The organism is Streptomyces sp. NBC_00353, assembly GCF_036108815.1.
Lineage (GTDB): Bacteria > Actinomycetota > Actinomycetes > Streptomycetales > Streptomycetaceae > Streptomyces.
In genome coordinates, this window is the sequence record NZ_CP107985.1 from 8,093,950 (window position 1) to 8,209,292 (window position 115,343).

A 115,343-nucleotide genomic window follows, 5' to 3' on the forward strand; every position below is an offset into this window, starting at 1 on the left:
GGCCCCTGAGGCCGGCGGGGCTTTCCTTCGACCCAAGGAGTGACTCCCTCCAGCAATGGACGGATCGTCCGGTAGTACCTGCGCCGCCCCATCCCAGGAGGCGGCGGCATGACCACCCCCTTGCTGCTTCTCAGTGCGGCATTCCTTCTCATCCTCGCCAACGGATTCTTCGTGGCAGCCGAGTTCGGGCTTGTCACGGTGGACCGGCCGGACGCCGAGCGCGCCGCCGCCGCGGGCGACCGGCGGGCCCGTACCGTCGTCGACGCCCTGCGCGAGCTCTCCTTCCAGCTCTCCGGCACCCAGCTCGGCATCACCATCACCTCACTGGTCGTCGGCATGCTGGCCGAGCCGGCCCTCGCCCAGCTGCTGGCCGGACCGCTCACCGCGACCGGACTCCCTGACGGGGCCGTACCCGGCGTCAGTGTGGTGATCGGGATGCTGGTCGCCTCCGCCGTCCAGATGGTGATCGGCGAGCTCGTACCGAAGAACTGGGCAGTCTCCCGGCCGCTCCAGGTCGCCCGGTTCGTCGCCGGCCCCCAGCACCGCTTCGCCAGTGCGCTGCGGCCGGTGATCACCCTGCTGAACACCGTCGCCAACCGGCTGGTGCGGCTGCTCGGCGTCGAACCCACCGACGAGCTGGCCTCCGCCCGCACCCCCGGTGAACTGGTCTCCCTGGCCCGGCACTCCGCCGAGGCCGGCACCCTCGAACAGGACACCGCGGATCTCTTCGTACGGACCCTGTCGCTCGCCGGACTCACCGCACAGCACGTCATGACCCCGCGCGTCAGGGTCAGCGCCCTGCAGTCGACCGCGACCGCGGCGGACGTCCTCAACCTCACCCGCGCCACCGGCCTCTCCCGTTTCCCGGTCTACCGGGACCGGATCGACGAGGTCGTCGGCATGATCCACCTCAAGGACGCGCTCGCCGTACCCGCCCAGGAGCGGTTGCGCACCACGGCAGGGCGGATCGCCGTACCGCCCCTCCTCGTCCCCGAGACGCTCCCCGTCGAACAGCTGCTCCAGCGCCTGCGCAAGGAGCAGCCCATCGCCGTCGTGGTCGACGAGTACGGCGGCACCGCCGGTGTCGTCACGCTCGAGGACATCATCGAGGAACTGGTCGGCGAGGTCAGGGACGAGCACGACGCGGAAGGCGCCGACCGGCCCGAACTGGCCGTCGCCGCCCCGGAGGACGGCCGTCCCGCCTGGGACGCCGAAGGCAGCTGCCGGGTCCTCACCCTGCGCCGGATAGGCCTTGACGTGCCGGAAGGACCGTACGAGACGGTGGCCGGACTGGTTGCCGATCTCCTCGGACGGATCCCCGCCCCCGGCGACCGGGCCGAACTGCCGGGCTGGCGGATCTCCGTCCGTCAGGTCGGTCACTACCGCGCCGAACAGGTCCGCTTCGTACGCATCGCCGATGTGCCGGAAACTGTCGACGCACCGTCGGCGGAACGCGGTGTCCTGGAGGCCGCACGATGAGCGTCGTCCAGTTGCTCTTCGCCGGGCTCCTCGTGCTGGCGAACGGTTTCTTCGTGGGTGCCGAGTTCGCACTCGTCTCGGTACGCCGCAGCCAGATCGAACCCCTCGCGGCGGCCGGATCGAGCAGAGCCCGTCAGGTGCTGTACGGCCTGGAGAACCTGCCGCAGATGATGGCCGCCGCGCAGTTCGGCATCACCCTCTGCTCACTGACCCTCGGAGCCGTCGCCGAACCCACCGTCGCCCACCTGCTGGAGCCGGTCTTCCACGCGGCGCACCTGCCCGAGGGCCTCGTCCACCCGCTCGGCTACGTCCTGGCGCTCGTCTTCGTGGTCTTCCTCCACCTCGTCATCGGCGAGATGGTCCCGAAGAACCTGGCCATGGCGGCGCCGGAGAAGACCTCGATGTGGCTCAGCCCCGGCCTGGTCGGCTTCGCCCGGCTCTGCCGCCCGGTCACCTCGGCACTGGGCGCCTGCGCCCGGCTGGTGCTCCGGCTGTTCCGCGTCGAACCCAAGGACGAGGTCGAGGCCGTCTTCACCAGCGAGCAGCTCAACCGGCTCGTCGAGGACTCCGGACAGGCCGGACTGCTCGAACCGGAGGCGCAGGAGCGGCTGGAGGACGCGCTGGAGCTGGGCAGCAGGCCGGTCACCGATGTACTGCTCGACCGGGCCTCCCTGGTGACCGTGGATCCCTCGGTCACCCCGCACCGGATCGAGGAACTGACCGTACGGACCGGCTACTCGCGCTTCCCGGTCTGTGCGGAGGGCGGCGGCCCGTTCATGGGCTACCTGCATGTCAAGGACGTCCTCGATCTGGAGGACGGGGAACGGGCCGTTCCGCAACACGTCTGGCGTCCGATGGCGACGCTCCGGGCGGAACTCCCCCTGGACGACGCGCTGACGGTGATGCGGCGCGCGGCCACCCACCTTGCCCAGGTGGCCGACGCGTCGGGCCGGGTGCTGGGGCTCGTCGCGATGGAGGACGTCCTGGAAATGCTGGTGGGCGAGGTGCGCGACCCGGCGCACCGCGTCTCGGTGCCCCGCCGGACGGTGGAGGCCGCACCGGCGGGCCCCGGCGTCGACGAACTCCACCCACTGGCGGCACGAACCTGACAACCGGGCCCGGCCTCATCGCCGGACGGGAGTAACATCCGAGCCCGTCCGGCGTTCGAGGTCACACCGGTGGCCGGGCGGGTTCGGTGCGGTGCTTACAACCTGCCCCACCGCACCGTCACAGCCCAGGAGGTTCCTGCGGCCCCCGGTCCACCGGCCCCCGGCCGGACAGGACCTCGCCGTACGCCTGCATCAGATCCGGCAGCCGCAGGGTCGCCAGATCGTCGCGCGTGGGTACCGCCGCGTACCCGGACAGCCGCAGATCCCGGTACGCGCAGCTCTTCTCGTACAGCGTGCGCAGAAACCGCCCGTTGCCCAGCTCGTCGATCCAGCCCTGGTCGACGACATGGCCGCTGATCGAGCGCAGCTCCTCCAGGGACTCCTCGTCCCACACGTCGTCGTTGTCGGCGGCCAGCACCTCGCCGATCGAGGTGAGTTCCAGCGGCCGGTAGCTGGGGAAGTCCACCCGGGTGGTGAAGCGGGACGAGAGCCCGGGGTTGGTCGCCAGCAGCCGGTCCATGCCCTCGGGGTAGCCCGCGAGGATGACGACGAGATGGTCCCGGTTGTCCTCGGCCCGCTTGAGGAGCACCTGCAGAGCCTCGTCCCCGTACGCGTCACCCTTGCTGTAGCCGGAGTTGGAGAGGCTGTACGCCTCGTCGACGAACAGCACTCCGCCGAGCGCCGAGTCGATCAGCTCATTGGCCTTGACCGCGGTCTGGCCGAGGAACTCGCCGACCAGATCGGAACGCTGGGCCTCGACGAGGTGGTCGCCGCCGAGCAGCCCCAGTGCGTAGAAGACCCGGCCCAGGATCCGGGCCACCGTGGTCTTCCCGGTCCCGGACGGCCCCGAGAAGATGAAGTGACGCTTGGGAGGCTGGACCAAAAGCCCCTCGCCGGCCCGCAGCCGCGCCATGTTCAGCTGCGCGGACAACGCCTTGACCTGGCGCTTGACGGGTTCGAGGCCGACCATCCGCTCCAGTTCCGCCAGCGCCTCGGCGAGCAGCACCGGATCGCTGGGCCCCGCCGGGAACGGCTGCGGCGACGACTGACCGGGCACCGCAGTCTTCTCCCGTGCCGCCACCCCGTCGGCGGGAGGCAGTCCGCCGACACCCGGCAGGTTCTGCGGTTCGCCGCCGGGCCGCAGCTCCCGGCCGTCCACCAGATCGGTGCCGAGCAGCGAGTCGCCGTCCTGCTGCGCCTCCGCGACCGCACCGTCCATGCCGATCCCGGTCAGCGAAACGGAGGCGAGACCTGACGCCTCGTCGGTGCCTTCGAGCCCGTCATAGTCCGCGATGGCGGCGAGCCGCGCCGAGGTGTCCATGAACGCCGGGTCGATCCGGTGCACCGCCCGGTAGAGCGGCAGTGCGGCCGCGCTGCGGCCGGTGCCCTCGTGCGCGCGGGCCAGCCAGTAGCGCAGCTCCTTGCGCTGAGGCTGTTCGCTGCGGCAGCGCATCAGTGCGGTGGAGAGCAGCGGCTCGGCCTGCCCGTACATTTCCAGCCGCACCCGCGCCATCCCGCCGAACAGCCCTGCCTCGATGCCGAGCAGCGGATCGTCGACCAGCTGCTCGGTGTTGCGTACGAGCTGTTCCCAGTCCTTGACCAGATAGGACCGGCAGGCATGCAGGAACCGCACCTGCGGGTCCGTGTCCACCGGCGGCAGTCCGGCCAACGCCCGGTCCAGCTCGGCGACATGACGCCCGTCCAGCCAGTGCGACGCGTGCGCGAGCAGCAGGTCGCGTGGGCTCTCCAGCACCGGTTGCACCCACCAGCCCAGCCAGTACCAGGAGTTGAGCGTGCGCCGATGGCGGGTGCGCTGCTCGCCGAACCGGTCGCGATGCCGGTACATCCGCAGCAGCGCGGTCGTTGTGTCGATGCGCAGGGCATGGAGGCCGAGCCAGGCGTCCGCCATGCCGGGATCCAGACGTACCGCTGTTCTGAACTCCTCCTCGGCCTGCGGGTATGCGCCCATCGTGTAGGCGTCCACGCCGCGCAGCCAGGCGAGGTCGGCCGGGGCCTGTGCGCCCTGCGTGCCGATGTCCATCAGGTCCCCCACAAGCCGTACCCCAGGATGTCCCGCCGCACGACCGCCCGTCGAGGCGCGCTGAACCACTGTGCCACGGACGGGAATTGACCGCACCGAAAGGCATCGTACCTGCGCAGGGAGTGGGCGACTAAGAGCGCCGCAGGCAGAACGGAGACCGTGACCGAGGGTAAGTGGAAGGTTGTGCACAGCAGCGCGAAAAGGGGTGCGGGGACAGAACGAAGCCCCCGATCACGGGGGAACAACCGGGGGCTTCGTGTCTGTGGGGGCTCCGAAAAGCCGCACATTGAGAACGTAAGACCTGTACCGCCCCCGGGTCAAGCACAGTTGGGGCACTTCCGGGCCGATTTCCGACTGCTCAGTACGTCGCCGCGGGAGGATCACGGTGGGTGACGGAATGGTTCGCTCCTGCTGTCGCGCGGGGTCCCTCCAGCCACTCGTACCCCACAGGCAACTGGCGTACCAGAGCATCCGCGTAGGGACGCGAGGGATCGACGGCGAAATGTTCTTGCTCGGCCGCGGTCCACCCGTCCCAGAACGCCGAAAGCGCGGGCCCGTCCCGGCGCCGGCCCCGCTCCCACGACGCTGCGGGGCCGAGCTCCATCCACCACAGTCGTGCGAGATACGGGCGCAGCGCACGGCGACCCGCCCCCACCCCTTCGATCAGCACCACCGGCGCGGGTTCCAGAGTGCGTGGCGGGCCGAAGTGCCGAGCGGTCCAGTCGTACGGCGCATAGCGCGCGCTCTCGCCGCGCGACAGCGGCCCGATCACCTGCTCGCGCAGCCGGTCCACCCAGGCGAACAGCTCCTCGTGCGTGGCCAGATCGTCCAGCCGCAGTACGGGCGCGTCACCGAGCGCGGCCGAGAGGAGGGACGCGAGGGTGCTCTTGCCCGATCCTGCATGGCCGTCGACGCCGATCAGCCGGACCGGTCCGCAGGACGGCGCCAGGGTGCTCAGCCGGGAGGCGTGGCGCGAGAGGTCGTTCATGTGGCCCAGCCTACGAGCCGGTGGGGAGCAACCGCAGGTCACGCCAGTGGACCAGACCAATATTGGTTCGGCGGCACACTGCGATTCGCTGGCCCAATCCGGCTGCGACCCGCAATAGTTGGCGCACTGTCGTGCACCCGCAGCCCCATTCCGCTTACGACCGGGGGTTTCGCCCATGAACCGACCGACCTCACGCAGAACTGTGCTGACCGCCGCGCTCGCGGTGGCGGCCGCCGCCGGTACGGCGTCGTCCGCCGGCTCCGCAGCCGCCGCGATCCCGGCCGCTGCCCCGCCCGACGCGGCTGCGGCAGCCGCTTCCCTCGTGGACAACCACTCCTGGAGTACGTACACCGACTGGCGCAGCGGCTGCGGAGCCGGGACCCGCGCCGTCGCGGGACGCAGGCCGGGTCTGGTGATCGACAAGCCCCGGGGGCGTACCGACTACACCGACCCGCACACCGGGAACACCGCCACCTGGGAGTACGCGACCTGGACCTCGCCCAGGCACCGGTCCGCGGTCCCGGCGACCGAGGTCATCGCGTCCTGGAACGCGGACACCCCGGCAGGCACCTGGATCCAGATCGAGCTGAGCGGCCGCTACTCGGACGGCACCGACACTCCCTGGTACGTGATGGGCCGCTGGGCGGCGGGTGACGGCGACATCCGCCGCACCTCCGTCGACGACCAGACCGACGGCAGGAGCTCCATCTGGACCGACACCTTCTCGGTGGACGACGCGGCGAGCGGGCTGCGGCTGGTCTCGTACGAACTGCGACTCACGCTGTACCGCACCCCGGGCAGCAGCCTCACCCCGACCGTGTGGCGGCTCGGCGCGATGGCCTCGGACATCCCCGACCGCTTCACCGTGGAGCCCAGCGCCCCCGGCCTCGCGCGGGAGCTGCCGGTGCCGCGCTATTCACAGAGCGTGCACGCGGGCCAGTACCCCGAGTACGACAACGGCGGCGAGGCGTGGTGCAGCCCCACCTCCTCGCAGATGATCATCGAGTACTGGGGTCGCAGGCCCACTGCCGAGGACCTGGCCTGGGTGAAGCCGGGCCTCGCCGACCCGCAGGTCTGCCATGCGGCCCGCTTCACGTACGACTACCAGTACGAGGGCTGCGGCAACTGGCCGTTCAACGCCGCCTATGCCGCCACGTACGACGACATGAGCGCCGTCGTGACGCGGCTGGGTTCGCTGACCGACCTGGAGACGCTGATCCGGGCCGGTATCCCGGCCATAACGTCGCAGTCCTTCCTCAAGGAGGAGCTGACCGGCGCCGGGTACGGGACCTCCGGTCATCTCATGACCGTGATCGGGTTCACGGCGGACGGTGATGTGATCGCCAACGACCCGGCCTCGCCGAGCGACGAGGCCGTCCGCCGGATCTACAAGCGGCACGAGTGGGAGACGATCTGGCTCCGCACCAAGCGCTTCAACGCGAGCGGCAAAGTGGTCTCCGGCACAGGCGGCGTCTGCTACCTCTACTTCCCGGCACACCCGACGCCCGCCCAGCAGCGGGCTCTGGCGGCCGTCGGCATCCGCTGACGCGGTCCGGCGCTCCGGGGCAGTGACCGATGTCATCTACCCCGGGGGCCTGACCGGCTGGCACTCTGGACGGGTCACGGGGGGACGTTCACTGCCGGACGACCGAGCGAGATGCCATGACCGCGACCACCGCAACCACCGTCACTGCCCGCCGCCGCGCGCGGACCGGAGGTCCCGAGGACCGGTCCAAGCTGCTGGAGAACGTCCTGGGCTGGACGCTCGTCGTCCTCATCGCCATGTTCGTCACCCAGGCCGGCCTCATGTGAGAAGCCGGCCGTCCGCGGAACGGGGCGGGAAGCCTCTCGGGCTCCCCGCCCCTCGGGATCGCACGGTTGCGGCTAGTTGATCGCCTTGATCAGCTCGCCGTTGGCGGTGTCACCGCTCAACTCCCAGAAGAACGTGCCCCCCAGGCCCTGCTGGTTCTTGTAGTCCATCTTCGTGGCGATGGTGGCCGGGGTGTCGTAGCTCCACCAGTTGGTCCCGCAGTGCGCGTAGGCCGTGCCGGCCACGGTGCCGGTCGCCGGGCAGCCGGCCTTGAGAACCTTGTAGTCCTCGATGCCCGCCTCGTACGTACCCGTGGCCGGCCCGGTCGCCGCACCACCCGGCGCGTCCTGCGTCACACCCGTCCAGCCGCGGCCGTAGAAACCGATCCCGAGCAGCAGCTTCGAGGCGGGGACGCCGAGGGCCTTGAGCTTGGTGACGGCGGCGTCGCTGGTGTAGCCCTCCTTCGGAATACCGGTGTACGAGGTCAGCGGGGAGTGCGGAGCCGTCGGGCCCTGCGCGTCCCAGGCGCCGAAGAAGTCGTACGTCATCGGGTTGTACCAGTCGACGTACTGCGCGGCGCCTCCGTAGTCGACGGCGTCGAGCTTGCCGCCGTCCGAGCCGTCGGCGGTGATGGCCGAGGTGACCAGGTTGCCCGTGCCGAACTTGGCGCGCAGCGCCGCCAGGACGTTGCCGTAGGCGTCACGGCCGCTGGTGTCGCAGGTCAGACCGCAGGCGTTGGGGTACTCCCAGTCGATGTCGATGCCGTCGAAGACATCGGCCCAGCGGGGGTCCTCCACCAGGTCGTAGCAGGACTGGGCGAATGCGGCCGGGTTCTTCGCCGCCTCACCGAAGCCGCCGGACCAGGTCCAGCCGCCGAACGACCAGATGACCTTCAGATTCGGGTGCAGCTTCTTCAGCTTGCGCAGTTGGTTGAAGCTGCCGCGCAGCGGCTGGTCCCAGGTGTCGGCGACGCCGTCGACCGACTGGTCGGCGGTGTACGCCTTCTCGTAGTCCGCGTAGCTGTCGCCGACCGCGCACTTGCCGCCGGTGACGTTGCCGAAGGCGTAATTGATGTGTGTCAGCTTGTCGGCCGAGCCCGAGGTCTCGATGTTCTTGACGTGGTAATTGCGCTGGTAGACACCCCAGTCGGTGAAGTATCCGACCACCTTGCTGCCGGCCGCCGCGGTGGCGGCCGCGGTGGTCGAGGCGCGCTCGGCGGCGGTGGCCGCGCCGGCCGACGCCGGGCCTGCGGCACCGAGGAGGGTGGCGCCGAGGGCGGCGGTACAGACGGCAGCGGCGAGCGCCCGGAACCGGGCGCGGGGACGGTGAAGTCCGATCATCGTGGCTCCTCGTGGGGGAGGGGGCTTGCGAGTGGGGGGACGTACGGCCGACCTCGCGCAGAATTGGCATGGACGCGATAAGACCGGCTGGGTTGGAACCGTAGATGGACTAGACCAGTTGGGTCAATGGTTCGGACCATTGCGATGGCAACCCGGCCCCGCACGGGCCGCCCGGCCGCCCGCTCCGGCACCCGGTGACGGATACCGTCCGATCGGGCATACTCGACCCGCCACAGCCGCTGGCCAGCAACTCTCGTAATCCGGGAGGGCAGCATCGGCTGGGCAGTAGTGCTTGTCCGGGCCCCGGCCCGGAATTCCCCGGCGGCGCCGCTCACACCCCGCGCGCGCGACCGCCGCAACGCCCGACAGGGAGGAGAGCGCCGTCATGTCCGACCGTGCCCCGCAGTTGGTGGAGCGTCGTCTGCCCACCGAGGAGTCCAGGCAGCTCGTCGCGCTGGTCCGCGACATCGTCCAGCGGGAGATCGCGCCACGGGCGGCGGAGGAGGAGGACGCCGGCCGATTCCCGCGCGAAGTCTTCACCCTGCTCTCCGAGTCCGGGCTCCTCGGTCTGCCGTACGACTCCGCCCACGGCGGCGGAGACCAGCCGTACGAGGTCTACCTCCAGGTTCTCGAAGAACTCGCGGCCGCCCGGCTCACCGTCGGTCTCGGCGTCAGTGTCCACTCGCTCGCCTGTCACGCCCTCGCCGGGTACGGCACCAAGGAGCAGCAGGCGGAACATCTGCCGGCGATGCTGGGAGGCGGCCTGCTGGGCGCCTACTGCCTCTCGGAGCCCGCCTCGGGCTCCGATGCCGCCTCACTCCGTACGAAGGCCGTACGGGACGGCGACGACTGGGTCATCACCGGTACCAAGGCATGGATCACCCATGGCGGGATCGCCGACTTCTACACGGTCCTGGCGCGTAGCGGCGTCGAGGGTGCCCGCGGCATCACCGCCTTCCTGGTCCCCGGCGACGCCGAGGGGCTGAACGCGGCCCTCCCTGAGAAGAAGATGGGCATGAAGGGCTCGCCCACCGCCCAACTGCATTTCGACGGCGTACGGGTGTCCGACGCGCGCCGGATCGGAGAGGAGGGGCAGGGTTTCGCCATCGCCCTGTCGGCGCTCGACTCCGGGCGCCTCGGTATCGCCGCCTGCGCCATCGGTGTTGCGCAGGCGGCCCTGAACGAGGCCGTCGGATACGCCACCGGCCGGCAGCAGTTCGGCCGTCCCATCGCGGACTTCCAGGGACTGCGGTTCATGCTCGCCGACATGGCCACCCAGATCGAGGCGGGCCGTGCGCTCTACCTGGAGGCGGCCAGGCTGCGTGACGCAGGCAGGCCGTTCTCCCGTCAGGCCGCCATGGCCAAGCTGTTCTGCACCGACGCGGCCATGCGGGTCACCGTCGACGCCGTCCAGGTCCTCGGCGGCTACGGCTACACCCTCGACTTCCCCGTCGAGCGGCTGATGCGCGAGGCGAAGGTGCTGCAGATCGTCGAGGGCACCAACCAGATTCAGCGCATGGTCATCGCGCGCCACCTCGCAGGTCCCGAGACGCGCTGAGCCGCAGCGGCCGGTCCGACCACACCGGCGTCGTCATGATCCGGTTCCACTCCTGGTCATGGCGGCCCGGCAGGGTCCGCCCGGTGGACTCCCAATGGCTCAGCATGGCCCGGTAGATGGGCGGATCGGTCGAATGCGGCACCGTGCGCGGCGGAGAGGGCGCGGGCGCAGACTTCGGTGCCGACTGGGAGCCGGGCCGCGGAACCGATTCTTCGGAGGCCGGAGCGGCGAGACGGCGGCGACCGGGGCCGGCCGTTGAATGCAGCAGCGTCATGTCAGGCCAACGCCGTGGGGCGGGGCCGGGTCACTGCCGGGTGGATTCGAGCGCCCGTTCGCCAGGTTCCCCTGTCTCGCGGGCGTGGCTCGATGCTGCCCGCACCACGCCGGTCCGGCCGTCGTGGTGCAGTGCAGGTGTCTGTCAGGTGCCGCCGGAGGTCTCCGGCGGCAAGGACGGCCGCGTCGGCCGGTGGCGGGCCGTGTCAGGCCGCGTTACGGCGCATCTGCGGGATCCGCAGCGGGCGCGAACCGGCACCACCGGCGTGCGAGAAGGGCTGCATCCGCCAGTCGAGCCCCTGAGGGAGCGTCAACAGCAGTGCCGTCTCCTGCTCGTGGAGTTCGAGCGACTCGTCGGCGGGACGCGTCTGCGCGACGCCGCGGCCGGTTCCGGCGCACACCGTGAGCACGAACGGGTTCCACGGGGTCGGGCACAGCGCGTGTTCCGGCAGCACATCCTCGTCGGCCAGCAGCGCGATCGGCTGCGCACAGTCCGGGCAGATCACCCGGTACATCTCAAAAGTGTCGTACGCGTCGGGAGCGGAGTCCTCGACGGGTTCAACAGGCTCCGGTTCGGTGCGTCCGGTGAGCTTCAGGCTCTGCATGGAGAATCTCCCCCTCAGGTGGGCCGACAAGGCGCCACGGCCTCGACCACAGCAAGCACTTCCCGTCGCGCATCGGCCGTAACCACGAGGTCGCCGGCTACCCACCCGTAAACCTGTGGCATTCGTCACATGCCCGGTGCAGGTGCCCTGTTCGGAGCCCCTACGGCTGTGCCTGGAGGGACCCGGGGCCATAGGTTGACCGCATGGAGGAGCTGGACCGTCAGATTGTGGAGTTGCTCGTCAAGGACGGGCGGATGAGCTACACCGACCTGGGCAAGGCCACCGGCCTGTCCACCTCGGCCGTTCATCAGCGTGTCCGAAGGCTGGAGCAGCGCGGGGTGATCCGGGGCTATGCCGCGGTCGTCGACCCCGAGGCCGTCGGGCTGCCCCTCACCGCGTTCATCTCGGTGAAACCCTTCGACCCGAGCGCGCCGGACGACATCGCCGAGCGGCTCGCCGGCGTGCCCGAACTGGAGGCGTGCCACAGCGTCGCCGGCGACGAGAACTACATCCTCAAGGTGCGGGTCTCGACGCCGCTGGAGCTGGAGCACCTGCTCACCCGGATCCGTTCGCTCGCCGGAGTCTCCACCCGCACCACCGTGGTCCTCTCCACCCCGTACGAGGCACGGCCCCCGCAGATCTGAGACACGCCCGCCGCGGGACCCGAGGGGGGTGCGGACCGCGCCGCTCCGTGCAGGCGCGAGACTGGTGTCATGACCGAGAGCACCGCCCCCCAGAGCGAACACCGCACCGTGCTGCTGCGCGGTGGAGACGTCCACAGCCCCGCCGACCCCTTCGCCACCGCCATGGTCGTCGAACGCGGCCATGTCGCCTGGGTGGGCTCCGAAGGGGCCGCCGACGCCTTCGCGAGCGGCGTCGACGAAGTGATCGACCTCGAAGGGGCGCTGGTCACTCCGGCGTTCACCGACGCGCACGTCCACACCACATCGACCGGCCTGGCCCTCACCGGTCTGGATCTCTCCGGCGCCCGCACCCTTGCCGAGGCCCTCGACCTCGTTCGTACGCACACGGCCGCGCACCCCGCCGACCGGGTCGTCCTCGGCCACGGCTGGGACGCCACGCGCTGGCCGGAACAGCGGCCCCCGTCGCGCGGCGAACTCGACGCGGCGGCCGGCGGCCGGCCCGTCTATCTGCCCCGGATCGATGTGCACTCCGCGGTCGTCACCACGGCCCTCCTCGATCTGGTCCCCGGCGTCACCGCGCTGGCCGGCTACCACCCCGACGCCCCGCTGACCGGCGCCGCCCACCACGCGGTGCGTTCCGCCGCGCACGAAGCCGTCTCGCCGCAGCAGCGCGCCGACGCCCAGCGCGCCGCCCTGGACCACGCCGCCTCGCTCGGCATCGGCACCGTCCATGAGTGCGGCGGACCCGACATCTCCGACGAGGAGGACTTCACCGGACTGCTGAAACTCGCCGCCGGGCGGCCGGGTCCACGGGTCTTCGGCTACTGGGCCGAGCAGGTGGGCGACGAGAAGGACGCCCGCCGGATCCGCGAACTCGGCGCGATCGGCGCCGCCGGGGATCTCTTCGTCGACGGCTCCCTCGGCTCGCACACTGCGTGCCTGCACGAGCCGTACGCCGACGGTCCGGCCGGACGGACCGGTGACGCCCACCTGGACGCGGCGCAGATCGCGGCCCATGTCACCGCCTGCACCGAGGCCGGTCTGCAGGCCGGCTTCCACGCCATCGGCGACGCCGCGGTCTCCGCCGTGGTGGCCGGAGTCCGGGCCGCCTCCGAAACGCTCGGCCTGGCCCGCATCCGGGCCGCCCGGCACCGTGTCGAGCACGCCGAGATGCTCACCCCCGAGACCATCGCCGCCTTCGCGGAGCTGGGTCTGACCGCCTCCGTCCAGCCCGCCTTCGACGCGGCCTGGGGCGGCGAGGACGGCATGTACGCGCAGCGGCTCGGCGCCGAACGGGCCCGCACCCTGAACCCGTACGCGGGCCTCCTGCGGGCCGGCGTGCCCCTCGCCTTCGGCTCGGACAGCCCGGTGACCCCGCTGGACCCGTGGGGGACCGTACGGGCCGCCGCGTTCCACCGCTCGCCCGAGCACCGGATCTCCGTGCGGGCGGGATTCACCGCGCACACCAGGGGTGGCTGGCGGGCCGTCGGCCGCGACGACGCGGGCACGCTGGTGCCCGGTGCACCCGCCGACTACGCCGTCTGGCGCACCGAGGAGCTTGTGGTCCAGGCCCCGGACGACCGGGTCGCCCGCTGGTCGACGGACCCGCGGTCCGGGACGCCCGGACTGCCGGACCTCACCCCTGGCGGTGAACTTCCGGTCTGTCTGCGTACCGTGATCTTCGGACAAACTGTCTACGTAAGGCCGAACGGGTGACGTCCGGACATTTCGTACCGCCGATCGAAGGCGCCGTCGCTTCCCCGCGACCTGGGAATCTCCGGTACTGACCAGGCGAGTTCGGTAAACGTTGCAGGTCAGACGGGTATTGACAGAAGGCGCCCACGGGCCGGTAGGTTCGGCCGAGTCCACCACAGGACGTCCGACCGGTTGAACCTCCATGCAGTCGTCGAACGCCGCTGGGTCATGGGGTGGTGTGCCGCACCGGTGCACCACCACTGACAGCCAGGTTCAGCGCCCGCGCCTCGGGGGCGAGGGAAGGTTCGAACCGGACGGCAGGTGCGACCCGGGTGGGGCCCGGACGTTCAGTAGACAACGGCTTTCGGTCGACCCGCAGCCAGCGGGACCCAGGTCGGCCCGAAGGACGCCGGGCCCCGATCCGCAGTTCTGTCCGAGCTTCTGTCCGCACTTCCCTCCTTCTGTCCGGCCCGGCTCCCGATACCTCCCTACCGCGTCGGTCCTCGGTCCCGTATGCGGTCGATATGGTGTGCACCTGCGTACGGACGTGAGGGGCAGTAAGTGAACGACGGCGGTCAGAGGCGATACGGCCCGCTCGGCAGAGCGTTGGTGATCATCCCGACCTACAACGAGGCCGAGAACATCAAGCCGATCGTCACCCGGGTGCGCACCGCAGTGCCGGACGCGGACATCCTGGTCGCCGACGACAACAGCCCCGACGGCACCGGCAAGATCGCCGACGAGCTCGCCGCCGCCGACAGCCAAGTGCAGGTACTGCACCGGCAGGCCAAGGAAGGGCTCGGTGCCGCATACCTGGCGGGCTTCCGCTGGGGTATCGAGCACGGCTACGGCGTCCTTGTCGAGATGGACGCCGACGGCTCCCACCAGCCCGAGGAACTGCCCCGGCTGCTCACCGCGCTCAAGGGCGCCGACCTGGTGCTCGGCTCGCGCTGGGTGCCGGGCGGCCGCGTGGTCAACTGGCCCAAGTCCCGCGAAATGATCTCCCGGGGCGGCAGCACGTACTCCCGGCTGCTGCTCGGGCTGCGGACCCGGGACGTCACCGGCGGCTACCGGGCCTTCCGGGCGGAGACCCTGCAGGGCATCGGCCTCGACGAGGTCGCCTCCCAGGGCTACTGCTTCCAGGTCGACCTGGCCCGCCGCGCCGTCGACGCGGGATACCACGTGGTCGAGGTCCCGATCACCTTCGTGGACCGCGAGGTCGGCGACTCCAAGATGAGCCGCGACATCCTCGTCGAGGCGCTGTGGCGGGTCACGGCGTGGGGCGTCACCGCCCGCACGAACCGGGTTCTGGGCCGCAGGCCCTCCTGATCGCCCTCACACCCCGCTTATCCCGCTCGGACGTGCGTCCAGGCACACTGGGGACCATGACGACCGGCACACCGCCCCCGCCCGCCCAGCGGCGCTCGCGCGCCCGTACCTTCATCCCCCTCGCCGTCGCCGCCTGGGCGGTGCTGGAGATCTGGCTGCTGACCGTGGTGGCGGACGTCGTGGGCGGGTTCACCGTGCTGCTGCTCCTGATCGGGGGCGTCGTGCTCGGGGTCGTCGTGATGAAGTCGGCCGGCCGCCGGGCCTTCCGCAACCTCACCGAGACGCTCCAGCGGATGCCGGGGCAGCCGGGGGCCGCCGACGCGTCGCCTGCCGCCCCGTCGGGCAGCAAGGGCAACGGGTTGCTGATGCTCGGCGGGCTGCTGATCATGATCCCGGGGTTCATCTCGGACGTGGCGGGACTTCTGCTGCTGGTGCCGCCGGTGCGGGCGACGCTCGGCAGGCGCGCGGAGAAGTCCCTGGAGCGCCGGATGCGCGCAGCGACACCGGGGAGCCTCTCCGACGCCTTCCAGCAGGCCCGGATCCACCGCCCGGACGGAAAGATCGTCCAGGGCGAGGTGATCCGCGAGACCGACCGGCACCCGGACGAGAACCCCCGCCCGCCACTGACTCCCTGACCGAGCCGCGCCCCACGGCCTGCGCGGAACTGCTGTCCTCGAGCCCCGGGCGGACTGGTCCGTCCGTGCCTGGTGCTCACATCCGGAAGTGCGTCGGACGTTCATGCCCGAGCCGCCGCCGGGCGAGAAATTCAAGCCGTCCGGCGCTTGAGGACATCTTCGGTTCCCGCGCGATGTCCGGCGCATCCGGGGGACCGCTCAACGTGCGGGTGCCCCTGGAACCTGCGCCGTGGAGCCCCGCAGCCCGTCCGGCGCGTGAGGGCAGGGACTCTCGGCGGGCCCCTGCGCACGACAGACAGAGCCGCGGGCCGTGGCACACACTCGGTGTGCCACGGCCCGCGGCTCTGTCTAGGTGCGGTGTTGCGCGGTCAGGCAGACTTCCTGCTGTCCCGCGGATGCACGGCAATGTTCATGGCTCCGGAGCGCAGAACCGCCAGCCTCTCGGCCAGCACCTCCTCCAGCTCCTCGCGTGTGCGCCGCTCCATGAGCATGTCCCAGTGCGTACGCGCAGGCTTGCCCTTCTTCTCCTCGGGGCCATCCCCGTCCACCAGGAGTGCCATGGCGCCGCACGCCTTGCACTCCCACTCCGGCGGAATTTCCGCCTCTACCGAGAACGGCATCTCAAATCGATGTCCGTTCTGGCATGCGTACTCCACCGCCTGGCGCGGGGCCAGATCGATGCCGCGGTCCGTCTCGTAGCTGGTAACCACGAGTCGCGTGCCGCGGAGAGCTCGCTCACTCATGAATCGTGCCTCCCGGGCTTGTCGCCCACAGGACAGGTGTCGCTGTCGTCGTCATCCGGTCAACGTCCGGTCGGCGGTAAAGATTCCCGTTGCCGGTCATGCGTCGCCCGTCGTGCCGCTGCTTTTTCAGGGTTGGGGTACCCACCAATGCCCGGTTTGTCACATCTGGCAGAAGTTGTCACCCAACAGTTTGGCTTCTTCCACTCGCAGTAACGGTCCTCCGGGCAGGCCAAAGGCGTACACTACCGGCCTTTCACTTCAACGTCTAAATCCGTTCCGGAACGGGATTCCCTGCCGCCGCAACGGCCTGCCGTACGGGCACCCTCGCGAGCAGTACCGAACCGATCACGAAGAAGATCACCAACGAGATGATTGCATCCCGATAGCTGCCGGTCAGCTGATACGCGAGACCGAACACCAGTGGCCCCAGCCAGCTCAGTCCGCGGTCGCTCATCTCGTACGCGGAGAAGTACTCGGCCTCCTTGCCGCGCGGCACCAGATGGGAGAACAGCGAGCGCGACAGCGCCTGGCTGCCGCCGAGCACCAGGCCGATCGCCGAGGCCAGTACGTAGAAGAAGGCCGGGGCGTCCGGGGGAAGGAAGTAGCCGGAGACGAGGATCAGGGTCCAGACGACGAGCGAGGCCAGGATCGTGCGCTTCGCCCCGTACGCCCGTGCCAGCCTCCCCATCCCCAGCGCCCCCGCCACCGCGAGCACCTGCACCAGCAGCACGGCGGTGATCAACGTCGTCTGGTCGAGGCCGAGCTCCTCGGAGCCGAACACCGAAGCCTGCGAGATCACCGTCTGGATGCCGTCGTTGTAGACCAGATAGGCCAGGAGGAAGGAGAGGGTGAGCGGGTGCCGGCGCATGTCGCGCAGAGTGGCGCGCAGCTGCCGCCAGCCGGAGCCGACCGCACCCTCGCCGCCGGGTGCCACCCGCCGGTCGCGCAGCCGTCGCAGCGGCACGAGGGTGAACGCGCCCCACCAGACACCCGCCGAGGCGAGGCAGGTCCGCACCGCGTCGGACTCGGAGAGGCCGAACGAGTCGTGGCCCGTGTAGAGGATCAGATTGAGGACGAGGACGAGCGCCCCCGACGTGTAGCCGAAGGCCCAGCCGCGTGAGGAGACCGCGTCGCGCTCGTCGGGCCCGGCGATCTGCGGCAGATACGCGTTGTAGAGCACCATCGACACCGAGATCGACGCGTTCGCCACGATCAGCAGGAACGCACCCAGCAGATAGCGGTGGCCGTCCAGGAAGAACATCCCGGTCGTCGCGGCCGCGCCCACATATGCGGCGGCCGCGAGCAGCGGTTTCTTGCGGCCCGTACGGTCGGCGGCGGCGCCCACGATCGGCATCACCACCACCGCGACGACGACGGACACCGAGACCGCGTAGGCAAAGAGCGAACCGGCGCGTACCGGGATGCCGAGCGGGTGCACGAAACCGTCGGCGTCCGCGGCGGCCTTGGCTATCGACGTCAGATAGGGGCCGAGGAACACCGTGAGGACGCTGGTCGAGTAGACCGAACACGCGAAGTCGTAGAAGTACCAGCCGCGTTGTTCGCGTCTGCGGCCCTCGGCGTCGGCACCCTCGGTGGCGCGTTCCGGCGTCGGCTCAGCGGTGTCTGCGGACTCGGCGCTCAACCCGCACCCCCTCGTGTCTCCCCGTGGGACGCCGCCGGGCCGGCGTCAGGCCCAGGCCCCCCGCTCGCTCAGCACCGTACGCAGCGTCTCGATGTGATCGGTCATGATGCCATCCACACCGAGATCGAGGAGCGCTGCCATCCGCTCCGGTTCGTTCACCGTCCAGACATGGACCTGGAGTCCGCGCGCATGGGCCTCCCGGACGAAGCGCCGGTCGACCACCCTGACCCCGTTCTGGGTCTCCGGGACCTGCGCGCACACCGCTCCGGCGCGCAGTGCGGCCGGTATGCCGTACGAGCGCAGGCGCAGGCCGAGGACGCCGCGGACACCGTACGAGGTGGCGAGCCGGGGGCCCGCGAGGCGGTGCGCCCTGGCCACCCGGGTCTCCGAGAACGAGCCGACGCACACCCGGTCCCAGGCATCCGTCCGGCGGATCAGATCGATCAGCGGGACCAGGGCCGGCTCGGCCTTGATGTCCACGTTCCAGCGGGCGTCGGGGAATTCCTCCAGCAACTCCTCGAACAGCGGCAGCGGTTCGCGGCCCGCCACCCGGGCCTGCCGCACCTCGCTCCACGGCAGGTCGGCGATCCGGCCCCAGGCGTCCGTCACCCGGTCCAGGGTGGTGTCGTGGAAGGCGACCAGGCGCCCGTCCGACGTCGTGTGCACATCGGTCTCGAAGTACCGGTAGCCGGCATCGGCGGCCCGGCGGAACGCGGCCGTCGTGTTCTCGATCCCGTCCGCCGCTCCACCGCGGTGGGCGAACGGGATCGTCACGGGATGGTCCAGATACGGGTGGCGTAGGGAGGTCACTGCGGAAGTATGGCCTCCTCCGGTGACGGTGCGGTGACGGCGGTGGTGCCGGACTCCGGCGCGGGAGCGACGGTCCGGTCGGCGGGATCGGCCCCGGGGACGGCGAACACGCGCAGGAAGAGCTGGGCGAGCGGGCCGATGCTGAGCGCGTAGAGGACCGTGCCCACTCCCAGGGAGCCGCCGAGCACGAAGCCGGTCGCCACCACCGCCACCTCGATCGCCGTGCGGACCGTCCGGATCGAGCGGCCGGTGCGCCGGTGCAGTCCGGTCATCAGTCCGTCGCGCGGACCGGGGCCGAACCGCGCCGCGATGTACAGCCCCGTCGCGACACCGTTGAGCACGATCCCCGCGACCATCAACGTGATCCGTCCGGTGAGGCCGTGCACCTCGGGGACGAGGGCGAGCGTGCCGTCCATGGCGAGGCCGATGGCGAAGACGTTGGAGACCGTCCCGAGGCCGGGGCGCTGCCTCATCGGGATCCACAGCAGCAGGACCGCCGCGCCGACGATGATCGCGACGACTCCGATGGAGAGCCCGGTGCGCTCGGCGAGCCCCTGGTGCAGCACCCCCCAGGGTTCGAGGCCGAGTCCGGCGCGGACGAGGAGCGCCGAGCTCACTCCGTACAGGGCCAGACCGGCGTACAGCTGGACCAGCCGCCGGGTGAGATGCGCCCCGCGCGGGACGGCGGTGTTGGACAAGATGTGCTCCCTGGTGTGGTGGCAGTGGACCGACGCATGACACTCTGGGGCGAGGTATTGGCTACCAACTATGGCCAATCCGAGGAAGGTGGACTGATTTTCATGGCGCAGTGGACTTCGGCCGTCGGTGCCGCGCAGCTCGCCCGGCAGCTCCAGGCCCAGCAGCAGAAGCCCATGGGCCCCGGCGCACGCAGGCCGCCCGCCTACCGCGCGCTCGCCGACGGCATCCGACTGCTCGTCCTCGAGGGCCGGGTGCCGGTCGCCGCCCGGCTCCCCGCCGAGCGTGAACTGGCGCTCGGCCTGTCCGTCAGCCGCACCACCGTCGCCGCCGCATACGAGGCGCTGCGGGCCGAGGGGTTCCTGGAGTCCCGCCGCGGCGCCGGGAGCTGGACCGCCGTGCCGGCGGGCAATCCACTGCCCGCCCGCGGTCTCGAACCGCTGCCCCCGGAGTCGCTCGGTTCGATGATCGACCTGGGCTGTGCCTCGCTGCCCGCGCCCGAACCCTGGCTGACCCGCGCCGTCCAGGGCGCCCTGGAAGAACTGCCGCCGTATGCGCACACCCACGGCGACTACCCGGCTGGGCTGCCCGCGCTGCGGCAGATGATCGCAGACCGCTACACCGAGCGCGGCATCGCCACCATGCCGGAACAGATCATGGTCACCACCGGTGCGATGGGCGCGATCGACGCCATCTGCCATCTTTTCGCGGGGCGCGGCGAGCGGATCGCGGTGGAGTCCCCGTCGTACGCCAACATCCTGCAGCTGATGCGGGAGGCCGGCGCCCGGTTGGTGCCGGTGGCGATGGAGGAGGGGATCGGCGGCTGGGACATGAACCGCTGGCGGCACGTGCTGCGGGACGCGGCCCCCCGGCTCGCCTACGTCGTGGCGGACTTCCACAACCCCACCGGCGCGCTCGCGGACGAGAACCAGCGCCGGGCCCTGGTGGACGCGGCCCGCTCCGCCGGGACCGTCCTGGTCGTCGACGAGACCATGAACGAGCTCTACCTGGACGACGATGTGGAGATGCCGCGCCGGGTCTGCGCCTTCGATCCGGCGGGCAGCACCGTGGTCACCGTCGGCTCGGCCAGCAAGGCCTTCTGGGCCGGCATGCGGATCGGCTGGGTGCGGGCCGCGCCCGACGTGATCCGCAGTCTGGTGTCCGCCCGGGCCTACGCCGACATGGGCACTCCCGTACTGGAGCAGCTCGCGATCAACTGGCTGATGCGTACCGGGGGCTGGGAGGAAGCGGTGGAGATCCGCCGCGGCCAGGCACGGGAGAACCGGGACGCGCTGGTCGCGGCGGTGCGCCGGGAACTGCCGGAGTGGGAGTTCGAGGTGCCGCGCGGCGGGCTGACGCTCTGGGTGCGCACGGGCGGACTGTCGGGGTCGCGGCTGGCCGTGGCGGGCGAGCGCGTGGGGGTGCGGGTGCCGTCGGGCCCGCGGTTCGGTGTCGACGGCGCCTTCGAGGGGTACGTCCGGCTGCCGTTCACGGTCGGCGGGCCGGTGGCGGACGAGGCGGCGGCGCGGCTCGCGGCGGCGGCGCAGTTGGTCGGGTCGGGGGCGAGCGCGGGGGCGGAGGCGCCGAGGACATTCGTCGCCTGACCCAGGCGGCCGGATCGCCGCCACGGCCACATCGCTGTGGGGCGGGCGGAGCGGACGGGTGGCGGACCGGGTCCGCCACCCGTCCGCTCCGCCCGCCCCTTCGTACGCCTACTCGCTGAGCATCAGCTGCTCGGCTGTCAGGACGTGCCCCGCCGCCAGGGCGGTCTCCGCGGGCAACGGGTCCGGACTTGTGGGTTCCGGCACGGTCGCCTCGACCGCCGACTGTGGCGCGGGCAGCAGATCGAGCACCGCCTGCCGGTGTGCCTCGCTCGTCGCGTCGTCGTACGGGTCCGGTGTGGCCGGCACCTGGAGCCGCAGCACCGGGCCGGTGCCGAGCCGCGTGTATCCCCGGCCGGGCGGGACGTCCGGTGGCGGGGTGGTGTGCGGCTCCAGGCCCAGCACGGACTCGACCTGGTCGCGTGCGCAGGGGCCGAGGACGACCCGGGCCCGGGTGTGGGTCCGTACGGTCTCGCTGAGCGTGTCCAGACTGTCGAACTGGTCGGTCGTCACCACGGTGACATTGGCCGCCCTGCCGTGCCGCAACGGCACCTGAAGCAGTTCCTGCGGGTCGGGCCGGCCGTCGACGGCCGCGAGATGGCCGAGGACACTGGGCCGGTCCAGCAGGATCCAGAGCGGGCGCTTGGTGTCCTCGGGCGGGGGGTGTCCCGCCTGCCGGGCCCGGTTGGCGGCGATCAGCCGCCGCTCCGTCTCATGGGCCGCCCACTCCAGGGTGGCCAGCGCACCGGCCAGTCCGCACTCGACGGCCAGCACCCCGGTGCGTCCGGTCAGGCAGGCGTACTCGCCGGTTCCGCTGCCTTCGATGATGACGATGTCGCCGTGCTGGAGCGCCTGCAGGGCGATGGAGCGCATCAGCGTCGAGGTGCCGCTGCCCGGCTGTCCGACGATCAGCAGATGCGGTTCCGTGGAGCGGGCGCCGGTCCGCCAGACGACCGGGGGTGCGTCCCGGGTCTCCTCGCCGTCGGTGATCGGCACCGTCCGCTGCACCGCGTCGTCGTCGGTGAAGCCCAGCACCGTCTCCCCGGGTGTGGTGACGAAGCGCTGGGCGGCGATCGAGGTGGGCAGGGCGTCGAGGACGCTCATCACGAGCTGGTTGGCCTCCTCGTCCCAGGCGAAGTGGTACTCGCGACCGCGGCCCGACTTGGCGTGCAGCAGCTGTTCGATCCGGATGCGGGCGGCGGCCTCGCCGTCGGTGAAGTACGCGGGGTACGCGACCTTGAGCCGGGTGACGCGTCCGTCGCCGTCGAACTCGTAACCGCTGAACGCCTTCCCCCAGTCGCCGCCGTGAGCGAACAGCGGACTCGGGTCGTCGGCCACGGAGAAGTACGGCACGAGCGCCTCGTACAGGGCCTGCAGCCGCCCGGTCTCGGTCTTGCCGGGGCCGGTCTTCACCGGCGTACGCTCGCGCCCCTTCCATGCGGCGGCGCCCATCACCGCGGCCAGGGCGAGCAGGGGCCCGTAGGGGACGAGCGCCACCACGAATACGCAGGCCGCGACGAGGAACAGCGTGGGGCCACGCCGCTCCTTGGGTGTCGCGGCCCACTTCCGCCGTCCTGCGCCGACCAGCAGCCGCAGCCCACGCGTGACCGTGAACAGCGGGTGGAGGACGTCGGTGGCGTTGTCGGCGGCCGTGCGCGCGAGCTCGCGACCGCGAGTGATCGAAGCGCTGCCGCTGCTCAGAATGCGGGGGAGTGGTCGCCGGGCCACGTCGGTCTCCTGAGGTGGGGTGGGAGCGGTCGCGGAGGGTCAGAACTTGATCCCGCCCAGCAGGCCGGCCAGGCTCGCGCCGCCCGCGGTGATGCTCGGTGCGATGGCGGTGCCTGCCAGATAGAAGCCGAACAGGGCGGTGACGAGGGCGTGCGAGCCCTTCAGACCGTCCTTCCTGAAGAACAGGAAGACGATGATGCCGAGGATGACGACGCCAGACATGGAAAGGTTCATGAGTGGTTCTCCTGTTTGGGGGGACAGTCACCATGAGTCCTTCCAGGCTCACAAAAAGTATCTATAGGATAAAAGGTGCAATCGAGTGAAAGGCTGTTGTTTTCACCGGAACGGCGGACAGGAGGGCCCGGTTCGGGCGGAACATCCGGCACGGCGCACCGCTCTGACCTCACTCGGCGTGATCCAGCCACGGCCGGTCCGGAGGATGTGTGCCGTGGAGCAGTACCCTGTCGATTCACTCGTACGGCCCCCGTGCCGTACGGCCCACCCGGTCAGCAGCAACGAGTTCGTGGAAGGCGGTCCGTCCGATGAGCGAAGTCCCAGATCCCGAGGTCGTGGAGCTGGCGACCAAGGTCTTCGACCTGGCGCGCCGCGGGGAGACCGAGACGCTCGCCGCGTATGTGGACGCCGGTGTGCCCGCGAACCTGACCAACGACCGGGGTGATTCGCTGCTGATGCTCGCCGCCTATCACGGGCACGCCGAGGCGGTCACCGCCCTCGTCGGCCGCGGCGCCGATCCGGACCGGGCCAACGACCGCGGGCAGACGCCGCTCGCCGGAGCCGTCTTCAAGGGGGAGGACGCGGTGATCGAGGCACTGCTCGCCGCGGGTGCCGACCCGGCGGCCGGAACACCGTCCGCGCTGGACACCGCGCGCATGTTCGGTAAGGCCGACCTGCTGGAACTCTTCGGCTCCCGCTGAGCGGGTACGCGGTAAATGTGGTCGCGGTGACGAAATGGCTGGGTCATCATGACGTCGCGGGCCCGATTCGGGCCACCGACGAGAGGTAGAGGAAGATGGTCTACACCAAGCAGAAGACGGCGGTCGGCCGATCATGTTGCTGCGCGGCGTAGTGCCCACCCGGCACTTGGAACTGCACAGTCCCGGTTGCGTCGACAGCTTGATGTGAGGCTTTTCCCATGTTCGATCCGTTCATAGCGCCGAGCGGCACCCTGCTCGGCCTGTTGCAGAGGGGCCGCGGCGACGGCACGCTCCACGCGCTCGCCGCACCACGTGCCGAGGCCCTCGCGGCCCTCAACCACTGCGTCCTGAGCGATCCGCGTCACGACTGGCAGGTCGAGAACCGCTCCCTCTACTACGCACGTCTGTATCTCGACCTCGACGGCGGCATCGAGGAGATCGAGCAGCACCTGAGCGATCCGGACGACCACATCGACACCGACGATTCACGGACCGGTCTGGCCCTCGCGGTCCTCGGCCACCTCGCCTCGTACGGTCGCTCCGACGCCCTGAACCTGCTGCGGCGGTACGCGGCGACCGGCGCCAACTGGGCGTGGGCCCTCGACGAGCTGGCCCTGCGCGACGACGACGCGGGACTCCGCACGCTCGCGGTGCCCGTCCTGGCCCGGTTCCCGGACACCGAGGAAGGCGCCGCCGAGCTCGCGGCCGCCGTACGGGACGCCTTCGAGCCCCGGCCCTGGCGGCTGTGGGCGGACGATCCGCGCGAAGCGGTCGGAGCAAGGATCAGGGCCGCATCGGAACAGGGCTCGTTCGACCGCTGGCAGCGACAGATGCGCCCCGGCGGCCCACGCCCCGGCTGGAGCGTCCAGGCCGTCTTCGACTGGGCACAGCAGGGACTGGACCGCGGCACCCTTCTTCACGTCCCGGCTGCCCGCTGCCTCACCGCCGTCGCCGGCCCCGACGACCGGCCGGTGATCGTCGAGGCTGCCCGCAGCGGCCCGGAAGGCGCCCGCTGCGCGGCTCTGCACTACCTGTCCGAAGCCAGGGACCCGGCCGTGCTCGACCTGATCGAAGCCGCGGCGGTCAGCCCCTCGCGCACGGTCGCCGACGCGGCAGTCGCCGCCTTCGAGCGGATGTGCGGCGACGCGGCGGTGGACCGGGCCCGTATCTGGGCCCGACGGCCCGACGCGCTCGGCGCCTCCGCCGCCGGTGTGCTCGCCTGCCGGGGCGGCGACCAGGACGCATCACTCGTCCTCGCCGCTCTGCGTGACGCCGTACGCGGCGAAGGGCCGGACGCACAACGCCTGTGGACCCTCGTCGACGGCACGGGCCGGCTGGGCATCGCCTGCGCCGCACCCGTCCTGCGACACGTCTACCGGGAGACGTCCTCCTCACATCTGCGCGGCCGGGCGGCGCGCGCACTCGCGGCCACCGACCCCTCGTTCGCCACCGGCTTCGCCGTCGAATGCCTGTGGGACTGCGAGGAGACCACTCGGGAGGTCGCCGCACTGCACGCGGAGACCGGCGACATCAGGGTTGCCGAACGGTTGCGCCGACTGGCCGCCGACCCGGCCGAGGAGGCCGAGGTACAGACCGCGGTACGCAGCAGGATCGGGCCCGACGCCCCGGCTGTCTGACCCGCGGCACGCACAGGAGGGCGCAGCGCTTCGGGGGAGCGCGGCGCACCCTGCCACCGGACGTCGAACGCTCACTGGACGTTCCCCGGGTGGAAAGATCCAAGTCGGCCCCGTCACGTCCGGTGCGACGACAACACGGGTATGCGTGTCGTCATCGTCACCGAATCCTTCCCGCCCGATGTCAACGGCGTGGCCCACTGCACCATGCAGACCGCCCGGCACCTTGCCGCGCGGGGCCATGAACCGCTCGTCATAGCCCCGGCCACGGCCGGTGCGACGGCCACATCCCGTTCCTCCGGCACTCCGTGGAGGCCACCCGCCGCCAGTGACCCTGCGCGGCCGCCGGCTGCTTCGGTCCCGTACCCGGGTGCCTCCGGCACCCCGTGGGAGCCGCCCACCGGCAGTGACCCCGCACGCCCCCCGGCCTCCTCGACCCCGTACCCGGGTGCCTCCGGCACCCCCGACGTCTTCGAATCGGCCGCGCCCTGCCCCGTGGTGCGCGTCCCTTCCCTGCCCCTGCCCGGCTACTCCCAGGTCCGCGTGGCACTTCCGAGCCGTCGGCTGATGGCCGCCCTCATTGCCCACCGGGCCGAACTCGTCCATCTCGCCGGACCGTTCGTGCTCGGCGCACGCGGCATGGCGGCAGCCGCCCGGCTCGGGCTGCCTGCCGTGGCCGTCTACCAGACCGACCTGGCCGGCTACGCCCGTACGTACCTCGGTGCCGGCGAGAACACCGCCTGGCGCCGGATGCGCGCGGTGCACAGCGCCGCCGACCGCACCCTCGCTCCCTCCACCGCCGCCGTCCGCGACCTCACCGAGCACGGCGTGGAGCGGGTGCGGCTGTGGCCGCGCGGCGTCGACACCGTACGGTTCCGGCCGGGACTGCGCGACGAGGCGTTGCGCCACCGCCTCGCGCCCGGCGGCGAGAAGATCATCGGATACGTCGGCCGGCTCGCCGCGGAGAAGCACGTCGAACTCCTTGCCGGTGCCTGCGGGCTGCCCGGGGTGCGGGTCGTGGTCGTCGGGGACGGCCCCAGCGGCGCATCGCTGCGAGCGGCCCTGCCCGGCGCCGTCTTCCTCGGCCGCAGGATCGGGGAGGATCTCGCCCGCCTGTTCGCCTCGCTGGACATGTTCGTGCACACCGGCCCGTACGAGACGTTCTGCCAGACGGTGCAGGAGGCCATGGCCTCCGGTGTGCCCGTCATCGCCCCGGCGGCGGGCGGGCCGCTCGACCTCGTCGACCACGGGAGGACCGGCCTGCTGGTCCCGCCGCACGACGCCGACGCGGTACGGGCAGCCGTCGGCGCACTCGTCGCCGACCCCGCGCGCGCGGCGGCCTACGGGCGGGCCGGGCGGACCATGGTCGAGGGCCGGACGTGGGAAGCCGTCGGCGATCAACTGCTGGACCACTACGACGAGGTGCTGCGCGGCCGGACGGCGGTGGCCGCATGACCGGGCGCGAGCGGGGAAAGACCATTGTCCGCCTGGCGAACTTCGTCACCCCGTCCTCCGGCGGACTGCGCACCGCCCTGGACGAACTCGGCCGCGGCTACCTCGCGGCCGGGCACGAGGCGGTACTCGTCGTGCCCGGCGACAGCGCGAGCGATGTACGCACCGCACAGGGCAGGGTGATCACCCTCCCGGGACCGGCGCTGCCGGGCAGCGGCGGCTATCGCGTACTGGCCGGCCGACGCACCCTCCGGCACCTCCTCGAAACGCTGCGGCCCGACCGCCTGGAGGTGTCCGACCGCACCACCCTGCGCTGGACGGGCGAATGGGCCCGCCGCGCCCGGGTGCCCGCCGTGATGGTCTCCCACGAGACCGCGGACGGGGTGCTGCGCACCTGGGGCGTCCCGGCCGGCGCGGCAGCGCGGACCGCCGACCGCCTCAACACCCTCAGCGCACACGCCTACACCCGGATCGTGTGCACCACGGAGTGGGCGGAGCGCGAGTTCGTCCGGATCGGCGCACGCAATGTGGTCCGCGCCCCGCTCGGCGTGGACCTGCAGCGCTGCCGCCCGGGCCGGCGCAGCCTGGTCCTGCGTGCCCGGCACGTCCGCGGCCGGTCCGTGCTTCTTCTGATGTGCTCCCGCCTCTCGGTGGAGAAGCGGCCCGGTCGGGCCCTGGACGCGCTCGCCGTCCTCGACGGCCTGGGTGTGCGTGCGACGCTGGTGGTCGCGGGCGACGGGCCGCTGCGCGCGGGGCTGGAGAGCCGGGCGCGGGCGGAGCGGCTGGCGGTCGAGTTCCTGGGGCATGTGCGGGACCGCGAACGGGTGGCGGATCTGCAGGCCGCGGCCGACCTCTGCCTGGCCCCCGGCCCGGCCGAGACGTTCGGCCTGTCGGCCCTGGAAGCACTGGCCTGCGGCACCCCGGTGGTGGCGAGCGCGAGCTCCGCGCTGCCGGAGGTGATCGGCGAAGCGGGAGTGGCCGCGGCGGACACGGGTGAAGCATTCGCCGCTGCCGTACGGGAGTTGCTGGCGCGCCCCGAAGCGGGGCGGCGCGCGGCGGCGAGGCAGCGCGCCGAACTCTTCGGCTGGGACCGCTCGGTGGCGGCATTCCTGGCCGCCCACGACGTGCAGGACCGGGGCGGGATACCGGGGGTGCGGGCATGACGGGGTCGGGGGTGCGGTCGGCCGGGGCGACGGCCGTGCCGTTGCCAGGGGCGCCGGCGTCCGCGTCGAGCTCTGCGTCGGCTCCGGTGTCGGTGACGGGGGCCCTGCCGGTCTCACCCGGGCCCGCGCCGGTTTCCGTGCCGGCTCGCGTATCCGTGACAGAGGCCCCGCCTGTACCGCCGGCGTCGCCCGCGCCCGCCTCGTCCTCCGTAGCGGCTTCCCTCCCCGTAACGGCCGCTCCGCCTGTTCCGCCCGAATCACCTGCGCAGACCGCGACCCCCGGTCGCCCGATCCGGTTCGCCGCGCTCGGGGACTCGTTCACCGAGGGTGTCGGTGATCCCGTCCCCGGTGGCCGGCGCGGCTGGGCCGCGTTGCTGGCGGACGGGATCGGGAACAGCCGGCGGGGCGTCGAGTTCCGTAACTTCGCCGTCAGCGGTTCGCTCTCCAGCGACGTCCGTGACCGGCAGGCCCCGGCCGCCGCCGCTTTCCGGCCCGACCTGGCCTCCGTCGTCGTCGGCGTCAACGACACCCTGCGCCGGTCCTTCGACATCCGGCTCCTCGCCCAGCGGCTGGACGAGGTCTGCGCGCTCCTGACCGACGGCGGGGCCGTACTCCTCACGGCCTGTCTACCCGATCCCGGCGCCGTCCTCGGGCTGCCCGCGCCCCTCGGCCGGCCGCTGGCCCGGCGGCAGAGCGCGGTGAATGCCGTGGTGCATGCGTTGTCCGCCCGCTACGACGCCGTCCATCTGCATGCCTCGGACGGGGAGTGGGTCTCCGACCGTTCGCTGTGGAGCGTCGACCGGCTCCATCCGGCCGAGCGCGGTCATCGCACGGTAGCGGCGCACTTCCATGGGCTCCTCGCCGCCCGTGGTCTGGCCCTCGGCACCCCGCCGGGGCGCGAGCCGGAGCAGCCGCCGCCGAGCCGCACCGACTCGTTGCTCTGGCTGGCCACGGCGGGCACCGGATGGCTGGTCCGCCGGAGCACCGATCTGCTGCCCCAACTGCTGTGCCTGGCAGGAGCGGAGATACGGCACTGGGCGCGCGGCACGAGCGCGCAGCTGGACCGGCGGGCCGACCAGGCACTGCAGGGCGCGCTCGCCACGGTCCCGTCCAGAACTCCGCCCGCCGTGCCGTCCGCCCCGCTGCCGGTGCCGCACGTCAGTATGGAGGGGTGACTGGACGCTGGGAGTTCTGGATCGACCGTGGCGGCACGTTCACCGACGTGGTGGGCCGCGATCCCGAAGGGCGGCTGGTCACCCGCAAGCTCCTCTCGCACGATCCGGACCGCTACCGGGACGCCGCAGTGGCCGGGATCCGTCTGCTGCTGGGCCTCGGCCCCACCGACCCGGTCCCCGCCGACCGGGTCGGCAGCGTGAAGATGGGCACGACCGTCGCCACCAACGCCCTGCTGGAGCGGCGCGGCGAGCCGACCGTCCTGGTGATCACCGAAGGGTTCCGCGACGCCCTGCGCATCGCGTACCAGAACCGGCCGCGCCTCTTCGACCGCCGCATCCTCCTGCCGGAGGCCGTGTACGAGCGGGTGATCGAGGTGCCGGAGCGGGTCGACGCGCACGGCCGGACCCTCACACCCCTCGACCCGGTAGCGACGGCCGAGCGGTTGAGAGCCGCGTGGGCCGACGGATTCCGCAGCGCGGCGGTCGTCCTGATGCACGGCTACCGGCACCCCGCCCACGAGACGGCGGTCGCCACCGCGGCCCGCGAGGCCGGCTTCACCCAGGTCAGCTGCTCCCACGAGGTGAGTCCGCTGATCAAGCTCGTACCGCGCGGTGACACCACCGTCGTCGACGCCTATCTCTCGCCGATCCTGCGGCGGTACGTCGACGAGGTCGCCGGTGAACTGGACGCCGCCCGGCTGATGTTCATGCAGTCCAACGGCGGACTGCGGGAGGCCGCGCACTTCCGCGGCAAGGACGCCGTGCTCTCCGGTCCGGCAGGTGGAGTCGTCGGCATGGCCCGTACGTCCGAACAGGCCGGATTCGACCGGGTCATCGGCTTCGACATGGGCGGTACGTCCACCGATGTGTCGCACTACGCGGGCGAGTTCGAGCGCGAGCTCGGCACCCAGGTCGCCGGGGTACGGATGCGCGCCCCCATGATGAACATCCACACCGTCGCGGCCGGCGGCGGCTCCGTCCTGCACTTCGACGGCCGGCGCTACCGGGTGGGACCCGACTCCGCGGGCGCCGTCCCCGGCCCGGCCTGCTACCGCCGCGGCGGACCCCTCACGGTCACCGACGCCAATGTCATGCTCGGCCGGGTCCAGCCCGCCCACTTCCCCGCCGTCTTCGGACCGGACGGGGACCTTCCACTCGACGCCGATGTGGTGCGCGAGCGCTTCGGTGAACTCGCGGACGAGGTGGCCCGGGCCACCGGAACGCGACGATCCGCCGCCGAGGTCGCCGCCGGTTTCCTGGAGATCGCCGTGCTCAACATGGCGAACGCGGTCAAGAAGATCTCCGTGGAGCGTGGCCACGACATCACCCGCTACGCCCTCACCTCATTCGGCGGCGCCGGCGGCCAGCACGCCTGCGCCGTCGCCGACGCGCTCGGCATCGACACGGTCCTCGTACCGCCGCTGGCCGGGGTGCTGTCGGCGTACGGCATCGGTCTCGCGGACGCGACCGCCATACGCGAACAGTCGGTCGAGGCGGAACTGGACGACGAGGGGACCAGGACCCGGCTGGGGGAGCTGCACGACGACCTGGCCGCCCGCACCCGAGCCGAACTGCGCGCCGACGGCCTCCCGGACAGTGCGATCAGCACGCACGCCCGGGTGTTCCTGCGCTACGCGGGTACGGACGCGAGCCTGCCGGTCGACCTGGCCACCGTGCCCGCGATGACGGAGGCGTTCACGGCCGAGCACCGCGCCCGCTACGGCTTCACCATGGACCGGCCGCTGCTCGCCGAGGCGGTATCGGTCGAGGCGACCGGCGCGGCCGGCCGGCACGTACCGCACCCGGTGGACCGGAGGGTCCGTCAGGGCGCGCCGCAACCGCACGCCACGGTACGGATGTTCGCCGACGGCCGATGGCAGGACACCCCGCTCCACCGGCGCGAGGCCCTGCACCCGTCGGACACCGTCACCGGTCCCGCCGTGATCGCCGAGGCCGACGCCACCACCGTCGTCGATCCCGGCTGGCAGGCCGCCATCGGCGACACCGGCCATCTGCTGCTCACCCGGGTCCGCCCGCGCCCCGGCCGGACCGCGATCGGTACGCGCGTGGACCCCGTCATGCTGGAGGTGTTCAACAATCTCTTCATGTCGATCGCCGAGCAGATGGGCGTACGCCTGGAGAACACCGCCCACTCCGTCAACATCAAGGAGCGGCTCGACTTCTCCTGCGCCCTGTTCGACGCGGACGGCAACCTGATCGCCAACGCCCCGCACATTCCGGTGCACCTCGGCTCGATGGGGGAGTCCATCAAGGAGGTGCTCCGACGCAACGGCACCACGATGCGCCCGGGCGACGTGTACGCCATCAACGACCCGTACCACGGGGGTACGCATCTGCCCGATGTAACCGTCGTGACCCCGGTGTTCGACGGACGCGAGACATCCGGCGACGGTCGCGCCGGGCTGCGGTTCCTGGTGGCATCGCGCGGCCACCACGCCGAGATCGGCGGCATCACCCCCGGATCCATGCCCGCCTTCAGCCGCACCATCGACGAGGAAGGGGTGCTGTTCGACAACTGGCTGCTGGTGAGGGACGGCAACTTCCGTGAGGCCGAGACCCGCGAGCTGCTCACCGGCGCCGCGTACCCGTCCCGCGATCCCGACACCAACCTCGCCGACCTGCGCGCGCAGATCGCCGCCAACGAGAAGGGCATCGCCGAACTGCGGCGCATGGTGGACCAGTTCGGCGCCGAGGCCGTCGACGCGTACATGGGCCATGTGCAGGACAATGCCGAGGAGTCCGTACGCCGGATCATCGCGGAGCTGCACGACGGTGCGTACCGCTACGAGACCGACAACGGCGCCGTGATCGAGGTCGCACTGACCGTGGACCGTAGCGCCCGCAGCGCCGTCGTCGACTTCACCGGTACCTCACCGCAGCAGCCCGGGAACTTCAACGCCCCGAAGTCCGTCGTCATGGCCGCAGTCCTGTACGTCTTCCGGACCCTGGTCGCCGACGACATCCCGCTCAACAGCGGTTGCCTCAAACCCCTGGAGGTCAGGGTCCCGGAGGGCTCGATGCTGGCACCCGTCCACCCGGCGGCCACCGTCGCGGGCAACGTGGAGACCTCCCAGGCCGTCACGGGTGCGCTGTACGCGGCGCTCTCCGTCCAGGCGGAGGGCTCGGGCACCATGAACAACCTGACCTTCGGCAACGACCGTGTCCAGTACTACGAGACGGTGGCCAGCGGCTCGGGCGCGGGCGACGGCTTCGACGGCACCGACGCCGTGCAGACCCACATGACCAACTCCCGCCTCACCGACCCCGAAGTCCTCGAATGGCGCTACCCGGTGCTTCTGGAGAGCTTCCGGGTACGCGACGGCAGTGGGGGAGCGGGCCGGTGGCACGGCGGCTGCGGGGTGGAGCGCAGACTCCGGTTCCTCGAACCCGTGACGGTGGCGCTGCTCTCCGGGCATCGCCGCGTCCCGCCGTACGGCATGGCGGGCGGCGAACCGGGCGCGCTGGGCAGCCAGCACATCGAACATGCCGACGGCGCGAGGACCGTCACCCCGCTGAAGGGCTGCGATACGGCTGATCTGGCGCGCGGGGACGTGCTGGTCCTGCGCACTCCGGGCGGCGGAGGGTACGGAGCCGGGGAGCGCGGGAACCCGTCGGTGCCGGAACCGGATCGACCGCCGCAGCGTGACTGACCGACCGTGTTGTGCGGTCCCGGCCGACGGTGGGGCAACCGGTAGCTTCTGCGCCGTTTCGACCGTTGTCGGTGTGAGGACCTAATCTGTGCAGCGTGACTTCGCCTGCCTACACGGACAACGCTGCGCCCCAGCTCAGCGCGGGGCCGCGGCCCGCCCCGGGCCCGGCCGCCGACGAGGGGCTCTCGCGGCGGCTGCGCGCGCTCGCCTGCACGGCGCCGCTGCACGACCTCGACGTGCGCAAGGCGAATCTGGCCGGTGAGTACACGGTGTACGCGATGGCGGAGGTCGCGCTCGCCGCGATCGACCAGGTCACGCTGCACATGGACTTCGACACGGGCGCCGACCACGAGCAGATAGTGGCCAAACTGCTCCCGCGCGTCGCCGCCCAGGCCCCGCGCCGTCCCGTCGCGGAGCACGAGCGTGTCGCCCGCTGGGTGCTGGAGAACCTGATCAATGTCGGAAGCGTGGACCGCGGCTTCCGCGCGGTGTACGGCACTTTCGGCCCCGACGGGGTGTATGTCCGCAGGGATTACGACTTCAAGCTGATCGAAGAGGTCCCCGGCTACGGCGGCAGTGTCTATCTGAGGGCCACCGACGAAGCGGTCAACGTCCTGGTCGGCGCCCTCGACACGGACGTCACCAGCGCCCAGATCGCCGCCGAGGTGAAACTGGAGGTCCTGATCAGCCGGGGCCGCCTCGCCGATGCGCAGCTCGCCGCCGAACAGGCCCGCTACCGCACCGTGCAGTACGCGGAGACGCTCCGCAGGACGCTGGAGGCGACCCGGCGCAACGTCAGGGCCGTCGACTGGCTCAACGCCGTGCCCGACATGATCGCCGAGGCACTGGACCACGTGGCCGACCGCTACCGCCACGAGAATGCGATCCTCACCAACATCCGCAAGGCCAGGGACGAGGCGGAGGACCCCGAGCACAAGCGCCGCGCCGCCGAACTCGTCGACATAGTCAAGGACTGCATCCGCCGCCACACCCAGCTGCAGTCCCGCCTGCTGGAGGCAGGACCGCTGTTCCGTGCCGAGCAGGACCGGCAGGCGTTCGCCACCCCCACGACCAGGACCGGCCTCGACCTGTACGGCCAGCTGGTCGCCCCGCTGCTGCCGCTCCCCGTCGAACAGGCCATCCGCGTCACCGACGAGTTCTTCGCCCACGGCACGGGGCTGCGCACGCCCACCTCCGTACGGGTGGCTGACCTGGTCGACTTGCTGCTCACCCCTCCCCTGGAGCGTGAGCATCTGGGCGCCGAGATGCCCGAGCCGGATCTGATCGCCACCCCGGACGACAGCAGGTTCAGCGAGGAGCAGCTGGCGAGCGCCATGAACCTCCTCGATCTGGAGCACGACGCACCTCGCCGGCTCTCCGGCCTCCTCGCCGAGGCCCGGCGGAGCGATCCGGACCTGCCCTATCTGGTCGCCCTGCTTGCGGTCCACGCCGCGTCCCCGCCGGTCGGTACGGCCTACCGCCAGGGCGAGCGGCGGCTGCTGTTCGCCGTGGACGACGGGACCGAGCTCGACGACCCGGAGTTCGGCGGCGCGGATCTGATCGTGGGCATGGCCCTGCTGGACGCGGCCGGCATGGCCGCGGACCGCTCGGAGGCGTCATGAGCGGGTCGTGGCGCCGGGTCCGCCCCGGCCCCCACCCCGGTCGCCGCAGATCCGGTCCGGGTCGCCGCCGCTCCTGCTCCGGTCACCGGCTGTCTGGACCTGTTCACCGCCGAGCCGGGGTCGGCGCCGCCCTGCGCGCGGTCCGGCCCGCACCGTTCCCGACGGACGCCGGCAGAGCCCGCGCCGTCCACCCCGTACCACCGATCTTCCGCACCGAGGAGCGACCGTCGTGAGCGACCACCGCGCAGAGCACACCGACGCGTGGAGCGAGCCGACCGCCGGGTACGCCACCGTCGGGTACGCGCCCGACGGCGAAGCCGCCCACGAGTCCACGGCGCCCGCCGCCGTCACCCCGGCCGACGCGGCCGACGCAGCCCGGCTCGTCGCCTTCGGGCTGCAGCCCAAGCTGCTGCCCGCCCGCGACGCCGAATACGCCGAGCTGCTCCGCCGTTACCGGGAAGAGACCCCCTTCGCCCGGCTCGCCGACGCCGTGGCCACCGGGCTCGGTCTCGTCGTCCTGGAGGTGTCCACCCGGGCGGGCATGGCCGTGACGGCGGGCGAGGACTCGGTCTTCGCCGTCCGCATGGGCGACTACGCCCGACGCGCCTCGTCCGACTCCGCCGACCGCTTCCTGCACGGACTGGCCCACCTCGCCGTCGCCGCCATGGCCTTCCCGCGCCCCGAGGACCTCGCCGACGACGCGTACATCGGCCGGATCACGGTCAACGGCATCGACGCGTTCGTACGCCAGGCCTGCCACCGCCTGGAGGAGCGGGCCGAGGAACACGGCGACAACACCGACCCGGCGACCGACGCCCCCGGACTCGAAGCGGCCTGGCGGATCTACGCCCGGCGCAGCGCCACCGGTGCGACGAAGGACGCCCGGCGGCTGGCCGGCTCCACCACCGGCATCGTCGGCAAGGCCGTCGCCTTCCTCACCGACTCCGGCTTCCTCCAGCGCACCGGCGACGACGCCGGGGGTGCCTTCCGCACCACGGCCCGCTACCAGCTGCAGGTCCGCGACATGGCGGGTACCGCCGCCATGGCCGAACTGCTGGAGCTCGGCGTCGTACCCGTCACCGACGGATCGGCGACGCTGCTGCCGCCGCCCGACGGCGACGACCTGGAGCTGGCGGCCGACGCCGGTCTGCCCTTCCACGCCTGAGCACCCCCCACCGCCGCCCCACTCCTGCTTTCCGAACGACGAGAGTCCGCCGCCATGTACGAGCTGTCCCGGGTCCGCCTCTACTCCATCGGGCCTGCCGGTGCGCGCTACGCCGACACCGTGCTTGACCTGCGCGGAGTGGGCGAGCCCGTGCCCCACCCCGCGCCGGCCCAGGCGGAGTTCTTCGAGGAGGAGCCGGTCGGCCCGCCGCGCCGCCCCGCGCCCGCCGGTGTGCTGTTCCTGGAGAACGGCGGTGGCAAGTCGGTCCTGCTGAAGCTGATCTTCTCGGTGATGCTGCCCGGCCACCGCAACACCCTGGGCGGTGCCAGCTCCGGCGTACTGCGCAAGTTCCTGCTCGCCGACGACTGCGGCCATGTCGCCCTGGAGTGGCAGCACACCCTCACCGGTGAGTGCGTGGTCGTCGGCAAGGTCAGCGAGTGGCGCGGACGCCAGGTCTCCAACGACCCCCGCAAGTTCGCCGAGGCCTGGTACTCCTTCCGCCCCGGGCCCGGGCTCAGCCTCGACTCGCTGCCGGTCGCCGAGGCCACCGCCGTCGGCCGTCCCGTCGAAGGCGCCTCCGGCGCCCATGGCCGGCGCCGCACCATGAAGGGCTTCCGGGACGCCCTCACGGACGCGGGCAAGTTCTACCAGCACCTCGATGTGCACTGGGAAGAGATCCACGACCGGTGGAACGAGCACCTCGGCGACCTCGGCCTCGACCCCGAACTCTTCCGCTACCAGCGCGAGATGAACGCCGACGAGGGCGAGGCCGCAGGCCTCTTCGCGGTCAAGAAGGACTCCGACTTCACCGACCTGCTGCTCCGCGCCGTCACCGACACCCGCGACACGGACGGCCTCGCCGACCTGGTCAGCGGCTTCGGCAACAAGCTGGGCCGCCGGGCCGAACTCACCGCGGAGCGTGACTTCACCGCAGGCTCGGTCGATCTGCTCGGCCGGATCGTCGAGGCCGCCGACACCCGCTCCCGCACCCGCGACATCCACGCGGGCGCCGAGCGCCGCACCCGCACCCTGGCCCGCAGGCTCTCCGCCCGGGCCGCCGAGGAGCGAGGCCGCGCCGCAGACCTCGCCCAGCAGGTGACGGGCGCCGCCCACACCGTCGGCGCCGCCGAGGAGGCCCGTAGCCGCAGCGGCCTCATCGCCGCCGAACTGGCCTACCGTCATGCGTCCCTGGCGCTGGCCGCAGCCGAGAAGGGCGCCGCCGCCCAGCGCCGAGAACTGGTCGAGGCCCGCACCCTGCACTCCGCCTGGCAGGCAGCCGAAGCCGTCCTCCGTCACCGTGCCGCCGCCGACCGGTCCGCGCGCGTCGCCGTCGCCATCCGCGAGGCCGAGCGCGACGCCGCACCCGCGCTCGCCGCCCGCGCCACGGCCGCCGCCGACCTCGTACGCGCCCTGCACACCGCCGCCGAGGCCGGCGAGCAGGTCGCCAACGAAGAGGAGGAGCGCTCCGATACCCTCCAGGCCGCAGGCGAGACCGCCCACCGGGACGCCACCACTGCCGCCACCGAGGCCCAGCGTGCCCGCAGCGAGGCCGGACATCTGCGCCAGCGCCTCGCCGAGGTCGAGCAGGAGACCGCCGAGGCCGTACGGGCGGGCTGGCTCGACAACACCGCGCCGGACGCCGACCCGGCGCGCGCCGCCCTCGCCGCGAGCGACGCCGAGCAGTCCACCGTCGCCGCCTGGAACAAGGCCAGGGAAGCCGCCGGCGCCGCGGCCGACCGGGCCAGGGAAGCGGCGGCCACCGAGAGCCGCGCCGAGCTCGCCGCGGCGCGTGCCGCCGACGCTGCGCGGGCAGCGGAGCAGTCGTACGAGGCCGAGCTGAGGGCCGCCGAGTCGATCGCAGCCGACCACCGCCTCGCCGACCTGCTGAGCCTGCCCCCGGCACCCGGCACCGGAGTACCGCGACCCCGCCGGGGCACCGCCGGAAACGAACCGGGCGCAGCTGCGGACGCCACCGACTCCCATGCGTCCGGAGCCCAGTCCGCATCACACGGCCGACCCGGTGACGGTACGGGCACCGCGGCCGCCGGATCCGACCGGCAGACAGCCGTCGCCGATCACGCACTCATCACCCACCAAACCGTCAGCAGCGAGCAGCCGCTCACCGCCGAGGAGCTCGACCGCAACGCCGACGAGCTGCGGGACCTCCTCGACCAGGGCATCGCCGCCGCAGAACGGCGCCTCTTCGAACTGCGCACCGCGGCCGCCGACGACTCCCGCATCCTCGGCGCGCTCGGCGACGGCGGACTGCTGCCGCCCGGACCCGACGTCCTTGCCACGGTCGAATATCTCGGCGAGCACGGCATCCCGGCACTGCCCGGCTGGCGCTATCTCGCCCAGGCCGTCGACCCCGCCGACCACGCGGCGGTGCTCGCCGCCCGTCCCGAGCTGGTCGACGGCGTGGTCATCACCGACGCGGATTCGCACGCCCGCGCCCGTGAAGTCCTGGGCAGCGCCGCCCTGCTGCCGCGCTCCGCCGTGGCCGTCGGCACCGCCGCCGCGCTGCTCGCCCCCGTACCGGCCTCCGGTTCCGGCTCCGACGCGGACGGTGTCTTCCTCGTACCGCCGAACCCGGCCATGCACGACGAGCACGCCGCCGACGAGGAACGGCAGGCACTCAGGAGCCGGGCCGCCGCCCGGGACGAGGACATCCGCACGCTCGCGGCCCGCCTCACCGGGGACCGGTCGCTCGCCGCCCGCATCGGCTCCTGGCGTGCCGACTGCCCGCCCGGCATGCTTGCCGAGCTCGCCGAAGCGGCCCGCACCGCCCACACGGCCGCCGAGACGGCCCAGGCCGCGCTCGCCGAGGCCCGCACGGCACGCGCCGAGGCCGACGAAGCCGCCGCCGACACCGCCCGCGTCCGCGACGAGCGACAGGAGGCCGCCCAGCGCGCCCGCCGCGTCGCCGACGTACTCGCAGGCCTGGCCCACCGGCTGCGCGAACGCGCCGGATGGCAGGCCGAACTGCGCGAACTGGTCGAGGAGGCAGCCGAGTCCGAAGCCCGCGCCACCGTCTGCCTGGAGCGGGCCCGCGCGGCCGACGAGGACCGCAGGGCCGCCCAGCGCGCCGCCGACGACGCCCGCCGCACCGCCCGCGCCCTGCGGGCCGAGCGCGCCGAGATCGCCGGCGCCCCCGAGAACATCCCGGAGCCCGAGGGCGACGCACCGCGCCCTGCCCTCCCCGCCCTGCGCGAGGCCTACCGGGCCGCGTCCCAGCTGTACGAGAAGGTCGGCGTCGGCGCCGACCTGCGCGCCGAACAGGCCCGCGCCGAGAGCGACGAGAGCGCCGCCCTCGCCGAGCTGGACCGGCTCACCAACAAGGTCCGCACCCGCGCCGCCCAGCTCCTCGAAGGCACCGACGGCGCCGACGGCCCGTCCCGCCAGGCGGCCGCCGCCCGAGCCGAGTCCCTGGTCCAGCTCCTGGAGACCCGCGCCTCCACGGCGAGCGAGCAGCTCGGCCGACTGCGCGGCGAGGCCGAGCGCCTGGCCCCGGCCGACGGCGAGGACCACCACACCCAGCTTCCCGACGAGCTGGTCCCCGCCGACGCCGAGCAGGCCCAGACCCTGCTGCGTACCGCCACATCCGAACTCGGCACCGCAACCGGTGCCCTGGACACCGCCCGCGCCGCCCACGCCGAGCTGCTGCACGCCCACCGCACCGCCGACGCCTCGGCCGGTGGCTTCGACGAGACCGCGGCCCTCCTGCGCGACCTGCTCAGGGACCACGGCGCGGACGACGACTCCGAGTCCCCCGAGCCGTACCCGGGCAGCCTCGACGAGGCCCGGCAGTCCGCCGCCGAGGCCCGTCGCTCACTGCGCGGCTGCGCCGCCGACCTCTCCGCCGCCGAGAGCGCGGTGCGCGAGGCGAGCGATGTGCTCGTACGGCACGCCAACTCCACCCGCTACGAACAGGTCCGTACCCCGGCGCGCCAGCAGATCCGCGAACTCCCGGCCGCCGCCCTGCCCGAGCACGCCGAGAAGTGGGCCGCCGCCTTCGCACCCCGCCTCCGTGTCCTCACCGATGAGCTGGCCCAGCTGGAGCGCAACCGCGACTCCATCGTCGACCGGCTCCGCGGACTCGTGGAGTCCGCGCTCACCACCCTCCGCTCCGCCCAGCGGCTCTCCCAGCTGCCGGAGGGGCTGGGGGAGTGGTCCGGCCAGGAGTTCCTCCGGATCCGCTTCGAGGAGCCCGACCAGGCGACGCTCACCGAGCGGCTCGGCGAGGTCATCGACGATGCCACTCGCGCCGCGCTCAAGAAGAACTCCGATCTGCGCCGCGACGGCATGTCCCTTCTGCTGCGCGGCGTACAGGCGGCGCTGGAGCCCAAGGGCATCGCCGTGGAGATCCTCAAGCCGGACGCGGTGCTCCGCGCCGAACGCGTCCCGGTCGGTCAGATGGGCGACGTCTTCTCCGGCGGCCAGCTGCTCACCGCCGCCATCGCGCTCTACTGCACGATGGCCGCACTGCGCAGCAACGACCGGGGCCGCGACCGCCACCAGCACCGCCACGCGGGCACACTCTTCCTGGACAATCCCATCGGCCGGGCCAACGCCACGTATCTGCTGGAGCTCCAGCGAGCGGTGTCGGACGCCCTCGGCGTACAACTGCTCTACACCACGGGGCTGTTCGACACGACGGCGCTCGCCGAATTCCCCCTGGTCATCCGGTTGCGCAACGACGCGGACCTGCGGGCGGGCCTGAAGTACATCAGCGTGGAGGAGCATCTGCGCCCCGGTCTGCCGCAGCAGGATCCCAACGGCGAGACGGTGCACGGCGAGATCACCGCCACCCGCATGTTCAAGCGCACACCGACGGCTCCTGATGCGTCAGCCGCGCCTGAGACCCCCCAGACCCCCTGGGCTCCCGACACCCCGACCGACGACTGACCTCAACTTCTCACAGGGGCGCGTGCTCCTGCTCCTGACAGGCTGCTCGCGCCCCGGCGGCGTATCCGTGCGGCTTCCCGCTCCGCCGCCCTCGCCGCCCGTCGTGCGGCGCGCCGCTCCCGGCGCAGCTGCCGCGCCGAACTGCTCGGCACGGACACCACACCGTGGCGCTGATTCCAGACCTGCCGGGTCACCCACACATCCAGCACCGCCCAGGTCGCGACCACCGTGCTGCCCACACTGCTCAACATCATGGGGAACGCCAGCCAGGAACCCGTCATCGTGCTCAGCAGAGCCACCATGGCCTGAATGATCGTCAGTGATATGACGAGCACAGCACGCACGGCCGCCGTACGGATCGGATCCGGCATCCGCCGCCGCACCGCGGGCTCCTCCACCCACAACGGCTGCCGCGGGATCCGTGTCCCGCCCGCCGCCGACGCCGCACCTCGACGCTCCTCCGTGTCCAAGGACTCTCAACTCCCCACCGCTGTCCGCCTTCAGGGTTGCTGCCCGGCATGCGCCGTTTCTACGCAGGCGGGCGGAACCATCCTGTCCTACGCGCTCCCCGCAATCCCTCTCCCTCGTACAGACAGACGAGTGACCGGCAGCGAAGATTCCCTCGACCCCTCGCGGAACGAAGAGTTCCAGCCAACTGCCGGGTGAGGGATTGAGGCGCTCTGCCGGGTCTCTTCTGCCGCTTTCGCGGATTTCATCTCCCGGAATGCCGCGAGAACTCATGATCGACACGTGGTGGTGCGGCCGAAAACAGTCCGGACGTGTCTTCGAGTTGCCTGTGCGGCAGTAGTAGGCTCGCGCCGTTTGTTGACGGAACACCCACCCCCGCCGTGCGGGGCCGAGCTGGGGGAGGCCATGCGCTTTCGCGGAAAGTCCATCCGCAGGAAGATCGTGGCGTTGCTGCTGGTGCCGCTCGTCTCCCTCACCGGACTCTGGGGCTTCGCCACCTTCCTGACCGGCCGTGAGGCCGGTGACCTGATGGGCGCGAGCACCATCGTGGAGAAGGTCGGCCACCCACTCGAGGACACCGTCCGGGTCATTCAGAACGAGCGCCGCCAGACACTGGTCTTCCTCGCGGACCCCCGCGCCTCCGATGCGCTTCCCCTGCTGCGCCGCCAACGGGCCGCCACCGACCGCGTCGTGGCGGACGTCAAGGAGAGCGCCCGGCAGAAGGAGATTCGCGACGCGCTGAGTCCCGATGCCGAAGGGCAGCTCAATTCGGTGCTCAGCGCCGTCGACGGCCTCGGCGCGCTCCGCGACTCCGTCGAGAAGCGCACCATCGACCGCAATCAGGCGCTGGAGTTCTACAACCGTCTCGTCGACCCGTGCTACCGCTTCCTGACCGGCCTCCACACGACGGAGAACGCGTCGATGGACAAGCAGGTACGCGCGCTGATCGGCGTCTCGCGGGCTCGCGAAATGCTGTCCCGGGAAGATGCTCTGGTGGCCTCGGCGCTCATCGCCGGACGGCTCGACGCCCCCGAACTCCGTCAGATCTCCGATCTCGTCGCCAACCGCAAGCTGCTTTACGAGATCAACAGCGAGGTCCTCCCGTCGGCGGAGCGCCGACGCGTGGAGCAGTACTGGGCGAGCCCGGACAGCGAGCCGCTGCGCACCGCGGAGAACAAGCTCATCGCCGCCGGCCCCACCCGCGCCCCCCGTACGGTCGACGCCGAACGCTGGCAGGAGGTGGCCCCGCCGGTCCTGGACCAACTGGCAGACGACTCGACCGAGATGAACAACCGCTTCCAGGACCGCGGCAGGCCCGTCGGCTACAGCGTCCTGGTCAAGGCCGGAGTCGCGGGAATCCTCGGCTTCCTCGCCCTGCTCGTCTCCGTCTTCGTATCCGTCCGCATCGGCCGCGAACTCGTCCGCGACCTCTCCCGGCTCCGCAAGGACGCCCACGAGGTCTCCGGCGTACGACTGCCGAGCGTGATGCGCCGCCTCGCCGCGGGCGAACACGTCGACGTCGAGACCGAGGCCCCGCATCTCAGTTACGAGCGGGACGAGATCGGCCAGGTCGGCCAGGCCCTCAACACCCTGCAACGCGCCGCCGTCGAAGCCGCGGTCAAGCAGGCGGACATGCGACGCGGCGTCTCCGAAGTCTTCGTCAACCTCGCGCGCCGCAACCAGGTGCTCCTGCACCGCCAGTTGACGCTCCTGGACGCCATGGAGCGCCGCACCGAGAACACCGACGAGCTCGCGGACCTCTTCCGCCTCGACCACCTCACCACCCGCATGAGGCGGCACGCCGAAGGCCTCGTGATTCTTTCCGGCGCGGCGCCGTCCCGGCAGTGGCGCAAGCCCATCCAGCTGATGGACGTGGTGCGGGCAGCGGTCGCCGAGGTCGAGGACTACGAGCGGATCGAGGTACGCCGCCTGCCGCGGATCGGCGTCGGAGGCCCCGCAGTCGCCGACCTCACCCACCTGATCGCCGAACTCCTGGAGAACGCCACGGTGTTCTCGCCCCCGCACACCGCGGTCCACGTGCACGGCGACCGCGTCGCCAACGGCTTCACCCTCGAAATCCACGACCGCGGCCTAGGCATGGCTCCCGAAGTGCTGCTGGACGCCAATCTGCGCCTCGCAGAGACCCCCGAGTTCGAACTCTCCGACACCGACCGCCTCGGCCTCTTCGTGGTGAGCCGGCTGGCCCAGCGGCAGAACGTCCGCGTCTCCTTGCAGACTTCTCCGTACGGAGGAACCACCGCCGTCGTCTTCATCCCGGCGGCCCTGCTCACCGACGCCGCGGAGGCGCACGGAACCGGATTCCGCCTCGACCGCCGCGCCGAGAAGGCGATCGGCAGCGGCAGGCCCAGCAATGAGGGACCGCGCAGCGACAAGAACCGCAGGGACGGCGTGGCGGACCCGTGGACATCCGACGGTTCGGGCGAGCCGGGGTCCGCCGGCCTCGCCCCTGTCCCCACCGGCCTCGTGGGTCCGACCGCTCTGGACGGACCGGTCGAGCTCGAGGCCCCGGTCGGAGCGCTCGGCTTCGGGACCGACCCCGTGGTCGACCCTGTACTGGACGTCGTTCTCGATCCGGTACTCGACGGGGTGTCCGACATCGACGACACCGAGAGCGAGCGCGGCGGCATTTTCCGCGCCCGCGACCTGCGCCGTGCAGGGGACCACGCCCGCCGGCGCGACGCCGACAACGGCTTCCGCCGCGACGCCGACCGCGACCAGCATCAGCAGGCCGCCGACCAGGTCCCCGAGTCCACGGCCGACGTCCGGGCGATGCGCCCGGGCGGCCCGGTGCCGCTGCCCCGCCGCAAGCCGCCCACGCTGGTCACCGACCGCGGCCGCCGGGTCGACGAGACCGGCCGCGCGCACCCCACGACCACCGACCCGGAGCCCTCGCGCACCGAGCCCGGCGCCGGGCAGTCCGCCACTGGCCCCTGGCACTCCGCCGCCGACACCCGGCAGCCCACCGAACCCCGGCAGCCCACCGGCTTCCGGCCGCCCACCGAGTCCGTCGCATCCGCGTCGGCACCGGCTGCGGCGACGCCATCGGCCGTACGCTCCTCCCGATCCACCGGGCCGTCCTCGAACCCGGGGACCGTGGACGGCCTGCCCCGCCGGATCCGGCAGGCCAGCCTCGTCCCGCAGCTCCGCGAAGCCTCCGGCGGCCGCGCCTCCGAGCCGACCCGCACGGAACCGGCGGAGGACATCGAGCGGGACGCGGAGGAAGTACGCAACCGTATGGCCTCGATGCAGCGCGGCTGGCAGCGCGGCCGCCGGCAGAACGCCGAGGACGGGACCGGTCTCGGTGAGACAGCACAAGGAACCACTCCGGGAGGGGACGGTCGATGACCGCACCGAACGCCGCAGCACCCGACGTCACACGCCAGGGATCCGGCGAACTCAACTGGCTCCTCGACGAACTCGTCGAGCGCGTCGGCTCCATCCGCAAGGCGCTGGTGCTCTCCAGCGACGGCCTTCCCACCGGCACGTCCAAGGACCTGACCCGTGAGGACAGCGAGCATCTGGCGGCTGTCGCCTCCGGGTTCCACAGCCTCGCCAAGGGAGTCGGACGCCACTTCGACGCGGGTCGCGTCCGCCAGACCGTCGTCGAACTCGACGAGGCGTTCCTCTTCGTCACGGCCGCCGGCGACGGCAGCTGTCTCGCCGTGCTGGCCGACTCCGACTCCGACGTGGGTCAGGTGGCGTACGAGATGACGCTCATGGTCAAGCGCGTGGGGGTCCACCTGGCCAACGCCCCACGGTCGTCCGGTCTGCACGCCGGAGGGTGAGTGGATGGCATGAGCGCTGACTCCTCCCGGGGCGCACCCCCCGGATCCCCGGCCGCTTCCGGCGATCCGCAGTCGTCGCGCTGGTACGACGCCGAGGCGGGGCCGGTGGTCCGTCCGTACGCGATGACCCGGGGCCGTACCAGCAGCGCGTCCCGCCATCGTCTCGACCTGATCGCGATCGTCGTCCCGGAACCCGCGGCCGACGATCCGGGCCGGAATCAGACGCTCTCCCCGGAACACGTGGAGATCATCGAACTCTGCAATGACATGCCCCAGTCGATCGCCGAGCTGGCGTCCGGTCTGGATCTCCCCGTCGGGGTGGTCCGGGTGCTGGTCGGCGATCTCGTCGAGGACGAACTGGTGCACGTAACCCGTCCCGTTCCGCCGGCCGAGCTGCCGGATGTGAACATTCTTCGCGAGGTGATCAATGGCCTTCGGGCGCTCTAGCCGCAGCACGCGGCCCGTGGAGCCGGTTACCTTGAAAATCCTGGTGGCGGGCGGCTTCGGTGTGGGCAAGACGACGCTGGTGGGCGCGGTCAGCGAGATCAGACCGCTGCGTACGGAGGAGCGGCTGACGGAGGCGGGCCGCCCTGTGGACGACACGGCCGGAGTCGAGGCCAAGACCACCACCACCGTGGCCATGGACTTCGGGCGGATCACGCTCCGCGAGGACCTGGTGCTGTACCTGTTCGGCACACCGGGACAGGACCGGTTCTGGTTCCTCTGGGACGAACTGGCCCAGGGCGCCCTGGGCGCGGTCGTTCTCGCGGACACCCGGCGTCTGGAGGACTGCTTCGCGGCCGTCGATTACTTCGAACGGCGCGAGATCCCGTTCACCGTCGCCGTCAACTGCTTCGAGGGAGCCGACCGGTTTCCGACCCGGACGGTGCAGGCTGCGCTGGACCTCGACCCCGAGGTGCCGGTGCTGATGTGCGACGCGCGCGACCGGTCCTCCGTGCGCGATGTGCTGGTCACGGTCGTCGAACACGCGCTGGCCCGAGCGGACCGCCTCCGCGAGCCCGCCACCACCTGAGAATGCGGCGGAACGCGGCCCGCACCCCCGCCGACCGGAGTTCGGGCCGCGCATCCCGGGGCCGTCCGATGCACGACTGCGTACCGGACGGACGGTTACCGCTCGCCGCCGCCCTCCTCCTGCCAGCCCAGGCTCCGCTCCACCGCCTTGCGCCAGTTGTGGTACTCGCGCTCACGGATCTCCGGCTCCATACGCGGCTGCCACTCCACATCGCGCTGCCAGTGCGTCTTGAGCTCGTCGAGCCCCGACCAGACTCCGGTCGCCAGTCCCGCCGCGTACGCCGCGCCCAGACACGTCGTCTCGGAGATCCTCGGCCGGATCACGGGCACGCCCAGCACGTCCGCCTGGTGCTGCATGAGCAGCCGGTTGGCCGTCATGCCGCCGTCCACCTTCAGCGTCGTGATGGGCACTCCCGAGTCCTGATACATCGCGTCGACGACCTCACGCGTCTGCCAGCTGGTCGCCTCCAGAACGGCGCGTGCCAGATGTGCCTTGGTGACATAGCCGGTCAGTCCGGTGATGACACCCCGGGCGTCGGAGCGCCAGTACGGGGCGAAGAGCCCGGAGAAGGCGGGCACGATGTACGCCCCGCCGTTGTCGTCGACGCTCGCCGCCAGTGTTTCGATCTCCTCGGCGCTCCGGATGATCCCCAGTTGGTCGCGGAACCACTGGACCAGCGCCCCGGTGATGGCGATCGACCCCTCCAGGCAGTAGACGGGCGCCTGGTCACCGATCTTGTAGCCGAGAGTGGTGATCAGCCCGCTCTTCGACGGCACGGGCCTGTTGCCGGTGTTGAGCAGCAGGAAACTCCCGGTGCCGTAGGTGTTCTTGGCGGTACCCGGGTCGTAGCAGGCCTGCCCGAAGACCGCGGCCTGCTGATCGCCGAGTGCGGAGGCCACCGGCACCCCGGCGAGCGTGCCGACCGCGGTCCCGTACACCTCGGACGACGACCGGATCTCCGGAAGCACCGCCTCCGGGACATTCATGGCGGCCAGGATCGACGGATCCCACTCCAGGGTTTCCAGATTCATCAGCATGGTGCGCGAAGCGTTGGTCACATCGGTGACATGGACGCCGCCGTCCGTACCGCCGGTGAGATTCCAGATCAGCCAGGAGTCGATGGTGCCGAAGGCGATCTCGCCCCGCTCGGCCCGGCTCCGCAGCCCCGGTACGTTGTCCAGCAGCCAGGCGGCCTTGGGACCGGAGAAGTAACTGGCCAGCGGAAGCCCGGTGATGTCCCGGAAACGGTCCTGCCCGTCCGCGCCGCCGAGCTCGTGGCAGAGCGTGGACGTACGGGTGTCCTGCCAGACGATGGCGTTGTGCACGGGCTGTCCGGTCGCCCGGTCCCAGAGCACGGTCGTCTCGCGCTGGTTGGTGATGCCGAGTGCGCTGAGCTGTTCCGCCCGCAGTCCGGCGGTGGCGAGCGCGCCCTCCACCACGGCCTGCACCTTGGACCAGATCTCGGTGGCGTCGTGTTCCACCCAGCCGGGTTTCGGGAAGATCTGGCGGTGCTCGCGCTGGTCGACGGCGACGATCGCACCGTCCTGATTGAAGATGATGCAGCGGCTGGATGTGGTGCCCTGGTCGATGGCGGCGACAAACCTGTCCGTCATGACGTCCCCTTGTCGCGAGGTCGAGAACTCGAATTGCCGGAGCTTGAATGAGACGCGCCTGAACAGCCGGTGCCCGAACGGCTAGAAGGCGGCGTTGAAGAGGACCCCCGCGAGCAGTCCGCCCACGAGCGGTCCTACCACTGGGATCCAGGAGTAACTCCAGTCGGAGGTGCCCTTGTTCGGAATCGGCAGCAGTGCGTGCACCAGCCGTGGACCGAGGTCGCGGGCCGGATTGATGGCATATCCGGTGGGTCCGCCGAGTGAGAGTCCGATACCGACCACCAGCAGGGACACCAGCAGTACGGAGATTCCGGAGCCGTAGACGCCGGCACCGGCGCCGGCCACCGGGCCGATCCCGATCCCGGCATTCTTCCCGAAGGCCAGGATCGGCAGCACCAGGCCGGCCGTCGCGATGATCTCGGTGACCAGGTTGGCCACCGGACTGCGGATCTCCGGAGCGGTCGAGAAGATCCCCAGCGTCGGCACGGCGGTCTCCTTGTCCGCGTTGGCGCGGAACTGCGCGTAGTACGTGAGCCAGGCCAGCAGCGCACCGATGACCGCGCCGACCAGCTGTCCCAGGATGTAGAGGGGGACCTTGTCCCACTTCCCGGTGTCGACGGCGATGCCGACCGTGACCGCCGGGTTGAGGTGGCCACCGGAGAGAGGAGCCGCGGTGTACGCGCCGGCCAGGACACCGAAGCCCCATCCGAAGGCGATCACCACCCAACCCGCGGCTCTGGCCTTCGAATGATGGAGGGTGACAGCGGCGCACACACCCGCGCCGAACAGGATGAGGATCGCCGTTCCGATGACTTCCCCGACGAATATGTCTCCATTGCTCATGGCGCTCCTAGGGGTTGTCCGGCGGATCGCGCCGGGCGCTTCCATGGCTTCCGTGACGAGCGTGGTGACCAAGTCGATCTGCCGCAGAGCGGGAGTGGCGGCAGTGACTGAGCAAGGAGTTTTCACGGGTGCTGATCAGCCGTCAAGAACGCTGACAACAAGCCCAGTTCACGGCACACGCATCGGACACTTCGATACGGGGCCCAAAGCGCCCGGCCGGTGTCAGCGGACCGCGACGACTGCCGAACCGTGCCCGAAGAGCCCCTGATTCGCGGTGATTCCGGCGCGCGCGCCCGGAATCTGCCGATCCGCCGCGGTGCCGCGGAGCTGCCAGGTCAGCTCGCAGACCTGCGCGATGGCTTGGGCCGGCACGGCCTCCCCGAAGGAGGCGAGTCCTCCGCTCGGGTTGACCGGGATGCGTCCGCCGAGCGCCGTGGCCCCTTCGCGCACGAGCTCGGCACCCTCGCCCGCCGCGCACAGCCCGATGTCCTCGTACCACTCCAGTTCCAGGGCGGTGGAGAGGTCGTAGACCTCGGCGAGGGACAGCTCATCGGGCCCGATGGCCGCCTCTTCGTACGCCGCCCGGGCGATCGACGCGCGAAAGCTCTCCGGTGCGGGTTCCGCCGCGATTGCCGAATCGGTTGCGATGTCCGGAAGATCGAGTACGGCTTTCGGGTAGGTGGGCGTGACGGTGGAGACGGCGCGGATACGGACCGGATCGGCCGCCCCGTGGCGGCGCGCGAACTCCATGCTGGACATGACGACGGCCGCCGCCCCGTCGGACGTCGCGCAGATGTCGAGCAGCCTCAGCGGATCGGCGACCACGGCGGACGCGGCGACCTGCTCGGCGGTCACCGGCGCGCGGTAGCGGGCATTGCGGTTCAGTGCGCCGGCCGCCGCGTTCTTCACCTTGACCAGTGCGAAGTCCTCCGGAGTGTCCCCGTACAGGGCCATGCGGCGGCGGGCGTACAGGGCGAAGTAGGCGGGATTGGTCGCCCCGAGCACCCGGAAGCGCAGCCAGTCGGGATCGTCCGGCCGGTCGCCGCCCGCCGGGGCGAAGAACCCCTTGGGCGCCGCATCCGCACCCACCACGAGCACCACGTCGGCCATGCCCGCCAGGATCTGTGCCCTGGCCGTATTGATGGCCTGGGCGCCCGACGCGCAGGCGGCGTACACACTCGTGACCCGTGCGCCCTGCCAGCCCAGCGCCTGGGCGAATGTCGCACCGGCCACATAGCCCGGATAGCCGCCGCGCACGGTGTCCGCGCCGACCACCGACTGCACGTCCTGCCAGCCGATCCCCGCGTCGCTGAGCGCGGCCCGCGCCGCGACCGTTCCGTACTCGACGAAGCTGCGCCCCCACTTGCCCCACGGATGCATGCCGGCTCCGAGGACGGCCACATCCCCGGTCATGCAGCACCGTCCGGGGCCGCGCCGGCGGCGGGGGGCACGGGCCGCCAGTGCCAGGTGGTCCATACGGTTCCGCCGCCCTGGGGCGCATCCTCGTTCAGGACCCCCGGAACCACCTCGACGGTCATCCCGACCGCCAGCTCCCCGATGCCCACCCCGGGCGCCGCCTGCCCGAGCACCACCATGCGCTCTGCCGCGAGTTCGACGGCGATCAGGACGTACGGCTCCCAGGGCACGTCCGGGTCGGAGACGTACGGCGCGGGAGGGCGGTAGCGGCCGTCGGTGTACGACCAGACGGTGCCGCGCCGGGAGAGGGGCACCTCGACCAGCTTGCCGCCCGTGCAGCCGGGATTGCGGCAGAACGTGTCCTGACGCGGGAAGAAGACCGACGAGCAGGCGCAGCAGCGTGTGCCCAGCAGCCGGAAGTCCTTCTCGGCGGTGCCCTCGGTGAACCAACCGGCCACCACGGGTGTGCGCGTGTGCGACAAAGCCCCTCCCCGGCACAGGATCTGACGGAACGTCAGAAGTGTGCCACGGTCAGCCGTTCTCGGCGAGCCACTTGGCGGCGGTCTCCGCCAGCTCCCTGTCGCGGCCGGCCAGCATCATCCGGATCATCTGCACGTCTCCGCGCAGTGACCACGCGGGATGCCCGAAGGTGGCCGGATTGTTCTTCTCGATCAGGAAGTGTGCGGGCCAGGCCGTGCCGTAGCCGATCAGGGGGAGCGCCGCCGCGTACCGCTTGCGGCCCCGGGCCAGGCCGTAGGCGGTGACCGCGAGACCGGTCAGGGTCCCCGTCAGATGGACCCAGCGGGTGGCGGCCCTGGAGTGCATCGCCACGTAGTAGGGCCAGAACTCTTCGTACGAATCGAACGTCTGCTGTGACATATGGGCACCGTAACGGCTGGGAGGGCAACCGGATACGGCCGATCCGCGTCCGAGAGGAAGTGTGGGCGGCCGGAACCCACGGGGGTGGTCCCGGCCGCCCGTCCGCCCGGCCGCACCCGCATCGGCCGGGTGTGGGCCTCAGTGCCCGGCGACGGACCTCCTGGCCACCGGGAAGTCGAAGTAGGTGTCCGGAAACAGCTCGGGCTTGAAGGTGTAGTGCCACCATTCCTCGGCCAGATTCACGAACCCGGCGTCGGTGAGTGTCGTCTTCAGGAACTGCCGGTTGGCCCGCTGCACGCCCTGGATCCGCGGGTCGTCCGTGTGCGACAGTGTGTCGAAGCAGTCGAACCCGGTGCCCATGTCCACCGAGTTGTCGGGGAAGCGCTCGGTCTGCGGCGCGTAGCAGGGCACCAGCTTCTCGCCCGGGCGGTACGGCCTGGTCGGCACAGCGGGCAGCTTCACCAGCGTCAGGTCCACCGTGCTGCCCCGGCTGTGCCCGGACTTTTCCGCGATGTAACCGTCCGCGAACAGCCGCGTCTTGTCGACCTGGGGGTAGAACTCGCCCTTCATGGCCTCGTCGTCGAGATCCTTCGCCCACCGTACGAAATGATCGACGGCCCGCTGCGGCCGGTAACAGTCGTACACCTTCAACGAGTACCCCTGGCGCAGCAGCCGCGTCTGCGCCGCGTGGAGCGCCTCAGCCGCGGGCCGGGTCAGGATGCAGACGGGCTGGCGGTACCCGTCGACCGGTTCACCCATGAAGTTGTGCCCGGTGGGGTAGCGCATTTCCTGAATGATCGTGGGGTCCACCGAACGCAGTGCGACGAACTCATCGGGGGCTTTCGGCTCGGCCTGGGCCCGTGCCGGCGGGGAGGCGACGGTGGCGGCGAGCAGGATGGCGGCAGTGGCTGCCAGTGCGCGGAATGCGGAAGCAATACCTGTCATGAGCGCATCATCCATCAGTGGTGCGGGTGTCGGCACGACGATCGGATACAGTCCGCGCGTGTCCGCGCCCGGAGAGAAAGCCGAGCGAAGGAACAAGCGCAGCAGAACGTGGAGGAAAGGTGCCGGAACCGATGAAGGACTCCCACTGCAGCAGCTGCGGCACGCCGTACCCCCGGCCCGCGCCGGGATCCACCGGCAGCTGGCCCCGCACGTGCACCGCTTGCGGCGACACCGCCTACCGCAACCCGCTGCCGGTCGCCGTCGCCCTGCTCCCCGTCACCGACCGGGACGGCACCTCCCTCGTCGTCATCACCCGCACCATCGAGCCCCGACGCGGCGGCCTCGCCCTGCCCGGCGGCTTCATCGACCACGCAGAGGACTGGCGGCACGCGGTCGTGCGGGAACTGCGCGAGGAGACCGGCATCGAAGCCGACCAGCAGGACGTACGTCTTGCCGACGCCCTCAGCGCACCGGACGGCCACCTTCTCCTCTTCGGTCTGCTCCCGCCACGCCCGGTCGCCGACCTCCCCCCGTCCGTGCCCACCGACGAGACCGCCGGCCACAGCCTGCTCCGCGCCCCCGCCGAACTGGCCTTCCCGCTGCACACCCTGGCTGCCCGCGCATGGTTCGAAGGCCGCTACCACCGCCGCTGACGGGCGTCACACCCCACGCACCCGCACCGGGCACGTCACCTCACCACCCTCCAGCTCCACCACCACCTGTCCACCCTCCAGCCGCGAGGTATATCGCTCGACCTCCGGCTGCTCCCAGCCGTCGCCCGCGTCACGGACGACCAGACCGCCACCGGTACGCCCGGCAGCCGGAGCCCACACCTCCAGTTCCAGCTCCCCGTCCATGCCCCGCACCGGAATCACCGACCCCGCCCGCACCAGCACCGGCACCCGCGACAGCGGCGCATCGACCAGCACCTGCCCCGGCCCCTCGTACGCCTCTCCGGTCGCCGTGTCGTACCACCGTCCCCGTGGCAGCCGCACCGCCCTGCGGTCCGTCCCCCGCTTCAGCACCGGCGCCACCAGCAACGCATCCCCCAGCAAGAACGCGTCCTCGCAATCCCGCAGTGCCCGGTCCCCGGGCGCCCCCCACCACAGCGGCCGCACATACGGCGCACCCGTCAGCCGGGCCAGCTGGGCCAGCGTCACAAAGTACGGATGCAGCCGCTCCCGCTCCACCAGCGCCGCCCTCGCGTGCTCAAGCACCTCGGGGCCGAACTCCCACGGCTCCCGACGCCCGGCGTCCATCGCCGCGTGCGTGCGGAACAACGGCAGCCAGGCACCCAGCTGGAACCAGCGCAGATACAGCTCGGGGGAGGGCGACCCGTCGAACCCGCCCACATCGGGACCCGAATACGGCACCCCGCACAGGCCGAGCCCCAGCACCAGCGACAGCGAGGCACGCAACCCGGGCCAGCCCGTCGCCACATCGCCGGACCACGTGCCCCCGTACCGCTGCATCCCCGCCCAGCCGGCGCGCGAGAACAGGAAGGGCCGCTCGTCCGGCCGCAGCCGGCAGAGCCCCTCGTACCCGGCCTTCGCCATCGCCAGCCCGTACACATTGTGGGCCTCCCGGTGATCGCCCCCGCGGCCCTCCAGAGAGTGCCGGGCCGAGCGCGGCAGCGTCGGCTCGCCGAACGCCGAGAACGACACCGGTTCGTTCATGTCGTGCCACACACCGGAGAACCCCTGCGCCAGCCGTTCCTCGTACAGATCTCCCCACCACTCCCGCACTTGCGGATCGGTGAAGTCCGGATACACGCACTCACCGGGCCACACCTCCCCGCGCACCGTCCGCCCCCGTGCGTCCCGGACGAACGCCCCGGTCCCACCGACCGCCGTACCGGCGTCGAACACCGCATTCCCCGGCACCGCCTTCACCGCCGGATCGACGATCGACACAAGTCGCACCCCGTCCTCCCGCAACTCCTTCGCCAGCCGCGGCAGGTCCGGGAACCGGCCCCGGTCGACGGTGAACACCTGATGCCCGTCGTAGTGATCGATGTCCAGATGCAGAGCGGACAGTGGCAGACCCCGCTCCCGGTACCCGGCGACGATCCGCCGCACCTCACGCTCGCTGCCGAACCCCCACCGGGCGTGCTGCGGACCCAGCGCCCAGGACGGCGGCAGCGCCGGCGCGCCCGTCAGCGCCGTCCAGCCCTGCAGCACCCGGCCCGGCGTACCCGCCACCACCCAGCAGCGCAGCGGCCCCCCGTCCATCCGCACCTCGCACAGCCCCGGACGGTCATGGCCGGACCCCGCCCCCTCCTCGCCCTCGCGCAGCGTCACCCGCCCCGCCCAGGAGTTGTCGTGGAACGCCAGATGCGTCCCCGCGTCCGAGACCACCAGCTGCACCGGCATCGTCAGATACAGCGGATCGTCACCGGGCACGAAGCGCCCGCCGGGATCGGTGTTCCACAGCTCGTACACGCCGTCGCGCAGCCGAGGCCCCGACGCCCGCCCGCCGAGCCCGAAGAACCGGGCGTCCGCCGGCACCTCGGACCGCTGCACCCACCGGGCCGGACCACCCGCCACCGGCTCCCACCAGCGTGGCGGCAGCTCCCGCCGGAGCACCACGCCGCCCGGCGTACGCAGCTCCACCGCCCCGTGCCGCGACACCACCAGCGTCAGCCGCTCCGAGACAACCTGCCAGCCGCCGTCCTTGTCCGGCTCCAGCACAGCCCGCGGATCCGGATCCGGCGCCGGACCCGGCAGCGCGTACGACGGCAGCGGCTCCGCCCCGTCCCACGCCCAGAACACGGCACCGCCCACCGCGACCCGGATGTACAGCTCCGAACGGGCGAATCTCACGACACCGCCACCCGGCCCGGGCTCCGCCCCCACCAGCAGACCCGGCACTCTCGCCCGCTCCGCACCACGGGGCGGCAGCGCCCGTGCATCCGCCCGCTGCCGACGCCAGGCCGAGCGCACCAAGCGCAGCCCCTGCACCGAACCCACCATCTTCACCGAACGCACCAGGTCGCGACCGTTCATGCAGCTCACCCTGCCACCTGACGGAGCGGCAACGGGCTCCGTTCAACTTCCGTTCACCCGTGGCCGGACCACATAACCGGACAGGCAACCATGGGCGGGGAACCCTGGTGCGGAAGACGATCACATGGCATCGTCCGTGAAGCCGCCTCACGCGCACACCCCAGCACGTGTGCGCGCGAACCACGCCCACCCCGCGTACCCGTACAGCCAGGGAGCCGCCCCATGACCTCAGCAGCGAACGAAGCCCCCCTCTGGCAGCCCGACGCCGAGCGCATCGCCGCCGCGGCGGTCACCCGCTTCCAGAGCTGGGCCGCCGAGCGGTACGGAGCACCGGCCGACGGCGGCTACCCGGCGCTGCACCGCTGGTCCGTCGACGAGCTGGACACCTTCTGGCGGGCCGTCGCCGACTGGTTCGACGTACGGTTCTCCACTCCGTACGAGACCGTCATCGGCGACCGCACCATGCCCGGCGCCCAATGGTTCCCCGGTGCCACCCTCAACTACGCGGAACACGCCCTGCGTGCCGCGGAGGACCCGCTGCGCGCCGGTGCCCCGGCGCTCGTCCACGTCGACGAGACCCACACCCAGGCCCTGGTCAGCTGGTCCGAACTCCGCCGCCAGGTCGGCTCCCTCGCCGCCGAACTCCGCGCACTCGGGGTCCGCCCCGGCGATCGCGTCAGCGGATACCTCCCCAACATCCCGCAGTCGGTCGTCGCGCTCCTCGCCACCGCGGCCGTCGGCGCCGTCTGGACCTCCTGCGCCCCGGACTTCGGCGCCCGCAGCGTCCTCGACCGCTTCCAGCAGGTCGAACCCGTCGTCCTCTTCACCGTCGACGGCTACCGCTACGGCGGCAAGGAACACGACCGCACCGACACGGTCGCCGAACTGCGCCGCGAACTGCCTACCCTGCGGGCCGTCGTCCACATCCCGCTGCTGGGCACCCCCGCCCCCGAAGGCGCCCTCGAATGGTCCGCCCTCACCTCCGCGGACACCGAACCCGTCTTCGAAGAGGTCCCCTTCGACCACCCGCTGTGGGTGCTGTACTCCTCGGGCACCACCGGACTCCCCAAGGCGATCGTCCAGTCCCAGGGCGGCATCCTCCTCGAACACTTCAAACAGCTCGGACTGCACTGCGACCTCGGGCCCGACGACCGCTTCTTCTGGTACACCTCCACCGGCTGGATGATGTGGAACTTCCTCGTCTCCGGCCTGCTCACCGGCAGCACGGTCGTGCTGTACGACGGAAGCCCCGGCTACCCCGACGTCAGCGCCCAGTGGCGCGTCGCCGAACAGACCGGCGCCACCCTTTACGGCACCTCCGCCGCCTACGTCATGGCGTGCCGCAAGGCCGGCATCCACCCGGGCCGCGACTTCGACCTCTCGCGCATCCAGTGCGTGGCCACCACCGGCTCCCCGCTCCCGCCCGACGGATTCCGCTGGCTCCACGACGAAGTCGCCGACAACCTCTGGATCGCCTCCGTCAGCGGCGGCACGGACGTCTGCAGCTGCTTCGCCGGCGCCGTCCCCACTCTCCCCGTCCACATCGGCGAGCTGCAGGCCCCCTGCCTCGGTACGGACCTCCAGTCCTGGGACCCCGCAGGGAAGCCGCTCATCGGCGAGGTCGGCGAACTCGTCGTCACCAACCCGCTGCCCTCCATGCCGATCCACTTCTGGAACGACCCCGACGGCAGTCGCTACCGCGACAGCTACTTCGAGATGTACCCCGGCGTCTGGCGCCACGGCGACTGGATCACCCTCACCGACCACGGCTCCGTCATCATCCACGGCCGCTCCGACTCCACCCTCAACCGCCAGGGGGTACGGATGGGCTCCGCCGACATCTACGAAGCCGTCGAACGGCTCCCCGAGATCCGCGAATCCCTGGTCATCGGCCTCGAAGAGCCCGACGGCGGCTACTGGATGCCGCTCTTCGTCCACCTCGCCGACGGTGCCGCCCTCGACGACGGCCTGCGCGGCCGCATCAAAGAAACCATCCGCGAGAACCTCTCACCGCGCCATGTGCCGGACGAGATCATCGAGGTTCCCGGCATCCCGCACACCCTCACCGGCAAGCGCATCGAGGTTCCGGTCAAGCGCCTCCTCCAGGGAACAGCCCTGGCCAAGGCGGTCAATCCCGGCTCGATCGACAACCTCGAACTGCTCCACTTCTACGAGGACCTGGCTCGTACGCGCCGCTGAAGAGGGCACTGTCAGTGCCCGCGATTACTCTGAGTGAGCAATGTTCGACAGCGCACTGGGGGAGTCGTGGCGCACACCAGGAACACCAAGCACACCGCCCATCGGCGGACCGGCACATCGATGCGACGCACGCTGCGCCGCGAAGCACCGAGCACCATCGGCCTCCTGGCCGACGAGCAGGACTTCGCGGCCATGCGGCGCTACCGCACTTTCACGTTCGACGACCACACCGTCTATCTGCAGCAGGTCGAGGGCCTGCTCAAAACGCTCGCGGCCCAGGGCATGCACACCACCGTGGCCCTCTTCGACCCGGAGGAGTACGCGGAGTTCTGTGCCGAATCCGGCCTCGCCGCCGACGCCCCGGCCAGCCGCAGTCGATTCACCGCCGAGATCGCCGCGACCGGAGCCACAGTCGCGTACACCGGACAACCCATCGACACCCTTGTCCCGCTCCTCGTCAGCCGAGCGGTCCGGCAGGCCACATGGGAGTACGCCACGACGCTCCTGGCCGACCTCGGCGAATGCGCCGACTGCGGACAGGACATCGGCCGCGCCGCCTTCGACCGGGCGTCCCACCTCCTGATGCGCACGTTGGAGACGGCGGGCCCGGGCACTCACCATCTGGTCTGCAGCACGCCCACGGAGAACGAACAGCTCCTCGCCGTCCTCCACACCGAGCGCGGCACGACGGGCCCGGCCCGTCTCGATTCGGGCGAAGGCGCAGAGTTCGTCACCGTCCTCGCCGTCGGCATCGCCCTCGGAAGTCACGGCGGACTCGTACTCCGTACAAGCAGCCCCGGGACCCCCGACCGGGTCCACGGCTGGCGACTGAACCGCGGCAGCCTCGTACCGCTCACCGCCGGTGAGGTCTTCAGCGCCTACTGCACCGACGCGGACACCGGTGATCCCGTCTCCCCGGAGTCCGGCGTCGAGTACTGCGCGGGCTTCGACATCGGCGCGGACGAACCGGAGGAACACCGCTGACACGCCGAAGGGGCTTCCCGCCGTGTCCGGCGGGAAGCCCCTTCACAACCACCTGCGCGAACTACTCGCCCGACAGCACCGCCTGAGCCGCGAGCCGCGCCTCGTCGGCGGAGTCCGTCGCACGCGCGGCGGCAGCGGCACGCTCGCACTGCGCGAGCGTGTGCTTCGCCAGCGTGGCGCGGACGTAAGGAATGGACGCGGCACCCATCGACAGGGAGGTGACACCCAGACCGGTCAGCACACAGGCGAGCAGCGGATCGGCGGCAGCCTCACCACAGACACCGCAGCTCTTGCCCTCGGCCTTGGCAGCGTCAGCCGACAGCGCCACCAGATCGAGCAGCGCGGGCTGCCACGGATCCTGCAGCCGCGACACCGCACCCACCTGACGGTCGGCGGCGAAGGTGTACTGCGCCAGGTCATTGGTGCCCAGCGACAGGAACTCCACCTCCTGCAGGATCGAGCGGGCCCGAAGAGCAGCGGACGGAATCTCCACCATCGCGCCGAACTTCGCCTGCAGCCCGGCCGCCCGGCACGCGTCGGCGAACGCCCTCGCATCCGTACGGTCCGCCACCATCGGCGCCATGACCTCGAGATGGACCGGCAGCCCCTCGGCCGCCTTCGCCAGCGCGGTCAGCTGGGTCCGCAGCACCTCGGGGTGGTCCAGCAGAGTACGAAGCCCACGCACACCCAGCGCCGGGTTCGGCTCGTCCGCGGGCGTCAGGAAGTCGAGCGGCTTGTCCGCACCGGCGTCCAGCACCCGCACCACCACGCGTCCCTCGGGGAACGCCTCCAGCACCGCACGGTAGGCCTCGACCTGCTTCTCCTCGGACGGCGCCTGCTTGCTGTCGTCCAGGAACAGGAACTCGGTGCGGAAAAGACCCACACCCTCGGCACCGGCCTCGACCGCCGCCGGCACATCGCCGGGCCCGCCCACATTGGCCAGGAGCGGCACCTTGTGACCGTCGGACGTCGCACCCGGACCGGTCGAGGCGGACAGCGCGGCCTTGCGGGCCGCGGCGGCGCTCTCCATCTCCGCGCGCTTCGCCTCGCTCGGCTCGACGAAGATCTCGCCGGTGCTGCCGTCCACCGCGATGACCGTACCCTCGGCCAGCTCACCGGCACCGGGGAGAGCCACCACGGCCGGCACACCGAGCGCCCGCGCCAGAATCGCGCTGTGACTGGTCGGTCCGCCCTCCTCGGTGACAAATCCGAGCACCAGAGCGGGGTCGAGCAGCGCTGTATCGGCAGGCGCCAGGTCGCGCGCGATCAGCACATACGGCTCATCGCTGTCCGGCACACCCGGCATCGGCACACCGAGCAGCCGCGCCACAATCCGGTTGCGCACGTCGTCGAGGTCCGCGACCCGTCCCGCCAGATACTCCCCGGCGCCGGCCAGCAGGGCACGGTACGCGGCAAACGCGTCGTACACCGCACGCTCGGCGCTGCTTCCGACGGCGATGCGCCGATCCACGTCGGCCATGAGCTCGGGGTCCTGGGCCATCAGGGCCTGCGCCTCGAGCACCGCCTGCGCCTCGCCGCCTGCCAGATGGCCACGGGCATTGAGGTCGGCCGCAACAGCGTCCACGGCCTGGCGAGCACGCCCCTGCTCGCGCTCGGCCTCCTCCGCGGGAATCCGTTTGGCCGGCGGCTCGAGCACAGCCGTACCCATGTGCCGTACCTCGCCGATCGCCACACCGTGACTCACGCCGACGCCTCGCAGCGTTGTCTCCATTTCACCCGTCTCAGATTGTGCGGCGATCCGTGCCACCGCGGTGGATGTCCAGTCGGCTGTTACTGCGCCGAACGTGTCACTGCCAGTCGAACAGTGTGTCGCCAACCTTGACATCGCCGTCCTCGCGGAGGTCGGAGAGGGAGTCGGCCGTGGCCTCCAGCGCGACGATCGGGCAGATGGGCGACTTGCCGGCCTCCTCCACGGCGGCCGGGTTCCATCGCACGATGTTCTGGCCCCGCGTGACCGTGTCACCCTTGTTGACGAGGAGTTCGAAGCCCTCGCCATTGAGCTGAACGGTGTCGATGCCCAGGTGCACCAGCACGCCGTGCCCCTGTCCGTCCACAACGACGAAGGCGTGCGGGTGCAGGGAGACAACTACCCCGTCCACCGGCGAAACTGCCTCCGACGGCTCACGCACGGGGTCGATGGCTGTTCCGGGACCGACCATCGCACCGGAGAAGACCGGGTCGGGTACCGCAGCGAGTCCGATGGCACGTCCTTCAAGAGGGGACGTCACAGTGGTCATAGGGAGCCTCCCAGGGTGGAGCTTCAATGGGGCCGCCGCGACCTGCAGGGGACGGCGTACTGTTCAGCAGCGTAAGTCATAAGAAGTCCCGGTTCCGCCCGAGTCCAATGGGTTCGCAGACCTAGGGGGGCACCGGAAACGATTTGCCTCGACTCCGAGCGGCCTGTACTGTCGTACTCCTGCCTGGCCCCAGCACGACATTGCGTCGGGGGCCGGCGGCGACTATTAAGCCCAAACCCTAACTCGGATTCAGCTTCTGCATGCCTGCAGGGCTGGTCAAGGGAGACGGAAAAGGCCTGATAGAGTCGGACTCGCCGGAAAGGGAAACGCGAAAGCGAAAACCTGGAAAGCGCAGTAGAAATTCTCCTGCTTCGCAGGGGGCCCGCTTCGACCGGGAATCGGACACGAAAGAGTCTGATAGAGTCGGAAACGCAAGACCGAAGGGAAAGCCCGGAGGAAAGCCCGAGAGGGTGAGTACAAAGGAAGCGTCCGTTCCTTGAGAACTCAACAGCGTGCCAAAAGTCAACGCCAGATATGTTGATACCCCGGCCTGTTTCGGCAGGTTGGTGGTTCCTTTGAAAGTCCTGCCGGGCCCTTGTGGTTCCGGTAGGCAATTACACAGCGAGGACGCTGTGGACGGTCGGTCTTATTCCGGCTGATCGTCCCGCTCTCGTGATGTGTCTCCCGATTACGGGAAAACATTCACGGAGAGTTTGATCCTGGCTCAGGACGAACGCTGGCGGCGTGCTTAACACATGCAAGTCGAACGATGAAGCCCTTCGGGGTGGATTAGTGGCGAACGGGTGAGTAACACGTGGGCAATCTGCCCTTCACTCTGGGACAAGCCCTGGAAACGGGGTCTAATACCGGATAACACTCTGTCCCGCATGGGACGGGGTTGAAAGCTCCGGCGGTGAAGGATGAGCCCGCGGCCTATCAGCTTGTTGGTGGGGTGATGGCCTACCAAGGCGACGACGGGTAGCCGGCCTGAGAGGGCGACCGGCCACACTGGGACTGAGACACGGCCCAGACTCCTACGGGAGGCAGCAGTGGGGAATATTGCACAATGGGCGAAAGCCTGATGCAGCGACGCCGCGTGAGGGATGACGGCCTTCGGGTTGTAAACCTCTTTCAGCAGGGAAGAAGCGAGAGTGACGGTACCTGCAGAAGAAGCGCCGGCTAACTACGTGCCAGCAGCCGCGGTAATACGTAGGGCGCAAGCGTTGTCCGGAATTATTGGGCGTAAAGAGCTCGTAGGCGGCTTGTTGCGTCGGTTGTGAAAGCCCGGGGCTTAACCCCGGGTCTGCAGTCGATACGGGCAGGCTAGAGTGTGGTAGGGGAGATCGGAATTCCTGGTGTAGCGGTGAAATGCGCAGATATCAGGAGGAACACCGGTGGCGAAGGCGGATCTCTGGGCCATTACTGACGCTGAGGAGCGAAAGCGTGGGGAGCGAACAGGATTAGATACCCTGGTAGTCCACGCCGTAAACGTTGGGAACTAGGTGTTGGCGACATTCCACGTCGTCGGTGCCGCAGCTAACGCATTAAGTTCCCCGCCTGGGGAGTACGGCCGCAAGGCTAAAACTCAAAGGAATTGACGGGGGCCCGCACAAGCAGCGGAGCATGTGGCTTAATTCGACGCAACGCGAAGAACCTTACCAAGGCTTGACATATACCGGAAAGCATCAGAGATGGTGCCCCCCTTGTGGTCGGTATACAGGTGGTGCATGGCTGTCGTCAGCTCGTGTCGTGAGATGTTGGGTTAAGTCCCGCAACGAGCGCAACCCTTGTTCTGTGTTGCCAGCATGCCCTTCGGGGTGATGGGGACTCACAGGAGACTGCCGGGGTCAACTCGGAGGAAGGTGGGGACGACGTCAAGTCATCATGCCCCTTATGTCTTGGGCTGCACACGTGCTACAATGGCCGGTACAATGAGCTGCGATGCCGCGAGGCGGAGCGAATCTCAAAAAGCCGGTCTCAGTTCGGATTGGGGTCTGCAACTCGACCCCATGAAGTCGGAGTTGCTAGTAATCGCAGATCAGCATTGCTGCGGTGAATACGTTCCCGGGCCTTGTACACACCGCCCGTCACGTCACGAAAGTCGGTAACACCCGAAGCCGGTGGCCCAACCCCTTGTGGGAGGGAGCTGTCGAAGGTGGGACTGGCGATTGGGACGAAGTCGTAACAAGGTAGCCGTACCGGAAGGTGCGGCTGGATCACCTCCTTTCTAAGGAGCATCTAGATTCCGCAAGGAATCCAGAGCCACTACGTCGGCAAATGTTCGACGGTGGTCAGCTCATGGGTGGAACGTTGACTATTCGGCACGGTTCTTCGGGATCACTAGTACTGCTTCGGCGTGGAACGTGAATCGTGAGGGGTCGTGTCGGGCACGTTGTTGGGTATCTGAGGGTACGGCCGTGATGGTCGCCTTCAGTTGCCGGCCCCAGTGAACTCGCCCTTAGGGGTGGGGTGATGGGTGGCTGGTCGTTGTTTGAGAACTGCACAGTGGACGCGAGCATCTGTGGCCAAGTTTTTAAGGGCGCACGGTGGATGCCTTGGCACCAGGAACCGATGAAGGACGTGGGAGGCCACGATAGGCCCCGGGGAGCTGTCAACCGAGCTTTGATCCGGGGGTGTCCGAATGGGGAAACCCGGCAGTCGTCATGGGCTGTCACCCGCTGCTGAACACATAGGCAGTGTGGAGGGAACGAGGGGAAGTGAAACATCTCAGTACCCTCAGGAAGAGAAAACAACCGTGATTCCGGGAGTAGTGGCGAGCGAAACTGGATGAGGCCAAACCGTATGCGTGTGATACCCGGCAGGGGTTGCGCATGCGGGGTTGTGGGATCTCTTTTTCACAGTCTGCCGGCTGTGAGGCGAGTCAGAAACCGTTGATGTAGGCGAAGGACATGCGAAAGGTCCGGCGTAGAGGGTAAGACCCCCGTAGCTGAAACATTAACGGCTCGTTTAAGAGACACCCAAGTAGCACGGGGCCCGAGAAATCCCGTGTGAATCTGGCGGGACCACCCGCTAAGCCTAAATATTCCCTGGTGACCGATAGCGGATAGTACCGTGAGGGAATGGTGAAAAGTACCGCGGGAGCGGAGTGAAATAGTACCTGAAACCGTGTGCCTACAAGCCGTGGGAGCGTCGCTGTTGTTCTTCGGAGCAACAGTCGTGACTGCGTGCCTTTTGAAGAATGAGCCTGCGAGTTTGCGGTGTGTTGCGAGGTTAACCCGTGTGGGGAAGCCGTAGCGAAAGCGAGTCCGAATAGGGCGTTTTAGTAGCACGCTCAAGACCCGAAGCGGAGTGATCTAGCCATGGGCAGGTTGAAGCGGAGGTAAGACTTCGTGGAGGACCGAACCCACCAGGGTTGAAAACCTGGGGGATGACCTGTGGTTAGGGGTGAAAGGCCAATCAAACTCCGTGATAGCTGGTTCTCCCCGAAATGCATTTAGGTGCAGCGTCGTGTGTTTCTTGCCGGAGGTAGAGCACTGGATAGGCGATGGGCCCTACCGGGTTACTGACCTTAGCCAAACTCCGAATGCCGGTAAGTGAGAGCACGGCAGTGAGACTGTGGGGGATAAGCTCCATGGTCGAGAGGGAAACAGCCCAGAGCATCGACTAAGGCCCCTAAGCGTACGCTAAGTGGGAAAGGATGTGGAGTCGCAGAGACAACCAGGAGGTTGGCTTAGAAGCAGCCACCCTTGAAAGAGTGCGTAATAGCTCACTGGTCAAGTGATTCCGCGCCGACAATGTAGCGGGGCTCAAGCGTACCGCCGAAGTCGTGTCATTCCAGCATATAGGGCCAACGCCTGCTGGGATGGGTAGGGGAGCGTCGTGTGCCGGGTGAAGCAGCCGCGGAAGCGAGTTGTGGACGGTTCACGAGTGAGAATGCAGGCATGAGTAGCGATACACACGTGAGAAACGTGTGCGCCGATTGACTAAGGGTTCCTGGGTCAAGCTGATCTGCCCAGGGTAAGTCGGGACCTAAGGCGAGGCCGACAGGCGTAGTCGATGGACAACCGGTTGATATTCCGGTACCCGCTTTGAAACGCCCAGTACTGAATCAGGCGATGCTAAGTCCGTGAAGCCGGCCCGATCTCTTCGGAGTTGAGGGTAGTGGTGGAGCCGACGAACCAGACTTGTAGTAGGTAAGCGATGGGGTGACGCAGGAAGGTAGTCCAGCCCGGGCGGTGGTAGTCCCGGGGTAAGGGTGTAGGGCGTGTGATAGGCAAATCCGTCACACATTAAGCCTGAGACCTGATGCCGAGCCGATTGTGGTGAAGTGGATGATCCTATGCTGTCGAGAAAAGCCTCTAGCGAGTTTCATGGCGGCCCGTACCCTAAACCGACTCAGGTGGTCAGGTAGAGAATACCGAGGCGTTCGGGTGAACTATGGTTAAGGAACTCGGCAAAATGCCCCCGTAACTTCGGGAGAAGGGGGCCATCACTGGTGATTGGATTTACTCCATGAGCTGGGGGTGGCCGCAGAGACCAGCGAGAAGCGACTGTTTACTAAAAACACAGGTCCGTGCGAAGCCGTAAGGCGATGTATACGGACTGACGCCTGCCCGGTGCTGGAACGTTAAGGGGACCGGTTAGCTGACTTTCGGGTCGGCGAAGCTGAGAACTTAAGCGCCAGTAAACGGCGGTGGTAACTATAACCATCCTAAGGTAGCGAAATTCCTTGTCGGGTAAGTTCCGACCTGCACGAATGGCGTAACGACTTCTCGACTGTCTCAACCATAGGCCCGGTGAAATTGCACTACGAGTAAAGATGCTCGTTTCGCGCAGCAGGACGGAAAGACCCCGGGACCTTTACTACAGTTTGATATTGGTGTTCGGTTCGGCTTGTGTAGGATAGGTGGGAGACTTTGAAGCAGCCACGCCAGTGGTTGTGGAGTCGCCGTTGAAATACCACTCTGGTCGTGCTGGATGTCTAACCTGGGTCCGTGATCCGGATCAGGGACAGTGTCTGATGGGTAGTTTAACTGGGGCGGTTGCCTCCTAAAGAGTAACGGAGGCGCCCAAAGGTTCCCTCAGCCTGGTTGGCAATCAGGTGTTGAGTGTAAGTGCACAAGGGAGCTTGACTGTGAGACCGACGGGTCGAGCAGGGACGAAAGTCGGGACTAGTGATCCGGCAGTGGCTTGTGGAAGCGCTGTCGCTCAACGGATAAAAGGTACCCCGGGGATAACAGGCTGATCTTCCCCAAGAGTCCATATCGACGGGATGGTTTGGCACCTCGATGTCGGCTCGTCGCATCCTGGGGCTGGAGTCGGTCCCAAGGGTTGGGCTGTTCGCCCATTAAAGCGGTACGCGAGCTGGGTTTAGAACGTCGTGAGACAGTTCGGTCCCTATCCGCTGCGCGCGTAGGAATATTGAGAAGGGCTGTCCCTAGTACGAGAGGACCGGGACGGACGAACCTCTGGTGTGCCAGTTGTCCTGCCAAGGGCATGGCTGGTTGGCTACGTTCGGAAAGGATAACCGCTGAAAGCATCTAAGCGGGAAGCCTGCTTCGAGATGAGTATTCCCACCCCCTTTGAGGGGTTAAGGCTCCCAGTAGACGACTGGGTTGATAGGCCAGATGTGGAAGCCCGGCAACGGGTGGAGCTGACTGGTACTAATAGGCCGAGGGCTTGTCCTCAGTTGCTCGCGTCCACTGTGTTAGTTCTGAAATAACGAACGGCCGTGTTGTTGCCCGGTGTTGGTTAATTTCATAGTGTTTCGGTGGTCATTGCGTTAGGGAAACGCCCGGTTACATTCCGAACCCGGAAGCTAAGCCTTTCAGCGCCGATGGTACTGCAGGGGGGACCCTGTGGGAGAGTAGGACGCCGCCGAACAATTATTCCGGGAAAGCCCCGTGCCCTTGTGGCACGGGGCTTTTCTGCGTTTACGGGCCGGCCGCTACCCCCGTGCATCTGCCGGCAGTGGCTGCGGGTAGGGTCAGGGGGCATCATTGGCACGTTCTTTCACAGGAGGCCCCCGGGTGGAGGTCCAGGAGACTCGGGTTCAGACGGACCGGGTCCTCACCATCCCCAACATCCTCAGCATGGCTCGCCTTGTCGGGGTACCGCTCTTCCTGTGGCTGATTCTTCGCCCCGAGTTCGGCGGACCCAAGAGCGATGGCTGGGCGCTGCTGGTACTGATGTTCAGCGGGATCAGTGACTACCTCGACGGTAAGCTCGCCCGCCGGTGGAACCAGATCAGTAGCCTCGGGCGCCTCCTGGATCCGGCTGCCGACCGGCTGTACATCCTTTCGACCCTTGTCGGACTGACTTGGCGTGAGATCCTTCCGCTCTGGCTCACCGCGGCGCTCCTGGCACGCGAGCTGATGCTTCTCGTCATGGTTGGAATCCTCAGGCGGCACGGCTATCCGCCGCCCCAGGTGAACTTCCTGGGGAAGGCGGCTACGTTCAACCTGATGTACGCCTTCCCCTTGTTGCTGCTCAGTGACGCAAGTGGTTGGCTTGGATCGCTGGCCGCCATTTTCGGATGGGCGTTCGCAGGATGGGGTACAACGCTCTATTGGTGGGCAGGAATCCTCTACGTGGTTCAGGTCCGCCGGCTCGTCAAGGCGGATGCAGAAGCCGATTGAGCTCGTTGATGCGGTGCCGCGCAGTGTGGCCGGTCCGCGGTGAAGTCTCAGGTGTTGCCCTGACGGGTGAAGTCGGCTAGACCGTCGTCTCTTCAAGGAGGACGTTTCCGACATGAAGGCCGTTGTGATGGCTGGTGGTGAAGGCACCCGCCTTCGCCCCATGACCTCGAGCATGCCCAAGCCTCTCCTGCCTGTCGCCAATCGGCCGATCATGGAGCATGTGCTGCGGCTGCTCAAGCGGCATGGGCTCAATGAGACCGTCGTGACCGTCCAGTTTCTCGCCTCTCTCGTCAAGAACTACTTCGGAGACGGCGAAGAGCTCGGGATGGAGCTCACTTATGCCAACGAGGAGAAACCTCTCGGTACCGCGGGGAGCGTGAAGAACGCCGAAGAGGCGTTGAAGGACGACACCTTCCTCGTCATTTCCGGTGATGCGCTCACCGACTTCGACCTCACCGATCTCATCGCCTTCCACAAGGAAAAGGGCGGGCTCGTCACGGTGTGTCTGACCCGGGTTCCGAATCCCCTGGAATTCGGAATCACGATTGTCGACGAGGGTGGCCAGGTCGAGCGTTTCCTGGAGAAGCCCACCTGGGGTCAGGTCTTCTCGGACACGGTCAACACGGGCATCTACGTGATGGAGCCCGAGGTATTCGACTATGTCGAGGCCGATGTCTCGGTGGACTGGTCCGGTGATGTCTTCCCTCAGCTCATGAAGGAAGGCAAGCCGATCTACGGCTATGTCGCCGAGGGCTACTGGGAGGACGTGGGCACGCACGAGAGCTATGTGAAGGCCCAGGCCGATGTCCTTGAGCGCAAGGTCGACGTCGAGATCGACGGCTTCGAGATCTCGCCCGGTGTATGGGTCGCGGAAGGCGCCGAGGTGCATCCCGACGCAGTGCTGCGGGGGCCCGTGTACATCGGGGACTACGCAAAGATCGAGGCCGGAGCCGAGCTTCGTGAGCACACGGTCGTCGGTTCGAACGTCGTCGTCAAGACGGGTGCGTTCCTGCACCGGGCAGTGATTCACGACAACGTCTACATCGGTCAGCACTGCAATCTGCGCGGATGTGTGGTCGGCAAGAACACCGACATCATGCGGGCGGCCCGCATCGAGGACGGTGCGGTCATCGGGGACGAGTGCCTGGTCGGTGAGGAATCGATCATTCAGGGCAATGTCCGGGTCTACCCCTTCAAGACCATCGAGGCCGGCGCCTTTGTCAATACATCGGTGATCTGGGAGTCGCGCGGGCAGGCTCATCTCTTCGGCGCCCGCGGTGTCTCGGGAATCCTGAACGTGGAGATCACACCGGAACTCGCTGTGCGGCTGGCCGGTGCGTACGCCACCACCCTCAAGAAGGGTTCGACCGTCACCACCGCCCGCGACCACTCCCGTGGCGCCCGCGCGCTGAAGCGAGCGGTCATCTCGGCGTTGCAGGCCAGTGCCATCGACGTACGGGACCTGGAGAACGTGCCGCTGCCGGTCGCGCGTCAGCAGACCGCCCGGGGCAGCGCCGGTGGGATCATGATCCGTACCTCGCCCGGAGTGCCCGACTCGGTGGACATCATGTTCTTCGACGAGCGGGGAGCAGACCTGTCCCAGGCGCGCCAGCGCAAGCTGGACCGGGTCTACGCACGTCAGGAGTACCGGCGGGCCTTCCCGGGCGAGATCGGCGATCTGCACTTCCCGTCCAGCGTCTTCGACTCCTACACCGGATCGCTGCTGCGCAATGTGGACACCACCGGGATCGCCGCCGCAGGGCTCAAGGTTGTCGTGGACGCATCCAACGGCAGTGCCGGGCTCGTCCTGCCCAGTCTGCTCGGGCGGCTCGGCGTGGACGCGCTGACGATCAACCCCGGTCTCGACGAATCACGGCCCACCGAGTCCGCCGACACCCGGAGGTCCGGGCTGGTGCGGCTCGGGGAGATCGTCTCCTCGGCGCGGGCGGCGTTCGGCGTGCGTTTCGACCCGGTCGGCGAGCGGCTCTCCCTGGTCGACGAGCGCGGCCGGATCGTGGAGGACGACCGGGCACTGCTGGTGCTGCTCGACCTGGTGGCCGCCGAGCGGCGCAGCGGACGCGTGGCCCTGCCGGTGACGACGACGCGAGTCGCCGAACAGGTGGCGGCGTACCACGGCACACAGGTGGAGTGGACGACGACGTCGCCCGACGATCTGACGCGCGTGGGGCGGCAGGAAGGCACCATCTTCGGTGGAGACGGGCGCGGCGGCTTCATCGTTCCCGAATTCAGCAGCGTCTTCGACGGCTCGGCCGCCTTCGTACGGCTCATCGGGCTCGTCGCGAGGACGCAGCTCACGCTCAGCCAGATCGACGCCCGCATCCCCCGTGCGCATGTCCTGCGCCGCGATCTGGCCACGCCGTGGGCCGTCAAGGGGCTGGTCATGCGTCGTGTGGTGGAGGCCGCCGGCGACCGGGACGTCGACACCACCGACGGTGTGCGGGTCGTGGAGGCGGACGGTCGTTGGGTGATGGTGCTTCCGGACCCGGCCGAGGCCGTCACCCATTTGTGGGCGGAGGGCCCCGACGACGCATCGGCGCAGGCGCTGCTCGACGAATGGTCGACGGTCGTGGACAGCGCAGGTCACTGACGTTTTCCTGAGTGCGCCGGGAGGTGTTGTGCCGCGCCTCCCGGCGCATCGGTGGGGCCATTCGGCGGTAGCTGCTGCGGCGTGCGACGATGTGCGGCATGTCGCAGCAGCCCCCCGATCGGAGTACGGCCTCACCCTCCGCGCGCCCCGACGCGTCCATGTCGCTGCTGACCAATGTGATGGACCACAGCCTGGACGACGGTTACGCCGAGGCCACCGCGCGCCGCAAGGCCGACGGGAGCGCGGGCATGCCCCGCACGCTGAAGGCGAAGCTGGCCCTTGCGGCGGGTCTTGTGCTGGCTGCTCTGGTGGTCACGCTCGGCGCCGCGGAGGCACGCGTCTCGGCGCCCGTCCTTGCCAAGGAGCGCGAGGAGCTCATCGACCGTATCGATGCGGAGACATCGGCGGCCGACAGTCTCGAGTCCCAGGTGGACAAGTTGCGTGGCGACGTGAGCGAGCGTCAACGTAAAGCGTTGGAAAAGCATGGAGGGGACCAGGGCGAGCTGGTGGCGCTGCTCTCCGGGGCGACCGCGGTGCAGGGGCCCGGTGTGAAGCTCGTCGTCGACGACGCGAAGGACACCGATCAGGGCGGTGGCGGACCGCGCGAGACCAGCGGATTCGCCGATACGGGGCGGGTGCGCGACCGGGACCTGCAGCGGGTCGTCAACGGCCTGTGGCAGTCCGGGGCGGAAGCGATCGCCATCAACGGCCAGCGGCTGACAGCCCTGTCGGCCATCCGTGCCGCGGGCGACGCCATACTGGTCGACAACAGACCGCTCGTGCCGCCGTACACGGTGCTTGCGGTGGGGGACGGGAAGCGGCTCAGTACCGCGTTCCAGGACAGTGCCGACGGCCAGTATCTGCAGGCGCTGAAGGACACGTTCTCCATCAGGACCAGCATCTCCGTCCAGGAGCAGGTGCGCCTCCCGGCCGCTCCGAGCCTGATCGTACGAACAGCAGAGCCGAAGGCCGCAGACACCGGCAGTGGTGCGGCAGACACAGGGAAGGGCACATCGTGATCGCCGTACTGGGCCTCGTCGTGGGAGTCGTGGTCGGACTGTTGGTCCGGCCCGAGGTGCCGGCGGTGGTCGAGCCCTATCTTCCGATCGCTGTCGTGGCTGCGCTGGACGCGGTCTTCGGCGGTCTGCGGGCCATGCTCGACGGCATCTTCGTCGACAAGGTCTTCGTGGTGTCGTTCCTCTCGAACGTCGTCGTGGCCGCCCTGATCGTGTTCCTGGGCGACAAGCTGGGTGTGGGGGCCCAGCTCTCCACCGGTGTGGTGGTCGTGCTCGGCATCCGGATCTTCTCCAACGCCGCGGCGATCCGTCGCCACGTCTTCCGGGCCTGAAGCCGATGAGCGACGAAGAATTTCCCCGTGACACCGAGCGCACCGGCGAGCCGCCGGCGGGCGCCCCCGAGGAGCTCACCGGGCGCCGGCGGCTGATCGCCGCGGTGTGGCCGCCCCGGGTGACCCGGGCTCAACTCATCGTGGCGCTGCTGCTGTTCGTCCTCGGCCTGGGGCTGGCGATCCAGGTGCGGTCGAACAGCGACAACAGCGCACTGCGCGGCGCGCGCCAGGAGGACCTGGTTCGCATTCTCGATGAACTAGACGACCGTACGCAGCGTCTTGAAGACGAGAAGCAGCGTCTGGACGATCAGCGAACGGAGCTCGAGAACAGCTCGGACCAGGCCGAGGAAGCGCGTAAGCAGACAGTGGAAAAGGAGCGGCAACTCGGTATCCTCGCGGGCACCGTGGCGGCACACGGGCCCGGGATCACGCTGACGATCAACGACCCGGGCGGCGCGGTGGAGCCGGACATGCTGCTCGACGCACTCCAGGAGCTGCGTGCGGCCGGTGCCGAGGCGATCGAGGTCAACGGGGTGAGGGTGGTCGCCAATACGTACTTCTCCGGTGACGGCGGTGACATCAAGGTCGACGACCGGCGCATCTCCGCGCCGTACGTCTTCAAGGTCATCGGCAAGCCGCAGGACCTGGAGCCGGCGCTGAACATCCCCGGCGGCGTCGTGCAGACGCTGGAAAAGGAGCAGGCCACCGTGCATGTGGCACAGGCTGACGACATCGTCGTGGATGCCTTGCGACCGGCGAAGCGGCCTGACTACGCTCGGTCGTCCTCCCAGTGAGGCCGCCGGGTACGGGGGTCGAAGGACACAGGCACGAGGTTGCGGGGGGTCGCCGCATCGTAATGGTGACGCGTGGTGGAAACTGTCGAGTGGCTACGGACGTTGTGAAGATGTCCGGGTCGGCAGGTGTGTTCATTCAGGGTTCGTCCTGCCCCACGGGCGGGTCTATTTCGGTCAAGGGGAATCGCCCGTGAAGTTGTTTGGGAAGTTGTTCGGCAAGAGCGCACGCGATGAAGCTGCCCGCCATCGCGCACCGCGCCATGGCCAGGCCGAGGAGCAGGGCACGGAGCGCCCGCTCTTCCGCGACGAGGTGACGGGTGCGGGCGGTGACATTTCGGGTGGTTCCGGCGCGTCGTCTGTTGACCCTGCCGGTGCGGGCCGCATAGGTTTCGGGGATCCATCGACCTCAAGTACGGGTGGAGGGTCTGCGTCCATGCCGGTCTGTACGAGGTGCGGTCATCGCAACGCCGAGGCCAGTCGTTTCTGCTCCAACTGTGGTGCGCCGCTGAGGGGTGGTGCTCCGTCCGAGCGCCCCTCGGAGACGACCTCGACCATTTCCATCTCCGGTCTCGAGGCGTACGAGGCGGAGGCTACGGGCCAGACGTCCGTGCCGTCCCTCTCTCCCGAGGCACAGGCCGCCGTCGACGCCCTGCCGCTCGGCTCGGCGCTCCTGGTGGTGCGCCGCGGTCCGAACTCCGGCAGCCGCTTCCTGCTGGACAGCGAGCTGACCACGGCCGGCCGCCACCCGCAGAGCGACATCTTCCTCGACGACGTGACGGTCTCGCGCCGGCATGTGGAGTTCCGCCGGAGCCCCGACGGCAGCTTCACGGTCGAGGACGTCGGCAGTCTCAATGGCACGTACGTCAATCGTGAGCGCATCGACTCCGTCGCGCTGTCCAACGGCGACGAGGTGCAGATCGGGAAGTACCGGCTGGTCTTCTACGCAAGCCAGCGGGGCATCTGACCCGTCAGGGAAGGTCCATGCTGAGAACACCGACGGGCGGTGCCGGTCACGGCACCGCCACCGCCGACGACCGTGCGATGAGTATCGGCGCGGTGCTCCTGCAACTGCGGGACGAATTTCCCGAAGTCACCATCTCCAAGATTCGCTTTCTGGAGGCCGAGGGGCTCGTCGAGCCGCAGCGGACGCCTTCCGGATACCGGAAGTTCCGGCCCGACGACGTCGAGCGGCTGGCACAGGTGCTGCGGATGCAGCGGGACCACTACCTCCCACTGAAGGTCATCCGGGAGCACCTGGACGCCCTCGCCCGCGGTGAGCAGGCCTCCCTGCCGTCCGCGGGCGGGCAGCGGGACCTGACCGACGGTTCCTGGGACGCCGAGTCCGGGCGGGCGACCGCGGCGCGGATCGGGCGCGCGGAGCTGCTGGCCGCCGCCGAGGTCACCGAGAGCGAGCTGGAGGAGTGGGAGTCCTACGGCCTTGTCGCTCCGACGGCGGAAGGCGGCTACGACGCCGAGACGGTGACCGTGGCCAAACTTGTGGCGGATCTGGGTCGATTCGGTCTCGAACCGCGTCATCTGCGGGCCATGCGAGGGGCTGCGGAGCGTGAGGCCGGGCTGATCGAGCAGGTGGTCGCTCCCCTGCGCCGGCACCGGAATCCGCAGACCAGAGCGCATGCGGAGGCCACGGCGAAGGAGCTCGCGGAACTGTCCGTACGGCTCCATTCGGCCTTCGTGCAGACCGCTCTGGGGATCCGGCTCCACTGATCACGGGGGAGCCCGACTACCCAAACCTGCCGAGCACGTCCTAGGGTTGCTGTGTGAACGAGCTCGACGTTGTGGGTGTCCGGGTGGAAATGCCCTCCAACCAACCGATCGTGCTCCTGCGTGAAGTGGGAGGCGACCGGTACCTCCCCATTTGGATCGGTCCTGGTGAGGCGACCGCGATCGCCTTCGCCCAGCAGGGCATGGCTCCGGCCAGGCCGCTGACCCATGATCTCTTCAAGGATGTGCTCGAGGCCCTCGGCCAGGAGCTCACCGAGGTCCGCATCACGGACCTCCGGGAAGGGGTCTTCTACGCGGAGCTGGTCTTCGCCGGCGGGGTCGAGGTGAGCGCGCGTCCGTCCGACGCCATAGCGCTCGCGCTGCGCACCGGCACGCCGATCTACGGCAGTGACGGGGTGCTCGACGACGCGGGTATCGCCATCCCGGACGAGCAGGAGGACGAGGTCGAGAAGTTCCGGGAGTTCCTCGACCAGATCTCACCGGAGGACTTCGGTACCAACAGCCAGTGACCGTCCTGCGGAGGTGTCGTCAGCACATCCGGCAAGCCATTCCCGGGAATGGGACACGGGAAACCACCCTCAGGGTGATTATCACCCGGCGTGCCGAGTGTGGCGATCGTTGACGCACCCCGAGTGACTGCCTACCTTCGAGATGGCAGGTCAAGGACGGAGGTCGGCGTGAGAAACAGCGGCGACGGTACGGCAGCGGGTGGGCCGTATCTGCAGCACGGAAGTACAGCCGGCCACCCCATCAGGCAACCGGTTCAACCGGCGGCGATGGCAGGGGACGGCGCGGCTTCGGCCGAGGACATCGGATATCGCGGGCCGACGGCGTGCGCGGCGGCAGGGATCACCTATCGGCAGCTCGACTACTGGGCTCGCACGGGGCTCGTCGAGCCGAGCGTGCGCCCCGCCTACGGATCGGGCACACAGCGCCTCTACAGCTTCAGGGACGTCGTCCTGCTGAAGATCGTGAAGCGCTTCCTGGACACCGGTGTGGCGCTGCAGAACATCCGCACCACGGTCCAGCATCTGCGCGCCCGGGGGTTCCAGGATCTGGAGCGGATGACACTCATGAGCGACGGCGCGACGGTCTACGAGTGCTCCTCGCCCGACGAGGTCGTGGATCTGCTCCAGGGGGGCCAGGGGGTCTTCGGTATCGCCGTCGGCGTGGTGTGGCGGGACGTCGACGCCGCACTGTCGCAGCTGCACGGCGAGCGGGTGGACACGGGTGAGACCTTGGTCGGCAACAACCCCACCGACGAGCTTGCCCGGCGGCGCAACCGCGCTGTCTGACCGCGTGCCGATCCGGGGTGCGGCGATTGTCAGTGCCGTAGGGCAGCATCGACTGATGTGAGAGCCGCGCCCACCATCCTCCATCTCGACATGGATGCCTTCTACGCCTCTGCGGAGCAGGCGGCGAAGCCCAGCCTGCGCGGCAAGCCGGTCGTGGTGGGCGGCCTGGGGCCGCGCGGGGTCGTCGCCACCGCGTCGTACGAGGCCCGGCGGTTCGGGGTGCACTCGGCGATGCCGACGGCCCAGGCCCGGCGCCTGGCACCCAACGCCGCCTACCTGGTGCCACGCTTCCTGCTGTACCGGACGGTGAGCGACCAGGTGATGGAGCTGCTCGGGCGGCTCTCACCCCTGGTGGAGCCGCTCAGCCTGGACGAGGCCTTTGTCGATCTGGAGGCCGGCGGCGTGGCCGACGACTCGGCCTCGGCGCGGGCCGTCGGTGAACAGTTGCGTGACGCCATCAGAGCCGTCACCGGCCTCACCGGCTCGGTGGGCCTCGCGGGCTCGAAGATGCTGGCCAAGATTGCCTCGGAGGAGGCCAAGCCGAACGGGCTGCTGCTCATCGAGCCGGGCACCGAGCGAGAGCTGCTCGCGCCCATGTCCGTGCGGATCCTGCCCGGCGTCGGACCGGCCACCGGGGATCACCTGCGACGCGCCGGGATGACCACGGTCGACGACCTGGCCGAGGCGGGTGAGGCGGAGCTCGTACGGCTGCTCGGCAAGGCCCACGGCGTCTCACTGCACCGCATGGCCCTCGGGTACGACAACCGGCCCGTCGTCGCGGAGCGCGACGCGAAGTCGGTCTCGGTCGAGGACACCTTCGACATGGACCTGCACGACCGGGTCCGGGTCAGGACGGAGGTCGACCGGCTGGCCGACCGGTGTGTCCAGCGGCTGCGGGCCGCGGAGCGGTCGGGACGGACCGTGGTGCTGAAGGTCCGCAGGTACGACTTCTCGACGCTCACGCGGTCCGAGACACTGCGGGGGCCCACGGACGACCCCGCGGTGGTCAGAGAGGCGGCTGCGCGGCTCCTGGAGGCCGTGGACACCACCGGAGGCGTACGGCTCCTCGGAGTGGGCGTCACGGGGCTCGCCGACTACACCCAGGAAGATCTCTTCGCGCAGGCGGCCGGTGAGCGGGCCGCGCCCGACGACCCGGCCGCCGAGGACCTGGGCCCCGGCGAGCACGGGGACGAGTCGGCGGCCGGTGCACCGGAGCAGGAGACCCCCGAGCAGCTCGCGGCCCGGCGGTGGCCCGCCGGGCACGACGTACGCCATGACACCTATGGCCACGGGTGGGTGCAGGGCAGCGGGGTGGGCCGGGTGACGGTGCGGTTCGAGGAACCCGAGTCGCCGCCCGGCCGGGTGCGCACGTTCCGTATCGACGATCCGAATCTGCGGCCCGCGGACCCGCTGCCACTGGTGCGCGACCCCGTGGACTACTCGTCCTGGCCGGCCAGCCTGCCGAAGTCGCGGTCCGGTCCCGGCTCCTCGGGCGGCGAGTCCAGACCGTAGTGCCGGTAGAGCTGAAGCTCCTGTTCCGGCGAGAGATGGCGGCCCACGCCGAAGTCGGGTGCGTCCTTGATCAGCGCGCGGTCGAAGGGGATTCGGAGCGAATCGTCGACGAATTCGCTGGGCTCCAACGGGACGAAGGCGTCCCTGCTGAACAGTCCGGTACGTACGGCGGCCCACTCGGGGACACCGGTCGCGTCGTCGAGATACACCTCGTCGACGGTGCCTATCTTGGTGCCCTTGCGGTCGAACGCCTTGCGGCCGATCAGGCTCCGCGGATCGATGTCGGTCTGCACGGTCCCTCCCATTGGTCGCGGCTACTCCACAGGCACTACGAAAGTGCAGATCCGGGGCTTCGGCCACTCGAGACTTCCGAGACGAAGCCCGCTGGTAGGCTGGCTATGGCTGCTGACCCCGTGCGGGAGAGTCCTCCGGAGCAAATCCGGCAGGCGCCGAAGGAGCAAATCCTCCCCGGAATCTCTCAGGCCCCCGTACCGCACGGACGAGGTCACTCTGGAAAGCAGGGCGGGTTTCGTGGCGGCTGACGCCGGGACGGAGCCCTTCCTCACCGACGGTGAAAGTCGGTACGCCGCAGGGCGGACCGGTGAAGCTCTCAGGTTGAGATGACAGAGGGGGAGGCCGTCCGGGTACCCGCGCCGCGGTGCCCCTCGCAGGTCGTGACAGACCAGGAGGCCTCCACCATGACCCCCCGTCGCACTCCGCTCTCCCAGCTGGAGCAGGGCATCCCCTTCGAACAGCGCCACATCGGACCCGATGCCGAGGCGCAGGCGAAGATGCTCGCCCAGGTCGGTTACGGCTCGCTCGACGATCTGACCGCGGCCGCAGTGCCTGATGTGATCAAGAGCGCGGAGGCGCTGCAGCTGCCGACCGCCCGCACCGAGGCCGAGGTCCTGGCCGAGCTGCGCTCCCTCGCCGACCGCAACCAGGTCCTCGCCCCGATGATCGGGCTCGGCTACTACGGCACCTTCACCCCGCCGGTGATCCTTCGCAACGTCATGGAGAACCCCGCCTGGTACACGGCCTACACGCCGTACCAGCCGGAGATCTCGCAGGGCCGGCTCGAGGCCCTCCTCAACTTCCAGACGATGGTCGCCGAGCTGACGGGGCTGCCCACCTCCGGCGCCTCGCTGCTCGACGAGGGCACTGCGGCCGCCGAGGCCATGGCGCTCGCACGGCGCGTCGGCAAGGTCAAGAACGGCGTCTTCCTGGTCGACGCGGACACCCTGCCGCAGACCATCGCCGTGATAGAGACCCGCGCCGAGCCGACCGGTGTCGAGGTGGTCGTCGCCGACCTCAGCGAGGGCATCCCCGCCGACATCGCCGAGCGCGGTGTCTTCGGCGTGCTGCTGCAGTACCCGGGGGCCTCCGGCGCCGTCCGGGACATCAAGCCCGTCATCGAGCAGGCCCATGAGCTCGGCTCCGTCGTCACCGTCGCCGCCGACCTGCTGGCCCTGACCCTCCTCACCTCGCCCGGCGACCTCGGCGCGGACATCGCCGTCGGCACCACGCAGCGCTTCGGTGTGCCGATGGGCTTCGGCGGACCGCACGCGGGCTTCATGGCCGTGCGCGAGAAGTTCGCCCGCAGCCTGCCCGGCCGCCTCGTCGGCGTCTCCGTCGACGCGGACGGCAACAAGGCGTACCGCCTCGCCCTGCAGACCCGTGAGCAGCACATCCGCCGGGAGAAGGCCACCAGCAACATCTGTACCGCTCAGGTGCTGCTCGCCGTCATGGCGGGGATGTACGCCGTCTACCACGGCCCCGACGGACTGCGGACGATCGCGCGGCGCACGCACCGCTACGCCGCGATCCTGGCCGAGGGCCTGCGGGCTGCCTCCATCGACGTCGAGACCGACTCCTACTTCGACACGCTCACCGTGCGCGTCCCGGGCAGGGCCGCCGAGGTCGTCGCCGACGCCCGTGAGCGCGGCGTCAACCTGCGGTTCGTCGACGCCGACCTGGTCTCCCTCGCCTGCGACGAGACCACCACCCGCAAGCAGATCGCCGCCGTGTGGGCCGCCTTCGGCACCGACGGCGACATCGAGGCGCTGGACGGCGTGGCCGTCGACGCGCTGCCCGAGTCCCTGCTGCGCACCGCCGACTTCCTCACCCACCCGGTCTTCCACCAGCACCGCTCCGAGACCGCGATGCTCCGCTACCTGCGCAAGCTCGCCGACCGCGACTACGCGCTGGACCGCGGCATGATTCCGCTCGGCTCCTGCACCATGAAGCTGAACGCGACCGCCGAGATGGAGTCGATCACCTGGCCCGAGTTCGGTGCGCTCCACCCGTTCGCGCCGGCCGAGCAGGCGGAGGGCTTCCTCACGCTCATCCGTGAGCTGGAGGAGCGGCTCGCCGAGGTCACCGGATACGACGCTGTCTCCCTTCAGCCGAACGCCGGCTCGCAGGGCGAGTTCGCGGGTCTGCTGGCCGTGCGCGCATACCACCGGGCCAACGGCGACGACCAGCGGACCGTCTGCCTCATCCCGTCCTCCGCGCACGGCACCAACGCCGCGAGCGCCGTGATGGCGGGCATGAAGGTCGTCGTGGTGAAGACTGCCGACGACGGTGAGGTCGACATCGAGGACCTCCGCGCCAAGATCCAGCAGTACCGCGACGAGCTGGCCGTGCTCATGATCACGTACCCGTCGACGCACGGTGTGTTCGAGGAGCACGTCGCCGACATCTGCGCCGAGGTGCACGACGCGGGCGGTCAGGTGTACGTGGACGGCGCCAACCTCAACGCGCTCGTCGGCCTCGCCAAGCCGGGCCGGTTCGGCGGCGACGTCTCGCACCTGAACCTGCACAAGACCTTCTGCATCCCGCACGGCGGTGGCGGCCCGGGTGTCGGCCCGGTCGGCGTCCGCGCGCACCTCGCGCCGTACCTGCCGAACCACCCGCTGCAGCCCGCCGCGGGTCCCGAGACCGGTGTCGGACCGATCTCGGCCGCTCCGTGGGGCTCGGCCGGCATTCTGCCGATCTCGTGGGCGTACGTACGTCTGATGGGCGGCGAGGGCCTGAAGCGTGCGACGCAGGTCGCCGTGCTCGCCGCCAACTACATCGCCAAGCGTCTGGAACCGCACTACCCGATCCTGTACACCGGCCCGGCCGGACTGGTCGCGCACGAGTGCATCGTGGATCTGCGGCCGATCTCCAAGGAGACGGGTGTCAGCGTCGACGACATCGCCAAGCGGCTGGTCGACTACGGCTTCCACGCGCCGACCATGTCGTTCCCGGTGGCCGGGACGCTGATGATCGAGCCGACCGAGAGCGAGGACCTCGCCGAGCTCGACCGGTTCTGCGACACGATGATCGCCATTCGCCACGAGGTCGAGAAGGTCGGCTCCGGCGAGTGGAGCGCGGACGACAACCCGCTCACCAACGCCCCGCACACGGCCGCCATGCTCGGCGGGGAGTGGAAGCACGGCTACAGCCGCGAGGAGGCCGTCTTCCCGGCCGGAGTCTCGGCCGCCGACAAGTACTGGCCGCCGGTGCGCCGGATCGACGGTGCGTTCGGTGACCGTAACCTCGTCTGCTCCTGCCCGCCGCTGGACGAGTACGACAACTGACCCACCCGTCGGGTGTGACGCGGACATGCGTCGGGGCCGGTTCGGAGATCCTCTCCGGGCCGGCCCCCGTTCGTACGGGCCGCGGTCAGGCGGCCTTCATCACCTGGCCGGTTTCCAGCGGCCGGTGCGGGGCGATGATCTGCCCGTCCGGGAGCAGCTCACCGGTGTCCTCGAAGAGCAGGACGCCGTTGCACAGCAGGCTCCAACCCTGTTCCGGGTGGTGAGCCATCAGACGGGCGGCCTCCCGGTCGGCTGAGTCGGCGGTCGGGCAGGGTGGCTGGTGCTGGCACATGGGTGGGTTCTTTCGCTGCGTTGTGGTGAGTGTCCTGCGGCTTGATGAGGTGTTCATGGCCGCCCCCCGTATCAATCGGTCCGGTCCCAGTGTTGCCCCACGGGCGTCAATCCGCAGGGATTTCGCGGCAGCACTTCTCCTACTCCCATGACGCATCACCCGGCCGGACGGTTCAACACAACTGCACTGTCCCTTCGGGTGGTTCGGGCTGGCCTGACCGGACTAGTCCGGATGGCCTCCGGGTGCGTCCGAGCAGTAGTGTGCCCCGCCACCGGAAACGGTGACGGGGCAATGTACTGCGGGCCGGAGGCGGGCTGTGGTCAGGCCGGTGAACCGAGCAGGGGACCGGGGCCAGGGGTGATACGCAGCGTCATCACGGGGAGCAGATCGGCGACCCGGTGCGGGCGGTGTGCCGCGATACCCGGTGGGGCGGGAGCCAGCGGTACCAGAAGGTCGGTAGGGGCGAGGGCCCCGCCGGACGCGTCGGCCTCGATGTCCTCGTGCAGCCACAGTGTCAGCATGTAGAGCTCGGGGATGGAGAGCAGGCGCGGCTGATAGCGCGGTGTCAGCGTCTCAGCCTGGCGCAGGGCGAGTTCGGTCGAGGCGATGTACGGACCCTCGAAGAAGTGCGAGAAGGTCCAGCCGTCCGGGGTGAGCATGGTGTCCGCCGCGGCGACGGCGCGCTCCGAACTGCGGATAAGGAAGCGCCACGCGGCCAGGCTGGTGCGTGGTGCGAGCCCGCTCGGGCCGATCCGGTCCAGCACATGGACGGGGAGCGGGAGTTCGGGGCTCAGCGGTCCCTGGACGGACCGGAGAGCCGGGGTGCGGGCCTCGCGGACTGCGGTGGGTGAACCGAGTGCCGCGAGGACGCTGCGCAGGGCGGGCGCGGGAGCCGGAGGTACGTGCAGCGGCATAGTGGGTCGCCTCTCACTTCGGAGACACGGTGATGCGTGGGCGGGGGCAGACGGCGCTGTCGGCGTGCGGGGCCAGAGGAGGCCGGTGACTGGGCCGGTGCGTCAACTCTCTGCCTCGTCCGCGGAGTTTATACGACAGGTGTTCACACGGTGTTTCCGCTAGCCGCCTCAGGCATTGCCGGCAAGGCGGTATCCGGACTTTATTATGCGGAGAACCTGCTGATTCGGTGTGTGTGGCGCAGCTGCTGCCTGGTGTTTTTTCCCGGCCGCGGTCGGCCGAAACACGTCGACGATTTCACCACCGCCGCACGGTGGGAACTGCGCAGTGCTTCATGCCGTCGGAATGTGCCTCCGGCGGCCGCACTCAGATTAGTGGGTCCGCGCTGTCCGTGGGGGCGTTATCGATCACCTGCCCTGGGCATTATCGACCGTGACGCGAGCGGCCTGGGCCGCGGGCTGCCCACTCGAGGAGGGACGCTTCGATGGGGGAGAAGGTCGTGGCGGGCGCCTTTGACCTGTCCGATCGGCAGAGGTACCGGAGGAAGCTCCACCTGTGCCTGGAGGGGCTGGAGAGGCTCCTGGCGGAGCGGAGGTTCGACCGCCCGCGCAACCTCATGGGTATGGAGATCGAGCTGAATCTGGCAGGTGCTGACGGCCTGCCGAGGATGATGAATGCGCAGGTGCTGGAGCGGATCGCGAGCCGTGATTTCCAGACCGAACTAGGGATGTTCAATTTGGAAGTGAACATAGTCCCGCACCGCCTGGACGGACGCGTATTCGATCAACTGGCCGAGGAGCTCAGGACCGGCCTCGGATATGCCCACCGGAAGGCGGGAGAGGTCGCCGCCGGCATCATGATGATCGGAATACTGCCGACCCTTGATCATCGGGACCTGGTCTCGGCGAACCTCTCGGACGGAGACCGCTACGCGCTGCTGAACGATCAAATGGTGGCGGCACGCGGCGAGGATTTCGCGCTCGATATCGAAGGCGTCGAACGATTGGTCTGTACCTCCACCTCGATTACGCCCGAAGCGGCCTGTACCTCGGTCCAGCTGCATCTGCAGGTGACCCCGGCACGGTTCGCGGACGTGTGGAACGCGGCACAGGCCGTCGCCGCCGTTCAGATCGCCCTGGGCGCCAACTCGCCCTTCCTGTTCGGCAGGGAGCTGTGGCGGGAGTCCCGCCCGCCGCTCTTCCAGCAGGCCACCGACACCAGGCCGCCCGAACTGCAGAACCAGGGAGTGCGCCCGCGGACCTGGTTCGGCGAGCGGTGGATCAGTTCCGCGTACGAGCTCTTCGAGGAGAATCTGCGCTACTTCCCGCCGCTGCTGCCGATCTGTGACGAGGAGGACCCGCTGCAGGTCCTCGACGAGGGCGGGGTGCCGGCGCTCCAGGAACTCGTGCTGCACAACGGTACGGTCTACCGCTGGAACCGGCCGGTGTACGGGCTGGCCGACGGCGTACCCCATCTCCGCGTCGAGAACCGCGTCCTGCCCGCCGGGCCCACCGTGACCGATGTGATAGCCAACGCCGCGCTGTACTACGGCCTGGTGCGGGCGCTCGCCGAGGAGTCCCGCCCGGTGTGGACCAGGCTGCCGTTCGCCGCCGCGGCCGAGAACTTCGAAACCGCCTGCCGCCGGGGCATCGACGCCGAGCTGATCTGGCCCCGGCCGGGCCGGTCGGGCGGGCTGACCCGGGTGCCGGCCGTCAAGCTCGTACGGGACGAACTGCTGCCGCTCGCCGCGGCGGGGCTCGATGCCTGGAACATCGAGCCCGCGGACCGCGACCACTACCTCGGGGTCATCGAAGAGCGCTGCAAGCGGCGGGTGAACGGGGCTTCCTGGCAGGCGGACACGTACCACCGGGGGCTGGACGCCGGGCTCGCACGGGACGCGGCGCTCAGGGCGACGACGCGCCGGTATGCCGAGCTGATGCACAGTGGCGAGCCGGTGCACACCTGGCCGGTCGGCTTCCCGGACAGCCCTTAGACCGGCGTGGCCCGCCTCCATGCCCGGTGAGCCCCGGACGCGGCGGTCGGTGCCGTTCCCGGCCGTGCGCCGGCTGTTCCCGGGCGGCGCGGCCGTTCTGTCCGGCTGTCAACACGGCCTGTCATGAACCGCAGCGCGGCCCGGGTCTCGTCGGTGCTCAGCTTCGTCTCGGGCCGGCGTTGTGGGCGAACGCCGCCTGATCGGAGAGCGGCACCGCCTGGTTGCGCTGCGGATTGCCGCCCTCGGCGCCCGCGTCGTCCTGCGTCGGCGCTTCGAGCACCTGGGTGTCACCGTCGGACATCCGCTGCGCGAGCAGATCGGCGGTGACCGCGACCCTGGTGTCACCGTCTCCGCCCTGCTTGTCCGACGAAGCGGCGATGCTGGTGAGGGCGAGCAGGCCGGTGGTGCTGCACGTGGATCGGCCGCGCCGAGGCGCACCTTGTCCGACTCCGTCGCCGAGGCCGTCAACTCGGCCCAGGAGTACTTCTTCCTCGGCGGGCCGAGGGCCTTCGCCGCCTGCGGGATCATCATCGGGCAAGCTGTGGCGTCCCATGTCGGTGGTGCCCCTCCTTGAGGATGAACAAGGAAAAGAGGGACCGCTCCATGACCAGTGGTGGTCGCCCCCCGGCCGGTCGAGCATGATCTTCGTACCTGCATTCGAGACCCTGGTCGGACGGGGAGCGGGATGAGATGCGAATGCACAACTGAAGGCGGGTGTACAGGTGGAGGAGGGGCGCGTGGCTGATTCTTTCCCTCAAGAGGACGTGTCGCGGCGGATCCTGCGGTCCGAAACGGTGCTGGTGCTGGCTCTGTCGCTGGGTGCCAGCGGAGTGTCTGCCCTGATTAGTTTTGTCGGATCGCTGACGAAACCGGGGGCCTTGAAGGAGCAGGCCGCGACGCTCAACAGCTCGTACGCTCCAGGACGCCCCTGGCTGGATCTCGCCTGGCAACTCTTCGGCATCGCCACGGCGCTGGTCCCCGTCGCGCTGGTGGCGCATCTGCTGCTCAGGGAGGGGGCGAGCCTGCGCGTCATCGGCTTCGACCGGACCAGGCCCAGGTCGGACCTGGGGCGCGGCGTGTTGATCGCGGCGGCCATCGGTAGCGCCGGCCTCGCCTTCTATCTGCTGGCACGGGCCGCCGGGTTCAACCTCACGGTGGTTCCGGAGTCGCTTCCCGGCGTGTGGTGGAAGTATCCGGTCCTGATCCTCTCCGCGCTGCAGAACTCCGTGGTGGAGGAAGTGATCGTCGTCGGGTATCTGCTGCGCAGACTCGGGCAGTTGGGGTGGACTCCGATGGCCGCCCTGGTGGCGAGTTCGGTGCTGCGCGGCTCATACCACCTCTACCAGGGGATCGGCGGCTTCGTCGGCAACATGGTGATGGGCATCGTCTTCGTGCTGCTGTACCGACGATGGGGACGGGTGGGCCCGCTGGTCGTGGCGCATGCGCTGCTCGACATCGGGGCGTTCGTCGGGTACGCGCTGCTGGCCGGGAAGGTGGGGTGGCTGCCTACGCCGTGAGCAAGTGGCGCGGGAGGAGGGGGCGTACGGATCATTGCGTACGCCCCTCTCCCGTCGGTCAGAAGGTGGTCAGCAGTTCTCCGTCGACGACTGTCACCGCGTTGCCCGTCAGCAGTGTGCGGTCGCCGCGCAGCGACGTGCGGACCAGACCGGAACGGGCGGAGGCCTGCAGGCCGGTCAGCTCGTCACGGCCGAACCGGGCCGACCAGAAGGGGGCCAGGGCGGTGTGGGCGCTGCCGGTGACCGGGTCCTCGTCGATACCGACCCGGGGGAAGAAGCCGCGGGAGACGTAGTCGTAGCCACGGGACGGGTCCTCGGCGGCGGCCGTGGCGATGATGCCGCGCCGTGAGCAGGAGGCCAGCCCGGCGAAGTCCGGGGTCAGTCCGCGCACGGACTCCTCGTCGGCCAGTTCGACGAGCAGGTCGCCGATGTGGGCGCCGGTGTCATGGACGGTCAGTGGTTCCGCGCCCAGGGCGACGGCCAGTCCGGCCGGGGCGGAGGCCGGGGTGAGCGGGGCCGTGGGGAAGTCGAGTGTGAGTGAGCCGTCCGGGTGGGCGGTGGCGGTGAGGATGCCGCAGCGGGCGGCGAAGCGCACCGTTCCGCCGGCCGTTCCGGTCGTGTGCAGGACGTGGGCTGTGGCGAGGGTGGCGTGCCCGCACATGTCCACCTCGGTGGCAGGGGTGAACCAGCGCAGCGCCCAGTCCGCCTCTCCGCCCGGAGGCAGGGGGTGCGCGAAGGCGGTCTCGGAGAGATTCATCTCCAGGGCGACCTGCTGGAGCCGGTCGGCTTCGGGGAAGGCGTCGGAGTCCAGGAGCAGGACGGCCGCGGGGTTGCCGGTGAAGGGGCGGTCGGTGAACGCGTCGACGATTCGGATCCTCATGGGATGACCGTAGGGGTCCTGGACGGCGGCGGACCAAGGCCAATTCCAGGCCGGCGGCTCGGGATGCCGAGAGCCACCCCGGGGCGTTACGGCCGGCGTCCCCACGCGGAGACGAGCGGAGCGGTGGCCAGATCGAGGCGTCCGGTGGCGACGTTCTTCAGATGCCGGTCGATCTCCTCGTCGGTGGCGAGACCGGACGTCACGAGTCGGTCGCGGATCTGGCGCACGGTGGCGGCTTCAAGGACGGTGCACGCCGGGGAGGTGATCGGGAAGTACGCGTCGGCCTGCACGTCGGCCAGACCCGCCTCGCGCAGCAGCCGGGGCAAGGTCCGGCCGTAGGCGAGGTCTGCACCACGGGCCGCCATGAGTTCACGGAAGCCTGACCGGAGACGATTGGCGAGGCGCTGTTCGGGGCCGGACTCGTCGGGGCACAACAGCGGCTGCAACCCGGGGTCGGCGTCCTCCAGGAGGAGTACACCACCGGGGCGCAGCGCCTGAATCATGCGGCGCAGCGCCTCGGCACGGTCGGTGACGTGCACCAGGACCAGCCGGGCATGGACGAGGTCGAAGCCTCCGGGAGGCGGGGGATCGGCGGCGACATCGTGGTGCAGCACCTCGACGACCTCGTCCGCGGCGCCCTGCGCCCACGACACATCGATGTCCGTCGCGACCACCGCGCCGGTCGGACCGACTCGCGCGGCCAGCCCGGCGGGAACGGAGGGGCCACCGGCTCCGACCTCCCAGCACCGCATGCCTGCGGTGATCCCGAGCCGGTCGACATGCCGGAAGGTCACCGGATCGAAGAGTTCGGCGAGGGCGCCGAAGCGGATGCCTGCCTCGGACTGCCGGTTGTCGAGCAGGTAGCCGTGGTCCGGGCCGTGCCCGTGCTCCGGGTCAGGTCCAGTCATGTCGCATCGCCTTCGTCCTGTGCCGTCTCGGGGCAAGTATGCAAGGCCCTTTCGAAGCGATTGCCGTACGACCGGTTCCGATATATCGTTGACGCATCGCGACAGATCAAAGATGGAAGGAGCGTAGCGATGCGTTCACATGGACACGAGCACGAACATGGACACGGACATGGGCACTGCGGGCCCGGTCATCAAGGTCGGGGCGACTTCGAGGGGCGCCGCGCCTTCGGGCAGTTCGGTCCGCCCTTCGGTGGCGGTCCGTTCGGCGGCGGCCCCTTCGGTGGGGGACGCGGTCGTGGAAGCGGCCGGGGAAGGGCGCGTCGCGGCGACGTCCGCGCTTCGATCCTGGCGCTGCTGAAGGACCGGCCGATGCACGGTTACGAGATGATCCAGGAGATCGGCGAGCGCAGCGGCGGGGCCTGGCGTCCCAGCCCCGGCTCGGTCTACCCGACCCTTCAGCTGCTGGAGGACGAGGGTCTGATCGTCAGTGCGAGCGAGGGCGGCAAGAAGCTGTTCACGCTCACCGACAGCGGCCGCACCGAGGCGGAGTCCGGGCCCGAGGCGCCCTGGGAGGAGGCCGGGCGCGGGGTCGACTGGGAGAGCGTGAACGAGATCCGGCAGGCCGGCTTCGGTCTGATGGAGGCGTTCGGCCAGGTCTGGAAGACCGGCTCGGCCGACCAGCGCCAGAAGGCGCTGTCGGTGATCAATGACGCCCGTAAGAAGCTCTATCTGATCCTTGCCGACGAGCACTGACCCGACGGGTGCGGTGCGAGGGGCCCCGCGGCTCGGCCGCGCGGGCCCCTCGTCCGTCCGGAGGCGGTCAGGCGGCGACGAGCCCGCTCAGCTTGCGGAGCGACTCGGCGAGCGCGGCGGTCGCCGAGTCCTTGAGCTTGCCCGCCATGAGGGAGACCGCGGCGCCGGTGAACTCTCCGTCGATGCGGACCGTGGTGGCATCGCCGTCGGGTGTCAGCGAGTAGCGCATGGCCAGATTGACGCCCATGGGGCCCTTGCCCTTGGTGGTCAGCAGCCGGGCGGTCTCCAGCTCCTCCACCGTCCAGGTCACTTCGGCGGGGAAGCCCATGAGCTTCATGTTCTCCTCGTAGGTGGCCGCGAGTTCGAGCGTGGCCGGGCCGCCCTTGGGGAAGCTGGTGTGGGTGGCATTCCACTGGCCGTACGCGGTGAAGTCCGTCAGCTGGGCCCAGACTTTCTCGGCCGGCGCTTCGATCCGCGCCTCGGCACTGACTTCGGCCATGCGACCACCCCTTCTTGTCGGGTTACGGTGTCGCGGAACGTAGCCGCAGTAGCGAGAACATTCAATACTGATGAACCGTCAGACATGCCGGACCCGGCCTGCCTGCCAGATCGGCGCCGCGTCGAAGCGGTCGACCGCGCGCGGGTGCGGGCCGTCGTCATGGCGCTGGAACGCCGCCCGGAACAGGTCGGCGGGCAGGGCGTCGCAGGATGCATGGACCCGGTAGACGTACTTCCGGGCGTCGATCGCCGGCGGGGCGACCATCCATGACACTCCGGCACTCCCATCCGGCCGTCGCAAAAGTGGTGTCGCGTGAGGGACGTGCACGGGGTGGCCCGCGGTTGCTCCGGGAGTGCAAGGCAAGGCGGCGCGCGCCGTCTCCCGGGATCGTATCCATCAATGGCGCGATCTCATCCGTAAGGAGGAGGAACCGCTCTGATGTGCCCAACTTCGGTGGGATACGAAAATGGGCCCCTCCGGGGATGCTCGCGCACCACTGGACTGATGGGGTGAGAGGTGTGCAAAACCGGACGCTGCGGATCCCTCAGCAGCCCGCATCGAACCGTGCTGAGCTCGACGCCATCCTCACTGCGGAGCTGGCTTCGGTGGTGACAGGCGCGCGCAGGCGCGCACTGCGTGACGGCGACCGGGAGATCGACACGGCCCATCTGCTGCACTCCCTCATCGAGTCGGACCCGCAGGTCCGTGCGGCCTTCGACGGTGGGCCGCAGCTCGCCAAGGTGCTCGGCTACCTCGTGCAGCGCTCCATCGGTTACGGGCTCCGCTGGCAGGGCGCCGTGGAGGACTCCGGTGCGCTGCCCATGGTTCCGGAGACGGGGGTGGACGGCTGGTCGCCGTCGGCCGTCTCGGCGATGGAGGGTGCGCGCGGGCGGGCGGAACTGCGCGGTGACCCGCGGGCCGGGGGTCTTGATCTGCTCGCCGCGCTGGCGGCGGACCAGGAGTGCCGAGCCGTCGAGGTGCTGGAACGCGCCGGTGTCGACGCGGCGCTGCTCGCGGACCGGATCGCGAAGGCCTCCCGGCAGAGCTGACGGCGGGGGCGTGATCCGTATGACGTGCATGACAGTGGTGACCATGGTGACGGTCCTGACGGCAGCTGTCATGATGTCCCGATGCACGCGTCTCAGGGGAGGAGCGCCGGCCTGGGACTAGCCCTGGCCTCGGCGTTCGCATTCGGTGGTTCAGGGGTGGCGGCCAAGCCGCTGATCGAGGCGGGGCTCGACCCGCTGCATGTGGTGTGGCTACGGGTGGCCGGCGCCGCTCTCGTCATGCTGCCCGTGGCCTGGCGCCACCGGGATCTCGTACGCAGTCGGCCGGTGCTGCTGCTGGGCTTCGGACTGCTCGCCGTCGCGGGCGTCCAGGCCTGCTACTTCGCCGCGATCTCCCGTATCCCGGTCGGCGTGGCGCTGCTGGTCGAGTACCTGGCGCCCGCGCTCGTCCTCGGCTGGGTCCGGTTCGTCCAGCGTCGTCCGGTCACCCGGGCCGCCGCGGTCGGCGTCGTCCTCGCGGTCGGGGGCCTCGCCTGTGTGGTCGAGGTGTGGTCCGGGCTGAGCTTCGACGCCGTCGGGCTGCTGCTCGCCCTCGGCGCCGCGTGCTGCCAGGTCGGCTACTTCGTCCTCTCCGACCAGGGGAGTCAGGACAGTGCGGCGGGCGCGGAGCCTCCGCATCCGGTGGGCGTCATCGCCTACGGACTGCTGATCGGCGCGGTCGTCCTCACCGTGATCGCACGGCCCTGGGGCATGGACTGGTCCCTGCTCGGCGGCAGCGCGGCCATGAACGGGACGGATGTGCCCGCGTGGCTGCTGCTCGTCTGGATCGTGCTGCTCGCCACCGTGATCGCCTACGTCACCGGTGTGATCTCGGTGCGGCTGCTCTCCCCGGCAGTGGCCGGTGTCGTCGCCTGTCTGGAGGCGGTCATCGCGACCGTGCTCGCCTGGGTCCTGCTCGGCGAACATCTTTCCGCGCCCCAGCTCATCGGTGGTTCCTTGGTGTTGACAGGGGCGTTCATCGCCCAGTCGTCGACGCCGAAGGCGCCTTCCGGGCCCGTGGCATCGGGGCCGGGTGAGGCGCGGGGCCAAGGGGAGTACGAGGACCGCGGTGTGGCGCGGAGTGGGGGCCGTGCGGCGGCGGCCGAGGGGGAGTTGTCCGCCGAGCGTGCCGCCACGTAATGTGCCGATCATGCACTCGACCGTACTTCCGCCGCCTGTCGCCTAGCGCGGGCGGACACTCCTGACGAAGACCGGGCTCGGGCAGTCCCCGAGCAGATCGTCGCTGCCCGCGTGCGGAGCCGAGCGATCATCGTCCTGTCTTTTTTGTGGAGAAGTCACGTGTCGAATCCTGCTGCCGACCTGCCCGTCGGGCGGAGCCTGTTCTATCTGATCGTTGCCGGAGTGGCCTGGGGTACCGCGGGGGCTGCCGCTTCGCTGATCTTCCGGGTCAGCGACCTCGGCCCTCTCGCCCTCTCGTTCTGGCGTTGCGCAGGCGGCCTGGTGCTGCTCCTTGCCGCGCTCGTCCTGCGGCCCCGGCGCTCCCTCGCCCCCGCCGAGCCGCGGCGGCGCCGGCTGCTGCGCATCCTCGGGACCGGTGTCGGCCTCACCGTGTTCCAGAGCGCGTACTTCGCGGCCGTGGAGGCGACCGGCCTCGCGGTCGGGACCGTGGTCACGCTGGGCGCTGGGCCGGTGCTCATCGCGGTCGGTGCGCGACTGACCATGGGGGAGCGGCTGGGCGGCGGCGGACTTGCCGCAGTGGTGGGCGCGCTCGCCGGGCTCGCCGTGCTGGTGCTCGGCGGTGACGGCGGTACGGTGCGGCCCGCCGGGGTCGCGCTGGCGCTGCTCTCCGCTGCTGGTTACGCCGCCATCACCCTGCTGACCCGGTGGCTCGGCCGCGACGGCGGTGGCTCCGACGCGCTCGCCACCAGTGCCTGGGCGTTCGGGATCGGGGCACTCGGGCTGCTGCCGATGGCGGCAGCCGAAGGGCTCGTGCCGCACACCGCGGACGCCGCCCAGGTGGTGTGGCTGCTGGTGTACGTGGCAGCTGTCCCGACCGCGCTCGCCTACGCGCTCTATTTCGCGGGCGCGGCGGTGGTGCGGGCCGCGACCGTGTCCGTGATCATGCTACTCGAACCGGTGAGCGCCGCGGTGATCGCCGTTGCCGTGCTCCGTGAGCAGCTCACCGCGGCCACGGTCGTCGGCACACTGCTGCTGCTCACAGCGGTGGCGGGGCTCGCCGTTGCCGAGACGCGCAGTGCGTCGAACGCCCGCCGCCGGGCGGCCGTTCCGGTCTGACGCCGGCCGCCTGACCGCGGACCCGCCGTCCGGCCGTCCGCGCGTTCGGTCGTCCGGGAGTGCGGGCCCACCCCCTCGTAGCGGGCCCGCACTCCCGGAAGGCGGTCAGAGAACAGTCAGATAGTCGGGCACCGCGATGGCTGGATCGAGATCGTCCGACGGCTGCGGCGCACGGTAGCCGCGGGCCAGCGGCACGACGCCCGCCCAGTGCGGCAGTGCCAGATCGTCCGGATCGTCGTTCGGGCCGCCGGTCCGCACCTTCGCGGAGACCTCGTCGAGATCGAGCCGGATCACGGCCGTCGCGGCGAGCTCCTTCTCGTTGGCCGGACGGGAGTCGGCGGTCCTGCCCGGAACGACATGGTCGACGATCGCGTCGAGCGCGGTGCGCCGCTCCTGCGGGTCGGTGACCGTACGGGCGACGCCATGGACCACCACGGAGCGGTAGTTGATCGAGTGATGGAAGGCGGAGCGGGCCAGCACAAGACCGTCGACATGCGTCACCGTGAGACAGACGGGCAGCCCGGGGTCCGCCTGGCCGGCCGCCCGGAGCGGTCGGGAGCCGGTCGAACCGTGTACGTACAGCCGCTCACCGATCCGGCCGAACAGCGTCGGCAGGACGACCGGTGCTCCGTCGCGTACGAAGCCGAGATGGCAGAGATATGCCTCGTCGAGTATCGAATGGACCAGCTCCCGGTCGTACGAGGCGCGCTCCCGGGAACGGGTCGGGACGGTCCGCTCGGTCGGTTCGTACGGGGCTGCTGCCTCCGGGCCCGTGGTCTGCGGCGATGCGGTGTCCGGCATTGCGACTCCATTGCACTAGTGCATAACTCTGTTTGTGCTAGAAGGCTATCGGATCGTCGGGCGACGTGCATCGGAAATTGCTGCGAGTCTGGAGGGTGCGGTCGGGGCGGGTGAGCTCGCGACAGGGCAAGTGCTACCGCCCATGAAGGAGTTGGCGGCCCGTCTGGAGGTCAATCCCGATACGGTGGCGGCCGCCTCCGCCCCCTGCGCGAGCGCGGGGTGATCGAGACGGCCGGGCGGAGGGGGAGCCGGGTGCGCCTGCGCCCCGCCAGTACGGTGCGCGGCTCGCTCGGGGTCGAGGCGCCGCCCGGCGTGCGGGATCTGGGGGAGGGCAACCCGGACCCGGCGTTGCTGCCGCCGCTGGACGGGGCGTTCGCAGCGGCGGCGCGCGTACGCGAATCGGCCAGGAATGTACGGGGAGGCACCCGTGGATCCGGACTTCGAGGCTCTGGTGCGTGCCGCTCTCGACGCCGACGGTGTGCCGGCCGGGCCCGTGGCCGTCGCGTCCGGATCCCTGGACGCGATCGAGCGGGTGCTGGTCGCCCACCTCAAGCCCGGTGACGCGGTCGCCGTCGAGGATCCCGCGCGACGCACCGCACCTGACGCCGCGCACTGATGATCCACCAGGGATTACGGGGCAGCCCTCAGGGGCGTGGTGCGGGCTTGGGCGTACGGGCCCTGCTCTGGGTGAGGGCGGCTCCTGCCAGGACGATCAGTGCGCCGACCGGGGTGTTCCAGCTCAGCTGCTCGCCGAGCACGGCGACCCCGGCCGCGGTGGCGATGACCGGAATGAAGTACGTGACCATCTGCGCGGTCGTCGGGCCGACCTCCTCGACCAGCCCGTACTGCAGCAGCACCGCAAGTCCCGTACCGAGCGCCCCCAGGGCGAGGACGGCGAGCGTCGGCAGCAGTGGGAAGCCGTCGGGCGCCGATGTGAACAGCGGGGTGACCAGCGCGATCTGCACCGTGCCGAGGAAGAGCTGGCTGCCGGTCAGGGCAAGGGTGGACGAGCCGCTGCCCGCCAGTGTCCGGCGGACGTAGATCCAGCCGATCGGATAGCTGAGGGAGGCGAGGAGCGCCATCGCCGTGCCGCTGAAGTCCAGTCCGGAGAAGCCCTGCCAGGCGCCCAGCACGGTCAGCACGCCGAGGAAGCCGAGACCGAGGCCGGCGACGCGGCGACGGGTCGGCCGGTCCTCGGAGAGCGCTACGAGCGACAGCGCCATGCCCCACAGCGGCGAGGTGGCGTTGCAGATGCCGGCCAGCGTCGACGGGATGGTCAGTTCGGAGTAGGCGAAGAGCGAGAACGGCAGTGCGTTGAGGAAGAACGCCGCCACGGCGAGATGACCCCAGGTGCGGGCGGTGCGGGGCAGCCGCTCGCGGCGCACCACCATGGCGACGGCGAGCACCGCCGTACCCGAGAGCAGGCGGCCGAGGGTGACCTGGAACGGGGCGTACCCCTCGGTGCCGACCTTGATCAGGAGAAAGCTGAAGCCCCAGATGAGTGAGAGCGCCCCGAAGCGGATCCGCCAGTCCAGTGCGGGGCGGCGGGCGGAGGTGGCCGCAGGAGCGGAGACCGGGGTGGCGGCCGCAGGGGTGGTTGTCAAGGCCGGGGCGGGTGGCACGGTGGCAGTGCTCGGCACGGGATCGGCATTGGTGGTCACGGCAGCGGCGGTCATGACAGCAACAATGACGAATTCAACCGCGTAGGACAAGTGAGACTTTGTGCGAGCATTCGCGTAGCATTGCTTACATGTTGAACTTGGAGCGCTTGCGGACCCTGGACGCCCTCGCCCGGTTCGGTTCGGTCAGTGGCGCGGCCGATGACCTGCATGTCACCACGTCAGCGGTCTCCCAGCAGCTGGCGAAGCTGGAACGCGAGGTGGGGCAGCAGCTCCTCGCCAAGAACGGCCGCGGGGTCCGGCTCACCGACGCGGGAAGGCTGCTCGCCGACCATGCCGCGAAGATCCTGTCCCAGGTGGAACTGGCCCAGTCCGACATCGAGGCCCAGCGCGGCGAGGTGGTGGGTGAGGTCCGACTGGCGGCCTTTCCGACCGCGGCACGCGGACTGTTCCCCGCGACGCTTGCCTCACTGCGCGCGGACCACCCCGAACTGAGGGTACGCACAGCGGAATTGGAACCCGAGGCCGGAATCCGTGCCGTGCTGCGGGGAGATTTCGACCTGGCGGTGGTGCTCGACTGGAGCAACAAGAGGCTGCCGGTTCCTGGCGGTCTCACCATGGCCGAACTGCTCGACGACGCGCCGGACATAGCGATGCCCGCCGACCACCCGCTCGCGGGCCGGGCGGAGATCGATCTGGAGGACTTCGCCGACGACGACTGGATCTCCTGGCCGGAGGGCGAGTTCTGCCACGACTGGCTGATGTTCACTCTGCGTTCGAAGGGAATCGAACCGCGCATCGCCCATCTCGCGGGCGAGCACCACACCCAGCTCGCGCTGATCGCCGCCGGGGTGGGCGTCTGTGTGGCGCCCCGGCTGGGCCGGGGTGTGGTGCCGGACGGGGTACGGCTCGTGCCCGTGCGGCAGAAGATGCGGCGCCATGTGCACGCCGTGTGGCGGACGGACGCGGACCGCCGCCCGTCGATCAGGGCAGCAGTCATGGCGCTGCGGGCGGCGGGCCGGGATCTGGACGCACCGCTGAACGGCGACGGCGGGGACTGATCCGGGTGGGACGCACCGCGCCCACGTCAGGGAGACGGGGGCGCAGTGGCCGGCACCTCAGCTCAGGTCAGCCAGCTTCCGGAAGTCCCACGACGTGACCGTCTGCGGAGTGAGCCGCAGCCACGCGTGTCGTCCGTCGTGCGGCATGACGTCCATTCCGAAGTACTTCGCCGCGAACAACCTCTCCGGCCCGACCAATTCGGGGCAGTCCTCGCCCGTGCGCGGGGCCTCGCCGACGAAGACCGCCTCGCCGGACAGCTCGACGCCGCGCAGCTCACCGTATTCGGCGCCGTCGTCGACGACCACGGCCATCCTCGGGTCGTGGCGCAGCTGGGACGAGCGCAGGCTCCGGGTGATCGAGTACAGCCACAGCGACGCACCGTCCCAGACGAACCAGAGTGCGCCGATGTGCGGGCGGCCGTCCGCGGAGACGGTGGCGACCCGGCAGGTGCGCTGCTCCGCGAGATAGGTGTCGCGTTCTGCCTCCGTCATCATGATCCGACGGCCCCGTCGCTGGATGACGGTCATGGGACGCCTCCTTCAGCTGGCTGACCATGTGTCAGAAATCATGGAGCCTCTTCCCTCCTGGCGCAATGGCCGTTAGCCTCGCGCGCCCGGTCCGTCAGGAGAGGTCCGTCACCTCGAATTACCGAGAGGGGCAGCCGTGCCGCCCAGGGAACAGCTTGCCGAGCAGCTCGATCCTGCCACCACCGTCCTGCTGACGGTCGAGTGCCAGCAGGGTGTCGTGGGCCCGGACAGCGCACTGCCCGAACTCGCCGAGGAAGTCCTGACCTCCGGCGTCCTGCACAACATCGCCCGATTGGTCGCCGCCGCCCACGAGGCCGGAGTCCAGGTGCTGCACGCGGTCGCCGAACGACGCCCCGACGGGCGCGGCGCCAACCGCAACGCCCGCCTCTTCCGGGCCGCCGGCCGACTGCCCGTACAACAGCACTCCGGAACCACGGCGGTCAGGATCGCCGCACCCATCGAGGTGGCGGACGAGGACATCGTCGTACGCCGACTCCACGGCCTGTCACCCATCGCCGGCACGGACGTGGACGCCCTGCTGCGCAATCTCGGGTGCCGCACGCTCGTCGTCGTCGGGGTCTCCGCCAACGTCGCCATCCCCAATGCTGTCTTCGACGCGGTGAATCTCGGCTACACGGCGGTCGTGCCGTCCGATGCCATCGCGGGGGTGCCATCCGACTACACCCCCGCGATGATCCGCAACACGCTCGCGCTCGTTGCCACCGTCACCACCACGCGGGAGGTGCTGGGCTGCTGGCAGAGCCCCCGAAGGGCTACGACGCGAGCATGATCGAGTCGCCCTCGACCGTGATCGTCGCGGCGGGCAGTGGCTCGGTGGCGGGGCCGCCCGACACATCGCCCGTCGCCGCGTCGAACTTGCTGCCGTGGCAGGGGCAGTTGATGGTGCCGTCCGAGACGCTCGTCACCGCGCATCCCCTATGGGTGCACTTCGACGAGAACGCCTTGAACTCCCCGGACTTCGGCTGCGTCACCACAACACCCTCGTCGGCGAAGATCTTCCCGCCGCCCTCCGGGATGTCCGCGGTCTTCGCGAGAAGGTTCCCGCCCTTGCCGGTCGGGCCATCGCCGGTCGCACCCTTGGCCGGCTCGACGGTATTCGAGCCGCCCGAGTCCTTCGAGCTTCCGCACGCGGTGAGTACGGCTGCCACCCCGGCTGCACCGACGCCTGCGACAACGGTGCGACGCCCGAGACGGACCTCGTGCTCCTGCGATGCGTTCATGCTGGCTTTCCCTTCCGCGGTGTTCATGACTTCGACCAGGGGTACGCGCCGCCGGGCCCGCATGTTCAATGGCTCAGGGACTTCTTGAGGAAGTCCCGCTCCAGCAGCAACAGGTTGCTCGCCGTCTCCTCCTGCGTGACCAGGTGGCTCGTTCCGGAGAGCGGCAGCACGGTGTGCGGCCGCCCCGCGGCCAGCAGGGCTGCGGAGAACCGCAGCATGTGGGCGACGGCGACATTGTCATCGGCACATCCATGCACCAGCATGAGCGGCCGCGTCAGCCGATGCGCCTCGGAGAGCAGCGAATTGCGCTCGTACGTCTCCGGCTCCACATCCGGATGGCCGAGAAACCGTTCCTCCCAATGGGTGTCGTACAGCCGCCGGTCGGTCGGCGCCGCACCCGCGACGGCCGCGTGGAAGACCTCCGGGTGACGCAGCACTGCCGCGGCTGCGAGATAGCCGCCGAACGACCATCCACGCATCGCCACCCGCCCCAGGTCCAACTGCGGGTGCCGTGCCGCCGCCGCGTGCAGCGCGTCGATCTGATCCTCCAGGACAGCCGTCAGCCGGTCGCCCCGCACCGACTTCTCCCAGGCCTCGCCCCGCCCCGGAGTGCCCCGACCGTCCGTCACCAGCACCGCGAACCCCTGCTCGGCGAACCACTGGGCGGCTGCGGTCCACCAGCTGCGCACCGGCAGGACCAGCTGCAGACCGTGGCCCGCGTAGGGGCTGAGCAAGACGGGCAGCGGGCCGTCACCCGGTTGGTGCCACGACGGCAGATACAGGCTGGTGCGGAGCTCCCGCACCCCGAGCTTCAGCGCGAGTGGCCGCGGGGTGACCACGGGAGCTTCGGCGAGGACCGCGATCCGTCCCACGCGTGCGCCGTCGCGCAGCACGGCCACCGTCTGTCCCTCCGGGGTCCGGCTGTCCAGCACGACCGTGGGGCCGCCCACCGCGACCGTGTGCACGCCGGGCACCTCGGTCAGGCGCAGGGGGGCGTTCCCGGGCGCCCCGGCCGCGTACGACCAGACATGGATCTCGGTCGGCTCCTCGCTCGCGGTGAAGAACACCCGCTCGCCGATGGCGCCGACGACCTCACGGACCTCCAGTCCCGGCGGTGTCGTACGGCCGCCGATTTCCAGCCCCTGGGTGTCGCCGCCCGGCTGCGCGGGAACGACGAGCGCCCCGGACGGAAGGCGCAGCGGCGTTCCAGTCCGGAGTGCGACCCATGCGCGGTCATGGGCGCGGTGCAGGGGAAGGGTCCCTCCCGTGGCCGGATCCACCGCCAGGACGTACACCGAACGCTGGTCGCGCGTCTGCACCGAGACCACGGGCCCGTGCATGTCCCAGTCGGCCGTCGCGACGTACTCGAACGCCGGGTCCGTCCACGTCCCCCCGGGGTGGTCCGGTCCGGCCGCCGCGGGCAGCCGGACCGCGACCCGTTCGCCCGACACCCGCACGAGGTGCAGCGACACCTCCGCGTTCGCCGTGCCGGCGGCCGGGTATGCGATCACGCGCGGCGGCCGCGCCGGATCGGCCGGATCGCTGAGGTACCTGCGCTGCACCATGGACGTGTCGACGCGCGCCACCAGCAGCGCATCGCCGGACGGCGACCACCAATAGCCGCGCTGTCGTCCGAGCGACTCGGCCGACACGTGGTCGGAGAGCCCGTACGTGACATGCTCCGGCTCCTCCGGGGTGGCCGCCGGGCGGTCGTCCGTCCCGTCGCTCCGTACGAGCCGCAGCGCGCCCCCGCAGACGTACGCGATCAAGGCGCCGTCGGGCGAAGGCCGCGGATCGACCACCGGGCCGGCGGTGGCGATCCGGCGCGGGGCGGTGCCGTCCGTCCGCACCACCCACAACCCACCCTGGAGTGCGAAAGCAGCGATCCGGACACCAGCGTCCGTCGCGTACGACACCACCCCCGACGACATCTCGCGGGCCCGCTCCCGGCGCGACAGCTCCTCCTGAGGCACCTCGCCGCCGTCCCCGTCCTCGCGCCGCACAGCCGCCGGGTCGGCGAGCATCCGCTCCGCGCCGTCCTCGTACAGCCACAACCGGCTCACCGGGTCGGTGCCGCCCGTAGTCCTTATGAACAGCACCCGTTCGCCGTCGGGTGAGACAGTGAACTGCCGGGGCACTCCGAGCGAGAAGCGCCTGGTACGGGCGGACTGGAGCGGCAGGCCGTCGGAGTTGGTCCCGGCGGCTTCGTTCGTCGTCATTTCGGTTTTCCTCCTGGTGGTGATCGGCTGCTCTCGACAGCTGCTTCGACCGGCTGCGAAATCCGTTCAGGCCTGTCCGGTGCACCCCAGTAACCCGGGGCGATGCTCACCGAAGTCACAGCGACCCGCTGTGCCACGCCTCTGTCTGAGGGCGGCTCGTTCCCGGGCATCGTCGAGGCCGACGATCCGGTACGTACGTCAAGTGCGCCCCGAGCCCGGGCCTCTGATGGGCCATTCGGTGGCTCATAGGATCCTGACCTGCGGCAGGGCAGGTGTCGGTGCCTGTCAGGGGCCTGGTCGGCCTCGGGCTTTTGGGCGGCCACGCGGGGGCGTTCCGGCGTCGGATCGCTGTCAGGTGCGGCGTGTGTCCGGGTGCCGGCCGAGGTCGATGCCGTTGTGGACCGCTACGCCGACCATCTGCCCTTTTCGCTGAATCAGCCCGACGCTTTTGCGGCAGAGGTGATTTCGAGTTCATGAAATCCAGCGAAAGCAGCGTGATACGGGGCACGAATGTCCCGAAATCGCCGTGAACATCTCTCTGCCTGAGGCCGCTGTCCGCGACGACTCCAGCAGGGGGCCTCAAGTAAGGGGAAATCCTTGGTGATTCGCCCTTGGGGAAATCAATCTGCGGCAGGAATCGAGCGACAGCGTACTCCGGCGCACAACAAGGGGAATTCGAAACCGATATGACAGTAGCATAAACCACCGATACCCTCAATGCGCTCTGTTGGTACCGGCATCCATCGTCTTGAATCGAATTGGGAGAGATGGACCACCCGGATCATTCGACCCGTCAGGACCCCTCGATCCGCCAGTGCTTTCCCTCGGATGACCGACCCTTCGGTAAGGGCCGGCCGGACATCCTCCGTGAGACGCGGACCGTTCCGCCATGCCGCGTCTCACGGCTTCGTGAGGCCTCAATCGCCTGTCACAGCGGTCCCGCTGCGCGCTCGACCGCTGTGACGGCTCACCGGTTCCATCCCGGCTTCACATCCCGTCGGAGACGCCCGGGACATTCCGTGAAGCCACGGAACCCGTACCACTCACGGTCCGCCGCACCACTCCTGCCACGGCAGTACAACGAGCGCAAGGAGACCCGTCATGCCAACTCTCACCTCGCTGACACCCACTCAGAGCCACAACGGGATCACCCTCACTCTGACCGGCACAAGCCTGTCGGGCACGACCAAGGTCAACTTCGGAACGAAGAAGATCAACCCCGCCTCCGTCAGCGCCACCACCGTCACTGTCGCCATCCCGGCGCAGTGCGGTGGCCAGGTCAACGTCAGCGTCACTGCGGGCACCACGACCAGCAACTCGCTCTCGTTCTTCTACATCGACCCCCCGGCGCCCACTGCTCTCAGTGCCAACACCGGGCCTGCGACCGCCACATCTCTGAGCGTCCTCGGCAGTGGCTTGCTGACCGCGACCGCGGTGACGTTCGGCGCCGTGGGCGACGGCACCGGGCTGACCGTCGTCTCGGACAGCGAGTTAACCGTCACCTGCCCCGCGCACGACGCCTTCGGCGGTGCCAGCTTCGACACGGTGGACTGCACCGTCACCACCGCCGGCGGTACCAGCATCCCGCTCGGCGCCCCCACCCAGTACACCTACTACGACGTCCCGACCGTCACCGGCCTGGCTCCCACATCAGGACTGGTCGGTGACGACACCACCGTCACCGGCGCGAATCTGGTGGACGTCAGCATCGTGACCTTCACCCCCACGGCCGGCGGTGCCGCGGTTCAGGCCGACTTCTCGAGCTTCGCCGACACCACCCTCGTCGCCACCGTCCCCTCGGGACTCGCGGCGGGCACGTACAACGTTCGGGCAACCACTCCCGGCGGCCAGACCGCGATCGTCGCCGGCGACGTCTACACCGTCGACTAGTTCCCAGGCCCCACCCGGGGCCAACGGGTCGTCAGCACCCGCCGGTTCGCATCGGGGACGACCTGATGAGCGCCGAGGGTGAACCCGCTGCGCCCTGGCCGACTCACGTCAGTCAGGGCGCCGCATCCTGAGGAGACCAGGAAGGAACAGGTCATGGCCCCGCTAGTGACCAGTCTCGATCCCAACAAGGGACCGATCGCGGGAGGCACGGCGGTAACAATCAACGGCAGTGGTTTCACCGGGGTCACCGCCGTCAGGTTCGGAACCGCCCCGGCCTCGTTCACGGTGATCAGCACCACCCAGATCATCGCCACCTCGCCGGCGGGCTTCGGGACGGTGAACGTCACGGTCGTCGCGGCAGCGGGCACGAGCAACGGCTTCGCCTACTCCTATGTCGCGATTCCGGCGCTCAGCTCTCTGACGCCCGGCCGGGGACCGACCTCGGGGGGAAACACGGTCACCCTCACCGGTACCAACCTGTCAGCGGCCACTTCGGTGCAGTTCGGTACGAGCCCTGCCGTCATCACCGGCAACTCCGCCACCCAGATCATCGTCACCGCGCCGACGGCACCGGCCGCTCCCGCAGACGTCAGCGTCACCACGGCGGGCGGCGTCAGCAATCCATTGCCGTACTTCTACATCCCGGCCCCGACCATCAGCCTGCTCGGCCCCGACAAGGGCCCGCTCTCCGGTGGAAACACCGTCACCATCACAGGTACCAACCTGACTCTGACCAGCACGGTCCGCTTCGGGGCCGTTGCGGCCACCGGTGTCACTGTCGACTCCGACAGCCAGGTCTTCGCGAACGCGCCCAGCGGATCGGGCTCGGTGACCGTCACCGTCACCACGTCGGGCGGCACCAGCACGCCCCGGCTGGGCACCGTCTACTACACATACCTCGCGGTTCCGGCCGTCAGCAGCCTCAACCCCTCATCGGGCCCCGCCCTCGGCGGGACCACCGTCACCCTCACCGGCAGCGGGCTGACCTACGCCGACGAAGTGCGCTTCGGGAGTGTTCCGGTGCCGTTCACCGCCGTCTCCGACACGCAGATCATCGCTGTCGCCCCGGGAGGGGCGCCGGGCACAGTGACGGTGGTCGTGCGCACCCCGGCAGGCACGGCCTCGGGAATCCCGTACCAGTACGTCACCTGAAGCACAGCCCGCGGGAGGGGATCAATCCGTACGTCCTGCGTGATCATCGAGGCACGGTTCGTGCCAGGTTCTGGTGGAAGGGGGGCTTCGGTCCGCACCTGTTCCCCGTGAAGACCGGATGCCGGGCCCGATAGCCTGGGAAAATGCTCACAGAAGTCACCGCGACCCGCTACGTCACACCCCTACGGGAGGGCGGGTCCCTGCCCGGAATCGTCGAAGCCGACGATTTGGGCACCTACGTCATGAAGTTCACCGGCGCAGGGCAGGGCCGCAAGACCCTCGTCGCGGAGGTCATCTGCGGGGAGCTCGGCCGACGACTGGGACTGCGGGTCCCGGAACTCGTCACGATCCAGCTCGACCCGGTCATCGGGCTCGCGGAGCCGGACCAGGAGGTGCAGGAGCTGCTCAAGGCGAGCGGCGGGCTGAATCTCGGAATGGACTATCTGCCCGGTTCGATCGGGTTCGATCCGCTCGCCTACCAGGTGGACCCGGCAGAGGCCGGGAAGATCGTCTGGTTCGATGCGTTGATCAACAATGTCGACCGATCGTGGCGGAACCCGAACATGCTGGTCTGGCACAGCGATGTCTGGCTCATCGACCACGGCGCCACGATGATCTGGCACCACAACTGGCCGGGTGCACAGGCATCGGCCGCCAAGCCGTACAACGCCTCCGACCATGTTCTCGCGCCCTTCGGCCCGGACATCGCGGCCGCGGCCGCGGAGCTCGCCCCACTCGTCACCGAACAGCTGCTGACCGAGGTGACCGCCGAGGTGCCCGACGAGTGGCTGGTCGACGAGCCCGGCTTCGACACGACCGACGCGCTGCGCCGCGCCTATGTGGAGCCGCTGCTGGCACGCGCCGCCACCATTCATGATCGGATCGCGATGGACGCGCCCACGAAGACCAAGCCGTCCCAGGCGCCGGGGTGGCTCACCGAGCACCTGGCACCGTGGCCGCACCCCACCAAGAAGGATCGGGCCGAGAAGGCCGGGGCCGAGCAGACCGGGTCGGACCTGACCGGTACCGCGCAGAGCAGCAAGGACGGCGGCCGGTGAGCGAGCGCGAGGTCTTCGAGTACGCGCTGCTGCGCGTCGTGCCCCGGGTCGAGCGCGGTGAGTGCTTCAACGCGGGTGTGCTGGTGTACTGCCGCGCCAAGTCATTCGTCGCCGCCCGTACGTATCTCGACGAGAACAAGCTGAAGGCCCTGGACCCGCATGCCGACGTGGTCGGCGTGCGGGCGGCGCTGCGGGCCGTCGAGGGCGTCTGCGACGGTGGCGACGCGGCAGGACAGGCTGCCTGTGACGATGCGGGCCGGCGCTTTCGCTGGCTGATCGCCCCGCGCTCCACGGTCGTTCAGCCGAGTGCCGTGCACAGCGGTCTCACCACGGATCCGGAGGCCGAGGTCGAGCGGCTGCTCGACCTGCTGGTGCGGTGATCCGGCAACTGTCGGCGCCGCCTTGCCCACCTGGGGCCGCGGCGCCGACGGGTGTGACATGCGCTGCTGTCCTTGTGGGCCGTTGACACCGAGTGCCAGGGCTTCTAGCGTCTCGTCTGCTGAAGGTACTAAGCGGTTGCTCAGTTATCGGGAACTTCCTGACGTCCGCTGAGCCGCGATCCAAGGGCGAGGAGAACCAAGCATGTCCACCACCGAGCAGCGCGTCGCCATCGTGACGGGAGCGGCGCGGGGCATTGGCGCCGCCACCGCGGTACGCCTGGCGGCCGAGGGCCGCGCCGTCGCCGTACTCGACCTCGACGAGGCGGCCTGCAAGGACACCGTCGAGAAGATCACCGCCGCCGGGGGCACCGCCCTCGCCGTCGGCTGCGACGTGTCGGACAGCGCCCAGGTGGAGGCCGCCGTGGCGCGTGTCGCCGCCGAGCTCGGCGCCCCGACGATCCTCGTCAACAACGCGGGCGTGCTCCGCGACAACCTGCTCTTCAAGATGAGCGAGTCCGACTGGGACACCGTGATGAACGTGCACCTCAAGGGGGCGTTCCTGATGGCCAAGGCCGTCCAGAAGCACATGGTGGACGCCAAGTTCGGCCGTATCGTCTCGCTGTCCTCCTCCTCCGCGCTCGGCAACCGCGGCCAGGCCAACTACTCCGCGGTCAAGGCCGGTCTGCAGGGCTTCACCAAGACCCTCGCCAAGGAGCTCGGCAAGTTCGGCATCACCGCCAACGCTGTCGCGCCCGGCTTCATCGTCACCGAGATGACAGCGCAGACCGCGGCCCGGGTGGGCATGGGCTTCGAGGAGTTCCAGGCCGCCGCAGCCACTCAGATCCCCGTGCAGCGCGTCGGCCGCCCCGAGGACATCGCCAACGCCATCGCCTTCTTCACGGGCGAGGAGGCCGGCTTCGTCTCCGGTCAGGTCATGTACGTCGCCGGCGGACCGCTCAACTGACCCGAAGGGCAACGGAGATCATGACTGTGCAGGACAGTGGGAAGGTCGCGCTGATCACGGGCGCGAGCCGGGGGATCGGGTACGGGATAGCCGAGGCGCTCGTCGCCCGCGGTGACCGGGTGTGCATCACCGGGCGCGGTGAGGACGCGCTCAAGGAGGCCGTCGAGAAGCTGGGCTCCGACCGGGTCATCGGCGTCGCCGGCAAGGCGCACGACGAGGCGCACCAGGCGGCGGCTGTCGAGCGCACCATGGAGGCGTTCGGCCGCGTCGACTTCCTGGTCAACAACGCCGGTACGAACCCGGTCTTCGGCCCGATGGCGGAACTCGACCTGGCTGTCGCCCGCAAGGTCTACGAGACCAATGTGATCTCGGCGCTCGGCTTCGCCCAGCAGACCTGGAAGGCCTGGCAGAAGGAGAACGGCGGGGCGATCGTCAATATCGCCTCGGTAGCCGGTGTCTCCCCCTCGCCGTTCATCGGCGCGTACGGCATGAGCAAGGCCGCCATGGTCAACCTGACCCTTCAGCTGGCGCACGAGTTCGCACCGGTCGTGCGGGTCAACGCCATCGCCCCCGCGGTCGTGAAGACCAGGTTCGCCTCGGCGCTGTACGAGGGCCGTGAGGCGGAGGCCGCCGCGGCCTATCCGCTCGGCCGGCTCGGTGTCCCCGAGGACATCGGTGGCGCCGCAGCGTTCCTCACGTCGAACCAGTCCGACTGGATCACGGGACAGACGCTGGTGGTCGACGGAGGTATCTTCCTGAACGCGGGAGTGGGCTGAGCACAGCCTGAGCCGGTTTGGCCCTGATTGCCTCAAGTGCCCCGTCGGGCCTATGGATTGACCCGACGGGGCGCTGCGGTATGGTCTGCCGACCCATGGCTGATCGAGGAGCGTGCACGTGTTCTACCGGGCCAGGCTGCAGGCCGCTGCAGCCCTTGCTTCCCTTTCTCTGCTGGCCGGCTGCGGTCTGTTGTCCGACAGCGGATCGGAAGCGGATCAGAAGATAGTCGTCGGTACCACGAGTGAGCCCTCCACTCTCGATCCGGCGGCGGCGTGGGACAACTCCTGGGAGCTGATGCGCAATGTCTTCCAGACCCTGGTGAGTTTCCCCACCGGCAGTACGAGCCCCGAGCCCGACGCCGCGGAGTCCTGCACATTCACCGACCGGACCAGTACGGCCTACCGCTGCACCGTCAAGAAGGGGCTGAAGTTCTCCAACGGGGACAAGCTCGACGCCGAGGCCGTGAAGTACTCCATCGACCGGATCCTGACCATCAAGGTCAAGGGCGGCCCGGTCGGCCTGCTCGGCTCGCTCGACCGGGTCGAGACCGTGGGTGACGACAAGGTCGTCTTCCACCTCAACAAGCCGGACGCCACCTTCCCGTTCGTCCTGGCCACCCCCGCGATGTCTCTGGTGGCGCCCAGCGACTATCCGAAGGACCGGGTCCGCACGGACGGCAAGGTCACCGGATCCGGCCCCTACCTCCTGGACACGTACGTGCCGGGGGACAGGGCCGAGCTGGTGAAGAACCAGAACTACAAGGGCTTCGCCAACCGCAAGAACAATGCCGTGACCATCCGGTATTTCAAGGGGTCCGCCCCCATGGTCGACGCGCTGCAGAAGGACGAGATCGACGCCACGTACCGCGGCCTCACCGCCGAGGAGGTCGTCAAGCTCGAGGACAACAAGGACAAGAACAGCAAGCTGCAGCTCATCGAGACCGTCGGCGCCGACATCCGCTTCCTGGTCTTCAACCCCGAGGACCCGGCCGCCGGGAACCCTGCCGTCCGGCGGGCCATCGCCCAGCTCGTGGACCGGGACGCCTTGGTGGCCAAGGTGTACCAGGGCACTGCCGAGCCGCTGTACTCCATGGTGCCCAAGGGCATCGCGGGCCACACCACCAGCTTCTTCGACAGCTTCGGTGACCCGGACCAGGAGAAGGCCAAGCAGATCCTCGTCAAGGCGGGCATCACCGAGCCCGTCGCGATGACGTTCTGGTTCACCACCGACCGGTACGGCTCCTCGACGGCCCCCGAGTTCGATGAGCTGAAGCGGCAGCTGGAGGCCTCCGGGCTGTTCAGGGTCACGCTGAAGAGCGCGCCGTGGAAGACCTTCCAGGCGGGTTTCACCAAGGGCGACTACCCGGTCTTCGGCCGCGGCTGGTTCCCGGACTTCCCGGACCCGGACAACTTCATCGCCCCCTTCGTGGGCAAGGACACCGTCACCGGTATGCCGTACGTGAAGAACGAGATCACCCAGCATCTGCTGCCGCAGAGCCGCCAGGAGAGCGACCGGGGTGCGGTCAGCAAGGAGTTCGAGCGGGCCCAGAAGATCCTGGTCGACGACGTCCGGCTGCTGCCGCTGTGGCAGGGCAAGCTGTACGTGGCGGCGGGCGAGGACATCGGCGGCGGCGAGCGCGCCCTGGACCCGCAGACGGTCATGCAGATGTGGGAGTTGTACCGCAAGGCCAGCTGGTAGGGCTTGCCCGGTCGACTGTCAGTGGCCCCCGGTAGGTTCTTGGTCAAGAACCGATTTGCGTACCGGAGGTTGTTGAAGTGACCGACACCGACCTGCTGCCCGAGTCCTGGCGCGGCGTCCTCGGCGAAGAGCTGCAGAAGCCGTACTTCAAGGAGCTCACCGAGTTCGTCGAGGAGGAGCGGGCGAAGGGGCCGGTCTATCCGCCGCGCGAGCAGGTCTTCGCCGCGCTGGAAGCCACTCCGTACGACAAGGTGAAGGTTCTGGTACTCGGCCAGGACCCTTACCACGGCGAGGGGCAGGGGCACGGGCTGTGCTTCTCCGTGCGGCCCGGCGTCAGGACGCCGCCCTCCTTGCGGAACATCTACAAGGAGATGAAGGAGGAGCTCGGTCTGCCTGTTCCGGACAACGGGTATCTGATGCCGTGGGCCGAGCAGGGCGTCCTGCTGCTCAACGCCGTGCTGACGGTCCGCGCCGGCGAGGCCAACTCGCACAAGGGCAAGGGCTGGGAGAAGGTCACGGACGCGGTGATCCGCGCGGTGGCCTCGCGGCCCGATCCGGCGGTCTTCGTCCTCTGGGGCAACTACGCGCAGAAGAAGCTCCCGCTGATCGACGAAGAGCGCCATGTGGTGGTCAAGGGCGCGCACCCGTCGCCGCTGTCCGCGAAGAAGTTCTTCGGCTCCCGTCCGTTCACGCAGATCAACGACGCCGTTGCGGCACAGGGGCACCAGCCCATCGACTGGCGCATCCCCGACCTGGCCTGACCGCAGGCACCTGCCCGACAGGCTCGGGTGCTTTGCCCGAGCCTGAGCGGGTTTGCCCGCATCAGCGGCTAGCGTCGAGCCGACCGGATTCGAACGGACTCCATCGGGCGTGACGCAGCGACCGGACGCTATGCAGCGACCGGATGCGACGCGGCAGCCGGTGCGGTCGGATCCGACCGGGATCGGCTGGGCAGGCGCGAGGGAGACCGCGGTGACGGAGCAGCAGCAGGAGGCGTCGAGGGACGCCGTCATGACCAGGATCGGCCAGGCGATCATGCTGCTGCACGGTGGTGACCGGGAAGAGGCCCGGAATCGATTCGGCGCAATCTGGTCGGAGATCAGCGAGGACGGCGACGCCCTTCACCGCTGCACGCTCGCGCACTACATGGCAGACACCCAGGACGATCCCGGTGATGAACTGGCCTGGGACCTGAGGGCGCTGACCGCCGCAGAGGGGTTGACTGACGAGCGGGCGGCGGAGCACCGGGACGCGCTCGCGGTCCGGGCCTTCTATCCCGCGCTCCATCTCAGCCTCGCGGCGGACTATGTGAAGCTCCAGCGCCCGGAAGCTGCCTGGATCCATCTGAACCGGGCCCGGAAGGCCTCCGACGTGCTCGCGGACGACGGGATGGACGACGGGTACGGGGGAGGGGTCCGAGCAGCGATCGGGCGGCTGGAGCGGCGGCTGTGGGATCAGTGGCCGTAGGTGTCTTCGCAGATCCGGGACTGGGGGCTGCCCGCCGGCCAGCCGCCGTACCCCCGCCCGAGTGCGCAGACGTCCGTCCCGGTGGAGGGGGAGGACGGCAGGGCAGGGACCGGTGCAGGCATTGCGCGCGGCGCGTGACCCGGCCAGTGCCCGGTCACGCCTGGATGCTGCCTTTGCTGCGGAGCGCGCGGCGCGCTGCGGCGGGTCTCCGAGGGGGCCCCGGCGACCGGGCCGGATAGCGCCTCGGAGGGCTTCGGGTCCGGCAGGGCCTCCAGCGTGTCCCGGACCGGTGGCCGGATGATCTGGGGGGCCAGGTCCTGGACGGGCCTGCTGGTCGCGGGCCGGGGCGCAAGGCCCGGCTGGGGCTCCACGGACACGCAGCCGGACACGGCAGTGACTGCCACCCCGACCAGGAGCTTCACGGCGATTCTGGTTCGTTGCACCTGGGCAACTCTGCTGTGCGGGCGGCACATCGCGGGAGCGGGGGAGTCATGATTGGCCCGCACGAGTGACCCCCGGTCAGCGCAACGCCCGGCTGCTGTGGCTCCCCGCGGCGGGGCGCCGCGGGCCAGGGGGCGGGTCGGGCTCCGGGTCGGGTCCCGGGCCGGATCAGTCGCCGGTCGAGCCGTCGACCCGCTCCCGGACCAGATCGGCGTGGCCGTTGTGCCGCGCGTACTCCTCGATCATGTGGGTGTAGATCCACCGCAGATTGAACTGCTCACCCTTGCGGCTCAGGCCGACCGACAGGTCGTCGAGGCCGACGTTCGAGGCGATCTCCCGCGCCCGCGCGATCTCCGCCTGCCAGATGGCCGCGTCCTTCTCCCAGGTGTCCGCCTCGGTGAGATGGAACTCGCCGTCCCGGTCCTCGTCGGTTCCGTAGATCGGCTTCACGTCCTCACCGGCCAGGACCTCGCGGAACCAGCCGCGCTCCACCTCCGCCATGTGCCGTACGAGCCCGAGCAGGCTGAGCTCCGACGGCGGCACGGAGGCCTCGCGCAGCTGGGCGTCGGTGAGGCCCGCACACTTCAGCGCAAGGGTGTCTCGGTGATAGTCGAGCCAGCCCTCAAGCATCGGGCGTTCGGCGGCGTTGATGGCGGGTTCGGAGCGTTCGCGCGTCGTCATGCCGGGCATTCTTCATCAGTGATCATGTCCGGGCCAGGCGTTATTGCCCGCGGGTCCCCAGCATTCCGCGCAACAGCTCGCTGAATCCGGTGCGCAGCTCCGCCGCGGTCGGTACGGAGCGGTGGTACGACCCTGCGGCGCAGGAGAACATCAGCCCTTCGCACCAGGCCACCAGGGACAGGGCATGCCGCTCCGGTTCGGCCGAACCGGCCGCCGTCATCAGCGCCACCAGGGGTTCGCGGAACTGGCGGCCCGTCGCGTCGAAGAACTCCCGGAGCTCCGGCCGCCGGGTGGCTTCCAGGGCGAGTTCGTACCGGCAGATCAGCAGCTCCGGGTGGCGGGTCAGATACCGGTGCAGGGCCAGTGCGAGACCGGCGACCAGCGCGTCCGGGCCCTCGGTGGGTTCCGCCTGCAATCGGCCGTCCGGTTCGCCGCCCGGCATCGGGAGTTCGCCCGGGGCGAGCACCTGCGCCTCGCGCTCCGCCAGTCGCCGCACCGTCGCTTCCAGCAGGGCCTGCCGGGTGCGTGCGTAGTTGGACGTCGAGCCCTGGGGGAGCCCGGCGCGCTCGTCGACGGCGCGATGGGTGAGCCCCCGCATTCCCCGCTCGGCGAGCAGCGCCAGGGCGGCATCGGTGATCAGGTCGGCCCGGGAGGTGCCGGGGGCGCGTGTGGTGCTTGTGGCCATGGGACCAACCTACCGCCGCGACTACACCTGTAGTACGGTGAGTTCGTCACTACACCTGTAGTTCCGAGGAGGAGTCATGGCCAAGCCCCATGCGGTCGTCATCGGCAGCGGAATCGGCGGTCTGACCGCCGCCGTGGCCCTGCACCGGCGCGGCTGGCAGGTCACCGTCATGGAGCGGGCCGCCTCCCTGGAGCCCGTCGGCGCCGGCATCGGCCTCGCGCCCAACTCCCAGCGCGCCCTGGACGTGATCGGCCTCGGTGACCGGATCAGGGCCCTGGCCGCCTGGCAGGGCGACGGCGGGATGCGCAGACCGGACGGCCGCTGGCTCGCCCGGACCGACAGCGCCGCCGCGACCGAGCGGTTCGGCGGCCCGATCGTCCTGGTGCACCGCGCCACCCTGATCGATGTCCTCGCCGCCGAACTGCCCGCATCCGCTGTCCGTACCGGGGCGGCGGCGGAACTCGTGGACCCGGGCACCGCGGGCGGTGCCCGGGCCGTCGTCGCAACGCCGACCGGGAACATCGAGGCCGACCTCGTCGTCGGCGCCGACGGCATCAACTCGGCCGTACGCTCCCTGCTCTTCCCCGCCCACCCCGGACCGTCGTACGCCGGCTTCACCACCTGGCGCGTCGTCGCCCCCGCGCCCGGGAAGCCCTTCGCCCCGCACGAGACCTGGGGCCGCGGCGCCCTCTGGGGCACCCAGCCGCTCAAGGACGGCCGGATCTACGCGTACGCCGCCGCGGTCGCACCGGCCGGAGCGCGGGCCGACGACGAGAAGGCCGAGCTGCTGCGCCGGTTCGGCGGCTGGCACGACCCGATCCCCGGAATCATCGCCGCCGTCGAACCCGACCGGATTCTCCGCAACGACGTGCACCATCTGATCGACCCTCTGCCGGCGTTCCACCGGGGCCGCACCGTCCTGGTCGGCGACTGCGCGCACGCCATGGCGCCCACGCTCGGCCAGGGCGGCAACCAGGCCATCGAGGACGGCATCGTGCTCGCCCACCACGCGGCGCCCGACGGCGACCTGGCGGCGGCCCTCGCCGCATACAGCACGGACCGGGTCCCGCGTACCGGCGGCATCGTCCACAAGGCCGCCCAGGTGACCAGGCTGATGCGCCTGACCAGCCCTCCTGCCGTCGCGCTGCGCGACACCCTGATGTCCGCCGTCTCCCGGTTCGGGCCCGGCCTCGTCCTGCGCACCTTCGACGGCATCGCCGACTGGCGGCCGCCGCAGCACACGTATGCTGCCGGGACGAGGAACACGCCCATGTCGCAGCGGTAGCCACGGGCGGGTCATGGGCGAGAGGGAGACCCCTGTGAAGGTCGGCTGCATCGGGCTCGGCGACATCGCGCAGAAGGCGTATCTGCCGGTACTCACCACCCTGCCCGGGGTCGAACTGCATCTGCAGACCCGCACCCCCGCCACCCTGGCCGCCGTCGCCGAGACCCACCGGATCCCGCCGGAGCAGTGCCACACCGATCTCGACTCGCTGATCGCCGAGGGCCTGGACGCCGCGTTCGTCCATGCTCCGACCTCCGCACACCCGGAGATCGCCGGCCGACTGCTCGATGCCGGTGTTCCCACGTACATCGACAAGCCGCTCGCCTACGAACTCGCCGATTCCGAGCGGCTGGTGCACCTCGCCGAGGAGCGCGGTGTCAGCCTGGCCGTCGGCTTCAACCGGCGGCTGGCGCCCGGCTATGCGCAGTGCATCGAGCACCCCCGCGAACTGATCCTGATGCAGAAGAACCGGGTGGGTCTGCCCGAGGAGCCGCGGGCCATGGTGCTCGACGACTTCATCCATGTCGTCGACACCCTGCGCTTCCTGGTGCCGGGCCCGGTCGAGCACACCGTCGTACGGGCCAGGATCCGCGACGGGCTGATGCACCATGTCGTGCTGCAGCTGTCCGGCGACGGGTTCACCGCCATCGGTGCGATGAACCGGCTCAGCGGCTCGACGGAGGAGCGGCTCGAGGTCTCCGGACAGGACTCCAAGCGCGAGGTGGTGAACCTCGCAGAGGTGATCGACCACAAGGGGCAGCCGAGCGTACGGCGACGCGGAGACTGGGTGCCGGTGGCCCGTCAGCGCGGTGTCGAGCAGAGCGTGCTGACCTTCCTGGACGCCGTGCGGGCCGGAAAACTGCTGAGCGCCCGGGACGCTCTTGAGACCCACGAGTTGTGCGAGCGCATCCTGCGTGACCTGGACTGTGCCTAGGGGGCCGGCGGATCAGGTCGGAAACCCCTGGCGCACCGCGCCACAGCGGACCGTTCACAGCGGAATCCGCAGGTCAGAACGGGTTCCGATCCGCTCCGGATGCGTCCCGCTCGGGCCCGGGGCAGGCTGAGGGCAATGGACCGCCGGCCCGTGGAGGTGACCTCGTGAAGCCTCACGACGAGCCACAGGGATGGGGTGCGCTCCAGCCACCGCCCGGCTACTACTCGGCGGACGGGCGGCCCCCCGATGCGACACAGCGCAGCCTGATCCTCGACTGGGCGGTCAATCAGCGGATCGCAACCGGCTGGCGGGTGGAGTCCCGGGCCGAGACACAGGTCGTGATGGTCAGGGGGCAGCCGCTCAACCACGTGCTGCACGCCCTCCTGATGGTGTTCAGCTGCTTCCTGTGGGGCGCCGTGTGGATGGTGCTCGCCGTGAAGAACAAGGTCGAGCGGGTCGCGCTCACCGTCGACGCGCAGGGGCAGATCGTCTCCGTGAACGGCCCGTCATAGCGTGAGTGCCCGGTCAGTGACCGGGTACGCCGGCCTTCGGACGCGCGGCACCGACCGGCTCCGCCGGGTTGTGCCGCCGCAGTGACCGGACGCCCTCGTAGGCGCAGAATGCCGCCAGCACGGCCAGCGCGCCGTGCACCGGCCAGTCGCCCAGCCTCACATAGAGGGTGCTGCCACTGGCCAGCGGTACGTCGAAGACGGCGGCCCCGCTCGTATCCGTGCCCAGCGGCGTCCCGACCCGCCCGCCCTGCGGGCCGTACACCGTGCTGACGCCGGTGAGCGTGGCATGCACCATCGGGCGGCCGTTCTCGGCGGCCCGCAGGGCGCCGAGCGAGGCGTGCTGCTCCGGCGCCCAGGTGTGCTGGAACGTAGAGGTGGACGACTGGGCGATCAGCAGCTGTGCCCCGTCTCGGGTCAGCTGCCTGCTCATGTCGGGGAACGCCGACTCGAAGCAGACCAGCGGCCCGATCCGCAGAGTGTGCTCCGGGGCGCGGACCTTGTTGGGGGACCCGGTGGATCGGTCCGTGCGAGGCGGCTCGGGAACGGACATCACCACCTGCCGGGTGCCGCGCAGCCGGTCCTCGCCCGCCGCCTTGCCCACCGACGTCACCCAGCCGAGCACCGAACGGGCCGGGATGTACTCACCGAACGGCACCAGACGCATTTTGTCGTAGCGGTCCCCGGTCGGGCCGTCCGGTCCCACCAGCACCGCGCTCTTGAAGATCCCCGTGCGGCCCGACGTGTCGGTGTGCCGGGCGTCCTCGTTCACCAGCACATCCGCGCCGACCTCGCGCGAGAGTTTCGCGATCCGCGCGGCCAGGTCCGGCCGCCGGGACAGATCCTGGCCGACACTGCTCTCGCCCCACACCACCAGATCGACGTCGCGGCCCGCCAGCGTGCGGGTCAGCTGCTCGCTGCGCGCGAAGCGGAGCGCCACGCTGTTCGGCCCCGAAACGACCCCCGGTTGCACGACGGCGATCCGGGCCACGCCCGACTGCTCCGGCTGCGGTGCCCACGTCCATATCGCGCCCACGGCCAGCGCGCACACCACGATGCCGACCGCTGCGGCCGTCCGTGCGCCGGACGTCAGGAACAGCAGGGTGACCGCGGTGTTCACCGCCACCACCAGAAGACTCACCAGCCACACGGCGCCGACCGATGCCACCCGGAGCGCCGCGGGCACCTGCCACTGGCTCGCGCCGAGGAGCCCCCAAGGACCGCCGAGCGCCTCCCAGGAGCGGGCCAGCTCGATGATCAGCCAGCCGGAAGGCACCACGACCACGGCTGCCGCGGCCGTCGCGACGGACGGGGCGCCGCCGAGCATCCGGGACACCAGCAGGCCCCAGGGCGCCCACAGCAGACCGAGCAGCGCCGCGAGAACGACGATGAACACATGCAGACTCGGCACCAGCCATTGGTGCACGGCGAGCAGGTAGCCCGTCCCGCCGAGCCAGCCGTCGAGCGCCGCCCGGCGCGCGGTACCGGCCGAGCGGATCAGCAGCAGCCAGGGCACCAGCGCGACGTAGGCGAACCACCACAGCGACGCGGCGGGGAAGGCGAGCGCGGGCAGTGCCCCGACGAGCAGGGCTCCACCGCCGCGCCACCAGGGTGACCGGAGGAACCGCTCCCGCTGCTCACGCCGACCGACCGGAATCCGCATACCGCGCCTCCTCGACCTGACCGGTGAGCAGTGCTGCCCTTCTCCTTACCCAGTGTGGGGCGAGCGGAACAGGTGCGGCCAGGCCTGCGTGCGGGCCGGGTGCGGACCTGCGCGGCTCAGCTCGGTGCGAGGGAGCCGGAGAGGCTGCGCCACTTCTCGTGGACGGTCACCGTACGGATCCGCCAGCCGACGTCCGTACGCAACATCCCGAAGGCGTACCGGCCGCCGGAGGCGAAGTTCGGCGCGGTGGTGTCGGAGGCTGCGGTGCCACCGCCGTCCTGTGCACCCTCCAGCCGCATGGGGTTCAGGTAGTCGGCCCGCACATCGGCGCGGTCACCGGGGTAACCGCCCAGGTCCTGGAGGTCGAGCCGGCGGTTGACGATCAGGTGCTGGCGTACGGGGAAGATCCGCAGCGTCTCCGCGAGCCAGTGCGCGACCTCGGCGGCCGGCCCCTCGACACCGCCCGCGCTGCGGTAGTCGGCGCGGCCGTCCGGGGTGAACAGGTCCCGGTAGTCCTGCCAGGAGCCGTCGTCCACCGCCACCGCATAGCCGGTGATCACTGCGTCGATGGACAGCTGGTCCATCACGGTCGCGAGAGCCACGCGCTGCGTCATTCGGCCAGTGTGTGCCCGCCGACCGCAGACGCCAAGGGCTGTGCACGCGCGGCGCCATGTCCGACCATGATCCGGTCGCCCGGAACCCCGGACCGGGAGCCCGGACAACGGGAACGCCCCGGCCGGAACCCGCACCACCCGTGTCCGTCTCAGCAGGGGACCACGGCCACCGGCCCCAGCGCATGAGTGAGCGTCGTCTGCGCCACCGGGGACAGCCCGAATCCAAGCTCTTCGCCGCCCCTGCGCCGCCCGATCACCGTGAGGGCGGCGGTCGCCGACGCCGTGACCAGGGTGTGGGACGCGGACCCGTGGACCGGCTCCTGCACAACTTCGACCTGCGGATACCTCTCAGGCCGCCCGGCGGTGAGCTCCGCGAGGGTCCGCTCGGCCGCGCCCGCCGCCGCATCCCGGTCGAAGACGGGACCGCCGGAGAGCATCGACGAGAACATCGTCCAGCCGTGCACGATCCGCAGGCGCGCTCCGGGCCGGGCCATGGCGGCCTCGAACGCGAAGTCCAGCACCGCCTCACTGCTTTCGTCGGCGGCCACCCCCGCGACAATGTCCGTGAACGTCTCCGCCGCCCCCGCCTCCGCCCCCTCCTCGTCCGCCCGGCCACTGCGAACGACGACGACGGGACATTTGGCCATCGAGGCAGTCGTCAGACTGTTCGAGCCGATCAGCAGTGACCGGAACCCGCCCAGCCCGCGCGAGCCCAGTACCAGCAACGACGCGTGCTCGCTCAGCGCGGTCAGCGCCGCCGCCGGGAAGTCCATCGGGGCGAGGGTCGACGTGTGCAGGGTCGGAGCGACCTGCGCCACCCGGCCCACGGACTCCGCGAGCAGTTCCTCGGCCTCGCGCCGCTGCGCCTCCTGGCTGATACGCCGATTGAGCGGCCTGACATGCACGATCGTCAGCGCAAGCCCTCTCCGGACGGCGTCGCACGCGGCCCACTCGAGCGCCTCGTAGCTGCGCCACGAACCGTCGACGGCGGCGATCACAGGAAGCTCGGCGGTGGTCATGGCGTCCTCCAGGGTCCAGCGGTACACGTCCCAGGTTGATACGTGTACGGGGCATTTGGCATGGACTCTTGGCCGTGTCCGCCCCGAATCACCCCGGTCGTGTTCCGTACGCTACGGCCGGTCGGCGTCCGGCGCAGGAGCAGCCGAAGAGCGAACAGCGAAGCGGTGCGAAGCACTGAAGCGCGTCGCGGAAGGGCGCGAGCGGACAGGTTTTCCGGTCT

At 70.0% G+C, this 115,343-nt stretch carries 95 protein-coding genes, 3 rRNA genes, 3 pseudogenes and 1 riboswitch; of the genes and pseudogenes, 62 read left to right on the forward strand and 39 right to left on the reverse strand.

What is annotated here, in order from left to right:
• The first annotated feature begins 108 nt into the window (after positions 1–108).
• Together OHA88_RS36520 and OHA88_RS36525 are read left to right on the forward strand one after the other, a co-directional pair.
• The gene (locus OHA88_RS36520) at positions 109–1,479 is read left to right on the forward strand and encodes a hemolysin family protein (protein ID WP_267006246.1); all 1,371 of its coding nucleotides are present in this window, start codon (positions 109–111) and stop codon (positions 1,477–1,479) included.
• Complete coding sequence (locus OHA88_RS36525) at positions 1,476–2,588, forward strand: hemolysin family protein (RefSeq protein ID WP_328628640.1); 1,113 nt, start codon at positions 1,476–1,478, stop codon at positions 2,586–2,588. The genes OHA88_RS36520 and OHA88_RS36525 overlap by 4 nt, the downstream gene beginning before the upstream one ends.
• Before the next feature lie 118 nt (positions 2,589–2,706).
• On the opposite strand, the gene OHA88_RS36530 is transcribed toward OHA88_RS36525, so the two are convergent.
• Both OHA88_RS36530 and OHA88_RS36535 read right to left on the reverse strand, forming a co-directional pair.
• Complete coding sequence (locus tag OHA88_RS36530) at positions 2,707–4,629, reverse strand: AAA family ATPase (RefSeq protein ID WP_328628641.1); 1,923 nt, start codon at positions 4,627–4,629, stop codon at positions 2,707–2,709.
• Positions 4,630–4,987: 358 nt separating this feature from the next.
• Positions 4,988–5,617 (reverse strand): uridine kinase family protein, encoded by a 630-nt coding sequence (locus tag OHA88_RS36535; protein ID WP_328628642.1) that lies wholly within the window; start codon positions 5,615–5,617, stop codon positions 4,988–4,990.
• Between the two features lie 175 nt (positions 5,618–5,792).
• On the opposite strand from OHA88_RS36535, the gene OHA88_RS36540 reads away from it, so the two are divergent.
• The gene (locus tag OHA88_RS36540; protein ID WP_328628643.1) at positions 5,793–7,163 is read left to right on the forward strand and encodes a peptidase C39 family protein; all 1,371 of its coding nucleotides are present in this window, start codon (positions 5,793–5,795) and stop codon (positions 7,161–7,163) included.
• A gap of 116 nt (positions 7,164–7,279) precedes the next feature.
• A complete protein-coding gene (locus OHA88_RS36545) occupies positions 7,280–7,429 on the forward strand; it encodes an SCO1431 family membrane protein (protein WP_267006251.1) in 150 nt (49 codons plus the stop codon).
• Positions 7,430–7,501: 72 nt separating this feature from the next.
• Here OHA88_RS36545 and OHA88_RS36550 read toward each other — a convergent pair whose 3' ends face one another.
• On the reverse strand, positions 7,502–8,767 hold the full coding sequence (locus OHA88_RS36550) for a glycoside hydrolase family 18 protein (protein ID WP_328628644.1): 1,266 nt from the start codon (positions 8,765–8,767) through the stop codon (positions 7,502–7,504).
• A gap of 385 nt (positions 8,768–9,152) precedes the next feature.
• Between OHA88_RS36550 and OHA88_RS36555 the strand changes: the two genes are divergently transcribed.
• Positions 9,153–10,325: an acyl-CoA dehydrogenase family protein gene (locus tag OHA88_RS36555; RefSeq protein WP_328628645.1), complete on the forward strand. Its 1,173-nt coding sequence runs from the start codon at positions 9,153–9,155 to the stop codon at positions 10,323–10,325.
• Positions 10,326–10,804: 479 nt separating this feature from the next.
• Here OHA88_RS36555 and OHA88_RS36560 read toward each other — a convergent pair whose 3' ends face one another.
• The gene (locus tag OHA88_RS36560) at positions 10,805–11,203 is read right to left on the reverse strand and encodes a hypothetical protein (RefSeq protein WP_267006254.1); all 399 of its coding nucleotides are present in this window, start codon (positions 11,201–11,203) and stop codon (positions 10,805–10,807) included.
• 203 nt (positions 11,204–11,406) lie between these two features.
• Here OHA88_RS36560 and OHA88_RS36565 point away from each other — a divergent pair, with 203 nt between their 5' ends.
• The 4 genes from OHA88_RS36565 (at position 11,407) to fxsA (ending at position 15,506) form a co-directional block, all read left to right on the forward strand.
• The gene (locus tag OHA88_RS36565) at positions 11,407–11,847 is read left to right on the forward strand and encodes an Lrp/AsnC family transcriptional regulator (protein ID WP_328628646.1); all 441 of its coding nucleotides are present in this window, start codon (positions 11,407–11,409) and stop codon (positions 11,845–11,847) included.
• 69 nt (positions 11,848–11,916) lie between these two features.
• Complete coding sequence (locus OHA88_RS36570) at positions 11,917–13,563, forward strand: amidohydrolase (RefSeq protein WP_328628647.1); 1,647 nt, start codon at positions 11,917–11,919, stop codon at positions 13,561–13,563.
• Between the two features lie 540 nt (positions 13,564–14,103).
• A complete protein-coding gene (locus tag OHA88_RS36575) occupies positions 14,104–14,871 on the forward strand; it encodes a polyprenol monophosphomannose synthase (protein ID WP_328628648.1) in 768 nt (255 codons plus the stop codon).
• A 56-nt stretch (positions 14,872–14,927) separates the two neighbouring features.
• Positions 14,928–15,506 carry an FxsA family membrane protein gene (gene fxsA, locus OHA88_RS36580; protein ID WP_328628649.1) on the forward strand — a complete coding sequence of 193 codons (579 nt, stop codon included), beginning with the start codon at positions 14,928–14,930 and terminating at the stop codon, positions 15,504–15,506.
• 368 nt (positions 15,507–15,874) lie between these two features.
• On the opposite strand, the gene OHA88_RS36585 is transcribed toward fxsA, so the two are convergent.
• The 4 genes from OHA88_RS36585 to yczE form a co-directional block, all read right to left on the reverse strand.
• Complete coding sequence (locus OHA88_RS36585) at positions 15,875–16,249, reverse strand: RNA polymerase-binding protein RbpA (protein ID WP_007262928.1); 375 nt, start codon at positions 16,247–16,249, stop codon at positions 15,875–15,877.
• Between the two features lie 265 nt (positions 16,250–16,514).
• A complete protein-coding gene (locus OHA88_RS36590) occupies positions 16,515–17,891 on the reverse strand; it encodes an MFS transporter (protein WP_328628650.1) in 1,377 nt (458 codons plus the stop codon).
• Between the two features lie 45 nt (positions 17,892–17,936).
• Positions 17,937–18,701: a glycerophosphodiester phosphodiesterase family protein gene (locus OHA88_RS36595; RefSeq protein WP_328628651.1), complete on the reverse strand. Its 765-nt coding sequence runs from the start codon at positions 18,699–18,701 to the stop codon at positions 17,937–17,939.
• On the reverse strand, positions 18,698–19,399 hold the full coding sequence (gene yczE, locus OHA88_RS36600; RefSeq protein WP_328628652.1) for a membrane protein YczE: 702 nt from the start codon (positions 19,397–19,399) through the stop codon (positions 18,698–18,700). Before yczE ends, OHA88_RS36595 begins: the two co-directional genes overlap by 4 nt.
• Positions 19,400–19,501: 102 nt before the next feature.
• Here yczE and OHA88_RS36605 point away from each other — a divergent pair, with 102 nt between their 5' ends.
• Positions 19,502–21,001, forward strand: a complete 1,500-nt coding sequence (locus tag OHA88_RS36605; RefSeq protein WP_267006261.1) for an SCO1417 family MocR-like transcription factor — start codon at positions 19,502–19,504, stop codon at positions 20,999–21,001.
• Between the two features lie 108 nt (positions 21,002–21,109).
• Here OHA88_RS36605 and OHA88_RS36610 read toward each other — a convergent pair whose 3' ends face one another.
• Together OHA88_RS36610 and OHA88_RS36615 are read right to left on the reverse strand one after the other, a co-directional pair.
• Positions 21,110–22,726: an ATP-binding protein gene (locus tag OHA88_RS36610; RefSeq protein WP_328628653.1), complete on the reverse strand. Its 1,617-nt coding sequence runs from the start codon at positions 22,724–22,726 to the stop codon at positions 21,110–21,112.
• Between the two features lie 39 nt (positions 22,727–22,765).
• Positions 22,766–22,960, reverse strand: coding sequence for a hypothetical protein (locus OHA88_RS36615; protein WP_328628654.1), 195 nt, complete (start codon positions 22,958–22,960; stop codon positions 22,766–22,768).
• 308 nt (positions 22,961–23,268) lie between these two features.
• Here OHA88_RS36615 and OHA88_RS36620 point away from each other — a divergent pair, with 308 nt between their 5' ends.
• From OHA88_RS36620 to OHA88_RS36660, 9 genes are all read left to right on the forward strand, one after another.
• Entirely contained in the window at positions 23,269–23,661 is a 393-nt protein-coding gene (locus OHA88_RS36620; RefSeq protein WP_267006263.1) for an ankyrin repeat domain-containing protein, read from the forward strand.
• A gap of 218 nt (positions 23,662–23,879) precedes the next feature.
• Complete coding sequence (locus tag OHA88_RS36625) at positions 23,880–25,298, forward strand: HEAT repeat domain-containing protein (protein ID WP_328628655.1); 1,419 nt, start codon at positions 23,880–23,882, stop codon at positions 25,296–25,298.
• Between the two features lie 141 nt (positions 25,299–25,439).
• Entirely contained in the window at positions 25,440–26,750 is a 1,311-nt protein-coding gene (locus OHA88_RS36630) for a glycosyltransferase family 4 protein (protein WP_328628656.1), read from the forward strand.
• On the forward strand, positions 26,747–27,910 hold the full coding sequence (locus tag OHA88_RS36635) for a glycosyltransferase (RefSeq protein ID WP_328628657.1): 1,164 nt from the start codon (positions 26,747–26,749) through the stop codon (positions 27,908–27,910). Before OHA88_RS36630 ends, OHA88_RS36635 begins: the two co-directional genes overlap by 4 nt.
• A gap of 155 nt (positions 27,911–28,065) precedes the next feature.
• Positions 28,066–29,085, forward strand: coding sequence for an SGNH/GDSL hydrolase family protein (locus OHA88_RS36640; RefSeq protein WP_443044319.1), 1,020 nt, complete (start codon positions 28,066–28,068; stop codon positions 29,083–29,085).
• Entirely contained in the window at positions 29,082–32,756 is a 3,675-nt protein-coding gene (locus OHA88_RS36645; protein ID WP_328628658.1) for a hydantoinase B/oxoprolinase family protein, read from the forward strand. The genes OHA88_RS36640 and OHA88_RS36645 overlap by 4 nt, the downstream gene beginning before the upstream one ends.
• A 95-nt stretch (positions 32,757–32,851) precedes the next feature.
• Positions 32,852–34,378, forward strand: coding sequence for a hypothetical protein (locus OHA88_RS36650; protein WP_328628659.1), 1,527 nt, complete (start codon positions 32,852–32,854; stop codon positions 34,376–34,378).
• Between the two features lie 229 nt (positions 34,379–34,607).
• Positions 34,608–35,543, forward strand: a complete 936-nt coding sequence (locus OHA88_RS36655; RefSeq protein WP_267006269.1) for a hypothetical protein — start codon at positions 34,608–34,610, stop codon at positions 35,541–35,543.
• 54 nt (positions 35,544–35,597) lie between these two features.
• Positions 35,598–40,448, forward strand: a complete 4,851-nt coding sequence (locus OHA88_RS36660) for a hypothetical protein (protein ID WP_328628660.1) — start codon at positions 35,598–35,600, stop codon at positions 40,446–40,448.
• A 2-nt stretch (positions 40,449–40,450) separates the two neighbouring features.
• On the opposite strand, the gene OHA88_RS36665 is transcribed toward OHA88_RS36660, so the two are convergent.
• Positions 40,451–40,918 carry a hypothetical protein gene (locus OHA88_RS36665; RefSeq protein ID WP_328628661.1) on the reverse strand — a complete coding sequence of 156 codons (468 nt, stop codon included), beginning with the start codon at positions 40,916–40,918 and terminating at the stop codon, positions 40,451–40,453.
• A gap of 403 nt (positions 40,919–41,321) precedes the next feature.
• Between OHA88_RS36665 and OHA88_RS36670 the strand changes: the two genes are divergently transcribed.
• Genes OHA88_RS36670 through OHA88_RS36685 form a run of 4 tightly spaced genes read left to right on the forward strand, consistent with a single transcriptional unit; the run spans position 41,322 to position 45,755 of the window.
• The gene (locus tag OHA88_RS36670) at positions 41,322–44,282 is read left to right on the forward strand and encodes a sensor histidine kinase (RefSeq protein ID WP_328628662.1); all 2,961 of its coding nucleotides are present in this window, start codon (positions 41,322–41,324) and stop codon (positions 44,280–44,282) included.
• A complete protein-coding gene (locus OHA88_RS36675; protein WP_328628663.1) occupies positions 44,279–44,722 on the forward strand; it encodes a roadblock/LC7 domain-containing protein in 444 nt (147 codons plus the stop codon). The genes OHA88_RS36670 and OHA88_RS36675 overlap by 4 nt, the downstream gene beginning before the upstream one ends.
• A 9-nt stretch (positions 44,723–44,731) precedes the next feature.
• Positions 44,732–45,169: a DUF742 domain-containing protein gene (locus OHA88_RS36680; protein WP_328628664.1), complete on the forward strand. Its 438-nt coding sequence runs from the start codon at positions 44,732–44,734 to the stop codon at positions 45,167–45,169.
• Positions 45,150–45,755: a GTP-binding protein gene (locus OHA88_RS36685; RefSeq protein WP_093775451.1), complete on the forward strand. Its 606-nt coding sequence runs from the start codon at positions 45,150–45,152 to the stop codon at positions 45,753–45,755. The genes OHA88_RS36680 and OHA88_RS36685 overlap by 20 nt, the downstream gene beginning before the upstream one ends.
• 95 nt (positions 45,756–45,850) lie before the next feature.
• On the opposite strand, the gene glpK is transcribed toward OHA88_RS36685, so the two are convergent.
• The 6 genes from glpK to OHA88_RS36715 all read right to left on the reverse strand — a co-directional run bounded on the left by glpK (position 45,851) and on the right by OHA88_RS36715 (position 51,451).
• The gene (gene glpK / locus OHA88_RS36690) at positions 45,851–47,368 is read right to left on the reverse strand and encodes a glycerol kinase GlpK (RefSeq protein ID WP_328628665.1); all 1,518 of its coding nucleotides are present in this window, start codon (positions 47,366–47,368) and stop codon (positions 45,851–45,853) included.
• 81 nt (positions 47,369–47,449) lie between these two features.
• The gene (locus OHA88_RS36695) at positions 47,450–48,211 is read right to left on the reverse strand and encodes an MIP/aquaporin family protein (protein WP_267006276.1); all 762 of its coding nucleotides are present in this window, start codon (positions 48,209–48,211) and stop codon (positions 47,450–47,452) included.
• A 222-nt stretch (positions 48,212–48,433) separates the two neighbouring features.
• Positions 48,434–49,624, reverse strand: coding sequence for a lipid-transfer protein (locus OHA88_RS36700; RefSeq protein ID WP_328628666.1), 1,191 nt, complete (start codon positions 49,622–49,624; stop codon positions 48,434–48,436).
• Entirely contained in the window at positions 49,621–50,109 is a 489-nt protein-coding gene (locus OHA88_RS36705; protein ID WP_328628667.1) for a Zn-ribbon domain-containing OB-fold protein, read from the reverse strand. Before OHA88_RS36705 ends, OHA88_RS36700 begins: the two co-directional genes overlap by 4 nt.
• A 49-nt stretch (positions 50,110–50,158) precedes the next feature.
• Positions 50,159–50,506, reverse strand: a complete 348-nt coding sequence (locus OHA88_RS36710) for a DUF962 domain-containing protein (RefSeq protein WP_030968923.1) — start codon at positions 50,504–50,506, stop codon at positions 50,159–50,161.
• A gap of 138 nt (positions 50,507–50,644) precedes the next feature.
• Positions 50,645–51,451, reverse strand: coding sequence for a M15 family metallopeptidase (locus OHA88_RS36715; RefSeq protein WP_328628668.1), 807 nt, complete (start codon positions 51,449–51,451; stop codon positions 50,645–50,647).
• Between the two features lie 131 nt (positions 51,452–51,582).
• Between OHA88_RS36715 and OHA88_RS36720 the strand changes: the two genes are divergently transcribed.
• Positions 51,583–52,104 carry an NUDIX domain-containing protein gene (locus OHA88_RS36720; RefSeq protein WP_328628669.1) on the forward strand — a complete coding sequence of 174 codons (522 nt, stop codon included), beginning with the start codon at positions 51,583–51,585 and terminating at the stop codon, positions 52,102–52,104.
• A gap of 6 nt (positions 52,105–52,110) precedes the next feature.
• Here OHA88_RS36720 and OHA88_RS36725 read toward each other — a convergent pair whose 3' ends face one another.
• Positions 52,111–54,456 carry a glycoside hydrolase family 31 protein gene (locus OHA88_RS36725; protein WP_328628670.1) on the reverse strand — a complete coding sequence of 782 codons (2,346 nt, stop codon included), beginning with the start codon at positions 54,454–54,456 and terminating at the stop codon, positions 52,111–52,113.
• A 222-nt stretch (positions 54,457–54,678) separates the two neighbouring features.
• Between OHA88_RS36725 and OHA88_RS36730 the strand changes: the two genes are divergently transcribed.
• Together OHA88_RS36730 and OHA88_RS36735 are read left to right on the forward strand one after the other, a co-directional pair.
• Positions 54,679–56,655 carry an acetoacetate--CoA ligase gene (locus tag OHA88_RS36730; RefSeq protein ID WP_328628671.1) on the forward strand — a complete coding sequence of 659 codons (1,977 nt, stop codon included), beginning with the start codon at positions 54,679–54,681 and terminating at the stop codon, positions 56,653–56,655.
• 66 nt (positions 56,656–56,721) lie between these two features.
• Positions 56,722–57,639: a hypothetical protein gene (locus OHA88_RS36735; RefSeq protein ID WP_425896284.1), complete on the forward strand. Its 918-nt coding sequence runs from the start codon at positions 56,722–56,724 to the stop codon at positions 57,637–57,639.
• A gap of 61 nt (positions 57,640–57,700) precedes the next feature.
• Here the strand turns inward: OHA88_RS36735 and ptsP are convergent, their stop codons facing one another.
• Both ptsP and OHA88_RS36745 read right to left on the reverse strand, forming a co-directional pair.
• Complete coding sequence (gene ptsP / locus OHA88_RS36740) at positions 57,701–59,371, reverse strand: phosphoenolpyruvate--protein phosphotransferase (RefSeq protein WP_328628672.1); 1,671 nt, start codon at positions 59,369–59,371, stop codon at positions 57,701–57,703.
• Between the two features lie 76 nt (positions 59,372–59,447).
• Positions 59,448–59,897: a PTS sugar transporter subunit IIA gene (locus tag OHA88_RS36745; protein WP_328628673.1), complete on the reverse strand. Its 450-nt coding sequence runs from the start codon at positions 59,895–59,897 to the stop codon at positions 59,448–59,450.
• Between the two features lie 701 nt (positions 59,898–60,598).
• On the opposite strand from OHA88_RS36745, the gene OHA88_RS36750 reads away from it, so the two are divergent.
• The 13 genes from OHA88_RS36750 to OHA88_RS36810 all read left to right on the forward strand — a co-directional run bounded on the left by OHA88_RS36750 (position 60,599) and on the right by OHA88_RS36810 (position 75,796).
• A 16S ribosomal RNA gene (locus OHA88_RS36750) occupies positions 60,599–62,124 on the forward strand.
• Positions 62,125–62,420: 296 nt separating this feature from the next.
• A 23S ribosomal RNA gene (locus OHA88_RS36755) occupies positions 62,421–65,545 on the forward strand.
• 79 nt (positions 65,546–65,624) lie between these two features.
• Positions 65,625–65,741 (forward strand): 5S ribosomal RNA (gene rrf, locus OHA88_RS36760).
• The 16S, 23S and 5S rRNA genes sit together here, the layout of an rRNA operon.
• Before the next feature lie 146 nt (positions 65,742–65,887).
• Positions 65,888–66,496 carry a CDP-alcohol phosphatidyltransferase family protein gene (locus OHA88_RS36765; RefSeq protein ID WP_267006285.1) on the forward strand — a complete coding sequence of 203 codons (609 nt, stop codon included), beginning with the start codon at positions 65,888–65,890 and terminating at the stop codon, positions 66,494–66,496.
• Between the two features lie 112 nt (positions 66,497–66,608).
• Complete coding sequence (locus OHA88_RS36770; RefSeq protein WP_030979522.1) at positions 66,609–69,104, forward strand: mannose-1-phosphate guanyltransferase; 2,496 nt, start codon at positions 66,609–66,611, stop codon at positions 69,102–69,104.
• A gap of 98 nt (positions 69,105–69,202) precedes the next feature.
• A complete protein-coding gene (locus OHA88_RS36775; RefSeq protein WP_267006287.1) occupies positions 69,203–70,123 on the forward strand; it encodes a DUF881 domain-containing protein in 921 nt (306 codons plus the stop codon).
• Positions 70,120–70,452: a small basic family protein gene (locus OHA88_RS36780; protein ID WP_003970459.1), complete on the forward strand. Its 333-nt coding sequence runs from the start codon at positions 70,120–70,122 to the stop codon at positions 70,450–70,452. The genes OHA88_RS36775 and OHA88_RS36780 overlap by 4 nt, the downstream gene beginning before the upstream one ends.
• 5 nt (positions 70,453–70,457) lie before the next feature.
• Positions 70,458–71,246, forward strand: coding sequence for a DUF881 domain-containing protein (locus OHA88_RS36785; protein WP_326602423.1), 789 nt, complete (start codon positions 70,458–70,460; stop codon positions 71,244–71,246).
• 190 nt (positions 71,247–71,436) lie between these two features.
• The gene (locus tag OHA88_RS36790) at positions 71,437–72,210 is read left to right on the forward strand and encodes an FHA domain-containing protein (protein ID WP_328628674.1); all 774 of its coding nucleotides are present in this window, start codon (positions 71,437–71,439) and stop codon (positions 72,208–72,210) included.
• 17 nt (positions 72,211–72,227) lie between these two features.
• Positions 72,228–72,971 (forward strand): transcriptional regulator FtsR, encoded by a 744-nt coding sequence (gene ftsR / locus OHA88_RS36795; protein ID WP_328628675.1) that lies wholly within the window; start codon positions 72,228–72,230, stop codon positions 72,969–72,971.
• Positions 72,972–73,024: 53 nt separating this feature from the next.
• Positions 73,025–73,498: a bifunctional nuclease family protein gene (locus OHA88_RS36800; protein ID WP_030921587.1), complete on the forward strand. Its 474-nt coding sequence runs from the start codon at positions 73,025–73,027 to the stop codon at positions 73,496–73,498.
• 168 nt (positions 73,499–73,666) lie between these two features.
• A complete protein-coding gene (locus OHA88_RS36805; protein ID WP_328628676.1) occupies positions 73,667–74,284 on the forward strand; it encodes a MerR family transcriptional regulator in 618 nt (205 codons plus the stop codon).
• A gap of 57 nt (positions 74,285–74,341) precedes the next feature.
• A complete protein-coding gene (locus OHA88_RS36810) occupies positions 74,342–75,796 on the forward strand; it encodes a DNA polymerase IV (protein WP_326814101.1) in 1,455 nt (484 codons plus the stop codon).
• On the opposite strand, the gene OHA88_RS36815 is transcribed toward OHA88_RS36810, so the two are convergent.
• Complete coding sequence (locus tag OHA88_RS36815) at positions 75,721–76,101, reverse strand: PRC-barrel domain-containing protein (RefSeq protein WP_328628677.1); 381 nt, start codon at positions 76,099–76,101, stop codon at positions 75,721–75,723. The two genes, OHA88_RS36810 and OHA88_RS36815, sit on opposite strands and share 76 nt — an antisense overlap.
• A gap of 101 nt (positions 76,102–76,202) precedes the next feature.
• Positions 76,203–76,300: riboswitch (glycine riboswitch) on the forward strand.
• Positions 76,301–76,494: 194 nt separating this feature from the next.
• Here OHA88_RS36815 and gcvP point away from each other — a divergent pair.
• The gene (gcvP, locus tag OHA88_RS36820) at positions 76,495–79,380 is read left to right on the forward strand and encodes an aminomethyl-transferring glycine dehydrogenase (RefSeq protein ID WP_328628678.1); all 2,886 of its coding nucleotides are present in this window, start codon (positions 76,495–76,497) and stop codon (positions 79,378–79,380) included.
• Between the two features lie 85 nt (positions 79,381–79,465).
• On the opposite strand, the gene OHA88_RS36825 is transcribed toward gcvP, so the two are convergent.
• A complete protein-coding gene (locus OHA88_RS36825) occupies positions 79,466–79,672 on the reverse strand; it encodes a DUF5999 family protein (RefSeq protein WP_326602416.1) in 207 nt (68 codons plus the stop codon).
• 320 nt (positions 79,673–79,992) lie between these two features.
• Complete coding sequence (locus OHA88_RS36830; protein WP_267006296.1) at positions 79,993–80,586, reverse strand: hypothetical protein; 594 nt, start codon at positions 80,584–80,586, stop codon at positions 79,993–79,995.
• A gap of 482 nt (positions 80,587–81,068) precedes the next feature.
• Between OHA88_RS36830 and OHA88_RS36835 the strand changes: the two genes are divergently transcribed.
• On the forward strand, positions 81,069–82,577 hold the full coding sequence (locus OHA88_RS36835; RefSeq protein WP_328628679.1) for a glutamate-cysteine ligase family protein: 1,509 nt from the start codon (positions 81,069–81,071) through the stop codon (positions 82,575–82,577).
• Positions 82,578–82,752: 175 nt separating this feature from the next.
• On the opposite strand, the pseudogene OHA88_RS36840 reads toward OHA88_RS36835, so the two are convergent.
• Positions 82,753–83,102: pseudogene (locus OHA88_RS36840) on the reverse strand (hypothetical protein); the annotation flags it as partial.
• 212 nt (positions 83,103–83,314) lie between these two features.
• Between OHA88_RS36840 and OHA88_RS36845 the strand changes: the two are divergent.
• Complete coding sequence (locus tag OHA88_RS36845) at positions 83,315–84,094, forward strand: CPBP family intramembrane glutamic endopeptidase (RefSeq protein ID WP_328628680.1); 780 nt, start codon at positions 83,315–83,317, stop codon at positions 84,092–84,094.
• A 58-nt stretch (positions 84,095–84,152) separates the two neighbouring features.
• Here OHA88_RS36845 and OHA88_RS36850 read toward each other — a convergent pair whose 3' ends face one another.
• Both OHA88_RS36850 and OHA88_RS36855 read right to left on the reverse strand, forming a co-directional pair.
• Positions 84,153–84,974, reverse strand: a complete 822-nt coding sequence (locus tag OHA88_RS36850; protein ID WP_328628681.1) for a PhzF family phenazine biosynthesis protein — start codon at positions 84,972–84,974, stop codon at positions 84,153–84,155.
• Between the two features lie 86 nt (positions 84,975–85,060).
• On the reverse strand, positions 85,061–85,882 hold the full coding sequence (locus tag OHA88_RS36855; protein WP_328628682.1) for a class I SAM-dependent methyltransferase: 822 nt from the start codon (positions 85,880–85,882) through the stop codon (positions 85,061–85,063).
• A 129-nt stretch (positions 85,883–86,011) separates the two neighbouring features.
• Between OHA88_RS36855 and OHA88_RS36860 the strand changes: the two genes are divergently transcribed.
• Positions 86,012–86,635, forward strand: coding sequence for a PadR family transcriptional regulator (locus tag OHA88_RS36860; RefSeq protein WP_328628683.1), 624 nt, complete (start codon positions 86,012–86,014; stop codon positions 86,633–86,635).
• Between the two features lie 67 nt (positions 86,636–86,702).
• On the opposite strand, the gene OHA88_RS36865 is transcribed toward OHA88_RS36860, so the two are convergent.
• Together OHA88_RS36865 and OHA88_RS36870 are read right to left on the reverse strand one after the other, a co-directional pair.
• Entirely contained in the window at positions 86,703–87,134 is a 432-nt protein-coding gene (locus tag OHA88_RS36865) for a type II toxin-antitoxin system Rv0910 family toxin (RefSeq protein WP_030979538.1), read from the reverse strand.
• Positions 87,135–87,212: 78 nt separating this feature from the next.
• Positions 87,213–87,398: a hypothetical protein gene (locus OHA88_RS36870; RefSeq protein ID WP_443044320.1), complete on the reverse strand. Its 186-nt coding sequence runs from the start codon at positions 87,396–87,398 to the stop codon at positions 87,213–87,215.
• Between the two features lie 254 nt (positions 87,399–87,652).
• Here OHA88_RS36870 and OHA88_RS36875 point away from each other — a divergent pair, with 254 nt between their 5' ends.
• The 3 genes from OHA88_RS36875 (at position 87,653) to OHA88_RS36885 (ending at position 90,436) form a co-directional block, all read left to right on the forward strand.
• Positions 87,653–88,183: a Clp protease N-terminal domain-containing protein gene (locus tag OHA88_RS36875; protein ID WP_328628685.1), complete on the forward strand. Its 531-nt coding sequence runs from the start codon at positions 87,653–87,655 to the stop codon at positions 88,181–88,183.
• A gap of 81 nt (positions 88,184–88,264) precedes the next feature.
• Complete coding sequence (locus OHA88_RS36880) at positions 88,265–89,320, forward strand: EamA family transporter (RefSeq protein WP_328628686.1); 1,056 nt, start codon at positions 88,265–88,267, stop codon at positions 89,318–89,320.
• A gap of 159 nt (positions 89,321–89,479) precedes the next feature.
• Positions 89,480–90,436 carry a DMT family transporter gene (locus tag OHA88_RS36885; protein WP_328628687.1) on the forward strand — a complete coding sequence of 319 codons (957 nt, stop codon included), beginning with the start codon at positions 89,480–89,482 and terminating at the stop codon, positions 90,434–90,436.
• A gap of 105 nt (positions 90,437–90,541) precedes the next feature.
• On the opposite strand, the gene OHA88_RS36890 is transcribed toward OHA88_RS36885, so the two are convergent.
• Complete coding sequence (locus OHA88_RS36890) at positions 90,542–91,237, reverse strand: pyridoxamine 5'-phosphate oxidase family protein (protein ID WP_328628688.1); 696 nt, start codon at positions 91,235–91,237, stop codon at positions 90,542–90,544.
• Positions 91,238–91,271: 34 nt separating this feature from the next.
• Here OHA88_RS36890 and OHA88_RS36895 point away from each other — a divergent pair.
• Positions 91,272–91,820 (forward strand): annotated as a pseudogene (locus OHA88_RS36895) (GntR family transcriptional regulator); the annotation flags it as partial.
• Between the two features lie 61 nt (positions 91,821–91,881).
• Here the strand turns inward: OHA88_RS36895 and OHA88_RS36900 are convergent.
• A complete protein-coding gene (locus OHA88_RS36900) occupies positions 91,882–92,913 on the reverse strand; it encodes a DMT family transporter (RefSeq protein WP_328628689.1) in 1,032 nt (343 codons plus the stop codon).
• A gap of 74 nt (positions 92,914–92,987) precedes the next feature.
• Between OHA88_RS36900 and OHA88_RS36905 the strand changes: the two genes are divergently transcribed.
• A complete protein-coding gene (locus tag OHA88_RS36905) occupies positions 92,988–93,917 on the forward strand; it encodes a LysR family transcriptional regulator (RefSeq protein WP_328628690.1) in 930 nt (309 codons plus the stop codon).
• 57 nt (positions 93,918–93,974) lie between these two features.
• Here the strand turns inward: OHA88_RS36905 and OHA88_RS36910 are convergent, their stop codons facing one another.
• Positions 93,975–94,445, reverse strand: a complete 471-nt coding sequence (locus tag OHA88_RS36910; RefSeq protein WP_267006308.1) for a pyridoxamine 5'-phosphate oxidase family protein — start codon at positions 94,443–94,445, stop codon at positions 93,975–93,977.
• Positions 94,446–94,581: 136 nt separating this feature from the next.
• Between OHA88_RS36910 and OHA88_RS36915 the strand changes: the two genes are divergently transcribed.
• The gene (locus tag OHA88_RS36915) at positions 94,582–95,235 is read left to right on the forward strand and encodes a cysteine hydrolase (protein WP_328628691.1); all 654 of its coding nucleotides are present in this window, start codon (positions 94,582–94,584) and stop codon (positions 95,233–95,235) included.
• Here the strand turns inward: OHA88_RS36915 and OHA88_RS36920 are convergent.
• Together OHA88_RS36920 and OHA88_RS36925 are read right to left on the reverse strand one after the other, a co-directional pair.
• On the reverse strand, positions 95,219–95,686 hold the full coding sequence (locus OHA88_RS36920) for a Rieske (2Fe-2S) protein (protein ID WP_328628692.1): 468 nt from the start codon (positions 95,684–95,686) through the stop codon (positions 95,219–95,221). The two genes, OHA88_RS36915 and OHA88_RS36920, sit on opposite strands and share 17 nt — an antisense overlap.
• A 65-nt stretch (positions 95,687–95,751) precedes the next feature.
• Positions 95,752–97,905, reverse strand: coding sequence for a S9 family peptidase (locus tag OHA88_RS36925; protein ID WP_328628693.1), 2,154 nt, complete (start codon positions 97,903–97,905; stop codon positions 95,752–95,754).
• Between the two features lie 102 nt (positions 97,906–98,007).
• On the opposite strand from OHA88_RS36925, the pseudogene OHA88_RS44725 reads away from it, so the two are divergent.
• The 10 genes and pseudogenes from OHA88_RS44725 to OHA88_RS36970 form a co-directional block, all read left to right on the forward strand.
• Positions 98,008–98,091 (forward strand): annotated as a pseudogene (locus OHA88_RS44725) (HipA family kinase); the annotation flags it as partial.
• A gap of 915 nt (positions 98,092–99,006) precedes the next feature.
• A complete protein-coding gene (locus OHA88_RS36930) occupies positions 99,007–99,795 on the forward strand; it encodes an IPT/TIG domain-containing protein (RefSeq protein ID WP_267006312.1) in 789 nt (262 codons plus the stop codon).
• A 153-nt stretch (positions 99,796–99,948) separates the two neighbouring features.
• The gene (locus OHA88_RS36935) at positions 99,949–100,947 is read left to right on the forward strand and encodes an IPT/TIG domain-containing protein (RefSeq protein WP_328628694.1); all 999 of its coding nucleotides are present in this window, start codon (positions 99,949–99,951) and stop codon (positions 100,945–100,947) included.
• A 143-nt stretch (positions 100,948–101,090) separates the two neighbouring features.
• On the forward strand, positions 101,091–102,005 hold the full coding sequence (locus OHA88_RS36940; protein WP_328628695.1) for a HipA family kinase: 915 nt from the start codon (positions 101,091–101,093) through the stop codon (positions 102,003–102,005).
• Positions 102,002–102,385 (forward strand): DUF3037 domain-containing protein, encoded by a 384-nt coding sequence (locus OHA88_RS36945; protein ID WP_326602398.1) that lies wholly within the window; start codon positions 102,002–102,004, stop codon positions 102,383–102,385. The genes OHA88_RS36940 and OHA88_RS36945 overlap by 4 nt, the downstream gene beginning before the upstream one ends.
• 202 nt (positions 102,386–102,587) lie before the next feature.
• A complete protein-coding gene (gene fabG / locus OHA88_RS36950; RefSeq protein ID WP_267006316.1) occupies positions 102,588–103,349 on the forward strand; it encodes a 3-oxoacyl-ACP reductase FabG in 762 nt (253 codons plus the stop codon).
• Positions 103,350–103,369: 20 nt separating this feature from the next.
• A complete protein-coding gene (locus tag OHA88_RS36955) occupies positions 103,370–104,125 on the forward strand; it encodes an SDR family oxidoreductase (protein WP_328628696.1) in 756 nt (251 codons plus the stop codon).
• Positions 104,126–104,243: 118 nt separating this feature from the next.
• A complete protein-coding gene (locus OHA88_RS36960; RefSeq protein ID WP_328629878.1) occupies positions 104,244–105,824 on the forward strand; it encodes an ABC transporter substrate-binding protein in 1,581 nt (526 codons plus the stop codon).
• Positions 105,825–105,901: 77 nt separating this feature from the next.
• Complete coding sequence (locus OHA88_RS36965; protein WP_328628697.1) at positions 105,902–106,585, forward strand: uracil-DNA glycosylase; 684 nt, start codon at positions 105,902–105,904, stop codon at positions 106,583–106,585.
• A gap of 250 nt (positions 106,586–106,835) precedes the next feature.
• Entirely contained in the window at positions 106,836–107,291 is a 456-nt protein-coding gene (locus tag OHA88_RS36970) for a hypothetical protein (RefSeq protein WP_267008171.1), read from the forward strand.
• Here OHA88_RS36970 and OHA88_RS36975 read toward each other — a convergent pair.
• The 3 genes from OHA88_RS36975 to OHA88_RS36985 all read right to left on the reverse strand — a co-directional run bounded on the left by OHA88_RS36975 (position 107,279) and on the right by OHA88_RS36985 (position 109,098).
• Positions 107,279–107,734 carry a hypothetical protein gene (locus OHA88_RS36975; protein ID WP_328628698.1) on the reverse strand — a complete coding sequence of 152 codons (456 nt, stop codon included), beginning with the start codon at positions 107,732–107,734 and terminating at the stop codon, positions 107,279–107,281. The two genes, OHA88_RS36970 and OHA88_RS36975, sit on opposite strands and share 13 nt — an antisense overlap.
• 166 nt (positions 107,735–107,900) lie before the next feature.
• Positions 107,901–108,413 carry a DinB family protein gene (locus tag OHA88_RS36980; protein ID WP_328628699.1) on the reverse strand — a complete coding sequence of 171 codons (513 nt, stop codon included), beginning with the start codon at positions 108,411–108,413 and terminating at the stop codon, positions 107,901–107,903.
• Between the two features lie 40 nt (positions 108,414–108,453).
• Positions 108,454–109,098: a TetR/AcrR family transcriptional regulator gene (locus OHA88_RS36985; protein ID WP_328628700.1), complete on the reverse strand. Its 645-nt coding sequence runs from the start codon at positions 109,096–109,098 to the stop codon at positions 108,454–108,456.
• A 76-nt stretch (positions 109,099–109,174) separates the two neighbouring features.
• Between OHA88_RS36985 and OHA88_RS36990 the strand changes: the two genes are divergently transcribed.
• The 3 genes from OHA88_RS36990 to OHA88_RS37000 all read left to right on the forward strand — a co-directional run bounded on the left by OHA88_RS36990 (position 109,175) and on the right by OHA88_RS37000 (position 111,829).
• Positions 109,175–110,383 carry an FAD-dependent monooxygenase gene (locus OHA88_RS36990; protein ID WP_328628701.1) on the forward strand — a complete coding sequence of 403 codons (1,209 nt, stop codon included), beginning with the start codon at positions 109,175–109,177 and terminating at the stop codon, positions 110,381–110,383.
• 34 nt (positions 110,384–110,417) lie between these two features.
• On the forward strand, positions 110,418–111,317 hold the full coding sequence (locus OHA88_RS36995) for a Gfo/Idh/MocA family protein (RefSeq protein WP_328629879.1): 900 nt from the start codon (positions 110,418–110,420) through the stop codon (positions 111,315–111,317).
• A 164-nt stretch (positions 111,318–111,481) separates the two neighbouring features.
• The gene (locus OHA88_RS37000) at positions 111,482–111,829 is read left to right on the forward strand and encodes a hypothetical protein (protein ID WP_267006323.1); all 348 of its coding nucleotides are present in this window, start codon (positions 111,482–111,484) and stop codon (positions 111,827–111,829) included.
• A 13-nt stretch (positions 111,830–111,842) separates the two neighbouring features.
• Here the strand turns inward: OHA88_RS37000 and lnt are convergent, their stop codons facing one another.
• The 3 genes from lnt to OHA88_RS37015 all read right to left on the reverse strand — a co-directional run bounded on the left by lnt (position 111,843) and on the right by OHA88_RS37015 (position 115,122).
• Positions 111,843–113,489, reverse strand: coding sequence for an apolipoprotein N-acyltransferase (lnt, locus tag OHA88_RS37005; protein WP_328628702.1), 1,647 nt, complete (start codon positions 113,487–113,489; stop codon positions 111,843–111,845).
• Positions 113,490–113,605: 116 nt separating this feature from the next.
• Complete coding sequence (locus OHA88_RS37010; protein ID WP_328628703.1) at positions 113,606–114,103, reverse strand: nuclear transport factor 2 family protein; 498 nt, start codon at positions 114,101–114,103, stop codon at positions 113,606–113,608.
• 149 nt (positions 114,104–114,252) lie between these two features.
• The gene (locus OHA88_RS37015) at positions 114,253–115,122 is read right to left on the reverse strand and encodes a universal stress protein (protein WP_328629880.1); all 870 of its coding nucleotides are present in this window, start codon (positions 115,120–115,122) and stop codon (positions 114,253–114,255) included.
• Positions 115,123–115,343: the final 221 nt, after the last annotated feature.

What these genes read in the sequence shown, in the direction of transcription:
- OHA88_RS36615 (WP_328628654.1), bottom strand. Translation starts at nt 22,960, where the DNA reads ATGAACCTTTCCATGTCTGGCGTCGTCATCCTCGGCATCATCGTCTTC.
- OHA88_RS36635 (WP_328628657.1), top strand. Translation starts at nt 26,747, where the DNA reads ATGACCGGGCGCGAGCGGGGAAAGACCATTGTCCGCCTGGCGAACTTC.
- OHA88_RS36670 (WP_328628662.1), top strand. Translation starts at nt 41,322, where the DNA reads ATGCGCTTTCGCGGAAAGTCCATCCGCAGGAAGATCGTGGCGTTGCTG.
- OHA88_RS37015 (WP_328629880.1), bottom strand. Translation starts at nt 115,122, where the DNA reads ATGACCACCGCCGAGCTTCCTGTGATCGCCGCCGTCGACGGTTCGTGG.
- OHA88_RS36770 (WP_030979522.1), top strand. Translation starts at nt 66,609, where the DNA reads ATGAAGGCCGTTGTGATGGCTGGTGGTGAAGGCACCCGCCTTCGCCCC.
- OHA88_RS36545 (WP_267006251.1), top strand. Translation starts at nt 7,280, where the DNA reads ATGACCGCGACCACCGCAACCACCGTCACTGCCCGCCGCCGCGCGCGG.
- OHA88_RS36585 (WP_007262928.1), bottom strand. Translation starts at nt 16,249, where the DNA reads ATGAGTGAGCGAGCTCTCCGCGGCACGCGACTCGTGGTTACCAGCTAC.
- OHA88_RS36775 (WP_267006287.1), top strand. Translation starts at nt 69,203, where the DNA reads ATGTCGCAGCAGCCCCCCGATCGGAGTACGGCCTCACCCTCCGCGCGC.
- OHA88_RS36835 (WP_328628679.1), top strand. Translation starts at nt 81,069, where the DNA reads ATGGGGGAGAAGGTCGTGGCGGGCGCCTTTGACCTGTCCGATCGGCAG.
- gcvP (WP_328628678.1), top strand. Translation starts at nt 76,495, where the DNA reads ATGACCCCCCGTCGCACTCCGCTCTCCCAGCTGGAGCAGGGCATCCCC.
- OHA88_RS36695 (WP_267006276.1), bottom strand. Translation starts at nt 48,211, where the DNA reads ATGAGCAATGGAGACATATTCGTCGGGGAAGTCATCGGAACGGCGATC.
- OHA88_RS36990 (WP_328628701.1), top strand. Translation starts at nt 109,175, where the DNA reads ATGGCCAAGCCCCATGCGGTCGTCATCGGCAGCGGAATCGGCGGTCTG.
- OHA88_RS36745 (WP_328628673.1), bottom strand. Translation starts at nt 59,897, where the DNA reads ATGACCACTGTGACGTCCCCTCTTGAAGGACGTGCCATCGGACTCGCT.
- OHA88_RS36570 (WP_328628647.1), top strand. Translation starts at nt 11,917, where the DNA reads ATGACCGAGAGCACCGCCCCCCAGAGCGAACACCGCACCGTGCTGCTG.
- OHA88_RS36715 (WP_328628668.1), bottom strand. Translation starts at nt 51,451, where the DNA reads ATGACAGGTATTGCTTCCGCATTCCGCGCACTGGCAGCCACTGCCGCC.
- OHA88_RS36865 (WP_030979538.1), bottom strand. Translation starts at nt 87,134, where the DNA reads ATGGCCGAAGTCAGTGCCGAGGCGCGGATCGAAGCGCCGGCCGAGAAA.
- OHA88_RS36825 (WP_326602416.1), bottom strand. Translation starts at nt 79,672, where the DNA reads ATGTGCCAGCACCAGCCACCCTGCCCGACCGCCGACTCAGCCGACCGG.
- OHA88_RS36620 (WP_267006263.1), top strand. Translation starts at nt 23,269, where the DNA reads ATGAGCGAAGTCCCAGATCCCGAGGTCGTGGAGCTGGCGACCAAGGTC.
- OHA88_RS37010 (WP_328628703.1), bottom strand. Translation starts at nt 114,103, where the DNA reads ATGACGCAGCGCGTGGCTCTCGCGACCGTGATGGACCAGCTGTCCATC.
- OHA88_RS36625 (WP_328628655.1), top strand. Translation starts at nt 23,880, where the DNA reads ATGTTCGATCCGTTCATAGCGCCGAGCGGCACCCTGCTCGGCCTGTTG.
- OHA88_RS36940 (WP_328628695.1), top strand. Translation starts at nt 101,091, where the DNA reads ATGCTCACAGAAGTCACCGCGACCCGCTACGTCACACCCCTACGGGAG.
- OHA88_RS36535 (WP_328628642.1), bottom strand. Translation starts at nt 5,617, where the DNA reads ATGAACGACCTCTCGCGCCACGCCTCCCGGCTGAGCACCCTGGCGCCG.
- OHA88_RS36550 (WP_328628644.1), bottom strand. Translation starts at nt 8,767, where the DNA reads ATGATCGGACTTCACCGTCCCCGCGCCCGGTTCCGGGCGCTCGCCGCT.
- OHA88_RS36540 (WP_328628643.1), top strand. Translation starts at nt 5,793, where the DNA reads ATGAACCGACCGACCTCACGCAGAACTGTGCTGACCGCCGCGCTCGCG.
- OHA88_RS36565 (WP_328628646.1), top strand. Translation starts at nt 11,407, where the DNA reads ATGGAGGAGCTGGACCGTCAGATTGTGGAGTTGCTCGTCAAGGACGGG.
- OHA88_RS36630 (WP_328628656.1), top strand. Translation starts at nt 25,440, where the DNA reads ATGCGTGTCGTCATCGTCACCGAATCCTTCCCGCCCGATGTCAACGGC.
- OHA88_RS36880 (WP_328628686.1), top strand. Translation starts at nt 88,265, where the DNA reads ATGCACGCGTCTCAGGGGAGGAGCGCCGGCCTGGGACTAGCCCTGGCC.
- fabG (WP_267006316.1), top strand. Translation starts at nt 102,588, where the DNA reads ATGTCCACCACCGAGCAGCGCGTCGCCATCGTGACGGGAGCGGCGCGG.
- OHA88_RS36930 (WP_267006312.1), top strand. Translation starts at nt 99,007, where the DNA reads ATGCCAACTCTCACCTCGCTGACACCCACTCAGAGCCACAACGGGATC.
- OHA88_RS36520 (WP_267006246.1), top strand. Translation starts at nt 109, where the DNA reads ATGACCACCCCCTTGCTGCTTCTCAGTGCGGCATTCCTTCTCATCCTC.
- OHA88_RS36725 (WP_328628670.1), bottom strand. Translation starts at nt 54,456, where the DNA reads ATGAACGGTCGCGACCTGGTGCGTTCGGTGAAGATGGTGGGTTCGGTG.
- OHA88_RS36815 (WP_328628677.1), bottom strand. Translation starts at nt 76,101, where the DNA reads ATGGGAGGGACCGTGCAGACCGACATCGATCCGCGGAGCCTGATCGGC.
- OHA88_RS36955 (WP_328628696.1), top strand. Translation starts at nt 103,370, where the DNA reads ATGACTGTGCAGGACAGTGGGAAGGTCGCGCTGATCACGGGCGCGAGC.
- OHA88_RS36905 (WP_328628690.1), top strand. Translation starts at nt 92,988, where the DNA reads ATGTTGAACTTGGAGCGCTTGCGGACCCTGGACGCCCTCGCCCGGTTC.
- ftsR (WP_328628675.1), top strand. Translation starts at nt 72,228, where the DNA reads ATGCTGAGAACACCGACGGGCGGTGCCGGTCACGGCACCGCCACCGCC.
- OHA88_RS36525 (WP_328628640.1), top strand. Translation starts at nt 1,476, where the DNA reads ATGAGCGTCGTCCAGTTGCTCTTCGCCGGGCTCCTCGTGCTGGCGAAC.
- fxsA (WP_328628649.1), top strand. Translation starts at nt 14,928, where the DNA reads ATGACGACCGGCACACCGCCCCCGCCCGCCCAGCGGCGCTCGCGCGCC.
- OHA88_RS36560 (WP_267006254.1), bottom strand. Translation starts at nt 11,203, where the DNA reads ATGCAGAGCCTGAAGCTCACCGGACGCACCGAACCGGAGCCTGTTGAA.
- OHA88_RS36680 (WP_328628664.1), top strand. Translation starts at nt 44,732, where the DNA reads ATGAGCGCTGACTCCTCCCGGGGCGCACCCCCCGGATCCCCGGCCGCT.
- OHA88_RS36910 (WP_267006308.1), bottom strand. Translation starts at nt 94,445, where the DNA reads ATGACCGTCATCCAGCGACGGGGCCGTCGGATCATGATGACGGAGGCA.
- lnt (WP_328628702.1), bottom strand. Translation starts at nt 113,489, where the DNA reads ATGCGGATTCCGGTCGGTCGGCGTGAGCAGCGGGAGCGGTTCCTCCGG.
- OHA88_RS36555 (WP_328628645.1), top strand. Translation starts at nt 9,153, where the DNA reads ATGTCCGACCGTGCCCCGCAGTTGGTGGAGCGTCGTCTGCCCACCGAG.
- OHA88_RS36855 (WP_328628682.1), bottom strand. Translation starts at nt 85,882, where the DNA reads ATGACTGGACCTGACCCGGAGCACGGGCACGGCCCGGACCACGGCTAC.
- OHA88_RS36860 (WP_328628683.1), top strand. Translation starts at nt 86,012, where the DNA reads ATGCGTTCACATGGACACGAGCACGAACATGGACACGGACATGGGCAC.
- OHA88_RS36720 (WP_328628669.1), top strand. Translation starts at nt 51,583, where the DNA reads ATGAAGGACTCCCACTGCAGCAGCTGCGGCACGCCGTACCCCCGGCCC.
- OHA88_RS36900 (WP_328628689.1), bottom strand. Translation starts at nt 92,913, where the DNA reads ATGACCGCCGCTGCCGTGACCACCAATGCCGATCCCGTGCCGAGCACT.
- OHA88_RS36970 (WP_267008171.1), top strand. Translation starts at nt 106,836, where the DNA reads ATGACCAGGATCGGCCAGGCGATCATGCTGCTGCACGGTGGTGACCGG.
- OHA88_RS36985 (WP_328628700.1), bottom strand. Translation starts at nt 109,098, where the DNA reads ATGGCCACAAGCACCACACGCGCCCCCGGCACCTCCCGGGCCGACCTG.
- glpK (WP_328628665.1), bottom strand. Translation starts at nt 47,368, where the DNA reads ATGACGGACAGGTTTGTCGCCGCCATCGACCAGGGCACCACATCCAGC.
- OHA88_RS36605 (WP_267006261.1), top strand. Translation starts at nt 19,502, where the DNA reads ATGGCGCAGTGGACTTCGGCCGTCGGTGCCGCGCAGCTCGCCCGGCAG.
- OHA88_RS36700 (WP_328628666.1), bottom strand. Translation starts at nt 49,624, where the DNA reads ATGACCGGGGATGTGGCCGTCCTCGGAGCCGGCATGCATCCGTGGGGC.
- OHA88_RS36675 (WP_328628663.1), top strand. Translation starts at nt 44,279, where the DNA reads ATGACCGCACCGAACGCCGCAGCACCCGACGTCACACGCCAGGGATCC.
- OHA88_RS36890 (WP_328628688.1), bottom strand. Translation starts at nt 91,237, where the DNA reads ATGCCGGACACCGCATCGCCGCAGACCACGGGCCCGGAGGCAGCAGCC.
- OHA88_RS36850 (WP_328628681.1), bottom strand. Translation starts at nt 84,974, where the DNA reads ATGAGGATCCGAATCGTCGACGCGTTCACCGACCGCCCCTTCACCGGC.
- OHA88_RS36935 (WP_328628694.1), top strand. Translation starts at nt 99,949, where the DNA reads ATGGCCCCGCTAGTGACCAGTCTCGATCCCAACAAGGGACCGATCGCG.
- OHA88_RS36730 (WP_328628671.1), top strand. Translation starts at nt 54,679, where the DNA reads ATGACCTCAGCAGCGAACGAAGCCCCCCTCTGGCAGCCCGACGCCGAG.
- OHA88_RS36785 (WP_326602423.1), top strand. Translation starts at nt 70,458, where the DNA reads ATGAGCGACGAAGAATTTCCCCGTGACACCGAGCGCACCGGCGAGCCG.
- OHA88_RS36660 (WP_328628660.1), top strand. Translation starts at nt 35,598, where the DNA reads ATGTACGAGCTGTCCCGGGTCCGCCTCTACTCCATCGGGCCTGCCGGT.
- OHA88_RS36925 (WP_328628693.1), bottom strand. Translation starts at nt 97,905, where the DNA reads ATGACGACGAACGAAGCCGCCGGGACCAACTCCGACGGCCTGCCGCTC.
- OHA88_RS36710 (WP_030968923.1), bottom strand. Translation starts at nt 50,506, where the DNA reads ATGTCACAGCAGACGTTCGATTCGTACGAAGAGTTCTGGCCCTACTAC.
- OHA88_RS36870 (WP_443044320.1), bottom strand. Translation starts at nt 87,398, where the DNA reads ATGGTCGCCCCGCCGGCGATCGACGCCCGGAAGTACGTCTACCGGGTC.
- OHA88_RS36530 (WP_328628641.1), bottom strand. Translation starts at nt 4,629, where the DNA reads ATGGACATCGGCACGCAGGGCGCACAGGCCCCGGCCGACCTCGCCTGG.
- ptsP (WP_328628672.1), bottom strand. Translation starts at nt 59,371, where the DNA reads ATGGAGACAACGCTGCGAGGCGTCGGCGTGAGTCACGGTGTGGCGATC.
- OHA88_RS36920 (WP_328628692.1), bottom strand. Translation starts at nt 95,686, where the DNA reads ATGAACGCATCGCAGGAGCACGAGGTCCGTCTCGGGCGTCGCACCGTT.
- OHA88_RS36685 (WP_093775451.1), top strand. Translation starts at nt 45,150, where the DNA reads ATGGCCTTCGGGCGCTCTAGCCGCAGCACGCGGCCCGTGGAGCCGGTT.
- OHA88_RS36830 (WP_267006296.1), bottom strand. Translation starts at nt 80,586, where the DNA reads ATGCCGCTGCACGTACCTCCGGCTCCCGCGCCCGCCCTGCGCAGCGTC.
- OHA88_RS36980 (WP_328628699.1), bottom strand. Translation starts at nt 108,413, where the DNA reads ATGACGACGCGCGAACGCTCCGAACCCGCCATCAACGCCGCCGAACGC.